Below are 115,343 nucleotides of genomic sequence, written 5' to 3'. Positions count from 1 at the left end.
CGCAAGGTGCTCCTCCTCGACCAGGAGCCCGAGAGCAACCTCGGCGGCCAGGCCTTCTGGTCCTTCGGCGGCCTGTTCTTCGTGGACTCCGAGGAGCAGCGGCTGATGGGGATCAAGGATTCCCCCGAGCTGGCCTGGCAGGACTGGCTCGGCACGGCCGGCTTCGACCGTGGTGTCGGCGACCCCGGCGGCCAGGACTACTGGGCCCACAAGTGGGCCGAGGCGTATGTGGACTTCGCCTCCGGGGAGAAGCGGTCCTGGCTGCACGGGCTCGGTGTGCAATGGTTCCCGATCGTCGGCTGGGCCGAACGCGGCGGCGGTCTTGCGGACGGCCACGGCAACTCGGTGCCGCGTTTCCATGTCACCTGGGGCACCGGTCCGGCCGTGGTCGAGCCGTTCGAGAAGAAGGTGCGGGCCGCGGCGAAGGACGGCCGGGTGACCTTCATGTTCCGGCACCGGGTGGACGAGCTGATCGTCACCGGTGGCGCCGTCACCGGGGTGAGCGGCTCGATCCTGGAACCGAGCGACGCCGCCCGCGGCAAGCAGACCTCGCGCACCGTGGTGGGCGACTTCGAGCTCAGCGCCCCGGTGGTGATCGTCACCTCCGGCGGTATCGGCGCCAACCACGACCTCGTACGCCGGAACTGGCCCGACCGGCTCGGCTCACCGCCGAAGTTCATGGTCACCGGCGTCCCCGCGTATGTGGACGGCCGCATGCTGGCGATCACCGAGCAGGCGGGCGGACGGATCGTCAACCCCGACCGGATGTGGCACTACACCGAGGGCCTCAGGAACTACGCCCCGATCTGGCCGGGCCATGGCATCCGCATTCTGCCGGGACCGTCGTCGATGTGGTTCGACGCGAAGGGCAGACGCTTCTCCAGCCCCGACATCCCGGGCTACGACACCCTGCACACCCTCGGATCGATCACCGCCACCGGCTATGACTACTCATGGTTCATCACCACCCAGAAGATCATGGCCAAGGAGTTCGCGCTCTCGGGCTCGGAGCAGAACCCGGACCTGACCAACAAGGACATCCTGCAACTCCTCTCCCGCATCTGGCAGACCCCCGAGCCGATCCAGCGGTTCCGCGACAAGGGCGAGGACTTCGTGGTCGCCACCTCCCTGCCCCAACTGGTCGCGGGCATGAACAAGCTGACCGGCGACAACCTGATCGACCTGGCGGACCTCAAGCGGCAGATCGAGGCCCGCGACCGCGAGATCGAGAATCCGTACACCAAGGACGTCCAGGTCATGGGCATCCGCAACGCGCTCGCCTACCCCGGGGACGCCCTCAGCCGCACCGCCTCCGCGCACCGGATCCTGGACTCGGCAGCCGGACCGCTGATCGCCGTGCGCCTCAACATCCTCACCCGCAAGACCCTCGGCGGCCTCCAGACCGACCTCTCCGGCCGCGTCCTGGACGCCTCCGGCCAGCCGATCAGCGGCCTGTACGCGGCGGGCGAGGTGGCGGGCTTCGGCGGGGGAGGAGTGCACGGCTACCGCTCCCTGGAGGGCACCTTCCTCGGCGGCTGCCTCTTCTCGGGCCGTACGGCGGGCCGCGCGGCGGCGTCCGCGACGGCGACCTGAACCCCGTCGGCGGGAACGGGCCCGTGGGAGACTCGTCCCGCACTCCGTGGCCGACCGGGAACACTCCCGGCCGGCCACGGGGCCGTGACGAGGGAGGACGCGTTGGGCGGGGACGATCCGCACATCCATGTCGAGTCGAAGGTCGTCCGTGGCGTGGCCGCCGTCCGCGAGATGATGGCAGCCACGTTCGGCCTGGTCGGTGATCTGCCGGGCCTCGTCGATACCGGATGCGGGCTGCGGGCCCCGTACGCCATGACCTCGCCGCGCCCGGAGAACGTCACCTGCCTCGCCTGCCGTGAGCATGCGCGCCAGGAGCATCTCCGCTTCGCGGACGAGGTCGAACGTCTGGGCGGCATGGCCGGATCGACCATCAGCACGGCCCAGGCCGAGCTGGCCGCCGACAAGCACCGCGAGCTCGCGGAGAGGTTCTCCGGCCCGCGGCGGGCCGAATGACATCACCGCACGCGGGCGGCCCGCAGCAGCCGGACTCCGCTACGGCGCCGGGTCCGACCGGGCGAGGGGCTGCTCCACCGTTGCGCGCCGCGGCGGCGTCACGCCCTCCCGCCGCTCTCGGCGCCGCCCCGAGACGCCCACCGGGGCGGTGAGGACGGCCAGACAGGCGAGGACGAGTGCGATACCCGCCCCAGCCGACGGCCGGTTCCAGCAGGGAGAGCGTGGTCGCCGTGCTGGCGGGCACATTCGCCAGCCCCCAGCCGAACAGGACGTAGCCCGCGAACATGGGCACCAGCGCCATGTACGCCCCGACGGCCACGTTGGACCCGGAGTCGAGGAGCGGGGCACCGGTGACCAGGAGGACGGGCACCAGGAGCAGCCCGCCCACGCCGAAGACCGCGCCCATCGCCGCGCGTGAGGCGACCCCCTGGGTGATCAGCCGGTGGGCTGCCCAGGAGTAGAGGGCGTAGGTCGTGGCCGCGACGAGGCCCAGCCCCACGCCGAACACCGTGGCGGCCGTGGAGGTACGCTCCGCGCCGCCGGGCGCCCCGGCCGCCTGGCCCGCGCACAGCAGCAGGATGTAGAACGCCAAGGGGTACGCCGCCACCGCGACCGCGCCGAGCAGCACCGTGCCGCGCCGCGCACGCAGCCGCGGGGCCTGACGGACGATGCGGGGAGCGGCGACCAGGGCCTGGAGCAGTCCGCCGAGGCCCATGGCGACGGCGCCGATGGCGAGCGGGCCGACGTCCGGGGCGAAGGTGGCCGCGGTGCCGGTGGTGCCCCACAGTGAGCCTCGTCGGGGCGCTCGGGCAGCAGCTCCTCGAGGTGACCGGAGATCAGCCGCTCGACCTCCTCCTTGTGGCGGCGTACGACGGTCCGTCCCTCGTCCCCGGCGGGCAGCTCGGCGGCCGCGTTGTACATCGCGAGCCACTCCTCGCGGCGGGCGTCGAGATAGGCCCTGACGAGGTCGGCCTTGGAGGAGAAGTTGTTGTACAGGCTCATCTTCGCCACGCCCGCTTCGGCGGTGATCGTGTCGATTCCGGTCGCCGTCACGCCGTCGGCGTAGAAGCGGCACTCCGCGCACGAGCTGAACGGCCCCACCTTCGCCCATGCCATCCTCACCACGAAGGAGCTCCTCACCGCGCTGCGAGGGGAGGGTCCGGGGGCGTAGGCGCCGTATCACGGCATGGAGCCTGAGCCGGAACCGGCAGCCACCGCCGAGGCCGGCGGAGAGTCGGCAGGTGGCGGACCAGGGCGAGGACGGTGAGAAGCGCGACGAGTGCGCACACACCCCACCAACCGGTCCGGCCCCAGGCGCGCACCCCGAGCCAGGAACCCGCGCTGCCGCCCAGATAGGCGCAGGTCATATAGGCGGTGTTGAGCCTGGCGCGGGCCTCCGGGCGCAGGGCGTAGACGCGGGCCTGGTTGGCCACCATGCCGGACTGCATCGCCACGTCCAGCAGCAGCGTGCCGATCGTCAGGGCGGCCAGGCCCGGCGTCCCGCCCAGGGCACCCAGGGCGAGGATCGCGGCCGAGAGGAGCACCCCGAGCAGGCAGACGAGGTTCACCGGATCGGGCCCCCGGCGGTCCACCATGCGCCCGGCGAGCGGGGTGCACAGCATGGTCGCCCCGCCGACCAGGGCGAGCGCGCCGACCGCCTGGGCGCCGAGCCCGTAGGCGGGACCGGTGAGGAGAAGTGCCAGGCAGGTCCAGACGGCCGAGAACCCGGCGAAGACGGTCGCCTGGTACCAGCAGGAGCGGCGCAGCTCCGGCTCGGTGCGCAGCAGGCGCAGCGGTTCGGCCAGGAGCGCGGGGTAGGACTGGCGCGAGGCCGGGGTCGTGGCGGGCACCGCGAACGCCAGGACGGTGGCGAGCAGCAGGGCCAGGACCGCGGCCACGAGATACGGGGCCCGCCAGCCCAGCCACTCGCCGAGGGTGCCGCTGAAGGTGCGGGCCAGCAGCATGCCGCCGGTCGACCCGCTCAGCAGGGTGCCGATCACCGCTCCCCGGCGGTCGGCGGCCACGAGACCGGCCGCCAGCGGGCCGACGATCTGCGCCGCCACGGTGGTCAGGCCGACGAGCGCGCCGGCGGCCACGAGAGGCGGCAGGGCCGGTGCGCAACCCGCGGCGAGCAGCGCCAGGCCGGTGAGGCCGAGCAGGACGACGAGGAACGTACGGTGCGGAATCCGGTCGCCGAGCGGCACCAGCAGGACGATTCCGGCCGTGTAGCCGACCTGGGTGGCGGTCACCACCACGGCGGCCGAGCCGGCGGACACATGCAGCCCGTCGGCCACCAGCGGGCCGATGGCCTGCGGGAAGTAGATGTTCCCCACCGCCACCGCGCAGGTGATGGCGAGGAGCAGGACCATGCGGCGGCTCATCCGGCCGTGGTCCGCACGGACAGGGGATCTCCCACGGAAGGTGTCATGGGCCGAAGTCCATGGCACCGGAGCTCCGCTGCCAATCGATGTAGCGTATGGCTTAATGATCAGCTTTGTGCTCGATGTCGAGGACCTGGCGGACACGCGGTTCGCCGTATCGCCCTTGAACGAGACGGTGTTCAGCCTGCGGGTGCTGCACGATCCGAGCCTGTCCGCCGTGCATCTGCCGTGGCGCAGAGCCGTGCTGGGCGGACTCGGCGCCCTGGACACCGACCTGCTGATGTCCTTGGTGGCGCGGCGGCGTACCCTGCCGGACTTTCTGACTCCACGGCCCGCGACCTTCGCCCCGGCCTTCGAGGACGAACTCGCCGTCGTCCGTCAGACCCCCACCGACCTGGTACGCCGCGATCTGCTGGCCACACATGCGCCGGACCCGCTGCCCCCGGCGCTGCGCGCCGCCGCCACTGCCGACGACGCGTCCGTCGCCGGGCTCCGCGACACCATCTGCGCCCTCCTGCGCCAGTACTGGGAGATCGCCGTCGAGCCGATGTGGCCGCGGATGCGGCTCGTCGTGGAGGCGGACATGACCTACCGCGCGCGCCAACTGGCCGTAGGGGGCGCCCGGTTGCTCTTCGCCGATATGCATCCCCATCTGCGCTGGCACAACGGAGTGCTGCACATCGCCAAGATGATCAGCCGGCACCGCGTCGTGGCATCCGGCCGAGGGCTGCTCCTCCTGCCCTCCGTCTTCGCGCACAAGCCCGCGCCCCCGGTGAGCCCGGAGGAACCTCCGTCGCTGGTCTACCCCAGCCGTGGCGTGGCGACGCTGTGGGCCTCGGAGCCCGCCCATGACGCGTCCGCGCTCGTGTCACTCATCGGCGCGCCCCGGGCGAGGCTCCTCGGCCTCCTCGAGGAACCCCTGCCCACCGTTGAGCTCGCCCGCCGCCTGAGGGTGACTCCGAGCGCCGTGTCCCAGCACCTGCGGGTCCTGTACGCCACCGGTCTGGTCACCCGGGCGCGCAACGGACGGCAGGTGCTGTACCGGCGAAGCACCCTCGGCGACCAACTCACCGCAGCCCCGCGCGGGTGATGGCCTATTCGGATGGGGCCGGACGCACCGGGCACCTCGGCTCGTCGCTCAACTGCGCACGGCTCAGGGGCTGTTCGCGGGCCACGGCGACGGCGCGCTTTCCCGGGACCAGGGTGACGTGCCACATGCGCTGGGCCTCCGGCGCGGGGTCGGCGGCGGTCAGCTCCACCCTCCGCAGCACCTCCCGAATGATCACCTTCATCTCCATCATGGCGAGTTGCGCGCCGACACAGTAGCGTCGGCCGCCGCCGAACGGCAGGAACGACTTCTGTGCCGCCTGGGCGCCCTCGCCGAGGAACCGCTCCGGCCGGAATTCCTCGGGGTCCGGATATGCCTCGCTGTCCTGGTGGATGAGCGAGAACATGGGGATGGCCACCCATCCGGCCGGAATCTCGTATCCGTCCAGCCGCAGCGGCTTGTCCAGCAGCCGCCCCGAGCCGGTGATCACCGGGCGCAGCCGCAGCACCTCCTTGACGACAGCTTCGAGGTAGCTGTCGTCCTCGCCCCGCTCCAACTCCTCCTGGAGCCGCCGCAGTATCTCCGGGGAGCGCATCAGCCGTTCGAAGGCCCAGGAGAGGCCGGTCGCCGTGGTCTCGAGCCCGGCCTCCAGCAGGGTGAGCAGCTCATCGCGGATCTCCTGGTCGCTCATCGAGCGGCCCTGGTCGTCCCGCGCCTTCAGCAGCCGCCCCAGCACATCGGTGGCGCCGTCGTCCTCCTCGTCCCTGCGCCGGGCGATCTCGGCGAAGAGGATCTCGTCCACCGCCGCGCTGGCCTTCATGGTGCGGGTCGTCGGCAGGACCGGTACGCGCATCGCCAGCGGTGACTTCTCCGCCCACGCCCGCAGCCGCGCGGGCATCAGGAACAGCAGCGGGGAGCCACTCGCCTTGGACAGGGTAAGGAGCAACGCCCGCAGCCGGGCCAGCTGCGTGACGTCGCGAATTCCGAAGACCAGCCGCAGGGTGATCTCCAGCGTGATGGCCTGCATATGCTCCTGGAGCGCGAACGGCCTGCCGAGCGGCCATGTCCGGATGTCCTCCGCGGCGATCTCGGCGATGAGGTCCGGATAGCTCGCGATGGACCGGCCGTGCAGGGCCGGGCTGAGCAGCTTGCGGTGCCGCCACCACGGCTCGCCGTCGTTCGTGAACAGCGAATAGTCGCCGAGCCACGGCACGTACCCCGCGCGCAGCGCCCCGGCCCGGTTGCCGTCGCCGTCCGTGCTGTAGATCTGCGCGGCGAGTTCCGCGGTGGACACCACCACCTGGGGCGGGAAGCCGATCAGCTTCATGCGGAACACCGGACCGTAGCGCCGCCGAAGTGACGCGAAGTAGTGGACCGGGTCGCGCATGCGCATGGTCTGTAGAAGGGCGGGCTGCCGGGAGCCGGGAGGAAGGAGGGACATCGGTTTTCTCCAGTTGTCCAGCGTTCACTCAGTTCTCCGGCGTCCACCGGGCAGTGGCCACTAGTGGCCACGGTGCGACCCACCAGGGATTCGCCATCGGCCGGGGAGAACAAAGGGCGTGGGGGGCAGGAAACGGGGCGGGAGCAATGGCAAAGATCCTAGCCTTACCAGCTACTTCTACCTCCGGCGAACGTCGAGCGCCAGGGGTGGCCGGTCGGCAATCGCTAGGGAAAAGCGTAGCAACCAGCCAAAGTGTCAGCGCGTCATAGTGTCAGGACGTCATGAAGTGGCCGTGTAAAAGAGGGGGGATCGCAATCGCCAGACCCGTGGGGTACGGTGAAACTTCCTCGTGATCAAGCGGGGTGTGTTTCGCGATGCGTGCCCGGAGGCCAAGGAAACCGATGCGAGCCATAGTCGACGACAGCCTCCCAGGTGAGGCCGCGAAGCTGGCGGGCGGGAAGGGGAAGAATCTCCATGAGCTCTCCAGGAACGGGCTCGCCGTCCCCCGGTGGGCAGTCGTCGGGCTCGATGTGTTCCAGGAATTCATCGCCGCACTCGACGAGGCGGGACGCATCGAGGATCTGCTCGCCGAGGTCACTCCGGACAATGTGAACCGAATCTCCCGGCAGCTGGCCGAAATCATCGAGTCGGGGGAGTTGAGCGCCGCCGCCGCGGCGGTCGTCGAAGAAGCGTATGCGCATGTGGGGCGCCCCCGGGTCGCGGTGCGCTCTTCCGGTGTCGAGGAGGACGGCGCGGAGCTCTCCTTCGCCGGGCAGTTCGCCACCTTCCTCAATGTGTCCGGGCTCCCCGAAGTGACAGCGCACGTCAAGAAGTGCTGGGCCTCGGCGTTCTCCGAGCGGTCGCTGCACTACCGGCTGCGCCACGGGCTGCCGCTGCGCGACGCGGGCATCGCCGTCGTGGTGCAGGACATGGTGGACGCCGAGCGCAGCGGCGTCATGTTCACCGCCAACCCGGTGACCGGCAACCGGCGGCAGTATGTGATCAGTTCGGTGTACGGACTGGGCGAGGGCCTGGTCTCGGGCGCGGTGGACGCCGACACCGTCGTCCTCGACGGCGCCACGGGCGCGGTGGAGGACACCGTGCTCGGCGACAAGCGGGAGCGCTATCACCTCGATCCGGCGGGTTCCGGATATCTGGTCGCCGAAGTGGATCCGGCCGACCGGGAGAGGCTGTCGCTGGAGCCGAAGGACATGGCGCGGCTGCACGAGGCCGGGGCGCGCATCACGGCGGTCTTCGACACTCCGCAGGACATCGAGTGGGCGCTCGCCGACGACGCCCTGTGGATTTTACAGGCCCGCCCGATCACCGCGCTGCCGGATGCGATCCGGCCAACGGAGGATGAGTTAGGGCCGAGCGAAGGCGAACTCCGGATCTGGGACAACGCCAACATCGTCGAGAGCTTTTCCGGAATCGTTTCACCGCTGACCTACAGCTTCGCGGCCAATGTCTACGGCAGGGTCTACGAATATTACGCCCGAGGTCTCAAGGTCCCGCCCGCCGCACTGCGCGAGATCGAGGAATGGGCTCCGCATATGCTCGGCTATTTCCATGGCCGGGTGTACTACAACCTGCTGCACTGGTACCGGATGGTGCGGATCGCGCCACTGTACAAACTCAACAGGAAAGTGCTGGAGGTCGCGATCGGCGTCGAGGAGCCACTCGACGACGAAATGGCCGAGACCACCTACCCGTACACCTTCTCCTCTTCCTTGCGCGGCCGGCTGTCCCGCGCGCGGACGGTGGCCGCTTTCGTACGCCGCTTCCTCACCATGAACCGCTCTGTCGAACGTTTCATGGCCTACTTCTACAAGGCGTACGAGGAGTTCGACAACGTCGATTACGACGCGATGGAGGGCCAGGACGTCTACCGGAGATTCCGCGCCCTGGAGAAGGACCTGCTGGAGAAGTGGGGTCCGATGCAGACCCTGGACGCGACGATTCTCTGGTCCATCGGCGCACTCGCCCTGCTGAACAGAGGCTGGCTGCCCGACGCCCCCGAGTGGCTCACCTGGAGCGCCGCCAGCCCCGGCTCCCGGGTCGAGTCCATCGAACCCGCCCGTGCGCTCTCGGCCCTCGCCGCCACCGTCCGTGACGACGCCGAACTGAGCCGTCTCATCCAGGAGACCCCGGCCGCGGACACCTATCAGGCGCTGCGCGACGGCGGCCACACCGCGTTCCTCGCCTCGGTGGACGAATACGTCGCCGCGTACGGCTATCGCAGCCTCGACGAACTCAAGCTCGAAGTGCCCGATCTGCGCGAGGACCCGTCCACCCTGTTCGCCATGGTGCGGGCCGCGCTGCCCGAGGTGGACGCCCATTCCGGCGAGAAGGCCGACGCCTATCTGGACGAGCATCTGCGCGGGCCGCGCCGGATGCTCTACAACGTCGTCCGCCGCAAGGCACAGACCTCCCTGTACAACCGGGAGCGGCTGAGATTCTGCCGCACCCGCGCCTTCGGCTCGGCGAAGCGGATGCTGCGCGCCATGGGCCGCGATCTCGCCAGGATGCGGGCGATCGACCACTGGAACGATGTCTTCTTCCTGCGCCTGGAGGAGCTGCGGGGCGCGTACGAGGGCACGACGGCGCACACCGATCTGCGCGGCCTCGTGGAGCTGCGCAAGCGTCAGCGGGCCGAGGACGAGCAGCTGTCCGCGCCGTCCCGGTTCACCACCCGTGGGGCCGCCTACTGGCGGGGCAATCTGGAGCGCGCCGGCTTTGTGAAGGGCGGCGTGGCGCGCACCGGCGTCCGGGAGCTGCGCGGCACCCCGTCCTGCCCCGGTGTGGTGGAGGCCCGCGCCGTCGTCACGGACACCCCGGTGGATGTGGACGGCGGAGTCCTGGTGACCTACCGCACGGATCCGGGCTGGGTCGCCGCGCTGCCGTCCGCCTCGGCGCTCGTCATCGAGCGGGGCAGCCCGCTGACGCATGTGGCGATCGTCGCCCGTGAGCTCGGCATTCCGACCGTCGTCCAGGTCAAGGGCGCGGTCACGGAGATGGAGACCGGTATGCGGCTGAGGGTGGACGGCGGCACGGGGGCGATCACGTTCCTGGACGACGACACCCCGGCCGAATCCGCCACCGGGGCCGGACCGGACAGCGGGGCCGAGGCCGGGAAGGCGAAGGTGGCGAAGAGTGAGTGACGCACTGCTCTCCTGGCTGACGGATCCCCCTCGGACGGCCGGAGACCTCCACGGCCGGGGCATCCACCTCGCCGACGACCGAGGCGGCTGGGAGTTCCACGGCTACCCCGAACTCGCCGCCTCCGCACGGCGGGTGGCCGGATCGCTGGCGGCACAAGGGGTACGCCCCGGCGATCTGGTGTGCGTCCTCCTGCCCACCGGTTTCCCGTGTCTGTCGTCGCTCTTCGGCGTCTGGGCCGCGGGCGCCACGGTGTGCCTCGTCCCCCCGCCCGCGTTCGCCGCCGAGGCCGAGTACGTGGAGCACACGGCCGGGATCCTGCGGCAGACCGAGGCCGCCGCCACCATCACCGCCGAGGGCCTCGCCCCCCTGGCCGCCCGGGTACTGGCCGCCGCGGGCTCCGACCGCGAGCCGTGGATCTGGCGCGATGACGGCGACGAGATCCAGCCCCGTGAACCCGGCGCACTCGCCCTCCTCCAGTTCACCTCGGGCTCCAGCAGCCGGCCCCGCGGAGTCCGGGTCACCTGGGCGAACCTGGAGGCCAACCTCGCGCTGATCCGGAGCGCACTCGGCTGGCGCGCGGGCGACGCCGGGGCCTCCTGGCTGCCGCTCCACCACGACATGGGGCTCATCGGCTGTCTGCTCACCCCCGTGAGCGTGAGGGCCGATCTGTGGCTCATGCGCCCCGAGCAGTTCATCCGCGATCCCGCCCGCTGGCTGCGGTGTTTCGCCGTCGCCGCGCACACCGCCGCCCCGCCCTTCGCGTTCGAGTACGCGGCCCGGCGGCTCGGCGACCGGCTCGCGGACCTGGACCTGTCCGCGTGGCGCAACGCCATCGTCGGCGCCGAACCCATCAACCCCCGCGCGCTGGAGCACTTCGCCAGGCTCGCCGCACCCGCCGGGTTCTCCCCCTCGGTCTACCTTCCGTCGTACGGGCTCGCCGAGGCGACGCTCGCGGTGACCGTCCGTACCTCCGACGCTCCCGCGCCGACCGTGCGCGTGGACACCGGCACGCTGCGCTTCGCGGGCCCTGTCACCATCGAGGAGGAGGGCGAGTTCGCGAGCTCCGCGAAGACGCCCCCGGACGACGGCGAGGACGGCCGGCTGATCGGCTGCGGCGGCCCCGGCGACGGGGTGGGCGCCACGGTGGTCGACGACGAGGGGCGGCCCCTGCCGGACGGCCACCTCGGCGAGATCGAGGTGACGGGCCCCTCGGTGACGAGCGGCTACCACGCCGGGCGCACCGGCTCCACGCGGTTCGTCGACGGCGGCATCAGGACCGGGGACGCCGGATTCTTCCACCGCGGCGAGCTGTTCGTGCTCGGCCGGATGGGCGACAGCCTCAAGGCGCGCGGGCGCAGCGTCTACATGGAGGACCTGGAGGCGAAGGTGGTCTCGGCGACCGGGATCGCCCGCGAGAAGTGCGCGGTCGTCGGCGTCGAGGGCACCGGCGGCACCTCGGTGACGCTGTTCGCGGAGAAGGCCGAGGGCGCGTGGGTGGAGGACGCCACGCTCGTCCTGCGCGCCGCGCTCGGCGACGACGTCGCCATCACCGTCGTCACCGGCCGCAGCGGGCTGATCCGAAAGACCTCCAGCGGCAAGCCGAGACGTCGCCACATGTGGGAAGAGCTGCGAGCGGGCCGCCTCAAGGACGCGCGCGTCCTGGAGACGGCCCATGTCACGACCGGGAGGCCCGTGTGATCCTCAGCGAGGACTATCTTCAGAACCTGCTCGACAAGACCATTCCGCAGATCCACTCCGTCACCGACTGCGCCGTGGTCCTCGAGGGTTCGATCGCCGAGGGCTTCGGCAATTCCTCGTCCGACATCGACTTCCTGCTCATCTCCGACAGCGACGCCGACCTGCCCACCATGCCCTCCCTGCTGTTCCTCGACGGGCGGCGGGTCGAGGTCAGGACCCGCTCCGTGCGGCAGCTCACCGAGCAGTTCTCCGCGGTCACGGCCGACACGCGCGACCACGTGGGCACCGTCCCGGAAGATCTGCTGAACCGCTGTCAGCGCCTGCTGCGCAGCTTCCCGCTGCGCAATCCGGACCTGGTGGCGAAGGTCAAGGGGCTGATGTCCCTCGATGACTTCCAGGACACGATGCGGGAGTGGTGGGCACACCACGCACGCCAGTCGATCCGCTACGCGCTCGCCCTGCGGGAGCTCGGCCAGGAGGAAGAGGCCGCGGCATGGACCGAGGCCGGACTGATCCAGGCGGTGAAGTCCTGGGCGGCGGGGCGGGGAGAGACCTATCTGGAGCCGAAGTGGCTGCCCATGCAGCTGGACCGCATCGGTGACCAGCCGCTGTGCGACCGGTACCGGGCGCTCGCCTCGCTGGAGGCGTCGGGCCTCGGCACCGCCGAGTACATCACCGCGGGCGTCCGGCTCACGGCCGATCTGGGGGTGGCGGGCGCCGAACCCGACCCCGAGCGGATCACCGTGGCCAGGGCCGCCGGGGTGACCACCTGGCAGACCGGCGACCGGGTGCATGTCGTACGCGACAAGCAGGACGTGTTCGTCCTCGGCGACCGCGCGGCACGGGCCTGGCGTTCGGTCGTCTTCGGCCGGCCCCTGGGGAGCGTAGTGGCCGTGGCGGACGCGTCGGGAGCGCCGCAGGCGGGCCCGCAGATCGCCCAGTTCCTCCGGTTCGGCCTGGTGAAGGTGGCGTGGAAGGGCGAAGGACCGATCGTCCCCGCCATGCCACTGGCCGCCCCGTCCGGCCCCGTCACACCGCCACCGAGCATCGCGCGGCCGATCGTCACCGTGGGCGGGGCGGCGGTCGGCGGTGCGGAGGGCATCGATCTCGTGCCCATGCCCGCCCGCCGGTTCAGCGCCGCCGCGATGACCCTGGTGTGGTCCAACGTGCTGGTGGAGAACGCCCGCGAGGACCTCACCGGCGCCCTGGACCGCGAGCAGTGGAGCGTCGCCGAACTCAGCGCCCGGAGGATACTGCGGGCCGCGCTGCGCGGCGTGCTCAGCGCCTACGGAGTCAACCCGCTGCCCCCGGACTCCGAGGTCGTCCGCAGGCTGTCCCTCCTCCCGGCGGGGGCGGACACCGACGAGATCCGGGCCAAGGCCCGGCACCTCGCGACGCTCACCATCGCGTCCACGGCCCAGGGCGGCACGGCGCTCACCGCGCTGGACGACTTCGTCGCCCTGGTCCGGCACACGATCGGCGCGCACAGCTTCCCGTCCTCCTTCGACTCCTCGGACGGATGGCGGCAGACCCTGGAGATCGGCTACGACTGGCTGCGCCTCGGCGCCCACCTCGACGCGGATCTGCCCATCGACGAGGCGAGCGATCTGCTGTCCAGCGGTGGCGCGCAGCCCCATCTCGCCACCACCTGACGCTGAGGGAGGAACGTTGACGTCAAGCACCGGCACACCAGCGCTGAACGAGGACGAGACGCGGAGCAAGGTGTACGCGATCGTCGGCGCGATGGCGCCCGCGGGGGACGCCACCCTGACCGACGACACCGAGCTCTTCGCGGATCTGGCCTATGACTCGCTCCGGCTCATCGAACTGACGCTGGCGCTGGAGGAGGGCTTCGGGCTGGGGGAGCTCGCTCAGGAACGGACCGCCACGGTCACCACACTCGGCGACATCGTCCGCCTGGTGACGGAGGTACGGCGAGAGACCGAGGCACGGCGGGCGGAGGCGGGCCGATGACGGAACACTTGAGGATTCTGGTGACCGGCGCGGCCGGGCTGGTCGGCGCGGAGGTCACCGCCCGGCTGGTGGCGGCCGGGCACCAGGTCACCGCCCTGGTCCACAACCAGCCGGCGGTCATACGCAACGACGGCACCCCGCTGGAGCCGGACGCTGTCACCCGCCTGCCGGGCGATGTGACCAGGCCACGGCTCGGCCTGCCCGAGGCCGCGTACCAGGCGCTGGTCGCGGACGGCCTCGACCGGATCGTGCACTGCGCCGCGATCACCGACTTCGGCCTCCCCGACGAGGTCTACCAGGCGGTCAACGTCGACGGCACCGCCCACGTCCTGGAGCTGGCCCGCGCCGGCGGGGTGCCGCTCGTGCACGTGGGCACCGCCTATGTGTGCGGTGAGCGCGACGGGCTGATCCGCGAGACGGAGCTGGACGAGGGCCAGCGCCTCGCCAACGCCTACGAGGAGAGCAAGTTCCGGGCCGAGACCCTGGTGCACAAGGCCCAGGCCGACGGGGTGCGGGCCGCGATCGTCCGCCCCAGCATCGTCGTCGGCGACGAGCGCACCGGCGTGGTGCGCGACTACAAGAACATCTACGTCGTGCTCAAGCTGGCCACCGAGGGCAAGGTCCGCTCCATCCCCGGCCAGTACGAGGCGCGCCTCGACCTGGTGCCCGTGGACTATGTGGCGGACATCATCACCGAGGTCACCCACCGTTTCGAGGAGGCGGCGGGCCGGGCCTTCCACGCGGTGGGCGCACCGCTGACGCTGCGGGACTTCTCCGATGTGATGGCCGAGTACCCACCGTTCCACGTGCCCCGGTTCGTCCCACCGACCAGCTTCGACGCCCAGCGGCTGCCCCGCCGGGAGCGGGCGTACTACGAGCGTGTCATGACGCTCTACGAGAGCTACTTCCGGCGCCGGACGCGCTTCGACGACTCCCATACGGCGGACCTGGCCACCCGCAGGCCACCGGCGGACGGACAGGACTTCCTGCGCGCGCTGATCGACCACTGCCTGGAGACGGGCTACCTGGGCGCACCCCCGGCCGACGCCACCGAGGTGCTCGCCCGGCTGAACATGACGGGCGATGGGAGCGGAGCCGGCCGATGACCGACGACACCACGGACGGCCGGCCCTTCGGCGACGACATATCCCCGGCCCTCAGCCGCGATCCGCGCAAGCGCGTCCTCTTCGGCTCGGACACCTACTTCCTGGAGAGCGTCGAACAGCTCGCCACCCTCACCGCCGACGTCGACGGCTTCCTCCACCGGCACGCCGCGCTGCTGCTCAAGCCCGACGCCGTGGTCAGCAGGCAGTTGCCGACGGCCGTCGACTGGCTGGCCCGGGAGGGCTTCCGGATCGTGGCCGCGGAACGCACCCGGCTCACCCCCAACACCGTGCGGTCGCTGTGGTACTTCCAGTGGAACCTGGCCACGCCGGAGCGCCGTCGTCTCGCCGATCTGTTCACCGACACCTGCGATTCGGTGGTGCTCGTGGTGCGCCGGGACGCCGAGGGGGCAGGGGCTCCGCCGAGCGCGCCCGCGTCGGTCGTCCTGACCGAGCGGAAGGGCCCCACCGACCCGCGGGCCCGGGTCCCCGGCCAGCTCCGCTACGCGACCGGCCGCTACAGCTATCTCCTGAACCTCGTCCACACCCCCGACGAACCCGCCGACGTGGCGCGGGAGTTGGGCATCTACTTCGGCGCGGCGCTGCGCCGGCGGGTCTACGCCTCCGCGCTGGCGGGCGAGGACCAGTCGGCCCGAGCGCGTGAGCTCGGCGAGCGGTTGCACACCGAGGTGCCCGAGCGGGATCTCTCCTTCGAACCGGCCGCGGACCGGCTCAAGCGGGCCGTGGCGGAGGCGGAGGAATCCCTGGCCCCCGGCGCCGTCCGGGACGAGCTGCGCGCCGCCCGGCTCGCGGCCCGGAACCAGGAGGGCCACCGGCGGCTGATCGAGGCCGTCTGGCGGGCCGGGCTGCCGCTCGACGCCTGGGACACGGTGATCGTCGGCTCCCATGTCCTGCCCATGAAGCGCAAGGGGCTGGCGCCCGTGCTCGGTGGAGTCAGCGTGTCCGACTGGCAGCACCACCTGGCGCGGTCGGCGGTTCGGTAACACGGAGGGGGAAGCATGGACACGGTGGAATTCAGCCAGACGGTGCCGCGTGAGCTCGTCCATCGGCTGAGCCTGGCCGAGGTGTTCCTGACCGGTGTGCTCGCCCGGGACGAGGACACCCTCGACATCGGGGTGCAGATACCCCGCTCACACGCCTTCTACCGGGACACGGCGGGCTGCCGCCACGTCTACGACCCGATGGTCCTGGTGGAGGCCGTCCGGCAGTCGCTCCTCATGCTGGGCCACGATCTGTTCGAGAACCCGTTCGGCACCAAGTTCATCCTGCGGGACATCGCCCTGCGCGACGCGGACATCACCGCGCTCGCGGTGGGCGACGCACCCACCGAGGTGGTGCTGCGCTGCCGGATCGTGCGCCGCTTCCGTGGCCGCGAGGGGCTGAAGGGGGCGCGGCTGTCCTACACCGCGCTGATCGGTGAGCGCGTGGTGGCGACGCTGGAGGGCTCCATGTCCTGGCTGACGCCCGCCCAGTGGCAGGCGACGCGCGAGGAGGTGCGTGCCACGCTGGGGCTGCCCGGCCAGGCCACGTTCACGGCCTGTGAGCCGGGGGAGCGGATCGGGGAGGCCCTGGTCGACCGCAGGGACGCGGCGAACGTGGTCATCTCCCCGCTTGAGCTCCAACTCGCGCCCGATGGCGCTGAGATGGGGACCGCGCGGCTGCTCGTGGACACCAGCCACCCCGTGCTGTTCGACCACCCTCTGGACCATGTCCCCGGCATGCTGACCCTCGAGGCGTTCCGGCAGCTGAGCCTCGCCACCGCCGTGGAGACCGGGGCGCTGCCGTCCGCGTCGGCCGTCCTCACCGGGCTGAAGGCGCGCTTCACCGGCTTCGGCGAACTGGATCTGCCGATCACCTGCGAGAGCGTCCGGGTGGACGGCGACCGGACGAGCGCCGTTCTGCGCTGCGTCATGAAACAGGCCGGACACACCATCGCCGACGGCGAGCTGCGCCTCACCCCGGCACCCACGGAAGCGCGGCCGATATGACCGCCGCCCCCGGCACGCTCGGCCGTCCCAGGTCCGGGAGACGGTGGCGGCGTTGAGCGATGTCCTGACCGCCTCCCGCGTGCCGGCCCGGCTGGGCCGTTTCGTGCTGCGGATGTTCCGCCCGCAGATCTACGTCACCTACGGCGTGCTGTGGACCCTGACCCTGGAAGGCTCGGCCGAGGCGCTCTCCGGGCCCTCCTCGCACTGGACCCCCTCCGGGGCGACCGTGGTGCGCGCGGTGAGCGTGGTGCTGGCCCTGCTGTTCGCCCGCATGGTCGATGAGCAGAAGGACCTGGAGTACGACCGCCGGCACAACCCGGACCGGCCGCTGGTGACCGGCGCCATCACGGCGGCGGAGCTGCGCGGCGCCATGGCGCTGATCACGGTGGTCGTCGTCGTGCTCAACGCACTCGTCTCGGCCCTCTCCGTGCTGCTGATCCTGCTCGCCCTCGGCTACACGCTGTTCCTGGTCGCGCTGGAGCGCTGGTCGCCGCGGCTCGGCGAGGCCCTCATCGCCAACCTCCTCGTCAGCTACCCGGTGCAGCTGCTGCTCTCCGGCTACCTCTATGTCTCGCTGCTGACCGGCGACGCGATCGACGGTGACGGTCGGGCCGTCCCGCTGATGGCCATGTTCGCCTGCGCCTTCCTCCAGTTCGAGTTCGCGCGGAAGACCGAGTGGCGGCGGGACCCGGAGGCACGGCTGTACTCGGAGGTGCTCGGCCCGCGCGGCAGCGCCGCCGTGTGCCTCGCGCTCGCCGTGGGCGCGGTGGCACTGGGGCTGCTGCTGTTCGGGACGCGGGGCCTGCTGCCGGCGCTGAGCATCGTCTTCCCCGCGCTCGGCGCCTGGCGCTTCCTCGTGCGCAGAAAACCATCCGGGCTGATGCTCCCGGCGATGGGCTTCGTGCTCTTCTTCAACCTGCTGTGTTTCTACGGCTCCACAGCGATCGCGATCGGACGGTGAGAGAGGTGCGGCCGGTGATCATCGACAAGGTGCGGATCTTCGACGGGACGGCGGTGCTGGGCCCCGGGGCGGTGGAGTTCGCCGACGGGGTCATCACACGCGTCCTGACCGAGCCCATCGCGGCACCGGGGGCATCGGCGTCGGCCGATGTGATCGACGGAACGGGCCTGACGCTGCTGCCGGGTCTGATCGACGCGCATACGCATGTGTTCGGCGCCGAGAGCAATCTCGAACTGGCGCTGGCCTTCGGTGTGACGACCGAGCTGGACATGTTCATGGGCCCGCCGGAGCTCACCCAGGCCCTGTGCACGGCGGCGGGCGAGCGTGCCGACCTCGCCGATATGCGCAGCTCGGGGCTGGTGGCAAGCGCACCCGGAGGGCACCCCGGCCATGCCATGCCGCTGCTGCCTACGGTGGCCGGGCCCGATGAGGCCGACGCCTTCGTGGCCGCGCGACAGGCGGAGGGCGCGCACTTCATCAAGATCATCGTGGACGATGGCGCGAACCACGGGATGTCGCTGCCCGCCCTGGACCGGGCGACCGTGACGGCGCTCGCCGAAGCCGCGCGCCGCCGTGGCCTGCTCACCGTGGCTCATGTGTCCGCCGGGTGGTCCGCGCGACTCGCCCTGGACAGCGGTGTGGACATGCTGACGCACCTTCCGCTGGAAGCCGCTCTGGACGACGCGTTCGTCAGCCGGACCGCGGACGAGAATCGGGTCGCCATCCCCACCCTGGCCATGCTGGAGGCGTCCGCCCCGGAGACCTCCTCCCGGCCCCGTACCGGACGGTCGCTGTCGGCCGATCCGCGCATCGTCGGCTACCTCCCGGATCACGCCCGTACCGCGATCGCGGAAGGCCGCGAGGGCCTCTGCGTGGAGAAGGATTCCGCCGAACACCACTTCACCCACGCCCTGGCGAGCGTGGCCCGGCTGCACCGGGCAGGGGTGCCCGTGCTGGCGGGGACCGACACCAACTACCGGCCGGACCGCGCCTGCCCGGTCGTCCACGGCGCCAGTCTCCACACCGAGCTGGCCCTCCTCGTGGAGGCCGGACTGACTCCGGCGGAGGCGCTCAGGGCGGCGACCTCGGCACCCGCCGCGCACTTCGGCCTCTCCGACCGCGGGGTGATCGCGCCGGGTCGGCGCGCGGACCTCGTCCTCGTCGAGGGCGACCCCACCAAGGACATCACCCGCACCCGGTCGATCGAGGCGATCTGGCGCGGCGGCGTCCGCTTCGACCGCGAGGCGTACCGCGGGCGCACCGCCACATGAGCGGGGCGCGACACGCGCGTGAGCGCGTTCTCCCCGGAACGACACGCTCATGAACGGGAGAGACGACATGAGACACCACCACATGAAGCGGAGGACCACGTGACCGACGGACACGAGCGCCTGGCGGGAGTCAGCAGCACCGCGCTGTTCGTGGGCATCACCCGCGCGGACGAGAGCCGGCGCCCGGACCGGCTGTTCGAGGACACCCTGGCCACGCGTTTCGTCGACGCCGCGGGCCCCGAGCAGCGGGCGGTCTGGACCGAGGGGCAGGGAAGTCTGTTCACCGAGGCACTGGGCGACTACTTCGCCCTGCGCACCCGGTACTTCGACGACTACTTCATGCAGGCGTGCGCGGCGGGCTGCCGCCAGGCGGTCCTGCTCGCGGCGGGCCTGGACACCCGTGCCTTCCGTCTGCACTGGCCGGACGGGACACGCCTCTTCGAACTGGACCGGCCCGATGTGCTCGACTTCAAGGAACACGTCCTCCAGGGCGAGAAGCCGCGCTGTGAGCGCGAGGTGATCGCGGCCGACCTGCGCGAGGACTGGCCCGCGCTGCTGGCGAAGCAGGGCTTCCGCGAGGACGTGCCGACGGCCTGGCTGGTCGAGGGGATACTCGTCTACCTGCCCGAGCGCGACGCGGACCATCTGCTCGACCGGATCACCGCGCTGTCCGCGCCGGGCAGCCATCTCGGGGTGGAGCATGTCACCCGGGAGATGGTGAACACCGACCAGGCCCAGGAGGCGGCCTCCGCCTCACCGGAGGGCATCATGGGCATGCTGTCCTCCCTGTGGAAGAACGAGATGACGCAGCCTCCCGCCACCTGGCTCGCGGGCCACGGCTGGAGCGCCGCCGAAGAAGCCCTCACCGACCTGGCGGAGCGCCACGCCCGGCCCGTCCCCCCGGCGTTCGACCCGGCCCTCCCCGGCACGGGCCGCGTCCGGCTGCTGACGGCCGACCGCTGAGCGACCGCCACCCTAGGCGCTCTCCTTGACTTCAACTTGGGTTGAACTTCTACGGTCGATCCCATCGTCAATCGAGTTCACACAATGACGGAGGGACCGGCCGTGGAGTACTCCCACAGCGACGCCGAACTGATCAAGCAGCCCATCGGATACTGGAGTTGGGCGGCGTACAAGGCCGTGGTCAGCCGCATCCAGGCCGCTCTCGCCGGGATCGGCGTCACCCAGCCACAGTGGTGGGTCATCGCGCAGGTCGCACGCGCCGAAACCGTCAAGACCCGCGGTGAGGTGTCCGGCCTCCTCCGCAACTATCTCGACGCCGGTCCGGAGGTCATGGAGGCGGAGATCGACCGGGCCATCGCCCTGGGCTGGATCACCGAGGACGCCGAGGGGCGCCTGCGCATCACGGAGGAGGGCCGGGCCCTGTACGACAAGGCCGCGGCCCTCCAGGACGAGCTGTGGGCGGAGCGGCACGCGGGCATCTCCGACGAGGAGTACCTGACGACCATGAAGGTGTTGCAGCGCTTCATCCACAACACGGGTGGGCACGCCTGGCACCACTGAGCGCTCCGCGGGAAGTGCCGCGAAATGCCGTCGTGCGTCCGCGGCCGCATCGTGGCTGGTCGCCCACGCGGCGGAGCCGCATATCGACACAGCCGCGGCGGAGCCGCACATCGACACAGCCCCGCGCCCCTTCGCGTCCGCGTGGTCGTGGCGGCCTGGTGGCGATCAGTATGTGGTGGTGAGGATGTGCAGGACCTGCGTCTCATCGGGCGACAGCGGATTGTTCTTCGTCACCGCGTCCGCCACCGCCCCGGCGGCGATGGAGGGCAGCATGGCGCGGTCGGCGCCGAGCGTCCTCAGGGGGCGCTTCACCTCGACGGCGCCCGCGATCTCGCGCACCCCGTCGATGGCCGCCCGCGCCCAGTCGCCGTCGGCGGGCGGGGCGAGGCGCATGGCCCGCGCCACCTGTTCATAGGCGCCCTGTGCGGCGGGAGCGTTGAACTCCATCACCTCCTCGAGGACGGCGGCGAGGGCGACGCCGTGTGGCGTGCCGGTGTGCGCGGTCAGCGCATGGCCGATGCCGTGGACGAGCCCGAGCCCGGAGAGGGTGAGTGCCTGGCCCGCGAGATGGGCTCCCAGCATCAGTTCGGCGCGGGCGTCGAGGTCCGAGCCGTTCCGGTACGCGGCGGGCAGGGCGCGGCTGACCATGGCCACGGCCTGTGTGGCATAGGCGGTGGAGACCGGATTCGCGCCACGCGAGGCGAGCGACTCGATGCCGTGCACGAGGGCGTCGATACCGGTGGCGGCGGTGGCGGGCGCGGGCAGGCCCAGGGTGAGCTCCGGGTCGAGCAGCGCGACGCGCGGCTTCACCGACGGGTGGCCGATGTACACCTTGCGGCAGGCCGCGGTGGACTCGATGACCCCGAAGCCGTTGGTCTCGGCCCCGGTGCCGGAGGTGGTGGGGATCGCGACGAGCGGTAGCCCGTCGTCCGCCTCCCAGAGGTCGTCGGCGTCGGCGGCCACGGCGTTCGGGTTGCCGACCAGCAGGGCGATGCCCTTCGCCGCGTCGAGTACCGAGCCACCGCCGAGGGCGACGACGGCGGCGGTGCCGAACGTACGGGCCCGTGCGGCACCCGCGTCGACGTTGGCGGTGGACGGGTTGGGCGCCACTTCGTCGTAGACGGCGTACTCCAGCCCGGCGGCTTCGAGGGCCTTGAGGACCGGCTCGAGGACGCCCGCGGCGCGCAGGCCGCGGTCGGTGACGACGAAGGCGCGATCGTGGCCGGTCGCCGCGATCAGGGCGGGGAGCCGGCCGATGCGGCCGGGGCCGAACTCGATGCGGCAGGTGGGGTCGATGCTCAGCGGTGTGGGTCCGCCGGGCTCGGAAGAGGTCATGGGCGCGGCTCCTGACGTCGTGGGGCGGGGTGGCGTTCGCTCGTCGTCAGACCGCGACGGTCGCGTCCACCGGCGCGGTGGCCTGGAGGGCCAGCCGGAACTCCTGTCCGGCGAGGGCCTCGTAGAGGCGGACGGGGCTCATCTCGCCCGCGAGATCGCCGTGCTCGGTCCTGGAGCGGCGGAAGATCTGCTCGACCACCGCCGACAGTTCGGTGGGCACGCCCAGGTCGCGGCCGAGGTCGATGGCGAGGCCGAGGTCCTTGCAGGCGAGGACCATGGCGAAGGAGTCGTCGTAGTCGCCGTCGGTGAGGATGCGGATGAAGTCGTGCTCCAGGAAGTAGGACGCGGCGGAGCTCTTGAGCAGGGAATCACGCAGCAGACCGAGGTCGACGCCCGCCTTGGCGCCCATCGCGAACACCTCCGAGGTGGCCACGAGCTTGCTGAACCACAACAGGTTGAGCAGCAGCTTGACCGTGTAACCGGCGCCGAGCGGGCCGACGTGCAGGATGCGCCGCGGGTCGCCCATCGCCTCCAGCGCGGGCAGCGCGGCCCGGAAGTCGTCCTCGGCACCGCCGACGAAGATTTGCAGGGTGCCGGAGTCGGCGCCGTGCGACATCCCGCAGACGGGTGCGTCGAGCCGGCGCACCTTCCGGGCGTCCAGCACCTCGGCGGCGATCCGCTCGGCGACCGCCGGGGTCGAGGTCGACATGTCGATCCACAGGGCCCCCGGCGCCAGGGCCGCGGCGCCGCCGCCCCGCAGCAGGACGTCCTCGACGACACGCGGCGTCGGCAGGCTGGTGATCAGGAGTTCCACGCCGTCCGCGCACGCGGCGGGCGTGTCGGCCCATCCGGCGCCGAGCGCGAGATGCTCCGCGGCGGACTCGGGACGGATGTCGTGCACGGTGACCTGGTGACCCGCCTGGATCAGATGGCGGGCCATGTGGCGGCCCATGTTGCCCAGGCCGATGAAACCGATCCTCATCGTTGTCCTCGCTGTGGTGAGAAGAGAAAGTAAGGGGAGACGGGCGTGGTGGAGGTGACCCTGAACAGGGCCCGGTTCAGGCCAGGTTGACCCAGGTGGTCTTCAGCGCGGTGTACGCGTCCCAAGCGTGCAGGGACTTGTCACGGCCCGCGCCGGTGGCCTTGAAGCCGCCGAACGGGGTGATGACATCGCTGGCGTCGAAGGTGTTGATCCAGACCGTCCCGGCCCGCAGCCGCTTGGCGGCGCGGTGGGCGACGGCCACGTCACGGGTCCAGACGGAGGCGACGAGCCCGTAGTCGCTCTCGTTGGCCAGCCGGATCCCCTCGTCGGCGTCGCCGTCGTAGGACACGATGGCCAGGACCGGGCCGAAGATCTCCCGCTGGGCGAGGGCGGAAGTGTTCGCCACCCCGTCCAGGACGGTCGGTTCGACAAAGCTGCCGCCCGACTCGGTGAGGGTGCGCCCACCGCCGAACACCACGGTCGCCCCGTCCGCCACGCCACGCTCGATATGGCCGAGGACCGAGGCCAGCTGGTTCTCGTCGACCAGGGGACCCATGACGGTGGCCGGGTCGAGCGGGTCGCCCATCCGGAAGGTGTCCTCGGTGATCCGGCGCACGGCGTCCAGGAGCCGGTCCTTGACGGAGGCGTGGACCACCACGCGGGAACCGGCGTTGCAGGTCTGCCCGGCGTTGTAGAAGATACCCCATGCCACGGCCGACGCGGCGGCCTCGATATCGGCGTCCGCCAGCACGAGCTGGGGCGACTTGCCACCCGCCTCGACGGCCACCTGCTTGCCGTTGGACTCGCCGGCGTACACCTGGAAGAGCCGGGCCACCTCCACCGAGCCGGTGAAGGCGATCTTGTCGACCTCGGGGTGGCGGCCCAGCGCCTGTCCGGCGACCTCGCCACGTCCGGGGACGACGTTGAACACCCCGTCCGGCAGCCCCGCCTCGGTGGCGAGGGCGGCCAGCCGCAGGGCGGCCAGGGAGGTCTGCTCGGCGGGCTTGAGCACGACGCTGTTGCCGGTGGCCAGGGCCGGGCCCAGCTTCCAACTGGCGATGAGCAGCGCGTAGTTCCACGGGATGACCGCGCCGACGACGCCCAGGGGCTCCCGGGTGATCAGGGCGATCGCGTCCCCCGGGGTCGGCGCCACCTCGTCGTAGGTCTTGTCGATGGCCTCGGCGTACCAGGCGATGGTCTCGGCGGCCTTGTCCACGTCGATCCGCACGGACTCGGTGATGGGCTTGCCCATCTCCAGGGTGTCGAGGAGGGCCAGCTCCGCGGCGTGTCCCCGGATCAGGTCGGCCCAGCGCAGCAGGACGCGCTTGCGCTCCTTGGGCGGGAGGTCACGCCAGCGTCCGTCCTCGAAGGCGGCGCGCGCGGCGCGTACGGCACGGTCCACGTCCTCGGCACCGGCCGCCTGCACCTTGGCGAGCACCGCGCCGTCGCGCGGCGAGTGGCTGGTGAAGGTGTCGCCGGAGAGCACGTCGGTGAAGTGGCCGTCGATGAACGGCCTTGTCTCGAAGGTCAGTTGGTCGGCCGCGGCCAGCCACTGGCCGTGGTTGCGGGAGAGCAGGGCGTCGATGCCGTGCGTCATGTGATCCTCCACCGGTCGATCGCGTCTTCGTCCAGCTCGATGCCGAGGCCCGGCCGCGCGGGCACCTCGAGGTCGCCGTCGCCGCCCACCCGCACCGGGTCGGCGAGCATGAAGTCCCGGCGCTCGGGGGTCCACCCGGGCGGGTCGTAGGGGAACTCGAAGTACGGGCCGCCGCCGACTCCCGCCGCCACATGCAGATTGGCGAGCACACCGATGCCGTTGGTCCAGCTGTGCGGGGTGAAGTGGCGGTGCTTGAGCTGTGCCAGTTCCGCCAGGGTGCGGGCGCGGTGCATGCCGATCGCGAGCACCACGTCCATCTGGTAGATGTCGAGGGCGTCCTCTTCGAGGTAGCGCAGCAGCTCGGTGGGGGAGTGGTGCATCTCGCCCGCGGCGATCCGCACCCCGGGGTTCTCGGCCCGCAGGCGCTTGAAGCCCGCCACGTCGCAGTAGGGCAGCGGCTCCTCGACCCAGAACACATCGAGTTCGGCCAGCCGGGCGATGGTCTTGCGGGTGCGGGCGAGGTCGGTGGCGCCCGCGGTGTCGCCCGCCATGCGCCACGACTGGTTCAGATCCACCATGATCTCGAAGTCCGCGCCCAGCTCCTCGCGCACCGCGCGGACCGCGGCGATCCCCTCGTCCACCCGGCTGCGGTCGATGCGGATCTTCATCGCGCGGAAGCCCACCTCGCGGACCTTCAGCGCGGTGGCCACGCGCTCCTCGGGCGATTTGAGCTCACCGCAGGAGGCGTAGGCGGGCAGCTTCTTGGCCGCGTTGCCGAACAGCTCCGCCACCGGGCGGCCGTGGACCTTGCCGATGATGTCCCACAGCGCCGCCTCCAGCGGCCAGTAGTGGGCGCCGTGGAAGTTCGCGGTCTCGATGGCCTTGACATGCCGGGTGATGTCGAGCGGGTCCTCGCCGACGAACAGGTGCTTGTAGGTGTCGAAGCCGTCCATGAGGTCACCGGAGCCGATGCCGGTGATCCCCTCGTCGGTGTGGACGCGGACGATGGTGGCGTCGAAGTGGCGCCTCGGCTCGGGGTCCCAGGCGGCCCGGAACGGCGGGTCCAGCTCCAGCCGAAGCCGGTCCAGGGTGATGTCCGTGATCTTCATCGGGCGAGCGCCTCGGGGGTGGGGGCGTAGAACGGGTTGGCCGGGCCTTCCTCAGCGGTGGCGAGCACATCGGCCACGGTCGGGGTGGCGTTCACCGCGGCCCGCACCGCGCCGTACGCGGCGGAGCGCTGGTTGCGGAAGGACACATCCAGGTCGTCGACCGCCGGGTTCACCCAGATCGCGGCGATGATCAGCAGGTCGTCGGCCTCCTCGGCGGGCAGCAGACCGTCCCGGACCGCGTCCGTGACACCCTGCGCCAGACCGGCCTGGGCGGAGCCCCATGTGGCGCGCTGGTGCAGCTCACCGTCGGCGGCGGCCTTCGTCACGAACAGCGTCAGCGGCTTCACCGGGACGGAGGGCCGCACGATCGTCAGGAACGGGACGTGTCCGGCGCTGGGCGTGGCCAGCGCCGTGGCCCAGGCCGTCTCGACGGGTCCGCCCTTGCGTCCGATCACGACGTTCGTGTGCGCGGCGTTGGCACCCTCCCCGACGAAGGACTCGCCGATCAGGGCGGTCGGGGCAAAAGGCGATGGCATGGGATCTCCTGGATCTCCGGGAGCGGGGAATCGGCGGACCGCCGGGATGAACCTCGCATTCACCGCAGTTCATCCGGTCCGATGCGGCGAATCTAGAACCGCCGCCACCCCCTCGCAAGGCACCGGCTCGAATCGAAATGCCGGTTGCTCTCCCGACAACCCGGCGGCTGACCTGGGGGTTCCCAGATGCGCGCCCTTAGGATGGCGCGCGTGACCAACCTCCCCCCTCGCGGCACCGACGGCCCCGAGGACCCGGCCGATCCGCACGGCGCGGGCCCCCGGCCCGACTCCTCCGGCCCCGGAGACACCACCGCCCCGCGCGGCCACGGGCTGCGCCGTGACATCGACCTGCTGGAGGCGCTCGCCTCCGACGAGGCCCAGAACGCCGGCGGACTCGGCGTGGTGCGCCTGGCGCAGTTGGTGGGCCGGGAGAAGACCCAGGTCTCGCGGGCCCTCAAGGCCCTGGCCGCGGCGGGGATCGTGGAGCGGGACCCCGACACCCTGGAGTACCGGCTGGGCTGGCGGCTCTTCTCGCTGGTCGCGCGGACCTCGCAGAACCGGCTGGTGCGCATGGCCGAGCCGGTGATGCACGCGCTGTCGGCGGACGTGGAGGAGACCAGCCATCTGTGTGTCCTGAGCGACCGCGAGGTGCTCACCCTGCTCTCGGTCTCCGGACACTCCTTCCGCGTCCACGGCTGGGAGGGGCGCGGAGTGCCCGCGTGGCAGACCTCGGCCGGGCGTGTGCTGCTGGCCGATGCCACACCCGATGAGCTGTACGTCCGCTTCGGCATCACCTCCACGCCGCCGATTCCCGAGCTGTGGGCGTTGATCCAGCAGGCGTCGCGCCAGGGGTACGCGAGGGTCAGCGAGGAGTTCGAGGCCGGTCTGGTCGGGGTCTCGGCGCCCGTGCGCGACTTCCGGGGACGGGTCGTGGCGGCGATCAACATCTCGGCGCCCAAGTCCCGGCTCGGCGACCGCCTGGACCAGGCGGGCCGCACCACCGCCAAGGCGGCGGCACGCGTCTCCGCCCTGCTGGGCTGGGAGCCGCGGCACACCCCGTTCCCCCGGGCACGGCTCACCTGAGGACGTCCCAGCCGGGTGGCCGCCCCGCCCGTCCCCTCCCCTTCGTGTGCGGTGAGTTGCCCTGACAGCAACCACCATTGCGATCCGAGAAGCGGCCTTGTCGGCCGTATGACGCGCTCGTAAATTCACCGCGAACCGGACCAGCCCTCGTTCGGAACGGAGAAAAGAGCAGCTCATGAACCTCCCCGGCATAGAAACCCTCGTCAAGGCGCCGTTCGCCGAAGGCGATGTGTTCATCGCCGGCCGCTGGTGCGCGGCCGAGGACGGACGGACGTTTCCCGTGCATGACCCGGCCACCGCGGAGCCGATCCGCGAGGTGTCCGCGGCGGGCCCGGGCGACGCCGTGGCGGCGGTCGACGCGGCCCAGGAGGCCGCCGCCGGATGGCGGGCGACGCCACCGCGCCGTCGCTCGGAGGTGCTGCACACCGCCTTCGCCCTGATGCGCGAACACACCGACACCCTCGCCCGCCTGATCGTCCTGGAAAACGGCAAGGCGTACCGGGACGCGGTGGCCGAGGTCGGTTACGCGGCGGAGTTCTTCCGCTGGTTCGCCGAGGAGGCGGTGCGGATCGGCTCCTCGTTCGGCGACGCACCCGGTGGCGGCTTCCGGCACGTCGTACGCAGGCACCCGGTGGGCGTCACCGCCTTCGTCACCCCCTGGAACTTCCCGGCCGCGATGGCCACCCGGAAGATCGCCCCGGCGCTCGCCGCCGGCTGCCCTGTACTCCTCAAACCGGCCCCCGACACCCCGCTCACCGCCCTCGCGATCGCCGCCCTGCTGAGCGAGGCGGGCCTGCCCGACGGGCTGCTGAACGTGCTGCCCACCGACCGCGCGCCCGAGGTGGTCTCGGTCTGGCTGCGCGACGAGCGGGTCCGCAAGTTCTCCTTCACCGGCTCCACCGCCACCGGCCGGAAACTCCTGGAGCAGGCGGCGGCGAACGTCGTCAACGTGACCATGGAACTGGGCGGCAACGCCCCCTTCATCGTCTGCGAGGACGCCGACGTCGACGCCGCGGTGCGCGGTGCGATGGACGCCAAGATGCGGGGCGGTGGCGAGGTCTGCATCGCCGCCAACCGGTTCTACGTCCACCAGTCCGTGGCCGCCGAGTTCACCGAGAAGTTCGCGGCGGCCATGACCGCGGTACGCGCCGGAGCGGGTCTGGAGGAGGGCGTCACCCTCGGCCCCATGATCAACCGGACCGCCGTGGAGTCCATCCGGTCCCTGGTCGACGACGCGGTCGGGCGTGGCGCGAAGGTCGCCGCGCGGGGCCGCGTGCCCGAGGGCCCCGGCTGCTACCATCCGGCGACCGTCCTGGTGGACGTCCCCGAGGACGCCCGGATCATGAACGAGGAGGTCTTCGGGCCGGTCGCGCCCCTCGCCACCTTCACCGACGAGGACGAGCTGGTGGCCCGCGCCAACGCGACGGTGCACGGTCTCGCCTCGTACATCTACTCGCGCGACGTGGCCCGGGCCCTGCGCATCTCCGAACGTCTGGAGAGTGGCATGGTCGGCCTCAACCGTGGCCTGCTCTCCGACCCGGCGGCGCCCTTCGGCGGCGTCAAGCAGTCGGGTCTGGGCCGGGAGGGCGGCCGCGAGGGCATCGAGGCGTTCCTGGAGACGCAGTACATCGCCCTCGACTGGCCGACCGGCTGACTTCCCCTTCCCCTCCCCGCCACCGCTTCCCCCTTCCCCGTCCCCAGTAAGGACCCGCGCATGGCAACGACGCCTGTGACCGAGCACAACGAGCCCAGCACACCGCCGGGCGCACCCGCCACCGAACGCGAACGGAAGCGGCTGCACACCAAGCTGAAGCTGGCCACCCAGATCGGTCAGGGGATCGACGGCTACATCATCGGCGGCATCGGCCTGGCGATGGGGGCGATCACCGACGACCTCCATCTGACCTCCGTGGAACAGGGGCTGGTCGGTGCCGCACCGCTGATCGGCATCTTCGTCGGAGGACCGCTCTTCGGCCGGCTGGCCGACCGGTTCGGACGCCGGCCGGTGTTCCTCATCGACATGCTGATCTTCCTGGTCGGCTCGGTGCTCCAGTTCTTCGTCGCGGACGGCACACAGCTCTTCCTCATCCGGCTGGTGATGGGGGTGGCGATCGGCGGCGAGTACGCGATCGGCGCGCCGCTGCTGTCGGAGTACGCGGGCCGGCGTGGCCGCGGACGGCTGCTGGCGAGCCTGGAGATCAGCTGGTACCTGGGGTACGCGCTGGCCACGGTCGTGGGGGCGCTGTTCACCTCCGTCGACGGCGGCTGGCGCTGGTCCCTGGCGAGCAGTGCGGTGATCGCGCTGGTGTGTGTGGCCCTGCGCGGTGGCATCCCCGAGTCCGCGCGCTGGCTGCTGAGCCAGGGGCGCCGGGACGAGGCGGAGGCGCTGATCGAGAAGTACGGCATCGAGGTGGATGTCGCCGCGGAACTCGACGAGCGCGACGAAGTGCGGCGGGACGGGTTCCGCGCGCTCTTCAGCCGGCAGCACATCCGCTCCACGGTGTTCGCCAGCGTCTTCTGGGCCGCCCTCGTGCTGCCGTACTTCGCCATCGGCACCTTCTGGACGGATGTCTTCGAGGCTCTGCACATGGGGGACAACGCGGTGGCGGCGCTGCTCGTCTACTCCTTCACCGCCGTGGCCGGTGTCACCGCGGGATGCCTGGTCGTGGAGCGGATCGGCCGCCGCAGGCTGCTGATCCCGCCGTTCTGGATCACGGCCGGGTGCCTGGCCCTGGTGGCGGTGTGGCCGTCCTCCACGCCCGTCATCGTCACCGGCTTCCTGTTCTTCATCTTCCTCAACGCCGCCTCCTCCGCGCTGACCGCGGTCTATCCGCTGGAGGTGTTCCCCACATCCCTGCGCACCACGGGTGTCGGCTTCGCCACGGCCATGAGCCGGGTGGGTGCCGCGATCGGTACGTTCCTGCTGCCCATGGGGCTCGACCACTTCGGGGCGGAGTTCGTGCTCCTGGTCGGCGCCGGAGTGCTGGTGGTCGGCGCCGTCGTGTCACAGTTCCTGGCACCGGAGACCACCGACCTGGACCTGGCCCGCGCGGCGCGCACGGCCCGCGAAGGGGCGTAGCGGCATATGCCGGCCCGCCCGGTGTGCGGATCGCGCACACCGGGCGGGCAGATATATGCAAGGTTTGTCGCTCGGAACGGATTCTTCCGCGCTGATTCGTGCCACACTGAACGTAGGCCCTCGCCGTTCCCCCGTCGGTGAGGGCCGTTTCCTTTGGGCCCCCGCGGGCCCCCCATGGACCGAATACCCGGCGCAGCGACGCCGAGGAGCCGAACCCGGCCTGCCGCGCCACCTCCTCACCCGCAGGCAGGCGGTGGCCAGTTGTGACGCCAGTTCCCAGTGCAGGAACCATTACGACGGCTTGTTCTCCTCCACCCAGCGGAAGAAGGCGATCTGCCGGGACATGAGGGTGATCAGCTCATACGCGGTGTGCGAGGCGGCCACCGAGGTGATCTCGGCGTGGTCGTACGCCGGGGCGACCTCGACCAGGTCGGCGGAGACCAGATAGCAATCGGCGAGCCCGCGCACGATCTCCAGCAGCTCCCGCGACGTGAGGCCGCCCGCCTCGGGGGTGCCGGTGCCCGGGGCGTGTGCGGGATCCAGGACGTCGATGTCCACGGAGATGTACAGCGGCCGATTGCCGATGCGCTCCTTGAGCTGCTGCACCACCTCGTCCACCCCACGTCGCATCACATCGGCCGCGGTGACGATCCCGAAGCCCAGCTTGGTGTCCTCGTCGAGGTCTTCCTTGCTGTACAGCGAGCCGCGGGTGCCGACGTGGGAGAGCGCTGAGGTGTCGAGGAGGCCCTCCTCGACCGCGCGGCGGAACGGGGTCCCATGGGTGTACTGGGCGCCGAAGTGGGAGTCCCAGGTGTCCAGGTGTGCGTCGAAGTGCAGCAGTGCCACCGGGCCGTGGCGGCGGGCCACCGAGCGCAGGAGTGGGAGCGCGATGGTGTGGTCGCCGCCCAGGGTCATCAACTGCGCGCCCGTGGACAGCAGAGCGTCCGCGCCCGCCTCGATGTTCTCGACGGCCTCGTCGATGTTGTGCGGATTGGCGGTGATGTCACCGGCGTCGGCGACCTGGGCGTAGTGAAACGGGTACACGTCCATGGCCGGGTTGTAGGGGCGCAGCTGGCGCGACGCCTCCCGGACGGCGTTCGCCCCGAAGCGGGCCCCGGGCCGGTAGGAGACACCGGCGTCGAACGGCACCCCGACCACGGCGATGTCCGCGGTGTCGACCTGGTCCAGGCGGGGGACGCGGCCGAACGTGGCTGGGCCCGTGAAGTGCAAGGTGGCGTCGGTCTCCTGGGGCGGGACGGGCCTGCTGGCGTCGGGAGGGTTCGCGGTCATGGTCGGTGCCGGATCCTTCATCTGTGTGGGGGGAGTACAGCTGCGTGGGGGAGTGCGTCTGTGGGGGAGTTGAGCTGTGGGCGAGTGCCGGCCCGTGGGAGGCCGTGGTGCGTGGACGATCAGCGAGGTTCCGTGCCCATGACACGTGGCGCATACGCCAGGAGCCAGCCAGGCGGTCGGGGTTTCTCGGATCCGAGAAACCCGTTCCGTGAACGCCTTGGTCAGTGGGCCTTCATCGTTCCGCCATATGGCGAAGACGTCTGCGACGGCCGCTCACTGCGCGCCGTCCGTTCCGTGGGCGTGGGGCGCGTGGGGTGCGTGGGATGCATGAGTTGCGTGGGGCGCGTGGCCCGCCACCGCCGCCGTGAGCCGTGCCGCGCCCTGTTGCAGGATGTCCCGCACATGATCCACTTCATGACGGTGGTAGTGGCGCCGCCATGTGCTGCTGACGGCCGCTATCGGCCGCTCGTTGTGGTCGAACGCCGGCACCCCTATCGACCGGAGCCCCTCGGAGACCAGCTCGACCTCCTCCGACCAGCCGCGCTCACGGTCCCGCGCCAGCAGGCTCCGCAGCTCCGCCAGCGACCGGGGCCCTCTGCCGGTGCGGGTGACGAGATCTCCCGGCCGTGGGAAGACCGCCCGGAGGTGCGCCTCGCCGGAGTGAGCCAGGATCGCACGGCCGTTGGCCGTCAGATGGGCCGGCAGCCGGACACCGACGTCGGTGACGGGCGTGGCATCGGTGTACCCGGGATGGCCCCTCGGTGGCCGCTCCTTGAGGAGGTAGACCGTCTCGGCGCCGTAGAGGATGCCCAGGTGCACCGGCTGGCCGAGCCGGTTCGACAGGTTGCGCAGAATGGGGCGGGCGAGTCGCTTCAGGGGCTCGTGCCGCGAGTAGGCGGAGCCGATTTCGAAGGACGCCACGCCCAGACCGTATGCCTGCTCCTCCGGGACATAGGTGACAAACCCGCGGTCAACCAGGACCGCGAGGATGTGGTAGAGCGAAGACCGGGGCATCCCCAGGTCTCTGGCCAGCGCCGATGCCCGAACCGGCCCCGAGCGGCCGGCGAGGTGCAGCAGGACATCCAGCGCCCGCCCCACGGCCGGCGAGGCACTTGATGCCGTCCGGCGTTCACTCACGTCTCACATCCTTGTGGTCCCCCGCCGCCACAGGCGGCCGCCCTTCCGCGTGGCACGACGCAGCCGGCCGGGCAACTGCTGGCCCGTGCACGTACCTTGGTCGTGTCCGATCGTAGAACCGGGCAACGAAGCCCTCCCACCCGGCCTCCGGGGAGTGCTCATGCCGGGCGATCCGCCGTCAGCTGGACCGGCCGGACCAGGCCGAGGGTGAAGTCGAACCGGTCGTGTCCGGTGCCGGAGGTCAGCTCAGCGGCATGGCGCCGGGTCTGCGGAAACGTGTCGGCCGGCAGTGCGGTGAATCGCTGGATCAGCTCCTCGCGGCCAAGGACCCATTCCTGGTCCGGGTGTCCGCGCCGCTGCTGGACCAGCGACTGCTCCAGGGTGTAGGCGCTGACGTAGAGGGACAGGGCATCGAGCGCCCAGGCGGCGTTCCGCGGCTCGATTCCGCCGGCGAGCAGGATCGCCAGAAGCCCTTCCTTGAGTACACGTCGAGGATCTGCTCGCGCCACTCGGCCGGGTCCGGTTCGGGCAGCACGACCTCGGAGCAGAGCCGGCCGATGAGCAGATCGTCGATGTCCTCCTTGCTGACGATGTGCGCGTACAGCGACGACGGCCCGGTGCCGAGCACCGCGGCGACTCGACGGATGGTCAGCGCGTCATAGCCCTCGGCGGCCACGACTTGCAGGGCGGCGTCGGTGATCCGGTCGACCGTGATGGGCTGTGTGATGCGAGTTTCCGTGGTCGGGGCCGGTCTGGGGGGTCTGTGCCTGGCGCAGGGGCTGCGTGGTGCCGGGATCGCGGCCGACGTGTACGAGCGGGACCCGGCGATCACCGCGCGGTTCCAGGGCTATCGGCTCGTGCTGAGCCCGATGGGGTTCGAGGCGCTGCGCGGCTGTCTGCCGCCGCGCTGGCACCCGCTGCTTGACGCGATCGTCGGTGACGCCCATGCCGGGCAGCTGATCCTGGACCCGCGGCTGAACCGGATCGGCGAGCTCGGCCCCGGCAGGACCGGGATCGTGATCGACCGGCATGTGCTGCGGCACCTGCTGCTGACCGGACTCACCGTGCGCACCGGGGCCGCGCTGACTGACTACGACGTGCTGGACGACGGCAAGGTCGAAGCCCGGTTCGCGCACGGCGCCCCGGCCACCGCCGACCTGCTCGTCGGGGCGGACGGGGCCGGCTCCGCCGTCCGCGCGGTGCTCTCGCCGCGGACCACCGCGACCGACACCGGCGCCCGGTTCGTCATCGGCCGTACGCCGCTGACCGAGCGCTTCGCCACCCTGGAGCCGGCCTTCGGCTCGAAGATCGCCGGGGACGGGGTGAGCCTGATGCTCGGAGCGATGCGTTTCCGTACCCCGCCGAAGCGGGCGGCCGAGGAACTGGCGCCCGAGGTGACCCTCCCCGATATCCGCGACTACGTGCGCTGGGCCATGCTTCTGCCACCGAACGGCTCGCTCGGCGCCCCGACCGCGCAGGAGGCCGCGCTGTCCAGGATGGAGGGCTGGCATCCGGACCTGCGGGCGCTCATCGAGCAGGCCGACCCGGACAACAGCACCCTGCTGTCCATCCGGGTGGTCGAGCCCCGCGAGCGCTGGGCGCCCGGTCCGGTCACGCTGCTCGGAGACGCCATCCACGCCACCTCCCCGACCGGCGGCAACGGCGCGAACACCGCCCTGCACGACGCCGACCTGCTGCGCCGCTGCCTGATCGAGGCCGTCGAGCGCCGCCAAGACCTCCTCGGCGCGGTCGGCGACTACGAGCGGCAGATGTTCGAGTACGGGGGCGAGGCCGTGCGCCACAGCCTCGCCGCGCTACCCGCCTTCGTCCCGCATATGGATCTTCACCGTCAGGAATGAGGATCCGGCGTCCGGGTCGGGCTCCGCCTCGACCGAGCCACTGATCGGCGCGGTGCTGCCCGCGCTCGGCGAGACCATGTGTCTGTCCGGCGTCTGGCAGGGTCTGCTCGGTGCGTCCGCCCTGATCGGCCTGTTCTTCGGCAGCATCCTGCTGGGGCGGGTGGCGGATGTGATCGGACGCCAGGAGCTCTACCTCTACAACTTCGTGCTCATCGCGGTCGCCTCCGCCGCCCGGTTGTGTCCTGCTGGACTCGCTCACCGTGCTGTGGACCGTCGGCTACGTGCTGGCCAACATCCTGGGCACGTACATCCCGATCAACGGCACCACCGCGTACTGGCTGCTGGCCGGCGGAGCGGCCCCGGGCCGCCCCGAGGACGCGTAAGTGTCCATCACGTGAGCTATCGCATTGGCTGGTTCTTGACGCATTTACCGGTCAATGCGAGGCTGTTGGGACGCTTTGCGCAAAAGATCATATCTCTACCAGAACGGACGGGGGCGTTCCGTTGGTGGCACGTTCGCAAGAAGTCGTCGATGACGCGATCGACCTTTTGGATAATCGCCGATTATTCTTTTCCGGGCCGGACCGCACGCTCCTCGGAATTGAACCCATCGCACACCATCTGGTCGATTCCGGGGAAGACATAGCCCAAGCGCTGGCGGCCGGTGGGGGAATCGGCTTCGTGGCCTTTCCGTTTCAGCGCCAGGAGCCCATCCGGCTCGCGGTTCCGGCCCGGACACTGAGCCTGGAGGAGACGCCCGACCACCGTCGCCTCCTCGCCTCGGTGCCGGTCCCTTCAGCCAAGAGCGGTGAACCCGGCGCGTTCGCGCTGCGGCCCAGCGAACCGCCGGAGCAGTGGTGCGGCAGCGTCGCCGACGCGGCGCGTGCCGTGCGCCGCGGAGAGCTGCGCAAGGCGGTGCTCGCCCGGCGCATCCAGATGGAGTGCGATACGGACATCCAGCCGTCCGTGGTGCTGCGGCGGCTGGCCCACACCTTCCCCTCCGCCTATCTGTTCTCCGCCTTCGGCCTGGTGGGAGCCAGTCCGGAGCTGCTGCTCGCCAAGCGCGGGCGGATGGTGGAGTCGCGTGCCCTGGCCGGCACCATCCGCCGTGGCGGCGACGCCGAGTCCGACCGCCGGCTCGCGTCCTGGCTCCAGGAGTCCGGTAAGAACCAGGAGGAGCACCGGGTCCTGCGCGAGGCGGTGCTGGACGCCCTGGCGCCCAGCACCACATGGATCAAGGCCAACGAGCGGCCCGAGACGCTGAAACTGGCGAACGTGCAGCATCTGATGACCCGGGTCCGGGCCGAGCTCAAAGCCGACCACCCGCCATTTCTCCGACTGGCGGCCATGCTTCATCCGACGCCCGCCGTGTGCGGATGGCCCCGCGACAAGGCGTACGAAGTGATCGAACGTCTGGAGGGCTGGGACAGAGGGCTTTACGGAGGGGCGCTGGGCTGGGTGGACGCGGAGGGGAACGGCTGTCTCTGCGTGACCATTCGGTGCGCCGAGATACATGGCAAAAACGCCACCGTGTATGTCGGGAACGGCATTGTCGCCGATTCCGATCCGAAAGAGGAACTGGCCGAGACCCGCGCGAAGCTGGGCGCCATTCTGCCCGCGCTCATTGCGCCCTGAACAGGCGAGGGATCATCAATGGCAAGCGCACATCACATTCCCGCGAGCAGTGTGGACGCGCCGGGCGTTCCCTTCCCCTCGGACCGGCGCACCCCGCTGACCTGGTCGACCGCGGCCATCGTCGGCGGCCAGGCGTCCACCGTGCTGAGGTGGCACTCCACGGCACCCCTCTCCCCGGGCCGGCTCCGCCTGTTCGTCGCCTGCGACGTGCGGGACGTCCGTCGCGTCGAGGCCGTCTCGGCGGGCACCGGCCGGCCGCTCGGCTCGTTCGACATCCGGTACGCCGACTGCCACCAGCCCTACGATCTGCCACTGGACACCGAGGCCGTACGGGCCGTGCTGGACGAGGGCGTACGGCTCACCCTCACCCCCGAACCGGCCACCGAGCCACTGTGGATCTTCTCCGGCCCGGAGGCCCCCGTCGAGCGGCGGCCCGCGCTGCTGCTGGCGGACGAGGACCCACCGGCTCCGGCCGCCGCACTCCACCGCCACCTCACCAGCCCGGCCAGTGTGCAACCGTTCGGGTGGATGGAGGGATGTGTGCTGGACGCGCTGTACGACCTGCACACCACCTTCCCCGGCGACACCCGCGCCGAGACGGCGCTGCGCGACCACCTCGCCGTCTATGTCCACGGCACCCGGCTGCGCTACGAGGATCCGCGCGGCCGCCCCGCGAACGACCGGGTGTACGGGATCGAGGCCACGCTCCCCTTCGCGGTGATCGCGAAGCGGGATCCGCAGCATCCCACGCTCCGGCTGGCCGTCGAGTCCTGGAATGCCCGGACCGATCCCCATGGATGCGTCAAGGACGCACCGACCACCGCCGAGGGGTGCTACACGGTCGGCTACCCCATGGCCGTCCTCGCGAAGGCCACCGGGGACACCCGGCTGCGCGAGGCGGCCATCCGTCAGCTTCGCGTACGGCGCAGGCGGCTGACATGGGACGACGACCTCTACCTCAGGCTGCTGCCGGACGGCAGCCGCGTCTACCGCAACTGGGCTCGGGCGTACGCCTGGTATCTGCTCGGCCTGGTGCGCACCCTGACCGAGCTCGGCGACCGGCCGGACACCGAGGACCTGTGGGACGAGGCCGCGAGGGCCGCCCGGCTCGCGGTGTCCCGGCGCAACGCGGCCGGTATCTGGGACTGCTATCTGGCGGAGCCCGCCACCGGGGCGGAGACCTGCGGATCCGCCGGTATCGCCGCGGCCCTGGCGCTGGGCGTGGAGCGCGGCCGCTTCGCCGCCGATCGCGAGGGCGTGGTGGCGCAGGAGGCATGGGAGGTGTTGTGCGACCGGCTGACACCGGACGGCTGGCTCGACGGCTCCTCCCCGTCGAACAAGGGCGGGGAGGAGTTGCAGCGCAGCGGCTACCGCATGCTCTCCGGCGTCGGCTCAGGACTGCTGGGCCAGCTCGGCGCGGCGCTGACCCGGCTCGGCGCGGTGAAGGATTGGACACGCTGATGGCGGGCCGTGAATCCATGGACCGATACGCAGCCGACACCGAGAGCGGCGCTCAGGCGGCCCCGGACATCGAGGGCGGCGCTCAGGCGGCCTTCGCCGCCACCCTCGTCGACGAGTGGGTCCGCGCGGGGCTCAGCGACGCCGTCATCGCGCCCGGCTCCCGCTCCACCCCGCTCGCGCTCGCCCTCGCCGAGGACGGCCGGACGCGGTTGCACATACGCCTCGACGAGCGCGCGGCGGGCTTCCTCGCCCTGGGGCTGAGCCGTGCCACCGGGCGCGCCACCGTCGTGGTCACCACCAGCGGTACGGCGTCGGCCGAGCTCCATCCGGCGGTCGCCGAGGCCGATCTGGCGGGGGTGCCGATGGTGGTGTGCACCGCCGACCGTCCACCGGAGTTACAGGGAGTGGGCGCCCCGCAGACCATGGTCCAGACGGGCCTGTACGGATCGGCGGTGCGTTGGGCCGCGGCCGTGGCGGTTCCCGAGCGGAGCCAGGACGGAATGTGGCGCTCCCTCGCCGCGCGCGCCGTGGCGGAGGCCGAGGCCGGACCCTCGGGCCCGGGCCCCGTCCACCTCAACCTGGCCTTTCGCGACCCCTTGGTGGCACGGCCCGGCCCGCTGCCTCCCGGCCGGGCGGACGGGCGGCCCTGGCACCACGTCGGCCGCCGGGTCCCGACCGCCACCCCGGCGGACGTGGCCGACGTCGCGGGCGGGCACGAGCGGGGTGTCCTGCTCGTGGGCGCGGGTGCGGGCGATCCGGTCGCCGTGCACGCGGCCGCCGCGGCACTGGGCTGGCCGGTGCTGGCCGATCCGCGCTCCGGCGCCCGCACACCGGGCCCCGGCACCGTGGCGGCGGCCGACGCCATCCTGCGGAGCCCGCACGCCCGGGACCGGCTGCGCCCCGAGGTGGTCGTGCATCTCGGGGAGCGCTGGGCCTCCCGGGCGGTGGCCGACTGGCTGCGGCAACCCGGCATCCGGCATGTGCTCGTCGATCCCGACTGGCGGTGGCGCGACCCGGACCGGCTGGCCGCCACCGTGCTGCGCACCGATCCCACGGCCCTGTGCCGCGCCGTGGCCGAGTCGGCGCCGGAACCCCCGGCACAGCCGGAGTGGCGCACCGCGTGGGCCTCGGCCGAAGCCACCGCGCAGGCGGCCGTGGCCGATGCCTTGGACGGCCGGGCCGGCCTCACCGAACCGCGAGTGGCTCGTACGCTCTTCGACGCCCTGCCCACCGAGGCGACCCTGGTGGTCGGGTCCTCGATGCCCGTACGGGACCTCGAGTGGTTCGCCGCGCCCCGCCACCGTCCCCCCGCCGTGCTGGCCAACCGCGGTGTCAACGGGATCGACGGCACGATCGCCACCGCGCTCGGCGTGGCCGCGGCCCGGCGTCCGGTGGCCGTACTCCTGGGCGATCTGACCTTCCTCCATGACGCGGGCGCGCTGCTGGGCGCCGCCGAGGCGCCGGATATGAGCTGCACACTGGTCGTGGTCGACAACCACGGGGGCGGGATCTTCTCGTTCCTGCCACAGGCGTCACACCTTCCGGAGGACACCTTCGAGCTGCTCTTCGGCACCCCGCAGGCCGCCGATGTGTGCGCGGTGGCCGCCGCGTATGGAGTCGGTGTCGTCCGCCCCTCTGATGAGGGGGAGTTGCGGTCCGCGCTGAAGGAAAAGGTGGGCTCGCCGGGCGTGTCGATGATCCATCTGCGCACCGACCGCACGGCCAATGTCGCGGTGCACGACCGGACCCACCGGACCGTGGCCCGCGCCCTCGAAGAGCTGTGGATACCCCGGTGATCGGCGTCGAGCGGGACCGCGCCACCGGAGTGGCACAGCTGCGCATCGAGCGCCCCCGGGTGCGCAACGCGCTGACCACCGAGGCGGCCGCGCGGTTGCTTCAGGCCGTGGAAGGCGCGCTGGTCGATGACGCCGTACGGGTGCTCGTCCTCAGCGGCAGCGGACCGGACTTCTGTGTCGGGGGCGACCGCGACGAGGAGTTGGGCGACGAGGGCCGCGCGGACCGGTTGCGGGTCTTCGCGCGGTTGCAGCGGACGGTGGCAGCGGCGCCCAAGGCGACCGTGGCCGCGATCGAGGGGCGCTGTGTCGCCGCCGGTGCGGAGCTGGCCGCCGCCTGCGACATCCGGGTGGGCGCCGAGGACTCGGCGTACCGCTTCCCGGGCGCCCGCCTGGGGGTCCCCATCGGGGCGGCGAAACTCATCGGGCTGGTCGGCCTGGGCGCCGCCAAGGATCTGCTCCTGACCGCCCGCTGGGTGACGGCACACGAGGCCTACCGGCTGGGGCTGTTGCAGCGGCTCGTACCACCGGGCCGGGCGGGTGCGGAGGCCACCGCGTGTGCCGCCGAGATCTCCGCCAACGACCCGAGCACGACGGCGCTGCTCAAAAGCCGGCTCCAGCGCTTCTCCGGGGTGCTGGCGCGGATCGACGCCGAGCTGCGGGCCGCGGAGTCCCTCCCCGGCCCCGAGCCGGAAACGCTACGGGGAACGCAGCGGGAAACGGGGCGAGGAGCATGAGGCTGACCGGCATAGCCGAGGTCACGGCCCTGGTCACCGGCGCGGCAGGAGCCATCGGCGCCGCCACCGCACATCAACTGGCCGCCGAGGGAGCGGTCGTGGCCGTGGCGGACATCGACGAGGACGGGGCACACACCGTGGCCCGGCGACTGGGCGCCATGGCACACCCCGTACGCCTCGACGTCACCGACTCCGGCGAGGTGGAACGGGCCGTCCAGGACGTGGAGGATCGGCTCGGCCCGATCGGCATCCTGGTCAACGCCGCCGGAGTGCTCGGCCGTACCGCCCCGCTGACCGAGCAGGAGGACGCCGAGTGGGAGCGGGTGTTCGGCGTCAACGTCCGGGGGACCTTCAACTGCGTCCGTGCGGTGGGTCGGCGGATGGCGCGGCGCGGACGCGGCTGCGTCATCACCGTGGCGTCTAACAGCGCCGGAATCGTCAAGTACGACCAGGGGCTGTACGGGGCCTCGAAGGCGGCCGCCCAGTACCTCACCAACTGCGCCGGACTGGAACTCGCCGGGCACGGCGTGCGATCCGTCGTCGTGGCGCCGGGGACCACCGAATCCCCGATGTCCCGCGCCAACGCGCATCTGCCCGGCCGCAGACAGGCGCTGCTGCACGGAGACCCCGAACGCCATCGGGTGGGCATCCCCCGCGGCACGCTGGCCCAGCCCGAGGACATCGCCTCCGTCATCGGCTTCCTGGTGTCCGATCAGGCGGCCCATATGACGATCACCACCGTGACGGTGGACGGCGGCTCCACCCTCAGGCCCTAGACACCATCACGTCATCTCTCGACGACGCCATCTCCCGACGAGGGGAAGGGGACCTCCGTGCCGCGCATCGACCGGCTCGACCTCTCCGTGGTGGAGCTGCGGCTCACCCACGGCTTCACCGCCAGCACCCACAGCGCCAAGACCCTGCTGCATGTGGTCGTCCGCGCCACCACCGCCGACGGCCTCACGGGGTGGGGCGAGGCACCGGTGCCGGTGGACCCGTACTACCTGGGCGAGACGACCGACACGGTGTGGTCCGTGACCCGCGACTTCCTCGCCCCGGCGGTGGTGGGCCGCCCCTGGGACACCATCGAGGAGTTCACGGCCCTCTACGGCCGGGTCAAGGCCAACAACTTCGCCCGGTGCGGCCTGGAGATGGCCGCGTGGAATCTGCTGGCCGCCACCACCGGCCGACCGCTGGCCACGCTGCTCGGTGGCGCGGCGCGCACCCATGTCCCCTCCGGCGTGAGCGTGGGGATGGACAGTGACCACGACCGGCTGTGCGACACCATCGCGGGGTACGTCGGGCAGGGCTACCAAAGGGTGAAGGTCAAGATCGGCCCGGGCGCCGATGTGAACGTGCTGGAGGCGATCCGGAACCGGTTCCCTGAGCTGCCGCTGATGGCCGACGCCAACTGCGCCTACACCCTCGAGGACCTTCCGCGGCTGCGTGATCTGGACGCGTTCGGCCTGATGATGATCGAACAGCCGCTGGCCTGGGACGATCTGTTGGACCACGCCACGCTCCAGAAGGAGCTGGCCACACCGCTCTGCCTCGACGAGAGTCTCACCTCGGCCGGACGGGCGCGGGAGGCGCTGGCGCTGGGCAGCTGCCGCGTGGTCAACATCAAGCCCGCTCGCCTGGGCGGCCTCCTGGAGGCCGTCCGGGTGCATGACGCCTGCGTCGCGGCCGGGGTGCCCGTGTGGTGCGGTGGCATGCACGACTTCGGCATCAGCAGAGCCGCCAATGTGACGCTGTCGGCGCTGCCCGGTTTCACCCTGCCCGGCGACAACTCCGGCTCCGACAAGTACTTCGGCGAGGACATCGTCACACCGGAGACGCGGGCGGTGGACGGCCTGATCGAGGTACCGGCCGCAGCCGTGCCGTACGAGGTGAAGGAGGATTTCCTCAAGGCGCACACCCGGCGCCACGTCCAGGTGACGGCCTGAGGACGGGGGAGCGGGCCGTACATGATGCCCGGGCCGCACGTCCGTACATGATGCCCGGGCCGTACGCCCACGACCTCACTACGCCGTGAACAGACGGCGCACGGCCGGCCGATCCGGCTTTCCCACCCCGCGCAGCGGCAGGGCCTCGACGACCCGGATGTCCTTGGGCGCGGCGGCGCGCCCGAGCCGCTCCCGGACCGCGCCCTTCAGCGCGCCCTCGGCCGTTGTCCCCCACGCCCCCGGTTCGCGCGGAGTGACGACGGCCACGACGATCTGCCCCCACTCCGGGTCGTCCACCCCCACCACACACGCGTCCCCGACACCGGGTTGTTCCCGCAGGACCTGCTCCACCACGGACGGGGACACCTTCACCCCGCCGGTGACGATCACGTCATCCGCCCGGCCGAGAACCTGAAGACGGCCGTCCTCCCGCCAGTGCCCGAGGTCGTCCGTGCGGAACCAGCCGTCGTCGAAGGAACGGGCCGTCAGCTCCGGCCGGTTGAGGTAGCCGGAGGCCAGGGTCGGTCCGCCGAGGGCTATCGGACCACCCGCGCCGGGCCCGGGCGTCCCTTCCGGTGGCGGACCGATCCGCACCCGTACCCCCTCCAGCGGCACCCCGTCGTACACGCAGCCACCGGCGGTCTCGGTCATGCCGTACGTGGTCACCACCCTCACACCCGCCTCGCGCGCCCGCGTCAGCAACGGCTCCGGTGTGCCCGCGCCGCCCAGCAGTACGGCGTCGAACTCCCGTAACGCCGCCAGGCCGGGCCCACCCGTGTCCAGCAGCCGCCGGATCTGCGTGGGCACCAGCGCGGTGTAGCGGCAACCCGCGGCGCGGAACCGCTCGGGCCGGAAGCCCTCCCGCAGATCGTGGACCACCGCCTCCGCCCCGGCCAGCAGCGAGCGGACCAGGACCTGCACGCCCGCCACATGGTGTGCGGGCAGCGCCAGCAGCCAGCGTCCGGGGCCCCCGAGCCTGGTGTGCGTGGCCTCCGCCGACGCGCGCAGTGCCCGGGCGGAGAGCAGCACCCCCTTGGGCTCGCTGGTGGACCCCGAGGTGCCGACCACCACCGCCGTCCCGGACGGTACGGGCCCACGGGTGTCGAGCCCAGGCGAGCCCGCAGCCGCCGCCACGGGCAGCACGGTTTCCCCGTGGTCTTCGATCGCGACGGCCAGCGCACGCGACAGCGCACCGACCGTGTCCACCGAACCGTCGCACGGCAGGATCAGCATCGCGGTGGCCCCTCCGCGAAAAGGACGTCCATCATCACGCGAGCGGTCGCCCGCGCACCGCGAGACCGCTCACCCCTCCGGCCACGCTACGACCCGGCGGCGGGGCGTGCCGACGCCGGGGAAACGTCCTGTCAGGAAGCTGCCACGGCATCCTTTCCGCCGCCCCGCGGCAGGATCAACGATCCGGTTCCGTGTCGTCTTCCGCTTCGAGTTGTTCATCCGGGACGGTGTGCACGGCGGCTTCCTCGGCGCCGGCAGCGCCGGCGTCGATGCCTTCGTCCCTGGCGATGACTTCCTTGGTGGTGTCGGTGTGCGCGCCCTCGTCGGGGGCGACGAGCCGTCCCGTGCGCTCCGTTCCCGCTTCGGGGTCGATCGGTTCGCCCTCGCCGTCCTGCACATCTCCCACCTCGTCGCCCGCTGGGGCTTCGACGTCGGGGCTCTCCTCGGCCAGCCGCTCGTCGAGCGTCTCGCGCTCGCGCTGTTCGGCCGCCGTCGTGCCGTGTTTGGTGACACCCAGTGGCTTTTCCGGCGGCGAGTAGCCCTCGTCGAGCATCTCGTCGTAGTCGCGCTCGTCCAGGGAGTCCTGGGCGTCCAGGGGGGCCGCGTCCTCCTGCTCCTCGTTGGTGCCGGTCGGCTGATAGACGTCGTCTGCCCTGTCGTCGCTCATCATCGCTGCCTCCCTCGCATGGTGCCTTGTTCGGCCATCGACCGGCCCGGGCCTCCGGCGCGAACTCATGTGGTCGGGTTTCCTCTCTCGCCTTTTCCTCACACCGTCGGCGGTTCTGCCTGGTCGGCGAGTTGTTCCGCCCGTGCTGCCGCGTCGGTGGCCCGCCGCCTCGCCTCACGGACCGCCCGGTCCGCCTTCCGCGTCCGCGTGCGGGCCTCCCGGACGGCCTCATCGGCCTCCCGCTGCTCGCCCTCGGCCTCCTTCAGCTGCTTTCTCAGGTCCGTCAGACGCTGCTGCGCCTGGTGTTTTCGCTGGTCAGCACGGTCTTGCTCATCCTCGGCCGCGCTGAGCTCCGCCTCGTCGGCGCGCAGTCGGCGCTCTGCGTCCTCGGCCTCCTGATGTGCACGGGCCTGCCGCTCCCGCTGCTCGCGGCGCTTCTCCTGTTGTGCGCGGCGCCACTCTTGCTCCTGTTGTGCGCGGCGCCGTTCTTGCTCCTGCTGTTCGCGGCGTTGCTCTTGCTCCTGCTGTTCACGGCGTCGCTCCTGCTCCTGTCGTTCGCGGCGCCGCGAACGAGCGGCGTCCAGATCGGCCACCCGGCCGCCGGAGGCCCGCTTGCCCCGGCCCGTGGCGGGTGGCGCGGACCGGGCGGCGTCGGCTAGGAGCGCGAATCCGGTCGGTGCCGCGAGCGGCTTGGCCAGCCGCCCCCGTACCCACTCCTGACCCGCGTCCGGGTCGGCCAGCACGGCGCGCAGCGTCTCCTCCACCTCGCGCTGGGCGCCCTCGCCGATCGGTTGCCCGGCCTGGGCGGTCAGCTCCCTCGCCTGGCGGGCGAGCGCCGCGATGACCTGGCGCTGCTGTGTGGACAGCTTCCGCAGTTGCCCGCCGTCCAGGTCCTGGTGTGCTTGCCGCAGTGCCTCTCCGAGCCGAAGGACCTGCTCGGCTTCGTCCGGCCGCCGCCGCACCAGCAGGTTGCTGGCCCACGCCGCCTTGGTGGGGCGGCGCAAGCGGCGGATCCGCTCGGCGAGCTTCCGGTCGCCCGCGGTGCGGGCGTCCTTGGCGCGCTCGTCCCGGGCGGCGGTGAAGTCCGCGGGTGGCAGGGCGTACAGCTCATCGGCGACGGCGTCCAGGTCCACCAGCTCTCCTGCCCGGCGTGGATCAACCTCCTGGGATTATTTTGTCACCTTTTGGCCGGGCGGGCCGCCGCGTGGCCCTGCCCGGTGTCACAGCCATGTCGTCGCCGGCCAGATGGTCACGGCCGCGGCGAGAAAGAGCGTGATGTTGAGCGCCACCTGGCGGTCTCCACGGCGCAGGTGAACCCTGGTGGCGCCGATCTGTAGGATCACGAACCCGATGGCCGCGGCCAGGGCCAGCCAGGGCGCGATGCCGGTCAGCGGGGGAAGGATCAGCCCGATCGCGCCGAGCACTTCGATCACCCCGATGGCCCTGACGGCCGCCATCGGCATGGTGTCCACCCAGGCCATCATCGGCCGGAGCTCGTCACGGCTCCGGATCACCTTCACCCCGCCCCCGTAGAGGTAGAAGAGGGCCAGCAGGCCGGCGACGATCCAGTACGCCACCTTCACGATTCCCGTCCCGCCTTCCGGGCGACGCCGGTGGTCGGCTCGGTCGCGTAGCGGCTCTTCACCCGGACACTGGTTTTCGGTTCTTCAGTCACACCGCGATTCCACCGCCGGGGCGCCACGACCGTCCAAGACTCCTTCCGCGGTCTCGATACCGGATGGGTATCGTTGCACCATGGAGCTACGCACCCTGCGCTATTTCGTGGCAGTCGCCGAGGAACTCCACTTCGGCCGGGCCGCCGTCCGGCTGCACATGAGCCAGCCGCCGCTGAGCCGGGCGATCAAGCAGCTGGAGACCGGGCTGGGCGCCACGCTGTTCCACCGGTCGTCCGCCGGTGTCACGCTCACTCCGGTGGGTGCCGTGCTGCTCGACGAGGCGCGCGCCCTGCTCGACCACGCCGACCGGGTACGTGTGCGCGTGGCCACGGCGGCCGGTACCGCGAGCCTCACCGTGGGCATCCTGGGGGACAGCGCCGACCCGGACGCCACCCGGCTGGCGGGCGCCTACCACCGGCGCCACCCGGGCGTCGAGGTGCACATCCGCGAGACCGACCTGACCGATCCCACCTGCGGGCTGCACGCAGGGCTGGTGGACATCGCCCTGACCCGCGGGCCGTTCGACGAAACCGGCCTGACCGTGCACGAGCTGCGCGCCGACCCGGTGGGCGCGCTGCTGCGCGCCGACGATCCGCTGGCCCGCCGCGACAGCCTGAAACTGGCCGACCTGGCGGACCGCCGCTGGTTCCTGTTCCCGGAGGGCACCGACCCCCTCTGGCAGTCGTACTGGAACGGCGGGGAGCCTCGCCAGGGCCCGGTGGTGCGCGGCGTCCAGGAATGCCGCCAAGCCGTGCTGTGGAACGGCACGGTCGGCATGACGCTCGTGGACCACGAGCCGCCGGAGGGGCTCGCCGTGGTGCCGCTGATCGACATGGCGCCGAGCCGCGTGGTGGTGGCGTGGAACGAGGGCGACACGAATCCCCTGGTCCGCTCGTTCGTCGAAATCGCCACCGCCGCCTATCGCGGCAGTGGCGGCGCTACGTCTCGTCCTGCCCCTCCCTGACCAGGTGTACGGCCGTGCTGGCCCAGTCACCGGACGGGAGGTCCAGGCGGAATCCGTACTCCGCCAGCACGGTGGCGTGGTGCGCCTCGCCGGTGCGGGTGTCGCGGTAGCGGGCGCCGGGGGTGAGCCCGCGCAGCCGTACCGGCAGCCTGGGGACTCCGTGGCGCGGGCCGCGCTGCCAGGCCAGCACCAGAGTCTCGCTGCCGTCCTCGGCGGCGTACTGCACCACGGTCGGCAGCTCGCCGTGCGGGCCGGACAGCCGGTACAGGACGCCGTGCTGGACGAGGTGGCGCACCCGTTTGTACTCGGCCACCAGGTCGGCGCCCCCGGCGAGTTCCTCCTCGGACCAGCGGGCGAGATCCCCGCCGATGCCCAGCAGCCCGCACATCGCCACATGGAAGCGGAACCTCAACGGCACGGTGCGGGTGGTGAGTTGATTAGGCACATCGGTCACCCACGCGGACATCGTGCGCGGCGGGAGGAGCTGACCGAAGCCGTGCTGAATGACCAGCCGGTCGACGGCGTCGGTGTTGTCCGACACCCACGCCTGGTCCGTACGGGTGAGGATGCCCAGATCCACGCGTCCGCCACCGCCACTGCACGCCTCGATGCGCAGCCCGGGGTGGTCGGCCCGCAGCCGGTCGAGGACGTCGTAGAGATTGGCCACATAGCGCGTCCACAGCCGGTCGTGGCCGTCCGGAGTGCCGGGCCACCCGGCCTCGCTGAAGGCGCGGTTCATGTCCCACTTGAGGAAGTCGATGCCATGGTCCGCGACCAGCCGGGTCAGCCAGCCGTAGGCCCAGTCGGCCACGTCGTCGCGGGCGAAGTTCAGGACGAGTTGGTTGCGCAGCTCGCTGCGGGCCCGGCCGGGGGTGTGCAGGACCCAGTCCGGGTGCTCGCGGTAGAGGTCGCTGTCGGGGTTGACCATCTCCGGCTCCACCCAGATGCCGAAGCGCATGCCCAGCCGGTGCACCGTGTCGGCCAGCGGGCCGAGGCCGTGTGGGAAGCGCTCCCGGGCCGGGGTCCAGTCGCCCAGCCCCGCGTGATCGCCGCGCCGGGCCCCGAACCAGCCGTCGTCGACCACGTACAGCTCCACGCCCAGGGCGGCGGCCCGCTCGGCCAGCGCCTTCTGGTTCGCCTCGTCCACATCGAACCCGGTGGCCTCCCAGGAGTTGTAGAGCACGGGCGCCACCTCACGGCCGTGCGGCAGGACGTGGCGCAGTGTGTACGCGTGCCAGGCCCGGCTCGCCGCGCCGAACCCGCCGTCGGTGAACAGCCCGGCGAACACCGGGGTGGCGAATTCCTCGCCCGGCACCAGCGGCACGCATATGCCCTCGTGGCCGACGCCACCGGTGAAACCGGCGCGTCCGTCCGGGGTGCGCTGTGCGGTGATGCGCCAACTCCCGCTCCAGGCAAGGGCGGCGCCGAACACCCGGCCGTGCTCCTCGCCCGCGTCGCCCTCGTCCACCATCACCCAAGGACTCGCGTGATGGCTGGTGATGCCACGCCGGCTGGTCAGCACGGTCTCCCCGTGCGGCAGGCGCTCGCGGCGCAGCTGACTCTCCGCGGACCACTGCCCGGTGACATGGCTGAGCCGGTAGTCGGCCAGTGGTGGCAGGGACCAGGCCGCCGAGTCGGCGCGCAACAGGCTGACCCGCTGCTCACCCTCGTTGCGCAGCACCGTCCAGCGCTCGATGACATCCGTGTCGTCCCGCACCCGGTAGTGGAGCGCGACATGCAGCGGATAGTGGCGGTCGCGGAATTCCAGCCGGAGTTCGCCGACGCCGTCGGAGGGTGTGATGACGCGGTGCCCGGTCGGCTGCCACTCGAAGCCGCGCGAGCCGTCCGCGTACCGGATCTGGAGGGAGGGCGCGCCATAGCGCGTGCCGCCGTCGACCGGCAGCTCCTCGCCCACCGCGGGCCGTCCCTCGAAGCTGCTCGCCGCCTCCCCGGCGGGCACGACCAGCTGCTCGGCCTCCCGCGGCGTCAGCCGCGGCCCCCAGGCGAGATGGCAGGGCGCGCCCGTCTCGTCGATGTGCAGGGCGTACGAGGTGCGGGGCGTGGTCAGCAGCCAGACCCCGGTGTCCGGGGCACGGGAGATCGTCGGCATCGGGCCTCACGTTCGTGGGACGGCGGGGGAGCGGCGGGTGTCGCGTACGGATGCGGGGCGCTCGGCGCGTGCGAGAAGAGGGCCGCCCGCTAAGCCAACGAGACCTTCGATCACATGTCAACACCCCCGCACGAGTCGGGCTTTGGAAGCGGGATCAGGGCTCACAGGCAATCCTCAGGAGATTCTTGCTTCTTTCATTGACAGCGGAAAATAAGGGGCCTAGGTTCCCGGCCATGTCCTCGCCCTCCGCTGTCGAGTCGTTCCCGGCGCACACGTCGGCCGCCTCGCAGATCTTCACCACGGTCCTGTCGCAGGGCCCGCTCACCCGCCTGGAAGTGGCGCGGCGGGCGGGGCTGTCGGCGGCGGCCGTCACCAAGGCGGTCCGTCCCCTGATCGAGGCCGGCTACCTGGTGGAGGACGTGGACGAGGACGCGCGCCCGGCACTCGGGCGGCCCGCGAACCTGGTCCGGGTGGATGGTGGCCGCGCGCTGTTCATCGGGGTCAAGGTCACCGGGGACACGATCATCGGCGTGCTCACCGACCTGTGCTGCCGGATCCTCGTCGCCCGGCACATCCCCCTCCCCGCCCGTGACCCCAAGGCGGTGCTGGGGACGGCCGCGGAACTCGTCCGGGAGCTGCTCATCGAGGCGGACGGCCTCGGTGTGCGCGTCGCGGGCCTGGGCATGGCCGTCTCCGGCGATGTGGACCGCGCCGAGGGCGTGGTGCGCTACTCGCCCTTCCTGGAGTGGCGCGATGTGCCGCTCGCCGAACTCGCCGCCATGACCACGGGCCTTCCGGTGACCGTCGACAACGACGTGCGCGCGCTGACCGTGGCCGAGCAGTGGTTCGGAGCGGGCGTGGGGCTGTCCGGCTTCGCCGTCGTGACGGTCGGCGCGGGCATCGGCTGCGGTCTCGTGGTCCACGGCAGGGTGGTGGCCGGGGCCCATGGTGTGGCCGGCGAGATCGGACACATCACCGTCGACCCGGCGGGCCCTCGCTGCCACTGCGGCAACCGTGGCTGTGTGGAGGCCATCGCGAGCGACGACGCCATCGTCCGCCAGGTCCGCGCGGCCACGGGGGTCCAGGTGGCCGACGCGGTCGAGGCCGCCGGACTGGCCCACGACGGGGTCGCCGGCGCACGGGAGATCTACGCACGGGCAGGCGACGCCATCGGCCGAGGCATCGCCACCGTGGCCAATCTGCTCGGCCCCGAACGGGTGATCATCTCCGGCGAGGGCCTGGCCGCCTACGACCTGTTCGCCGACCACATCCGTGACGCCTTCGCCACGGCGGCCTTCGGCTCCGCGGCGCGGTGCGACGTACAGACCCGGCCGCTGCCCTTCGACGAGTGGGCCCGTGGAGCCGCGGCCACCGCCATCCAGTCCTTCATCCGATCAGACGCGAACTAGCGCGGGCCGCCATTCCCCTGTCGGTTGAGACAAGGGCAACCTGCGCCGCCGTACCCCGAACCCCGCCGCATCCCGCCGCCACCCCGTTCCCCGAACCACACCCCAGGAGGTAGACCCATGCGGTCACCCTCGTACCCCGTCATGCCCGTACGCGGTCTGAGATCCCTTATCGTCCTGGCCCTCGCCGCGGGCCTCGCCACGGCCGCCCCGGCCGCGCAGGCACGGCCCGACGACGGCGACGCCACCACGGCCACCCCGGCATCCCCGGCCACCATCGCCGCCAAGCCCTATATGGGCTGGTCGAGTTGGAGCATGCAGTCGTCGAAGTACCCGGGCCTCAATCCGAACGGCGACTACAGCTACCTCACCGAGGCGAACGTCCTCAAACAGACCGACGCCCTCGCCACCAAGCTCAAGAAGTACGGCTACGAGTACATCAACATCGACGCCGGCTGGTGGCGGAACTACGCGTGGACACCGGAGTTCGACGAGTACGGCCGCCAGAAGGCCGACCCCGTGCGCTTCCCGAGCGGTATGAAGTCGGTCGCCGACCACATCCACTCCAAGGGCCTCAAGGCCGGTATCTATCTGCCCGTCGGCCTGGAGAAGGAGGCGTACGGCGGGGGCAAGGTGCCGATCTGGAACGCCGAGGGCTGCACCACCGCCGACATCGTCTACGACGACCTGCGCACCACCAACGGCTGGGACAGCGCGTACAAGATCGACTTCTCCGATCCCTGCGCGCAGAAGTACATCGACTCCCAGGCGCGGATGTTCGCCGACTGGGGTTATGACTTCCTCAAACTCGACGGTGTGGGCCCCGGCTCCTTCAAGAGCGGCGACAACTACAACAACGTCGCCGATGTGGCCGCCTGGCAGAAGGCGATCTCCGCCACCGGCCGCCCGATCCACCTGGAGCTGTCCTGGTCGCTGGATATCGGGCACGCCGACGACTGGAAGAAGCACTCCAACGGCTGGCGCGTCGACACCGACGTCGAATGCTACTGCAACACGCTCGTCAGCTGGGAGAACTCCGTCGACGACCGCTGGGACGACACACCGGCCTGGACCCGGCACGCCGGCCCCGGCGGCTGGAACGACCTCGACTCCCTCGATGTGGGCAACGGCGAGATGGACGGCCTGACCAAGGCCGAGCGGCAGAGCTACGCCACGTTGTGGGCGATCGCCAAGTCGCCGCTCTACACCGGTGACGATGTGACCAAGCTGGACTCCTACGGGCTGTCGCTGCTGACCAACCGCGAGGTCATCGCCGTCAACCAGGGCGACGCACCGCCCGCGCGGCCGGTCACACCGTCCGACCCCCAGCAGGTGTGGGCATCGAAGAACCAGGACGGCACCTACACGGTCGCCCTGTTCAACCTGGCCGACCGGCCGGCCTCGGTGACCGCCGACTGGTCGACGCTCGGCTTCACCGGCAAGGCCGCGGTGCGGGATCTGTGGAACCACGAGAACCTCGGCACGCACAGGAACGGGATCACCCAGGCCCTGCCCGCCCACGGCTCCCGCCTCTTCCAGGTCACCCCGCGCGGCGACGCGCTCACCTGGACCGGTATCGAGGCCGAGTCCTCCGCGAACACCCTCGGCGGCAATGCCTCGGTGGCCGACTGCGCGGCCTGCTCCGACGGCCACAAGGTCGGCAACCTCTACACCGGGGGAAAGCTGACCATCAACAACGTCGTCGTGGACAAGGCCGGCACCTACCAGATCAAGGTGGCCTACGTCAGCGGTGACGCCCGTTCCGCCGATGTCTCGGCCAACGGTGGCGGCGCCACCCGCCACACGTTCCCCTCGACAGGCGACTGGTCCACCGTCAATAGTGTCCACGTTCCGGTGACGCTCAAGGCCGGCTCCAACACCATCACGTTCGACAGCGGTTCCGGCTACGCACCGGACATCGACCGGATCGACGTACCGAAGTCCTCCTGAACACCAAGGGGCCCGGCCCCTCGGCCGGGCCCCTTGCCGATCTGCCGATCTCAGACGCCTGGAGCCGCCATGAACCCCCGCCCGACCGACACCGGCAGAGACACCGACGGAGACGCCAACGGAGAACTCAGCAGAGACTCCGGCACAGACCCCAGCAGACGCACCGCGCTGTCCCTCGCGGCGACGGCCGGACTCACCCTGGCCCTCGGCGCCCTGCCCGCCTTCACCGCCTCCGCCGCGCCCCGGCGCCCGGCCGACACCCCGCCGCTCACCGGCACCTCATATGACGAGCTGTGGTGGCGGGCCCCCGGCGACGAGGGCTCGCTGATCGAGCAGGGCCTGCCGGTCGGCAACGGCCGCCTCGGCGCCCTCGCGAGCAACGACCCCGGCCGCGAGCTGCTGCTGATCACCGACGCCACGATGTGGACCGGCGGCCTCAATGACACCCTCGACGCCGACGGCCAATTCCCCTACGGGCGCGGTGACTTCGGCTCCTTCACCCTGCTGGCCCGGCTCACCGTGGACATCCCCGGCCACGACCTCTCCGGCGTCAACGACTACCGGCGCGCCCTCGACCTCGCGCAGGGCCTGGTCACCAGCTCCTACGTCCACTCCGGCGTCACCTACCGGCGCCAGATCTTCGCCAGCCACCCCGACGACGCGATCGTCCTGCACTTCACCCAGAGCGGCGGCGGCCGCTACACCGGCAGCGTCACCCTGGAGGGCACCCACGGCGAGAAGCCCGTGAGCGCCGAGTCGTTCGGCGCGTCCTTCCCCAACGGTCTGCGCTACGGCGCGGCGGTCACGGCCTACGGCAGCGGCGGCCGGGTGCGTGTCGACGGCACCCGCGTCGACTTCTCCGGCTGCAAGGACCTCACGGTGGTGGTCAGCGGCGGCACCAACTACGCGCCCGACGCCGACCGCGGCTACCGCGACCCCACCCTCAACCCCGAGCAGCTGGCCCGTACGAAGGTGCGCGCCGCCGCCCGGCACTCGGCGGACACCCTGCGGCGCACCCATATCGCCGACTACCGGCGCCTGTACGAGCGGTTCACCCTCTCGCTCGGCACTTCCACGGACGCCCAGCGCTCCCTGGACACCTGGAAGCGCCTCACCGCACGCGCCCGGGACGGTGTGCCCGACCCCGAACTCGAGGCGGCCTACCTCCAGTTCAGCCGCTATCTGATGATCTCCGGCTCGCGCGACAGCCTTCCGCTGAACCTCCAGGGCCTGTGGCTGGACGGCAACGACCCGGACTGGATGGGCGACTACCACACCGACATCAACATCCAGATGAACTACTGGATGGCCGACCGCGCGGGGCTGTCCTCGTGCTTCGACGCCTTCGCCGACTACTGCCTCGCCCAGCTCCCGTCCTGGGCCAAACTCACCCACGACCTCTTCAACGACCCGCGCAACCGCTACCGCAACTCCACGGAGAAGGTCGCCGGCTGGACCGTGGCCTTCTCCACCAACATCCACGGCGGAAGCGGCTGGTGGTGGCATCCCGCGAGCAACGCCTGGCTGAGCAACAGCCTGTACGAGCACTACGAGTACACCCAGTCGCGGGCGTACCTGGCGAAGATCTACCCGCTGCTCAAGGGCGCCTGTGAGTTCTGGGAGGCGCGGCTGCTCACCACCACCCTCCCCGGCACCTCCAGGGAGGTGCTGATCGACGACAAGGACTGGTCGCCCGAACACGGCCCACAGGACGCCAGGGGCATCACCTACGCCCAGGAGCTGGTGTGGGCGCTGTTCGGCAACTTCGCCGCCGCGGCCGCCGAGCTGAAGAAGGACACCGCCTACGCGGACACGATCGCCTCGCTGCGGAAGAAGCTGTACCTGCCGGAGGTGAGCCCGAAGACCGGCTGGCTCCAGGAGTGGATGTCCCCCGACAACCTCGGGGAGACCACCCACCGCCATCTGTCCCCGCTGATCGGCCTGTTCCCCGGCGACCGCATCCGCCCCGACGGCTCCACCCCCCAGGAGATCGTGGACGGGGCCACCGCCCTGCTCACCGCGCGCGGCATGAACAGCTTCGGCTGGGCCAACGCCTGGCGGGCCGCGTGCTGGGCGCGGCTGAAGGACGCCGACACGGCGTACCAGCTCGTGGCCAACAACCTCCGCCCCTCCACCGACGGCAGCAACGGCACCGCGTTCAACCTCTTCGACATCTACGAGGTGGAGAAGGGGCGTGGCATCTTCCAGATCGACGCCAACTTCGGCACCCCGGCCGCGATGAGCGAGATGCTGCTGTACTCCCGCCCCGGCCATCTGGAACTGCTCCCCGCCCTGCCCGATGCCTGGGCCGCGTCCGGCTCGGTCACGGGGCTGGCCGCGCGCGGCGGCTTCGTCGTCGATCTGCGCTGGGAGCGGGGGATACCGACGTCGGTGACGATCCGCAGCGTCGGTGGTCGCACCACGTCGGTGGCCCATGGCTCCACCTCCCGCACGGTCCGCCTGGAGCCCGGCGGGTCGGTCACGCTTAAGGGGTTCGCCCGATGACGGCTCGCCGTGCCGCCATCGGTGGCCTGGGTGTCGTACTGCTCGCCGCCGCCGCGCTGCACGCCACACCCGCCGCGGCGGCGGGCGGTCGACACGACGTCGTCACCTGGGCGGCGAGCGCGGATCGCATGGGAGACGGGGCACCCGACCGCGGCTATCGGATGGTCGTGCACACCAGCGTCGGCGGAAGCGATCCGCGCATCCGCCTCTCCAACGCCTTCGGTGACCGGCCGCTGACCCTCGACAGCGTGTACGTCGGCGTCCAGAAGTCGGGCGCCGAGCTGAAGCGGGGCAGCAACCGGCCCTTGACCTTCGGCGGCGCGCACACCGTCACCGTCCCGGCGGGCGAGGTGGTGCTCAGCGACGCCCTGCCCGGCGGTCTGCCCGCCGCCACCAACCTGGTCGTCAGCCTCCACACCCCCGACGCGGCCGGTCCGGCGACGGGCCACGGGATGGCGATGCAGACGTCGTACACGACCCAGGGCGACCACACGAGGGAGGAGAGCGCCGCCCACTGGACGGACACCACCGGCTCCTGGTTCTACCTCGACGCCGTCACCGTCCGGACGTCCGCCGTGACCGGTGCCGTGGCCGCGCTCGGCGACTCCATCACCGACGGCTGGCAGTCCACCACCGACCTCAACCGCCGCTGGCCCGACTACCTCGCGCGCCGGTTGCGCCAGGCTGCCACCGACGTCAAGGGAGTGGCGAACGAGGGGATCTCCGGCAACAAGGTCCTCGCCGACGGCGCCGGACAGAGCGCCCTGAACCGGCTCGACCGCGATGTCCTGTCCCTCCCGGGCGTGCGGACCGTGTTCCTCTTCGAGGGGGTCAACGACATCAAGGCGCATACCGGTGTCACCGCCGCGGACATGATCGCCGGGTACCGCCGGATCATCGAGCGGGCGCACGCGGCCGGGATGTGCGTGGTCGGCGCCACCGTGGGGCCGTTCAAGGGCTGGAGCGAATGGGACGCGGCCGCCGAGGGGGTGCGCCAGGAGGTCAACGCCTTCGTCCGCAGCAGCGGCGAGTTCGACGCGGTGACCGACTTCGACCGCGCCCTGCGCAGCCCCTATGACCCCGAGCGCATCCTGCCGTTCTTCGACAACGGTGACCATCTGCACCCCAACGACAAGGGCATGCAGGCGCTGGCCGACGCCATCGACCTCACGGCACTCGACTGCGCCGGCGGCCCCTGAGACCCGTTCGACCCGCCGGGCCCGGTGTGCCGGGCCCGGCGGGTCGTCACCACCAGCAGCCGCCTTGGCCACCCTGTCTCACTGCTCGCCCGGGCGGCGGGCCGGAGGCGGCGGGGGCAGGACCGCGCCCGAGGTGAAGCGGCCGGGCCGGAAGTCCTTCAGCAGGGGGGATTCGTGGCCGTGGAGCTCGTCCGCGACCAGGCGGCCGAGCAGTGGGGCCAGGGTGATGCCGCTGTGAGTCGCCACCACATAGAACGGCACGTCGGCGGCGGGGAAGCCCGCCACTGTGAAGCCGTCGCCCGGCATGGCGCGCTGACCGACCCGGACCTTCTCCACGACGGTGCCCTCGGCGCCGTTCAGCACCTCGGGCAGACGGGCCAGCATCGCGGAGGCGATCTCGCCGTCGGGCGGGTACGGCTTGCCGGGGTCCGCCGTCGCGTCCAGGTCCAGGGCCTGGAGCAGCAGCCGACCGCCGCCGTCCGGGCGTACGTTGAGCCGCGGGCCGGTCAGCACGCGGGACAGCCGCGCGGCCACCGGCGCGGTGGTGGCGAGGAAGCCGACCGTGGCCGAGCCCGCGAGATCCGGGTCCGCCATGGGGACGTGCGCACCGGCCAGCGCGGCCACTTCCTGCGTCCACCGGCCCGCGCAGCTCACCACCGTGTCCGCCGGGTGGCGGCCGCCGTCGGCGCACATCACGGTGGCTCCGGCCGGGCCGTGTTCGATCGCGGTCACCCTGGCGCCGCCGACCACCGTCACGCCACGGTCCCTGGCCGCGCCCAGCAGCCGGGACAGCAGCGGCACGGGCAGGGTGTACGCCTCCTCGGGGAAGAAGGCGAACACGGCGTGCGACGGTGCCGCCGCGAGGTCCGGCTCCAGCTCCCGGGCCTGTTCCGCGGTGATCCACTCGGCCGGGTAGTCCCTGGCCCTCAGCCGCGCCACCCGCCCGGCCAGCACCTCCTTGTGCCGGTCCGTCACCGCCCACTCCAGGTTTCCGGCGGGGAAGAACCACGGCGCGCCGTCCCCGGCCAACTCGTAGTGTGCGCGGACACCGGCGTGGTTGAGCGCGAAGTACGGCTCCGGCTCCTTGTTCGCGCTGTTGATCCAGGCGAACGAGTTCGCCGTGGTGCCCGCCCCGGGGTGATCGGCCTCCAGCACGGTGACCCGGGCGCCACGCGCGGCCAGCTCCGCCGCCACCGCCGCGCCCACCACTCCGGCTCCGATGACCACAACTCGCACGGGAATCCTCCTTGGCACGAAGGTCAGCTCTCGGGGTCGGCCCCGAACAGATGCGCGACGCCGACGACGCGCTCGATGATGACGACGGCCACCGCGGCGAAGAGCACCATCACGGTGCCGACGGCGGTCACGGTCGGGTCGTAGTTGTACTGGAGGTAGTTGAAGATCCGCACCGGCAGGGTCTGCATGTCCGTGGTCACCACGAACAGCGCGATCGTCAGGTCGTCGAAGGACGTGATCAGGGCGAAGAACGCCCCCGCGATCAGCGGCCCGCGCACGGCGGGCAGCGTCACATGCCAGAACACCTGCGGCGCCTTCGCGCCCAGCCCGGCGGCGGCCAGCTCCGCCGACCGGTCGAGCCCGGCGAGCCCGGCCAGCACCAGGCGCACGGTGTACGGGACGGTCAGCACCAGATGCGCCAGCAGCAGCGTGAGCGGGCTGGACGCCATGCCGAGCTGGGCGTACCACTGGAGCAGCCCGATGCCGAGCACGATCGTCGGCACGGCGAACGCACTCGAGAACAGCCTGTCCAGCACCGACTTCCCCGGGAACGGATAGCGGTGGATGGCCAGCCCGGCGGCGAGCCCGAGCGCCGTGGACACCACGGCCGCTCCCGCCGCCACGCCGATGCTGAGCAGGAACGAGTCCAGGAACTCGGGGCGGTTCAGCAGCTCCGCGTACCAGTGCAGGGTCAGCCCCTTGGGCGGGAAGGTCACATAGCTGGTCGTGGTGAGCGAGGAGGCGATGGTCACCAGCACGGGCGCCAGCAGGAACAGGCCGACGAGCGCGGCGAACACGGCGCCGAGTAGACGCCTCGCGCGCCCGCCCGCGCCCGTGGCGATCGGCTTGCCCGCGGCCTTGCTCGTCGCCGTCGCCGTCGCCGTTTCGGTTTCCGCTGCCGTGGTCACGCGAACACCTCCTTGCCGCCACGCCCGCGCAGCAGCCGGGCGTACACGGCCGTCAGAATCGTCGTCACCACGATCAGGACGAAGCCGATGGCCGCCGCGTACGGCCAGTTCAGGTTGGACGTCGCCTCGGTGTAGACGAAGTACGGCATCAGCTTCACCGTGGGCCCGCCCAGAATCGCCGGGGTGACGAAGCTGGAGACGGTCAGGCTGAACACGATCAGCGAACCGGCGAGCATCCCCGGCAGGGACAGTGGCACGGTGATCCGCCAGAAGCACGTCCAGCCGCTCGCCCCCAGCCCCTTGGCCGCGGGTGTGAGGGCCGGGTCGATCCGGTCCAGGCTGCCCATCAGCGGAAGCACCATGTAGGCGAGCATCACATGCACCATGCCGATCACGACCGCGGTGTCGTTGTACAGCATCTTCGGCGCGTCCAGGCCCAGGGCGTGGAACCCGTCCGCGATCGGCCCCTTGGGCCCGAGCAGCACCAGCCATCCGTACGCCCTGGTCACCATGGAGATGAGCAGCGGCGACAGCAGCACGAGGGAGAGGTAGTTGCGTGCCCTGGGGGAGCGGCCGCGCAGATAGACGGCGAACGGGTAGCCCACCACGAGGCAGCCGAGGGTGGTCAGCGCGCCGATCCACAAGGTGTGCCACAGCACATTCCGGTAGAAGGAGTCCCCGAGGAACCGCGTGTAGTTGTGCAGGGTGGGATCGCCCGCCTGGGTGCGGAAGCTGTTGTACACCAGCATGAACAGCGGTGCGATGAAGAGCAGGGCGAGCACCGCGATGGCGGGGGAGGCCAGCAGCAGACCGGTGCGCCACGGGCCGCGCTTCTCGACCGGCCGGGAAGCCCCTGGCGTCGGCGCGGAGCCGTCGGGCGTCAGGGCCGGGCCGTCAGCGACGCGTGCTGTGGCTGCCATGCGCAGATCACCTCCTCGCCCAGGCCGGGCACCTCGGAACCGAACGGCAGCGTGGCCTCGACGCGTCCCGCGGCCGTGGCCACGGCGCAGCGGACACGGGTGCCGAGGAAACGGGTGGCCTCGACGGTGCCGGGAAGCCCCGGCTCCGCCGCCGTACGGGTGGACGTGCTCGCCGAGCGGCCCTTCTCGGACACGCCTTCGGACACGCCTTCGGACACGCCTTCGGGTACGGCCAGCACCCGTACGGCCTCCGGCCGCACATAGAGCCGTACCGCCTCGCCGTCACCCGGCGCGGTGCCCACCGGTGTCGCCGTGACGAGGTGGGTGTCAGCGATCCGGCAGCGATGCCCATCGGCGGCCGCCCCCGCCGCGATCCCGTCGAGCACATTGACCTCGCCGACGAACTGCGCCACGAAGTCCGTGGCCGGACGCAGATACACGGTCTCGGGGACGTCCAGCTGATGGATCGCCCCCTCGGCCATCACCGCGATCCGGTCCGACACCGCGAGCGCCTCGTCCTGATCGTGGGTGACCAGGATCGTGGTGGTGCCCACCCGCCGCTGGAGGGCGGCGACCTCCTCGCGCAGACGCACCCTGAGCTGGGCGTCGAGGTTGGAGAACGGCTCGTCGAGCAGCAGCAGATCGGGCTCCACGATCAGCGCCCTGGCCAGGGCCGTGCGCTGGCGCTGCCCGCCGGAGAGCTGGCGCGGATAGCGCTCGCCCATGCCGTCGAGCCCCACCAGCTCCAGGGCCTCGGCCGTCCTGCGCCGGCGCCGGGCCGCGCCGACCTTGCGCATCCGCAGGCCGAACGCGATGTTCTCCGCCACCGTCATATGGGGGAAGAGGGCGTAGGACTGGAACACCATGCCCATGGCCCGCCGGTTCGCCGGGAGCCGGGTGATGTCGCGGCCGTCCACCTCCACCACGCCGGAGTCGGGCAGCAGATGGCCCGCCACCATGTTCAGCGTGGTGCTCTTGCCGCATCCCGACGGACCGAGCAGGGTGAGGAACTCCCCGGGCTCCATCGTCAGGTCGATGCCACGGACGACCTCCTTGCCGCCGAGGGCCTTGCGGATCCCCTTGAGGACCAGTCGCCCGCGGGTGCTTCCGGCCCGGGTGGCGGTGTCCGCCCCGGTCGGCGCGCTCTCCTTGCCCACGGTGTCCGTCCCCGCGGTCACTTGCTCTCCACCTGCTTGTTCCACTGGTCGGTCCAGGCGGAGCGGTTCTTGTTGATGGTCTTCCAGTCGAGCTTCAGCAGGGAGTCCACCTTGTCGGTGCTGACCACCTTGTTCTTCAGGGCGGGGTCCTCCTTGACGCCCTGGATCACCGAGCCGTCGTAGGTCGCCTTGGCGAGCGCCCGTTGGACGGACGGCTCCAGCAGACGCGCCACGAACTTCTGGGCCAGCTCCCCATGCGGTGCCTTCTTGACCACGTTCGCCGTGGTCACCAGGCCGATCGCACCGTCCTTGGGATAGACGAACTCGATCGGGAAGTCCTTCTCCGCCAGCGTCGAGGTCCGAGACACCCCCCACACCGAGGCGGCGGCCTGGCCCTGGAGGAAGTAGTTGGACACATCGGCGGTGGTGTCGAACGTCGCCGCGTTCTTGGCGATCTTCTTCACCGCCGTGAGACCGGGGTCGACGTTCTTCTCCGAGCCGCCGTTCGCCTTGGCCGCGCCGACCAGCAGCCCCACCCCATAGGTGTTGACGATCGAGGGCAGGACCACCTTGTCCCTCAGCTTGGGGTTGGCCAGATCCTCCCAGGTGGTGGGCTTGGGGATGCCATGATCCGCGAACCACTCGGGGTTGTAGGCGATGCCCGTGGCCGTCAGCCCGAATCCCACCCCCGAGTCGTGCTCCATCCGGGCGATCTTCACCACGTCGTCCACCGGCACCACCTTGGTGTCGATCGACGCGAGCAGCCCGGCCTCCAGCGCCTGCGCCTGCGGGCCGTCGTCCACCAGCGCCACGTCGATCTGCGGATTGGCGCGCTGTGCCTTGAGCTTGGCGACGGTGTCGGTGGAGGAGCCGGGGATGTAGGTGACCTTGCAGCCGCAGCTCTTCTCGAACGCGGGCAGGACCGAGTCGCGGAACGCGGTCTCGAACGAGCCGCCGTAGCCGGCCACCACCAGGGCGCCTCCCTTGCCGCCACCGGCGGAGGGGCTGGGAGCGCCGCAGCCGGTGACGGCGACGGTGAGGGTGAGGGCACTGGTCACGGCACACAGGGTGGGCAGGGCTGATCGAGGGGATGGCATGGCTACCTCCTGCGATGAGGGTCAGCGGCCTTGGAGGGACGTCTCCACGTAGAAGCGGGATGTGTCGGTCGGCAGGATCATCTCGAGGTGTTCGACCACCTCGTCGTTCTCCGCCCAGGTAGTGCGCAGCCAGCGGAAGACCGCGGTACCCGGCTTCAGGCCGAAGAGCTCGGCGTGCTCCTCGTCCAGGGCGTACGGCTCCACGTAGAGCCGTGAGCGCTGTAGTGGCACGCCACGGTCGCGGAGATACATATGGCTCGTGATGGTGACCAGATCCTGGTCGAGCAGGTCGGGGGCGAATCGGAAGGGCAGCACGGCGAGCTCCGTGCCGGTCACGCGGCTGCCGTCGGGGCTGAGCTTGTGGCGATCGAGCTGGACGACGGCGTCGTTGTCGTCCAGGCCGGGCAGCCGCAGGGCAGCGGCGCCCGCGGGCAGGACCTTGGCGCCGATCACCCGGTGGTCGCCGTGGGCCTCGGGCCCGCTGGTCAGCACGCCCGCGGCGCGGAGCAGATTCTCCTCATCGGTGGTCTGTGCGACGAACGTGCCGTGCCTGCGGTACCGGACGACCAGCCCAGCGTCCGCGAGCTCGCGCAGCGCGCGCTGCACGGTGATGCGCGAGACACCGAACTGTTCTCCGAGCTCGGCCTCGGTGGGCACCCGGGTCCCGGGCTGCCACCGGCCGTCCCGGATGTTGCCCTCCAGCTCCCGGCGGATCTGCTCGTACAGCGGGAGGTCACGTTCGGCCATGCGAAGAGAGTGATCCCACCCAATTGATATGTCAATACGTTGGATGGATATGACCTACGGCCGCGGTCCCCTGTCGCCTGTGGCTCGGCGCGTGGGCTGCCGCCTTCGGCAGGGGAGCGCCCCGGAGCACGCCGTCCGGGTCGACGGCTTCCTTGATCGCGAGCAGCCGGGTGGTGTGGCCGCCGTACACGTGGGGGATCTGGCCGGCGGCCCCGGGCCCCAGCAGGTTCGCGTCACAGGCGGAGAATGCCGTCCGCGGCGAGTGACGCGTGATACGCGAATTCCCAGAAGTCCATATGTCCGATGGCCAGGTTCACATGCATCAGATTGACTTCCGGGGGCAACAGACGGAATTCGCGGGAGAGTTCTATGTCTCCGTCCTCCAGCTCCTGGCTTTTGGTCGACACCGCGAGCAGGGGGTGCTCACCGGTCATGGTGGCGGTATCGGCCAAGAACACGACTTCGAGCCCTGATTCGGCGACGGCGGCGGAGAGCACGTCATCCGGACTCGCCCCGGCGAACGCACGGTTGTCGACCAGATAGGTGTGCACCTCGAACCCGTTCTGATCGGGTTGATTGAGCAGGTCGACGACGGTCCGCCATGCTTCGTCGTCCGAATGGTCCGTGCGCACCACAAGGGCTTCGGATTCGAAATCGTGATGCGTGAAATCGATGGCCGGGAGCATGGAGGGATTGTGCATGGGAAATCCTCTAGTTGGACTTGAGGTCTTTGTCCGGTGAGCGGTTGACGACGAGGACGTTGAGTGTTCCGAAGTACCGGGGATAGGCGTCGGAGACGCGTTCTCCGCCGATAGGAACGTAAAAGATGTCTTTGTGGGTTTCTTGTGAGAGGACTGCCGGGCCTAGACGGTGTCCTCGGAATCGGCCTTCGGGGCGGGCTCGTGCGCGGTGACCGTGGGGCGTGGCTCACCGGAGTCCACGATGCGCCGCACCAGCCGCTGCCTCAGCTCCTCCAGGACGTGTCCATAGGCCGGGTCGGCCACGAGATTCATCAACTCGTCGGGGTCGGAGCGCAGGTCATAGAGGTAGGCGTCCTGGTACCGCTCGGCGCGCGGGTCGTTCCAGGCGTCGGCGTCCGGCGCGGTCGCGGCGTACTTCCAACGGTCCGTCCGCAGCCCTCGCCCGACCTCCGATTCGCTGATCTGGAAGAGCACTTCTCGTGGCCACTCGGCGTCCTCACCGGCTCCGCCATGCCCACCGGCCCCGCCGGGGACCAGCGGCAGCAGGGAGCGTCCCTGCATCTCCTTCGGCACGGGTACGCCGGCCGCCCGCAACAGCGTCGGCGGCAGGTCGACATGGCTGACCAGCTCCGGCAGCCGCACACCGCCCCGCAGCCCCGGCCCGCGCAGGACGGTGGGCACGCGGAGGGAGGCGTCGTGCACACTGCGCTTGTACTCGTCGTTGCGGGTCTTGAAGTGGCAGCCGTGGTCGGAGGTGAAGAGGATGACGGTCTCGTCCAGCTCCCCACGCCGCTCCAGCGCTGAGACCACGCGCCCGAGCACCTCGTCCAGGCGGCGCACCATTCCGTAGTAACCGGGCAGATGCTCCGCCCAGTTGCCGCCACCGAGGGCGGCGAGGTCGGATGGCACCCAGGGAGTGGCGTAGCGGTCGCTGTAGCCCGTCGGGGCGGGGTAGTCGTCGCGGGAGTTCTGGTGGTGGGGCTCCAGGAAGGACAGGAAGAGGAAGAACGGCCGGTCTTCGTCCCGGCCGCGGTCCCGGTCGCGGTCGCGGTCGATGAAGTCGATCGCGGCGGTGCCGAGCGCGTCGGCCCGGTAGCCCTCGAACCGGTGCGGTGCGCCGTCGCCGTCGTACAGCGTGGTCTCGTAGGCGTCCGAGGTGAATTCCAGCAGGTTGGCGGCGAGCCAGTGGTCGTATCCGGCCCGGTCCTCCTCCGGCACCGGACCGGAGGTGTGGTCGCCCGCGAGATGCCACTTGCCGATGTAGCCGGTGGCGTAGCCCGCGTCCCGGAAGGAGCGGGCCAGGGACGGGGTGTCCCGGGGGAGGGAGAGACCGTTGCGGAACACGCCGGTGGTGGTCGGGTACTGCCCGGTCTGGAGGCTGGCGCGGGACGGCGCGCACACGGGCTGGCAGGTGAAGGAGCGGTCCACGCTCACGCCCTCCGCGGCGAGGCGGTCGAGGACCGGGGTGAGCCCGAGGGGGTTCCCGTGCAGCCCGGTGGTGTCCCAGCGCTGTTGATCGGTGAAGAAGACGAGGACGTTCGGACGCCGCGTGGACGTGGCGGGGCCGGAGGGGGAAGCGCTGGGGGTCATGGGTGCGTGGCCCTCCTTGTATCGTTTTTATCAAAGCATTTTATTTAAGGCGTGCGCTAGACTTCCAGGCCGTTCGCGCCGAGGTCAAGATCCCGTGCTCGTCAAGATCCTCAGCGCGCGGCAGGAGAGGAGCGTCGCAGCAGATGCCGGGGGATATCGCCACATCCGCCCTGGCCCGGAGGGTCAACGCCGCCCGCATCCTGGCGAAGCTGCGGGAACGCCCCCCGGAGCGGGCGGAGATGTCCTCCGGAGACCTGGTGGACGCCACCGGCATGTCGCGGCCCACCGTGCACGCCGCCGCGCACCACCTCGTCGAGCTCGGCTGGGTCCGGGAGACCAGCGACCGTGTCGACGGGCGGCTCTCCGGACGCGGCCGGCCGTCGCGGGTCTTCTCCTTCGTGGCCAACGCCGGCCATGTCCTGGGCATCGACATCGGCGCGCACAGCGTCCGCGTCGCCGTGGCCGATCTGCGTGGCGTCTTCGTCGCCGAGGCGCGGATCGCCTTCGGCGACCCCTCGGTCGGCCCGGAGCAGCGCATCACGCAGGTGCGGAAGCTCGCCGTCGAGGTGGTGCGGACGGCCGGGCTGCGCGATGAGCAGGTGCTGGCGGTCTGCGTCGGCACCAGCGGTCCCGTCGACGCCGACGGTGTCGTACAGCAGCGCACCGGCATCCCGGGGTTCCTCGGGGTCGATCTGCGCGCCGCGCTGGCCCGGGACTTCTCCGCGCAGGTGTGCGTGGAGAACGACTGCAACCTGGCCCTCATCGGCGAGCGCTGGCGGGGCCGCGCGGGCGCCTCCCAGGACATCGTCTGTCTACTGGCGGGGGAGCGGCTGGGGGTGGGCATGTGCACCGGCGGCACCCTCGTACGCGGCCAGGCCAACAGCGCCCGGGACCTCGGTTTCCTGTCCCTGATGGGCGACTACTCCCGCGACGACGGCATCGCGAGGAGGGTCCGCCGGCAAGGGGCGTCGCTGCTCGCCGAGCTCGCGGCCCGTGACACACCACCGCTCCCCGGCGCGCCGGGCGCCGAGCTCCACGCGCTGACCGACGGGGACCCGCGCCGGGTGAGCGCGAGCGATGTCTTCGAGGCCGTCCGCCGGGGCGACGTCGGCGCCGCCGGGGCCCTGGAGGAGGGGCTGGAGACGGCCGCCCGCGCGATCGCCACGCTGACCATGCTGCTCGCCCCCGAACTGGTGGTGATCAGCGGCGCCGTGGCGGCGGCGGAGGACGTTCTGCTGCCGCCGCTGCGTCGGCGGCTGACCGAGCTCGTCCCGCGCGTGCCCCGTGTCGAAGCCTCGCCCCTGCGCGAGCAGGCCGTGGTCACCGGTGCCGTACGCCTCGCCCTCGACACGGCCGAGACGGACTTCCTCGACCCGCTCGCCCCCGCTCCCACGGCCTGACTCCCTCCGGCCTGACCCCACCTCGTTCCCGCGCGCCCTGACCCTTGACCTCCCGGAGGTTTCGGCTGCAAGGTCAGCCCAGCGCAGTTAAATAAACTAGTCTGATTTAAATGAGCGACCCGGTAGGAGTCAGCGTGACCGGACAACGTGGTCAGCCAGCACGCCGCACGGTCCTCGCCGCGGGACTCTCACTCGGGGCGGGCCTGTTGAACACCGCCTGCCGCAGCGCCGTCGCGGAACAGCAAGGATCCGGGGGCGGGCCACGGCACGGCGGCACCCTGCACATGGTCCAGGGCACGGACATCCTGCCCGCGTTCCTGCTGTCACAGATCAACCCCAACTTCTCGGTGAGCCGCACCGTTTTCAACACGCTGACCGAACTGGACCACAGGACTCTGCGGCCCAGGCCGTCGCTCGCGAGGAGCTGGCGGGTGTCGGACGGCGGACGGACCTATGTCTTCCAGCTGCGCGACGATGTGACGTTCCATTCGGGCCGTCCCTTCGGTCCCGAGGATGTCGTCTTCGTCCTGGACCACCTGACCAAGGACACCACCAGCACCCAGGTCAAGGCCGTGGCCCAGCAGGTCACTTCGGCCGAGCGGACCGGCGCCCACGAGGTCACGGTGGGCTTCGGCAAGGCCGTCAGCAATGTGTGGGACATGTTCGAGATGATGGTCCTGATCGACCGGGAGTCGGTGGCCGACCTCGCCTCGGGACGGAAGATCATCGGCACCGGGCCGTTCTCCGTCGAGTCCTACAAGCCGGGCTCGTCCATCTCGCTGAAGCGCAACCGCCACTACTGGAAGCCCGGCCGCCCCTACCTCGACGGCATCGAGATCGCGATCGCCGCCCAGTCGTCGTCCGCCGTGGCCTCCCTGCGCTCCGGGCAGACACATCTGGCCCTCGACCTGTCGCCGCTCGACGCCGCCGGTATCCGCGACCGGCCCGGGTTCCGCCTCGTGCAGTCCGACGCCCACGACCTCACCTATTACATCGGGGCCAATGTGCAGGTCCCCCCGCTGGACAAGGTCGAGGTACGGCAGGCGGTGGCCTGGGCGATCGACCGGGAACGGGTCCTCGCCCAGGCGCTGGGCGGGATCGGCCGCCCGAGCAGCCTGCCGTGGTCACCCGGAACGGCCGCCTGGGACCCCGAACGGGCGGCGGCCTACACACGGGACCCGGACAAGGCGAAGCGTCTGCTGCGACAGGCCGGCGCGGCCGACGCCAAGGTTGACCTGTACTACAGCAACACACTGGCGACGAACGCCGCGATCGCCCAGATCGTGCAGGCGAACCTCGAGGACGTCGGCCTCACGTGCCGACTCCAGCCCAAGCAGGACGCCGAGTACCAGAAGATGTTCGTCAGCGGGAAGATCCCCGGCCTGTTCGTCAACGGCCATGGCTTCGGTCAGCTGACTCCGTCGACGCTCGTCAAGGGCGCTTGGCCGTTCAACGCCCAGCAGAACGCGTCCAACTTCCGCGATCCCGAGTACAGCCGGCTGGCCGATGAGATCTGGACCGGCAAGGGCGACACCCTGACCACGGCCTACCGGGACCTCAACCAGCTCTTCCTCGAGCAGCAGTTCGTCATCGACCTGATCAACAGCACCCATACGTATGCCATTCAGGCGTCGCTCAAAGGTCTGGCCTGGACCATGTACGACGGCATCGACCTCGACCATGCCTATCTGGCATGAGGAGGACCTCATGCTCCGCTACGCGCTCCGGCGTGTCCCCTCCGCCCTCGCGGTGCTCGCCATCGCCTCGGTCGTGGTCTTCAGTGTGCTGCACCTGGCACCCGGTGACCCCGCCGTGCTCGCCGCGGGCCCGGACGCCTCCGCCAAGACCGTGTCCGCCGTCCGGCACCAGCTGGGGCTGGACGCCTCGTTGCCCCACCAGTACCTGACCTGGCTCGGCGGGGTGCTGACGGGCGACCTCGGCGACTCCTACGTACGTGGCGTGCCGGTCGCCACCCTGATCGGCAACGGCCTCGGCAACACCCTCGAACTCACCCTTGGCGCCATCGTCCTGGCGGTCCTGCTCGGTGGCCTGGCCGGGCTCGTCCTCGGCGTGGCCAAGGGCCGCCTCGTCCGCGGCGCGACCGCCGCGGCCACCGCGCTGGCCTTCGCGATACCGCCGTACGTCAGCGGAGTGCTCCTGGTGATGGTGTTCGCCATCACCCACCGGATCCTTCCCGCGGGCGGCCATGTCTCCGTGCTCGCGGACCCGGAGATCGGGGTGCAGTACCTGATCATGCCGGCCCTCGCCCTGGCCCTCCCCGCCGCCGCCGTACTCGCCCGCTTCCTGTCGACGTCGATCCGGCGGGTCTTCGACGAGGACTACATCCGCATCGGCACCGCGAAGGGGCTGCGGCGGCGACGGATCGTGCTGTGCCACGCGCTTCCCAACGCCCTGCCACCGGTGCTGACCGTCCTCGGCATCCAGATCGGCCAGATGCTCGGCGGGGCGATCGTGGTGGAGGCCATCTTCGCCTGGCCGGGGGTGGGCCAGCTCATCATCGACTCCCTCAAGAGCAGCGACTACTTCGTCGTTCAGAATCTGCTGCTCATCACGGTCACGGTGTTCGTCGTCCTGCAAACCGTGACCGATCTGCTGCACGCGGCCGTCGACCCCCGACTCAGGATGGAGTGAGCATGACCACCACCACCGCCGCCACCGAGACACCGCCGACGGCCACCACCGGCGCCGTCGTCCGTGGCGGAGGCTGGTCGCGGCTGCTGCGCCGGCCGGTGCTGAGCCTGGGCCTCGGGCTCGTCGTGGTGCTCGTCCTGGCCGGTGTGCTGGCCCCGCTGCTGGCACCCGCCGCGCCGACACAGCAAGGACCGCTCGCCCTCGCCCACCCGTCGGCCGCGCATCCGCTCGGCACCGACGAGTACGGCCGCGACCTGTTCTCCCGGGTGCTGTACGGGCTGCGCCAGGACGTGTTCGCCACCGTCGTCGCCGTCCCGATCGGTGCCCTCGCCGGGATCCTCATCGGCCTCGCGAGCGGACTGGCCCGGTGGCTCGACACCGCCATCCAGAGGCTGTTCGATGTGATGCTGTCGTTCACCGCGCTCATCGCGGGCGTCACCGTCGCCATGATCATCGGCTCCGGGGGCACCGCGGTCATGGTGACCATCGCACTGGTCAATGTGCCGCTGTTCGGCCGGCTCATCCGGTCGTCGGTCGTCGGCGAAAGCCAGCGCGACTATGTCGTCGCGGCCACGGCCATCGGCTCGGGCCGGGTGCGGATACTGGTGCGCCACATCCTGCCCAACGGCCTGGATCCGCTGATCGTCCAGTTCGCCCTGTCCATGTCGACCGCCGTCTTCATCGAGGGCGGCATGAGCTACGTCGGCCTCGGCATCCGGCCACCTGCCCCCTCCCTGGGGTCGCTGCTCCAGGGAAGCATGAACTTCCTCGCGCAGAACCCCTGGTACGCGATCGGCCCGATGGCCGCCGTCACCCTGCTGGTGCTGGGATTCCAGCTCGTGGCCGATGGCCTCACCGCGAGCCTGCTGCGCCGCTGAACCGAGCCCGCTTCGGCGGGGTACGCCCCCTCTGCTGGGCGCGGACCCCGCCCCCGGCAGAGGGAGCGGACGGCTAGGGGGACGTGGGCGCCGGGAAGCGCAGGAGTGTGACCGAGTGTGCGGCGAAGGTCCAGTTCAGGGAGTCGCCCTTCGCCGTGGTGTGGGACTTTTTGATGGTGACGGCGTCGGGGTGTTCGTCGTTGTTGAAGTCGTCGTAGGTCCTACCCGCCACGACGGACACGTCGACCGCGCCGGTGTGCTGGAAGCTCCCCAGTTCGACGCGGGACTTGAGGTCCTTGTCCGGTGAGCGGTTGACGACGAGGACGTTGAGTGCTCCGTCTTTGTCGACGGTGGCGGTGGTGACGAGCGCTTCGTAGGAGGAGCCCAGCGGGGTCTCGCGGGTGGAGACGTCGGCGTTGCTCTTCACTTCGCTGTTCACGACGTGTCCGCCGCCGTGGAAGAAGTCGCTCAGTTGCTCGCGCACGATGGCATCGGGGGTGCGGACGAAGGTGGGTGCGCCGCCGAAGAGCGTCCGTGACGGTCCCGGCTTCTCCCCGATCAGATCGTTGCTCGCGGTCCAGCGGACGCCGAGGTCGGCGAACCGGGCCCACTGCGATGCCATGTAGAGCGCGTGCGACATGGCGAAGGAATACCGGGGATAGGCGTCGGAGTCGCGTTCTCCCCCGAAGAAGAGGGCGCCGCACTCGGACACCGCGACGTAAGCCTCGTCCTTGCCGTGTTTCTTCACCAGTGCGGTGAGGTCGGCGACCATCTTGGCGGCCGCCGCGTCCCCGAGCATCTGATAGTCGTGTCCGGCCCGCTTGTCCGGGAAGCTGGTGGCTTTGAGGTCCCGCTGGAAGTTGGTGTACGGGTGGATCGCCATGCCGTCGTACTTGTCGGCGTGGCCGTGCTCTTCCAGGAGTTCGGGGAAGCTCTTTCCGCCCGCGAGCTTCCCCGCCTCGATGGGCGCCCAGACGGCGAGCACGTCGATCGAGGGATCGACCGCCTTCATCTTGGTGTAGTACTCGACGAATCCGGCGTGCGGACCGGAGTCATAGTCGGCGGTGATCTTCAAGCCCTTCTCCGGAATCTTCCCGTGGCGGCCGTCGCCGAAGTGGATCGTGCCGTTGCCCGGATCGAAGGTGTAGACGCGGTCGTCGGCCCCCGCTGAGGTGAGGCGGGCGACCTCGTGCCATGTGGTGTCACCGACGCGGATGGTCTGGGACTTGGGGACGACGGGTGGGTACCAGACGGTGAAGGTCTGGTTCGGCTGGCCGTTGCTGACCGAGGCGGCGGGGCGGTGGTCGGTGGGTGTTCCGACGCGCTGGTGCTTTTGTCGCTGTGTGCCGCCGAAGGCGTACTGCCGCATGGCCTTGTCGTCGTCCGCGCTCATCCAGTAGCGCTGGTGCGCGCCGAAGAGTTCGTTGCCGATTTCCCAGTAGCGCACGCCGTAGGGCTCGGGGTGGCCGTTCCGCGCTCGCAGATCTCCCCACTTGGTCCCTTGCGGTGCGTTCATGTACGCCACCCAGTCGGCGATCTCGTCCGGGGTCGAGTTGGCGAACGGTGCCATGATCTCCGGAGTGGCGCCGACCTGCCGGATGAAGGCCATGTACTCGTCCGGCCCGAACCTGCTGTCGACGGTGGCGCCCTGCTTTCCCTCGACCTGGCGGGTCCGGTCCTCTTGCGGACCGATGGCTCCCTTCCAGTTGAAGAGGTTGGACGAGGTGCCGCCGGGATAGCGGATCATCCCGACCCCGGATTTCTTGATCTTTCCGACGATGCCCGGGGCCGGGCGGTTGTGCTTCGAGTCCCACATTCCGAAGGCGTCGTCGTACCACTTGGCCCCGTTCACCCCGGTCATATACGGGCTCACCTTGAACGACCGCCGCTGGGCGTCGATGGCGATGACCGGCTCGCCACCCGAGCCGCTTGCCCCCTGCGCGTCCTCGGGGGTGCATCCGGTGCCCATGACACCGGCCGCCACCGCCGCCGCGCCGTACAGGAAGTGGCGTCGGCCTATTCCGTCTATTCCGTGCCGACGTGTCTCGCTCATTTCGGTCCCTCTGTTCCCTGGACGATCTTCGCTTCCGTGGGCACGAGACGGTAGGGGATGGCCTTGTGTGGTTCTTGTGAGGTGATCTGCCGGATCTCGGCTGGTCCGGCCGCTTGAGGATTACCTCTCACTGAGAGGTAAAGTGGAGACATGGCCACAGAGGAGTTCCCCGACTCGTTCGCCGACGTACTGGGCGGCGTCCAACGGCTGATCCGGCGGCGGCTGCGGGCCGGGATGGCGGAGCCGCGGCTGCGCGGTGCCCAGGTGGAGCTGTTGCGGCTGGTCATGGCCCGGCCCGGGATCCGGGTGTCGGCCGCGGCCAAGGAGCTCTACCTCGCGGGCAACTCGGTCTCCACCCTGGTCAACCAGCTGGTGAAGGCGGGCTATCTGCACCGCGAGACCGATCCCGAGGACCGGCGCTCCGCCCGGCTGACGGCCACCCCCGCCGCCGAGGCCCGGCTGCGGGAGTGGCAGGCGCGGCGCGGCGCGCTGGTCCGCGAGCAGGTGGCGAAGCTGTCCGAGAGCGAGCGGGCGGCGCTGGCCGCGGCCGTTCCGGCCCTGCGCAAACTGGCCGAGAACCTTCATGAGGAGGTGGAAGGGATATGACCGACGTCCCCGAGAGCACCGCCCCGGTCGCGCTCGCCTGCGAGGGCCTGCGATACGCGTTCGGGGAGACCAGGGCGGTCGACGACCTGGAGCTCACGGTCCGTGCGGGTGAGGTCTTCGGCCTGCTCGGACCCAATGGAGCGGGCAAGACCACCGCGATCCGCTGCATCACCACCCTGCTGCCGGTCCCCGCCGGCATGGTGCGGGTCTTCGGGCACGACGCGGCGAAGGAGCGGATGGCGGTCCGCCGGCTCCTGGGGTACGTACCGCAGCAGCTGTCCGCCGACGCCGGGCTCACCGGCCGGGAGAACGTGGAGCTGTTCGCCCGTGTCTTCGACGTCACCCGCCGGGAGCGGGCCGAGCGCGTGGCGCGGGTGCTGGAGGCGGTCGATCTCACCGCGGCGGCCGACCGGCTCGCCAAAACGTACTCCGGCGGCATGATCCGCCGCCTCGAACTGGCCCAGGCGCTGGTCAGCGCGCCCCGGCTGCTGATGCTGGACGAGCCGACGATCGGCCTGGACCCGATCGCCAGGACCAGCGTGTGGGAGCACATCAACGCGGTACGGGCGGCCACCGGGATGACCGTGCTGGTCACCACGCACTACATGGACGAGGCCGACCAGTACTGCGACCGGGTCGCGCTGATGCACCGCGGCCGGATCCACGCCCTCGGAACGCCCCACGAACTCCGCTCCGAGCTGGCCGAGCGCCGCGGGGCGGAGGGCGAGGCCGATCCCCAGCCGACCCTGGAGGACGTCTTCCGCGACGTCGCCGGCAGCGGCCTCGACGAGCAGGGAGGAGATTTCCGCGATGTCCGAAGCACCCGTCGCACCGCGTCCCGGGTCGGCTGACGCCGCCGGGCTCGCGCCGGACGGCCGCCCCGATCCACTGCTGACCCCGCCGCGCGCCCGCACCGGCTGGCGGATGCTGCCCGCGCGGGTCGTCGCGATGTGCGTGGTCGAGCTCCAGAAGCTGCGGCACGACCGCACCGAGCTGTACACCCGGGCCGTCCAGCCCGCCCTATGGCTGCTGATCTTCGGCGAGACCTTCACCCGGCTCAAGGCCATACCGACCGGCGGCACGCCGTACATCGACTATCTCGCGCCCGGCATCATCGCCCAGTCCGCGATGTTCATCGCCATCTTCTACGGGATCCAGATCATCTGGGAGCGGGACGCCGGGATCCTCACCAAACTGCTGGTCACCCCGACCCCGCGAGCCGCCCTCATCACCGGCAAGGCATTCGCGTCGGGGGTGAAGGCGCTGATCCAGGCGGTCGTGGTGATCGCCATCGCGGCGCTGCTCGGGGTGGCGCTGACCTGGAACCCGCTGCGGCTCCTCGGGGTGGCCGTCGCGGTGATCCTGGGCTCGGCCTTCTTCTCCTGTCTGTCCATGACCATCGCGGGGATCGTGCTGACCCGCGACCGGCTCATGGGCATCGGGCAGGCCATCACCATGCCACTGTTCTTCGGCTCCAACGCGCTGTATCCGGTCGCCCTCATGCCCGGCTGGCTCCAGGCCGTCAGCACGGCCAATCCACTGAGCTACCAGGTCGACGCGTTGCGCGGACTGCTGCTTGGCACCCCGCACCATCTCGCACTCGACTACGCCGTCCTGGTGCTGGCCGCGGCGGCCGGTATCGCGGCGGCCTCCTCGCTGCTGGGGCGGCTGGCGCGCTGACCCGATCGGTGTGCGGAGCGCGCCACACCGTACTGTCGCCGGGGCAGCGGCCATCGGCGATGCCCCACGCGTACGATGCCCCACGAGTACGAGAGGAACACGCGGTGCGGTACGAGGACGGCTCCCCTTACGCCTACACCCCCGGCATCGGGGTGCCCCAGGGCGTCCAGGCGGTCAATGTCGGATGGCTGGAGCGGCAGGAGGAGTTTCCCCGCGGTGAGGTGCCGACGGAGTTCGTCCACGCGCTCGCGGTGGTGTGCCGGGACAACTCCACCAACCGTATGCGGGGTTGGCAGAGCTGCACCCTCCCGCACCCGGAGGGAAAGCCGCCGTATCCCGTCGTGGTGGAGGTCGACGGCACCGAGGTCACCCTCGGCAGCGCCGAGATCAGGCTCCTGGCCCGCGACGGCCGATGGCTCATCGCCCCCAACCTCGTCCTCCACTACGTGGCCGCCCACGGCTACCTCCCGCCACGGGCGTTCATCGAGGCGGTGACGGCGCGGCGGGCCATCCCGGAACCGCCCTCGGGGATGCCGCGCTTCTAGCCATCCGCGGCCATCCGCGGCCACCGGCGGCCGACGTCAAGTCCGCGCAGCGCGCAACGTCAGGTGCCGATCGCTTGCGGGTAGCTGAAGAAGTTGGTCGGGTCGTACTTACGGTTCACCCGGACCAGCCGGTCGTAGTTCGCGCCGTAGTAAGCCCGCCGCCAGTCCTTCAGGGTCGGATCCGGGAAGTTCTGGTAGGAGTGCGGAGGAGGCGTACCGCCGAAAAGGGCGTGGTAGAACTCGGGGAGCCACTGGAGGTTCGCCGTGGCGACGCGGGGCGGATCGTAGTCCGCCCACGAGGTCTCGGCGGCGAGGATGAACACGCCGTTGCGGTGGACGAACGCCGTCGCGTCCGGCGGCACTTGGTTGATCTCGCCCCCCAGGGCGAACATGGCGAACCCGGCCCCGTCCTCGTTGTTGCTGCCGGGCCACTCCAGCAGCTGCTCGGCGGCGGCGGCGACCTGGTCATCGGTCAGGAGCGTCCGGGAGGTCAGCACCGCCGACTTGGCGGCGAACTGCTGCACCGGCGTCGTGGCGCTCAGCAGCACGCTCGCTTCACCCGGAGTGACCTCGCGGACCGACGCGCTGTTGGCGGACCGCTCCTCGGCCGTGCCGATGGCGAGCAGCGGAGCCAGGATCTCGCGCAGCTCGTCCAGGTCGCCGTAGTACTGGCCGATGGCGTTGACGCCCGCGTTGGCGCGGATCTCATCCCTGGTGAGCCCATGAGTGCCCATGCCGACGCGGAGATGGAACCGCCTGTCGTGCAGGGTGTCCACGGCGATCCGTTGCGCGGCGGCCAGCACCGGCAGCGCCGAGTCCAGGCTCCAGCTCAGCCGGTAGAAGCCCACGTCGCCCTGGAACCGCTCGTACTGGAAGGTAAAGGAGGTGTTGACGCCGAAGTTGTTCCCCGCGCCGCCGCGGCAGCCCCAGAACAGATCGGAGTGCGAGCTCCGACTGGCCTCCACCACATCGCCGTCGGCCAGCACCACGGTCGTCGAGACCAGCCGGTCGCAGGTCAGGCCGAACATCTTGTCGCTGAAGCCGATCCCGCCCCCGAGCACCAACCCGGCCACCCCGACCGTGGGGCAGCGGCCGGTCGGCACGAACATGCCACGGTCCTCCAGCATCGGGTGCAGGTCGCCGTTGGTGACACCGGCCCCGACGGTGACGGTACCCGCGTCGTGAACGACCTTGATCCGCCCGTACGTCCGGGTCCGGGAGCGGGGACCCGGCACCGGCGTGGAGTCGATGCTCTTCATACGGGCCATGGTGAGCAGTAGACCGGTGGTGGCGGAGTACCCGGCGTAGTTGTGGCCCAGCCCGCTGCGGGGCACGGCGGGCAGCCCCACCGTACGGGCCCAGCGGACCGCCGTACTGACGTCCCTGGTGGTGCCGCACGCCACGATTCCCGCCGGCCGGATCCCGGCGTACCGATGGTTGAACGGAAGCGCCAGCGGCGGGTAGCCGGAATCCCCCGGCCGGTAGAGCGTGGAACGCGACGACAGCGACTGGGCCAGCAGCTCCCAGTCCCGTTGGCTCACCCGCTCCGCCACATCGGGCGGTGGCGTGGCAGCGGCGGGCGGCGAATGCGAAGCCACCATCTCCGCGCCCAGAACACCGGCCGTGCCTGCCCGCAGTACGTTCCGTCTATTGATCAACGTGGCTGCCCTCACAAGACGCGCTCCGGAGACGTTGATCGCCTCCGCCCGCGCCAAGTCAACCGATCCGTGGCCGACCCAGCCGCGAAACGGCTCCCGGGCCCACCGGCCCGCAACCCGAAAGGATGCCGCCGTGACGCTGAATGTCCCAGCCCGGTACGACGAACAGGCAACTGCCCGCGTTCGATGTCGGTGCGCGGAAAGTACCGACGCGGGGCGAAGCCGGACTCGTACCGGGGCTCGACGCGCTGAGCGTCAGGCGAGGACGCGGGCGAGGAAGCCGCGGATGTACTCGGTGATGGTCTGAAGGTGGCTTTCCAAGGCGAAGTGTCCGGCCTCGAGGAGGTGGATCTCGGCGTCGGGCAGGTCCTGGCCGAACGCGGTGGCGCCGTCGGGGCCGAAGATCTCGTCGTTGGCGCCCCAGACCGCGAGGAGCGGGACCTGGGAGTCGCGGAAGTACTGGTGGACCCGTGGGTAGAGGTCCACGTTGGTGGAGTAGTCGCGGAAGAGCCTGAGCTGGATCTCGTCGTTGCCGGGCCGGGCCAGCAGTGCCTGGTCGAGGACCCAGTTGTCGGGGCTGACCAGGGTGGGGTCGGCGACGCCGTGGGTGTACTGCCAACGGACGCTCTCGGGCGTCAGGGCCCCGCGCATGGCGGCTTCGGTGTCGGGACCGGGCGCCTTGGCGTAGGCGAAGACACCGTCCCAGAAGGGCTTGACGAAGCCCTCTTCGTAGGCGTTGCCGTTCTGGGTGATGATCGCGGTGATGTGGTCCGGGGCCCGGAGGGCGAGCCGCCAGCCGATGGGGGCGCCGTAGTCCTGCACGTACATCGCGAACCGGCCGATGCCCAACTGCTTGAGCAGGCCGGAGGTGACATCGGCGAGGGCGTCGAAGGTGTAGGGGAAGTCCCGCGGGGCGGGCATCGCGGACAGACCGAATCCGATGTGGTCGGGGGCGATGACGTGGTACCGGTCGGCGAGCGCCGGGATCAGATTGCGGAACATGTGTGAGCTGGTCGGGAAGCCGTGGAGGAGTACGACGGCGGGTGCCTTCGGATCACCGGCCTCCCGGTAGAAGACGTCGTGGCCGTCGACCGTGGCGGTGCGGTGGTGGACTGCGGGGACCATAGCCTAACCTTTCTGCGGAGCTTCAGTGGTTACATGTCCAGTCGAGCACGCTCGATCTAACCTGTCAAAGTGATTTATATGGTTAGTCACCGGGTGTGGTCGTTCGGGCCCACTGCGTGTAACCTGTCAAATGAATCGATCTGGTTAGGAGGTGGCGGGGTGACCGACCGAGAACAGCAGGACGCGCTCTTGGAACTCCTCAACACCACCCCGGTGGTCGACGGCGCCGTCCAGGACCAGCTGGCGGATCCGGAAGCGGCCAGGTCCTGGCAGCGCGCGCACGGCGGCAGCGGCAGTGCCGAGGAGCGCCGACACCTCCTGGAGGCGCGAGACGGCTTGCAGGACGTGGTGCGGGGCAGTCGCCCCGCCACGTCGCTGGCCCCGCTCCTGAAGGACGTCGTCTCCCGCCCGCACCTTTCGTCCGCGGGGGTGTCGTGGGAGGTGGACGCCCCCGCGGAGCGCCGGATGGCGGTGGAGGCCGTCATGGCCTGGAGCGCGTTGCAGGAGGCGATGCCCGGTCGGCTACGGGTGTGCGCCAACCCGGAGTGCCGGCTGTTCCTCATCGACCGCAGCAAGACCAACAAGGCCCGCTGGTGCTCGATGGCCGTCTGCGGCAACCGCATGAAGGCGCGGCGCCACTACCAGCGCACCCGCGACGCGGTAGCCGAATAGGCGAAGTCCGCACGACCGGGCTCGGCCCGAGCGCACAGATCACAGCGCCATGAGGGGCCGCGCCGGTCGGCCACCCCGCAGGAGGCACCATCCTCGTCTGTTGCGGCGTACCGACCACCGAAGTCGTCCTCGACCTCTAGGCGGCCGGAGCCGAGGGAAACGGCGCCCAGGGCAACGTGGCGAGGCGTCAGGGGCTCCACCACACCCAGGACATCTCGGCCTTGCGGCGGCAGGCTCGGGCCCTGTCCGGCTGCCCCAGTTGCTCCAACGCCTGGCCCAGCACACTCAGGATCGACCCGCGGCGCCACTTGTTGCCGATGGAGCCGAGCGCCAGGGCCTGCTCGGCGTGGGTGGCCGCCTCGGCCGGGTGGTCCGACGCGAGGTACACCTCGGCCAGCCGGGCGTGGGTGGATCCCTCCCAGAGCCGTTGCCGGTTGTCGCGGAAGGTGCTGAGCGCCTCCAGCAGTTCGCATTGGCGATGCGCCAGGTGCTGCCCAGGCTCCGCCGGAGGTCGACTCCCCGCGTGGCGAGGGCGACGGCGCTGTCGGCCTGTCCCGTGGCGGCGTGTACACGGGAGAGATTGGACAGCACACCGGCCACACAGGCGAGGTTGTCGTCGGCCCGGAAGCCGCGCAGCGCCTCGCGCAGGTGTGCTTCCGCGTCGTCGTAGCGCTGCTGGTAGATCGCCACGACCCCGCGTACGTTCAACGCGTGGCAGGCGGCGGTCAGGTCGCCCGCGGCGGTCGCGAGCAGGACCGCGCGGCGGGCCTCGTCGTCGGCCTGCCGCTGGCCCCTGGCGACGGGGAACATCCCCGCCAGCGCCAGGCGGGCCCGGCCCTCCGCGGCCGTGTCCCCGGCGAGGTGGGCGGCATTGCCCACCGAACGGGCCGCCGCCTCGTACTGGAGGTAGTGCGTACCGGACTCGACCAGGTCCCGGGTGACCAGAAGGAGGTCCGCCGCGCGGCGAACGGCGCCGCTCTCCGGGGACTTGGCGCCCTGCTGGGCGCAGGTGAGGAGGCAGTCCGCCTCGCTGAGGAGCCAGTCCAGCGCGGTGCGGGCGTCCGGGAAGTCCTGCCCGGGGTGGTCGGTGGACATCAGGTGGTCGACGAGCCGGTCTCCCGGCCGTCCCATGGCGTACACGCGTGCCGCCGAGGCCACATAGAAGTCCTGCATGCGCGATATCGCGGCCGCTCGGCCCGTCGGTGGTTCATCCCGCTCGGCGCGGTCGCGCGCGTAGATCCGAACGAGGTCGTGGTAGCGGTAGCGGCCGGGCTCGGGCGAATGCAGCAGGCTGGTGTCGACGAGCGACTCGAGTAATCGCTCGGCCTCTTGTGCGGTGACGCCGAGGACGGCGGTGGCCGCGGCCAGGGAGATGTCCGGCCCGTAGGTGAGCGCGAGCAGCCGGAACGCCCGTGCCTGCGAGGGCCCCAACTGCGTGTATCCGAACTCGAAGCTCGTCGTGACGGCCAGGTCCCCGGCCCGCAGTTCATGCAGGCGGCGGTGGGCGTCGGCCAGGCGGTCGGTCAGGTTGCGCACGGTCCAGGCGGGGCGGGTGGTCAGCCGGGCGGCGGCGATCCTGATGGCCAGGGGCAGATAGCCGCAGGCGGCGATGGCCTTGCGGCAGGCGTGGGGCTCGGCCGCGGCCCGCTCGTCGCCGATGATGCGGGTGAACAGGGCGAGCGCCTCCGCTTGGTCCATGATGCTGAGGTCGACCACACGGGCGCCGTCGAGGCCGGTCATGGGCGTGCGGCTGGTGATCAGCGCCGCGCAGCTCGGAGAGCCGGGCAGCAGCGGGCGGACCTGTGCCGTGTCGTGGGCGTTGTCCAGCAGGACCAGCACCCGGCGGCCGGCCAGGACCGAGCGGTACAGCGCGGCCCGCTCGGGCAATCCCTCCGGGATCTCCGCGGGCGGCGTGCCCAGCGCACGGAGGAAGGTGCCCAGTACGGCCGCGGGATCCGCGGGCTGGGCGTGGTGGCCGATGAGATCGACGAACAACTGCCCGTCGGGGAACCGCTCCCGGACCGCCTGCGCGACGCACACGGCCAGGGCCGTCTTGCCCACCCCGCCGAGCCCCTGCACCACGGAGATCGCCATCACCGTCCCCTGGGCGAGCAGCAGCCGCTCGCGCAAGGTGTCCATCACGGCGGCGCGTCCGGTGAAGTCGGGTAGTTTCGCGGGGAGTTGTGCCGGGCGTGGCGCGGGTGGGGCCGTGGGCACGGCTTTGGTCCCGGCCGGCAGCCTGCCTGGCCCGGCGAGCGTGGGATCGGCGCGCAGGATGCGCTGATGGAGCCGGGCGAGCTCCGCGCCGGGTGCCACGCCCAGTTCCTCGGACAGGACGCGGCGGGTGTCGGTGTACACACCCAGCGCCTCCGCCTGTCGGCCACTGCGGTAGAGCGCCGTCATCAGCAGTGTGCGCAGCCGCTCCCGCAGTGGGTGCTCCGCGGTCAGCGCGGTCAGCTCCGAGACCGCGTCGGTGTGCGGGCCCAGCTCCAGATCGAGCTCGAGGCGCGCCTCCAGCAGGGACAGGCGCCACTGCTCCAGACGGGCGCGCCGGCTCTCGGCGTACGGGCCGGGCACTCCGGCCAGCGGCTGCCCCTCCCACAGCTCCACCGCCATGTGCAGCAGCCTCCGCGCGCCGGTCAACTCCCCTTCCGCCTTCGCACGTCGCGCTCGTGCCTCGTAGTCCTCGCACATCGCGAGGTCCAGTGCCCCGGGCCGGATCCGCAGTGCGTACCCTCCCGCCTCCGACACCAGTACGCCGGGTCCCAGCGCTCGGCGAAGGCGGAAGGCGTGGGTGCGTAAGCTGGCGATCGCCCGAGGTGGCGGGGCGTCGCCCCACACCCCGTCGATCAGCTCGCTCGCGGTGGTGGTGCGTCCCCGCAGCAGGAGCACACACAGCACGGCGCGCTCCAGCGGCCTGAGAACCGGGAGCGCCTGCTCACCACGCCAGACGCGAACGGGCCCCAGTACGGCGAACCGCAATGCCGAGCCCGCGCCCAATACGGTTTGCCCCAATGCCGCCACGCCCCGGTGCCGCCGATTTCGCTCTGCCAGACCCTCGAAAACACCGTAGTCCCGGGCTGAACCACCCGCAGCACACAACCGGCCGAAAGTCCGATGCAAAACTCCCGCGCACCCGGGGAATTTCACAATCCGCTTGAACGCCTATTCGATCCACCGACGGTTCCGCGCATTGTTCTGCCTAGACTTCCGCCGTGAACGACACCACGTACACCATACGGATCAGACCGGGCGATCCGGCCGATGCGCCGGCGGTGCTGGACATGCTCGACGCCGCGGTGGTCTGGATGAACGAGCGCGGCAACACCGAGCAGTGGGGCACGATGCCGTACTCGCGGCGGCCCGGCGGGGTGGAGCGGGTCGAGCGGTACCTGACCGAGAACGCCCCGTTCATCGCGGAGTCGCGAGGGGCGCCTGTCGGGGCCCTGGTGCTGGACTCCGGCCCCAGCCCACAGATGCCGATCGCCCCGGCCGGCGAACCCGAGCGATACGTCCGGCTGCTGGTATCCGACCGACGGCATGCCGGGCGGGGCGTCGGGGCGGCGCTGCTGGCCCATGCCGCGGAGGAGGCCCGGCGCGCCGGGGTGGAGCTGCTGCGGGTCGATTGCTGGGCGGGCGGCGGGGGTGAACTCGTCGCGTTCTACGAGCGCAACGGTTTCACTCCCACCGAGCGCTTCCTGTCCGGAGCGTGGCCGGGGCAGGTGCTGGCGCGCCGGGTCGGCTGACGGGTGCGGGGCGCCGGTCCCGGACGGTCGGCGCCCCGGCCCCGTTACTATCCGTCCGCCTCGGCGGCCGGGCGGGGGCCGCCGAAGCCGTGGGCGGAGAGGTCGAACCAGTTGCCCTCCGGGTCGATGGCCCGGTACTCGGCGAACGGGCGGTTGGTGAAGCGCTCGGCGGGCTCATCGGCGCCCGAGGCGACCAGAGCGGCGGATATCTCTGATGTGTCGGCGACGTGGAAACCGAAGTGGTTCATGCCCGCCGGGGTGTCGCCGTCGAGTTGATGCTTGATCAGCGCGAGGGTGAGATACCCGTCGGAGAGGAAGCAACTGCCATCGGGATCCCGGTGGAAGAGCTCCATCTCGAAGATTCCGCTGTAGAACTCGGCCAGCTTCTCGGGGTCACGGGCGACAATGGCCAGATGCCGCAGTTTGGGCCTGTCCGGGGTGGACGCGTCGGACATGGGCAATTCCTCCAGCGGTCGGAAACCGGCGGGGTGGCCGGTCGGGGGTGGGAATCGTGATGGTCATCGGCCTCACACCCCGACCACGGCCCTGGTCCTTATCCGCAGCGGCAGTTCGGTGCACGGAAGGTGAGGGCTCTCGGGCGGGGGCGGCGCCCAGGCGGCGAGGGCGTGGTACATGACGTCGCCGCGACGTTCCAGGTAGCAGATGAGGTTGACGGGCCAGCCGGTGTTGCCGAAGACGTGCTGATCCATCGGGGTCGGGCGCTCGCTGAGGATGAGCTGCCGCTCCTCCGGTGGGCCGATGCGATGCCAGTCGGGGTGCAGATGCACGGACCCCAGGATCTCCAGGCCGTCGGCTTCGGCCTCGCGCGAGGCCCTCAGCAGGTCATGGGAGTCGATCCACCAGCCACGTGTCTCGTTCTCGTACGCCGGGCCGAAGAGCGGCACGATCGACTCGGTGAACTCACGGCGCGCGGCCGGGTCGGTGGTACGGGCATTGCGGCCGAACGCGACGCGCTCGACGGTCAGGGTCGCCTGGTCCGCCGAACCCACGAGGAGAGCGAAGCACGGCAGCGGCGATTCGGAGGTGATGCGCTGGTACTCACCGACGGCCACCTCGAGGAACTCATCGAGCGCCTGATCCTCTACCAGGACCGTACAACCTTCACCTAAGTGCGACGCGCGCATGTCAAACCACCTATGGGGGTGTGGATGCCGAATGCGGTGGGGGAGCGGAGCCGTCGTACTGTACCCCGGTATTCTTTTGGACTCAAACGGCATGGATCTCTGATCAGAGGAAGCTGACGCCCTGGGCGAGGGAGAGCTCGCTGGAGTAGTTGATGGTGTTGGTGGCCGAGCGCATATACGCCTTCCAGGCGTCCGAGCCGGACTCCCGGCCGCCGCCAGTGTCCTTCTCACCGCCGAACGCACCGCCGATCTCGGCTCCGGAGGTGCCGATGTTGACGTTGGCGATACCGCAGTCGGAGCCCGCGGCGGACAGGAAGATCTCGGCTTCCCGCTGGTCGCGGGTGAAGATGCTGGACGACAGGCCCTGGGGGACGTCGTTGTGCAGCGCGATCGCCTCCTCGAGGGTGTCGTACGTGAGGACGTACAGGATCGGCGCGAAGGTCTCCTCCAGTACGACGTCCGTCTGCGCGTCGACGCGGACGAGAACCGGCTCGACATAGGCGGCCGCGGGGGCGGCCTCGGCCAGGCGCCGGTTGCCGCCCGCGAGGATCTTGCCGCCCTGGGCCTGGACGCGGGTGAGGGCGGCGTTCATGGTGTCCAGGGCGGCGGGGGAGATGAGCGGGCCGACCAGCGTGGTGTCCTCGAACGGACTGCCGATGGGGAGCCTGCCGTAGGCGGCGGTCAGCCGCTCGACGAGGGTGTCGGCGATGTCGCGGTGGACGATGAGGCGGCGCAGTGTCGTACAGCGCTGGCCCGCCGTGCCGGCCGCGGCGAAGACGATGCCCTGGACGGCGAGGTCGAGGTCGGCGGACGGGGCGACGATCGCCGCGTTGTTGCCGCCGAGTTCCAGCAGGCTGCGGCCGAAGCGGGCGGCGACGCGGGGGCCGACCTCACGGCCCATGCGGGTGGAGCCGGTGGCGCTGACGAGCGCGACGCGCGGATCGTCGACGAGCTTCGCACCGACCGTGCGGTCACCGAGCAGGAGACGGTGTACGTCGCGGTCCGCGCCGACCTCGTCCGCGGCCCGGGCGAGCAGGTGGTCGCAGGCCAGCGAGATCAGCGGGGTGAGCTCCGAGGGCTTCCAGATCACGGTGTCACCGCAGACGAGGGCGACGGTGGTGTTCCACGACCACACGGCGGCGGGGAAGTTGAAGGCGGAGATGACACCGACCACGCCGAGCGGATGCCAGGTCTCGGCCAGCCGGTGGCCGGGGCGTTCGGAGGCGATCGTACGGCCGTACAGCTGCCGGGACAGGCCGACCGCGAAGTCGCAGATGTCGATCATCTCCTGGATCTCGCCGAGCGCCTCGGAGCGGATCTTGCCCGCCTCGATGGTGACGAGGTCGGCCAGATCGCTCTTGTGCTCGCGCAGCAACTCGCCGAGGCGGCGCACGAGTTCACCCCGGCGCGGCGCGGGCGTGGTGCGCCAGGTGAGGAAGGCCGTACGGGACGCCGCGATGGCGTCCTCGGCGTCGGCGTCGGTGGCGGCCGTGAGCCCGAAGAGGTTCTCGCCGGTGAGGGGTGTGCGGGCGGAGAAGTCGCCGCCCTCGGCCACCTCGACACCGATGGTGTCGAGGGCGGTACGGGCGCGGGCGCGCAGCTCGTCCGTGGTGGGCAGTGCGGTGCTGGTCATGGCGGTCCTCCGGGGGTGAGGGGTCAGCTGAGGGCGTCGGTGAGGCCCAGTTCACGGGCGACGTGTGCGAGGGAGTCGTTCTGCTGCCGCGCGTAGAGGGCGAAGGGGTCCAGGACGTCGTGGCCGATGGCGCCGGAGAGCCGGTCCGCGTCGTACGCCGTGCCCTGTTGGTCGCTGTGGCGGGTGCCCTCGCCGCTGAGGTTGGACTGGAAGATCCCGGCGGCGGAGCGGGGCAGGAAGTCCTCGTAGACGATGGGCTCGGCCCGTACCCAGCCCTGCCGCAGCAGTTCGCCGATGTCCGCGGGTGGCCGGGTGCCGTCGCGGGGCCGGTCGGGGTGGACGTGGTAGGTGAAGTAGGCAAGCCCCTTGGCGGCGAGTTCCTGTTCACTGCCGGGCAGATGCCGTTCCCATACGGTGCGGGCGATCTCATCCCGGGAGGCCGAGGGGTTCCGGGACATCCGCTCGTCCACGTGGCCGAGGAGTTCGTCGTACAGGGCCCGGCCCTCGCGGGTGAGGGCGATGCCACGGGCCTCGACCTCCCCGAAGCGGACCCTCAGGGCGCCGCTGATGACGCCGCCGTCCGGGGTCCGCATCGCCCGGGGTTCGGCCAGGGCCCGGAAGGAGGTCTGCCGCAGCAGCACATCGGGCCCCTCCCAGGCCGGCGGGCCCTGGATGGTGTCGATCATCTCGATGCCGCGGTCGGTCATGCGCCGGTACAGCTCGTCGATGTCGAGGACGCGCGGCGTGAGGTGGTTGATGTGGGTGCTGCGCACACCGCCGATGTCCGCGGCCACGGCGGAGACCCGTTCCAGGGTCTCGTACCAGCTCTTGTCGACCGGCTCGGCGGACAGCTCGAACGCCCGCACGGCGAGGCGCAGAAACCGCTCGGCCTCCTCCTGGGGCAGCTCCCGCTCGGCGGTGGCGCGGTCGGCCAGCGCGAGCAGCTCGGGGGGAAAGAGTTCGCGGTCCGCGAGGAAGGCCTCCAGGCGCGAGCGCAGCTCGGCGTCGAAGAAGCGGGGGTCGGCCGGGGTGAGCATGGAGGTGAAGACCCGGAAGGGGTTGCGCGCCAGCTCCTCGCCGTCCACCGGCCGGAAGGCGGTGGAGACGACGGGGACGGCGCTGGCCGCGGCCTCCCGCAGGTCGTAGAAGCCCACCGGGTGCATGCCGAGGGCGCCGAAGATGCGGGCCACTTGCCCCAACTCCCGTGGTGTGCCGACACGGATGGCCCCGTGCCGCTCGGCCGTCACCCGGCTGATGGACCCGAGCCGTGTCGCATCGGTTCCCCGCGCCCGCAGGACGTCCTCGTTGACCTCGCGCGAGACGTCCACGAGCGTGGTGTAGGCGGGAACCTCCTGTCCGTACATCTCCGACAGCCGCGCCGCGAACGCGGCCCTCAGCTGCCACTGACTGAGCGTTGACATGGTTCGGCCTTTCGATCGGGGTTCAACGGTTCACACGACGTGTGCTTCGGGGCGGGTCTCGGCGCCGTGGTGGAACCGGTCGGCGCTGAGCGGGGACATGTCGGTGAACGGCTCACGCTCCAGGTACAGATCGCGCATGACCTCGCCCACCGCGGGCGCCTGGAGGAAGCCGTGGCCGGAAAACCCGGCCGCGTAGATGAAGTTGGGCAGCTCCGCGGAGCGGCCGATCAGCGCGTTGTGGTCCGGTGTGACCTCGTACAGACCGGCCCATCCGCCGGCGGTCTCCATGTCGGCCAGGGCCGGGGCGCGGCGGCGGGCGACGGTGCGGAACAGCTCCAGCCACTCCGGGGTCCAGGTGGTGTCGAAGCCGTCCTCCTGGTCCGGGTCGGCCATCCCGAGCAGCAGACCGTCGTCGCTGTTGTGGAAGTAGGCGGTCGAGGAGAAGTCGATGGTGAACGGGATGCGCGGGGCGGGCGGTGTGATGGGCGCGGTGAACGCCAGCTGCCGCTTCACCGGCTGGACCGGGAGGTTGACGCCGGCCATCTCCCCGATCCGTGCCGACCAGGCCCCCGCCGCGCAGATCACGGTGGAGCACGCGATGCGGCCGTGGCTGGTGTGCACACCGACGACCCGGTCCCCGGCCGTGTCGAGGCCGGACACCGTGGTGTGGGTGGCGATGGTGACTCCGGCCCCGGCCGCCGCCCGGGCGTACCCCTGGACGACGAGACCGGGGCGGGCGTGGCCGTCGGCGGGGGAGTACGCGGCGGCCACGAGGCCATCGGTGCTGAGATAGGGACACAGCCGCCGGGCCTCTTCGGGAGCGATCATGCGGCTCGGTACGCCCAGGCTGTTCTGGAGCCGAACCGCGGCCTCGAAGTCACTCGTCTGCCGTGCGCTGTCGAGCAGGAACAGATAGCCGACGGAGTCGAGCCGGATGTCGGCGCCGGGCCGGTGGCCGAACTCCTGGTAGGCACGCAGGCTGCGGCTGCCCAGCTCGATATTGAGCGGATCGGAGAACTGGGCGCGTACGCCGCCGATCGGCTTGCCCGAACTGCCGCGGCCGAGCTCGCCGCGCTCGACGACGACGATGTTCGTCACCCCGGCCTCGGCGAGGTGAAACGCGATGCTGGCACCCATCACGCCGCCGCCGACGATCACGACATCGGCGGAGGCGGGAACGGTGCGGAAGGCGGAGGAGGACAACAGACCACTCCCTTCAGCTATCTCCGCGTCATCGTGCAGCACGCCAATCGTTGACGTCCATCAACGGTCCATGCTTCTGATCTTTTAGGATCCCTATATGGACTGGACGAGCGCACAGCTTCGTTCGCTGGTGGAACTGACCAGACGCGGCACCATCACCGCGGTCGCGGAGGCCCTGGGATACACCCCGGGCGGGGTATCGCAGCAGATCACCGCGCTGGAGAAGGCCACCGGCAGGCAACTGCTGCGGCGGGTGGGACGCCGGGTGGAGCTCACCGACGCCGGGGTGACGCTGGCCCGGCACGCCGAGCGCATCCTCACCACGGAGGCCGAGGCCGTCGAGGCGCTGGAGCGCACCCGGAACGAGGTCTCCGGGACGCTGCGGGTCGGGCTCTTCGCCACGGCCGCCGCCGAGATCCTGCCGCCGGCCCTGCGGCAGGTGCGCGAGACGCACCCCGGGGTGACCGTGCGCAGCCGGGACATGGACGTGGACGAGGTGTACGACGCGGTGGCCGGCGGAAGCGTGGACCTGGCGCTGGGGCTTGACTACCCGGACGTGCCCATCCCACGGGATCCGTCCCTGCGGGTGCGGGAGCTGTCCCGGGAACGCTTCTCGCTCGCGGTTCCCACCGGGACCATGTCCGGTCGGTCCGGCAGGTCCGGCAGGTCCGGCCGGCAGAAGGTCTCGCTCGCCGACACCAGGGACCTGGGATGGATCCTGCCGTCAGCCCGCAGCTACTACGGCCGCGCCGTGCTCACCGCCTGCCGCCGTGCCGGTTTCGAACCGCAGGTGCTGCACGAGGTGACGGACACGGCCGCCACCCTGGCCCTGGTCGAGGCCGGAGTCGGGGTCAGCGTGGTGACGGATCTGATGCTCCGGCTGCGTCCGTCCTGCCTCGATGTCCTGGAGCTGCACGAGACGATGGAACGCCACATCGTGGTGGTGTGCCGCTCCTTCGCCGAGCACCGGCCGACGGTGGCCGCGCTGGTGAACGTCCTGCGCACCTCGGCGGGCCGGCGGCCATCCGGGGATCAGCAGCAAAATCGGAAAACGCTGCCTCAGCAGGTCGGAGGAAGTCCGCTACGGTTCGGGTAGCGCCCTGAAGGGGCGCGGGGCTGTGTCGATGTGCGGCTCCGCCGCGGCTGTGTCGATATGCGGCTCCGCCGCGTGGGCGACCAGCCACGATGCGGCCGCAGACGCACGACGGCATTTCGCGGCACTTCCCGCGGAGCGCTTAGCCGGATGCCGGACTCCGGTACGCGGCCAGCAGATCGTCCGTCAGCCGGCCGACCACCTCCGCCACCTGGGTGCGCAGATAGTGGTGGCCACCGGGAAAGCGGTGGACCCGGGCGTCGGCCGTCGTACAGGCGCCCCACTCGTGCAGCGTCCCGGGGTCGACCATCGGGTCGTCGAGTCCGCCGAAGACACTCAGCCGCGCGCGCAGCGGTGGCCATTCCCGGCGGGTGTGGTGCAGCAGCGCCACCGCGTCCGCCAGGAACGGGGTGTAGACGGTCCTCGAACAGCACCAGCCCCGTCTCCTTCTCCAGGGCCGAGACCTGCTGGGAGATCGCCGAGGCGGTGTACCCGAGCTTGCGGGCCGCGATGACGAACGAGCCGGTGAGCACGACGGCCCTCAGGGTGAGCAGATGCCGCGGCTTGAGCAACGCGTACCTCCGGCCGGGGTCCGGAACGGGCCACAGCGTAAGCATCGCTGTTGCTCGAAGGTCAATACTGTCGTGCTGCTGGGTCTTGTGAGGTGGGCCTGGGCCCCGGATCGTGGCTGTGACAAGGGCGAACACGGCCGATGGACAAAGGAGCCACCGCAGTGACGGCGACCGCGCAGGGCCCGCAACGTCCCGACGCCGCGACAGGGCGGGGCATGGAACGGCGCGACGCCGCGACAGAACACGGTCGCCGTCTGCCGCCGCCTGGGCGTGCCGATCACCTCGCGCGGCGCGGGCACCAGCACCTCGGGGCAGGCCATCGGCTCCGGCGTGGTCATGGACCTCTCTCGCCACTTCAACGGGCTCCTCTCCCTGGACCCCGACGCGGGCACGGCCACGGTGGCCTGGCCGGGAACTTCGGCTTCGAACGTGGCCACTACGACATATCCGTGGCGGCCGGTGAACAGGTCCTGCTGCCCGCCGTCCGAGCCGCCGCACCGGACACCGTCGTCCTCGCGGACGGCTTCAGCTGCCGCACCCGGATCGCCCAGCGCACCGACCGCGCGGGCGCCCACCTCGCCGAACTCCTCGCTCGTGCCTCGCACCATCAGTCCTTCTCCTGAAGCAGACAAGGAACCCGCACCGTGACTGACGCACTGTCGCTCATCGACGACTGGGGACCCGAGAAGATCGTCGTCGTCTCCCACCGACGCACCGGTATGAAGGGCGTCCTGGTCATCGACAACACCGCCCGGGGCATCGGCAAGGGCGGCACCCGGATGAGCCCGACCGTCTCCGTGGGCGAAGTCGCCCGGCTGGCCCGCGTCATGACATGGAAGTGGGCCGGTGTCGACCTCTTCTACGGTGGCGCGAAAGCGGGAATCGTGGCCGACCCGGCCTCCCCCGACAAGGAAGCGATCCTGCGCGCCTTCGCCCGCGCCCTGTCCAACGAGGTGCCCCGCGAATACGTCATGGGCCTCGACATGGGCCTGACCGAGAACGACGCGGCCATCATCCAGGACGAGCTCGGCGACCGCGGCGCCGCCGTCGGCACCCCGGGCCACCTCGGGGGAGTGCCCTACGACGAGCTCGGCGTCACCGGCTACGGAGTGGCCGAGGCCGCCGACGCGGCCGCGCGGCACCTCCGGCTGCCCCTCGGCGGCGCCCGGGTCGCCATCCAGGGGTTCGGAGCCGTCGGCCACGCCGCTGCCGTGCGGTTCGCCGAACTCGGCGCCACCGTCGTCGCCGTCTCCACCGCCCAGGGAGCCCTTCACGACCCCGCCGGACTGGACGTGCCCGCGCTCCGGGCCGCGCGGGAGGAGCACGGGGACGGCTTCGTCACCCGCCACCACCAGGGCGTCGCCCTACCACCCGGCCCGGAACTCACCGTCGACTGCGACATCCTCGTCCCGGCGGCCCTACAGGACGTCATCGACGAGACAACCGCCCACCGGATCAAGGCCAAGCTGGTGGTGGAGGGCGCCAATCTGCCCACCTCGCCGGGGGCACAGTCCGTCCTCGCGGAACGCGGCATCTCCCTCCTGCCCGACTTCGTGGCCAACGCCGGTGGTGTCGTCGCCGCCGCCTTCGCCATGGACGCCCGCTACTCCGGATTCCGGCCCGAGACCGCCACCATCTTCGAGACGATCTCCAAGCGGCTGCGCACCCATGCCGTCACCGTTCTCGAAGAGGCCCAGCGCCGCGCCACCACCCCGCATATCGCCGGGCGCGGCCTTGCCGAGGAACGTGTCCGAGCCGCCATGCGCAGCAAGGGCCGCATCGGCACTTGATCCTTCTGATACCTGCCAGGCAGGTGACGACAGTAGGGGCGGACAGGCCGGATTCGATCACGGTGATTCCCATTAGCCCTGGTGAGGGTAAGAGGGTCCTCCGCAGGAGGCGGCGTCGACAACCAGGACGTTACCCTGCAATATGGTCACGTGGATGAGTTCGTCTTTGTGAGCGGTCGCCTCTGCCTCGACCTGGCGGGCACGAAGCTGTGGCGGCGCGGTCTCCGTACGGAGCTGCTGACCTCCCCGAGCGACGTGAGCCGCTGGATCAGCCAGGCGGAGCTGCTGGACGATCCCGGCCCCATGGACGCTCGGGGGCTGGAGCGGATCCGCCGTCTGCGCGAGGCGGTCTACACCCTGGTGCGTTCCTGGCCTCCTGGGGACCCGTCGGATGGGCACCCTTCGGATGGAGCCCCATCGGACGCCGAGTTCAGGGACGCCCTCGCCGAGGTGAACGACGCGGCCCGGCTGGCGCCGCCCAGGCATCAGCTCGACGCGTCGGGGCGGCTGACGCGGACGGGCGGCGTGGACGAGGTCCTCGGTGCGGTGGCCCGCGACGCCGTGGACCTGCTGAGCTCGGCCCAGTTCGCCAAGACCAAGGAGTGCGCGAACCCCGACTGCACCCGTCTCTTCGTGGACGTGTCGCGCTCCGGGGCCCGGCGATGGTGCGGGATGGCGGAGTGCGGAAACAAGCACAAGGCCGCCAGCTACCGGAAGCGGAAGAAGCAGCAGGCCGTCATGGAAAACTGAGCCTGTTGCCCCGAGCCCGAGCGGCTGATTCTCCGTCAGCGGAGGTCAGGAGAGGTGTGTCAGCCGATCTCGATGACAACCTTGCCGGGGGGCTCACCGGCGGCCAGGGCGCGCTGCGCGTCGGCCGCGCGTGCCAGCGGGTAGGTGGCGCCGATCCGGACGTGGAGCTTGTCGGCCTCGGCGAGTTCCAGCAGCGCCGTGAGGTCCGCGTGGTCCATGCGGCAGAAGACCGGGGCGACACCCGGCACACCGATGTCGACGAGGGACGCCACGCGTGCGCCGGGTGCGGCGGCTTGTGCCGTCGCCGTCAGCACCCCGCCGCCGACGGTGTCCAGGACCGTGTCCACGCCCTCGGGGACGAGGTCGCGTACGCGCGCGGCGGAGCCGTGGCCGTAGGTGACCGGCTCGGCCCCGAGCGTGCGCAGGTAGTCATGGTCCCGTGGCGAGACGGTGCCGATGACACGCGCGCCGCGCGAGCGGGCGATCTGGACGGCGAGCGAGCCGACGCCACCGGCCGCCCCGTGCACCAGCAGGGTCCGGCCCCGCTCGACACCCAAGGTGTGCACCACGGCCTGATAGGCGGTCAGCCCCGCCAGGGGCAGGGCGGACGCCTGGGCGAAGCTCATGGTGCGGGGCTTGCGGACCAGGGTGCGGACGTCCGCGGCGACGAGTTCGGCCAGGCCGCCGTGAGCACGCTGCACATCGCTCCTGACGTACCCGACGACCTCGTCACCGGCCGAGAACTCCGGTGTGGCGAGCCCTGGGCGTGCCACCACACCGGCGATGTCCCAGCCGGGGATGACCGGGAAGTACGTATCGACGGCGCCGTCCAGCGCACCCGCCTGCATGGCCAGGTCCGCGGGGTTGAGCGCGGCCGCCTTCACCCGTACCAGGACCGAGTCGACGTGTGTCTTCGGCTCCGGCAGCTCGGCGGGTTCCAGCACGTCCGGACCGCCGTAACGGCGGTAGACCATCGCCCTCATCACGCCCCCGGAACCGCGATCGGCAGGTCCATCAGGACGCTGTGGTGTGCGATCCTCCACTCGCCGTCGACGCGGCGCAGGTCGGTCTCGTAGTAGCCGGACTCGATCGGCCGGACCGTGCCCTGGGCGCCGAAGACGTCCTCCGGCCAGCCGTCCGCGGGACGGGCGGAGGCCCGCACCGAGAAGACGACGAACTGGGCGCTCAGGTGGGCGTCGTCGCCGTGGATGTCGATGATGTGGTCGGTGGTGGTGTGGTGACTGGAGCCGCCCTCGGGGTGGGGAGCCATGAAGTGCTCCACCGCGTACTCCACACCGGCACCGCCGATCAGTGGCTCCCCGAACGGCTCGTAGGAGTCCGGGCCCGTCCTGGTGTGGATCTGCACGATCGCGTCGTCGGTGAACAGGGCACCCTGCGCCTTGCCGTCGCGCCGGTCCGTCGCGCGGACGTAGCGGGCCAGGACTTCCTGGATCTTGCGCTCGTCACTCATCTCGTCACTCATATGGAACTGCTCCTCAAGGGGTCATGCCTCGATCCGCGGCGGATCGCTGGGCGGCCGTTGCTGGGCGGTCGCCACGGTCGCCACGTCTCACCGGCCGTGATCACCAGTGGATCAGGCATGGACCCGGAGGAGCCATGACGGTTGTGACATACGGCGATACCCTGAAGGTATGGATCGACTGGAGACCCGGGAGCTCGTCTACTTCGCGGCCGTGGCCGAGGAGCTGCATTTCAGCCGGGCCGCGGAGCGGCTGGGCATGGCCCAGCCGCCGTTGTCCCGGGCCATTGCGCGGCTGGAGCGCCGGATGGGGGTCGACCTGCTGCGGCGCACCAGTCGCCGGGTCGAGCTCACCGCGGCGGGTTCCGTCTTCCTGGAGGAGTGCCTGAGCCTGCTGGACGGGCTCGACAGTGCGGTGCGCCGTGCGCAGGAGGCGAGCCTTCCGCCGCGGCTCGTGCTCGCGGTCCGGCCGGGCGCCGGGTCCGGCCTCATCGCACAGCTGCTGCGGTCGTACGACGGCGTTGAGCCCGAGCTGCTGTTCACCCATGACCGGACCAAGGCCCTGCGCGACGGTACGGCCGATGTCGCCCTGGTGTGCGTCGGCAGCGACGACCTCGCGGGGCTGAGGACCATCGAACTCGCGGAGGAGAATCCCGTCGCGCTGCTGCCGCGCGAACACACACTCGCGGGCCGGGCGACGGTGACCGCCACCGAGCTCCGCCGGGACCCGGCCTTCGCGGAGCGGTGCCCGCCGATGGGGCTGGACGAAATGCTCGACCGGGTGGCTCTGGGGCGTCTCATCGCCGTCGTGGGATCCGCGGCCGGCGAGCGCCTGACACCGGAGGTGTGCGCCGTCCCCGTGACGGATCTGCCCGCCACGACGTTGGCCCTGGGCTGGCTGGAGCATACGGCCCGGCACTCGGCCCGGCACTCGACCCGGCACTCGACCCGGCACACGGCCCGGCCGGAGATCACCGCCCTCGTCCGGGCCGCGCGACGCATCGCAGTGGACCATGCGCGGATCCCCGCCGGGGCGTCCTGATCCGGCCCCGGGCGGGCGTTACGTGGCGCTCGGCGCCGTGGCGAGATCGCCACGCGCCCCGCTTCCGCACTGTCGCCGGTAGTTCCCCGGCGTCGTGCCGTACTCCCGCTTGAAGGCCCGGTTGAGAGCGAACTCCGAGGTGTAGCCGACGCGCGCGGCGATCGTGCGCAGCGAGGTGTCGCTCCCCTGGAGCAGGTGCCCCGCCGTGGCTATGCGCCACCAGGTGAGGTAGCCGAACCCGAACCGGGTCCCGTACGGCTCCGCGAAGGCGGCTCAACAGCGTCACCCCCGGAATCACCGAGAGCGACTGGGGGCGCTCCTTCGCCGTGGCGGTCCCCGCGCGGCGTCCATCGTCGGCGGCGAGTACGCCATCGACGGGGGCAGCAAGCCCACCGTGTGACGGCAGATCGTTTCCGAGCCACAAAGAGAACAGCGATTCTGATAGCGTGTGGCTCACAAACAGAACTACTATTCTCTTTGTGGGGAGGGGTGTGTGGTGCCGCGGCTCACCGACGCGCGCAAGGAGCTCCGGCGTGCCCAGATCGCCGAGGCCGCCGTGCGCTGCTTCGGCCGCAACGGCCTGGAGCGGACCTCGATCGCCGACATCACGGCCGAGTCCGGCCTCTCGGCCGGCTCGATCTACGCGCACTACCGCAACAAGGCCGACCTGGTCCAGGCCGCCGCCCGCGAGGTGCTCGCCAGGCGCGCCGAGGTCCTCGGCGAGTACGCCGCGAGCGACGCTCCGCCCGACCCCGACGAACTGCTCACCCGCCTGATCGCCGCGATCGACCCCGCCGAGGCCCGGGTCGGTGTGCAGACCTGGGGGGAGGCGACCACCGACCCGGCCATCCGCGGCATCGTCGTCGACATGACCGACCAGATGCGCGCGATGCTGCGCGACTGCGTCACGGCCTGGCTGGTCAAGGTCGAGCACCAGGAACCGGCCGCGGCCCGGGAGCGCGCCACCCCGATCGCCCACCGGGTGTCGGCGCTCTACCAGGCCGAACTGCTGTACACCGCCTTGCGATCACCGACCGAGGAGACAGCGTCATGACCACCCCGACCGCATCGTTCGCAGGCCGCACGGTCTTCCGGATCGGCTACGGCGCGGCGCAGCTCGCCCGCCTGCACGACCGCCGTGGCGAGGCCATCGCGCTGCTGCGCCGCGCGGTCGAGCTGGGCGTCGACCACGTGGACACCGCCGAGTTCTACGGCTTCGGTTTCGCCAACGAAGTGATCCGCGAGACGCTGCGCCCCGAGGACGGTGTCCTGGTCGTCACGAAGGTCGGCGCCGACCCCAACCCGGGCGGGCGCCTGCCGCTGCGTCAGGCGCAGCGGCCCGAGCAGCTGCGCGCCAGCGTCGAGGACAACCTGCGTGGCCTCGGCGTCGACCGGCTCGACGTGGTAAACCTCCGCCGCCTGGACACCGGCCCCGGGCTGCGTCCCGAGGCCGACCAGGTCGTCGACCTCGACGACCAGCTCGCGGTGATGACCGCCCTGCGCGACGAGGGCAAGATCGGCGCGATCGGCCTGAGTAGCGTCACCCTCGACGGCCTGCGCCGTGCCCTGCCCGCGGGCATCGCATGCGTACAGAACGCGTACAGTCTCGCCTCCCGCGACGACGAGGACATGCTCGAACTGTGCGCGGCCGAGGGCATCGCCTGGGTGCCGTTCTTCCCGCTCGGCGGGGCCTTCCCGGGCCTGCCCAAGGTCACCGAGGAACCGGCTGTCCACGCCGTGGCCGAGTCCCTGGGCGTCACGCCCTCCCAGGTCGGCCTCGCCTGGCTGCTGCACCACGCCCCGAACGTGCTGCTCATCCCGGGCACCGCCGACGCCGCCCACCTCGAGGCCAACACGGCGGTCGGCGAGATCACCTTCGACGCCGCGACCCTCGCCACCCTCGATGCCATCGAGTCCCGCTCCAACGAGGTTCCCATCGGCTGACCGGAACCAGCGCGACCAGGGTCGCGACCACATGCCCGACACCCTGGCGGAACGTCAGACCACGCCGGGAAACCCCGCTTCACCAGGCTCCGAGGACGGATCATGAAGGCCATCATCTACCGCGACAACGGCGACCCCGACGTTCTTCAACTCGTCGACCGTGACCTGCCCGCGCCAGGACCCGGCGAGGTTCGCGTCCGGATCGCCGTGTCCGGGATCAACCCGACCGACTGGAAGGCCCGCTCCGGCGCCTCCGGCCCCAAGCGCTTCCCCGAGGTCACCCCGCACCTCGATGGCGCCGGCACGATCGACGCCGTCGGCGAGGGGGTCGACCCGAGCCGGGTCGGTCAGCGGGTCTGGCTGTTCCTGGCCGCCGCCGGGCGGCCCACCGGTACCGCCGCCGAGTTCACCGTCGTGCCCGCCGAACGGGCCGTAGAACTGCCCGGCGAGGCCGGTTTCGACGTCGGCGCCTCACTCGGCGTCCCCGCGCTCACCGCGCACCGCGCGCTCACCGTGGCCGAGGACGGGCCGCGCCGTCTGGGGCCCGGGGCACTCGACGGCAAGGTGGTGCTCGCCGCGGGCGGGGCCGGGGCGGTCGGACACGCGGTGATCCAGCTCGCCCGCTGGGCCGGCGCCACCGTGATCACCACGATCAGCGGTCCGGAGAAGGCCCGGCTGGCCACCGCCGCCGGGGCACACCACGTGATCAACTATCGCGAGGGCGACCCGGCCGTCGAGATCCGCGAGGTCGCCCCGGACGGCGTCGACATCGTCGCCGAGGTGGCGCTGGGCGCCAACCTCGCACTCGACATGGCCGTGCTGCGGACGCGCGGCACGATCTCGACGTACGGCAACGACGGTGGCAAGCCGGTCGAACTCGACGTGATGCGGAACATGGTGCTGAACGCACGCTTCCAGTTCGTGGTGCTCTACACGGTCGGTTCGGAGCCGCTCGCCGCGGCGGTTGAGGACGTCGCCACCGCGGTCCGCGACGGCGCGCTGCCGGTCGGCGAGGAGCACGGCCTGCCACTGGTCCGCTTCCCGCTCGACCGGACCGCCGACGCGCACCGAGCGGTGGAGAGCGGCGCGGTCGGCAAGGTCCTCGTGGACGTCACACCGTGACGCCCGGTCGGCCAGGGCCTTTGGGGGCAGAGGCTTCGGCTTGGGCCTTCGGGGGCTATTCGGGGGCCGCTTGGGGGGTCAGAGGCTGGTGAGCAGGGCGTCGAGTGGCGTGGGTACGCGGTCGTGGTCGAGCGCCTCGACGAGGACGCGCCCGTAGTGGATCTTGCGCCCCTTCTTCGTGCCGAGGAAGCGCCGCAACTGCTGTTGTGAGGTGCGGCCCTGCTGTGCGGGCTGGCGCAGGAAGGTCTGGAGGGCGCGCAGGTCGCCCTCCGACCGGACGAGCTCCGCCACCCGTGTCACGCCCAGCGCGCGGATGAGCTCGTCCTCCAGATCCGCCGCGCAGACGAAGAACTCCTGCCGCGCCGCGCCGGCCCGCTCCAGGCCGCGGGTGTAGAAGCGACGCTCCGCCTCGTCGCACAGTCCGGTGAGGCGGAGACCGAGACCGGGTGGCCCGAGGAGGTGGGCGAAGCGTCCCACGCTCATGGCACCGCCCATCGGCAGGACGCAGACTCCCTCGGCCGCCAGATCCCGGCCGCGGCGCGCGGCCAGCGAGCTGACCGCTGCGGCGTCGCTCGGCCCTTCGAGCAGGACGACCGCCCGGACCGGCAGCCGCGCGGCCAGCTCGCGCGCGGGGCCGCCGGGGCCACCGGCCGCCCACGCGGTGACCGCTTCCCGGAACGCCCCCATGTCAGCCATGGGATGAGTCTCCGGCCCTTCCGGCCGCCACGCCAGGGAATTTCACCCACCCGGATTCGGCCCCGGCCGCAGTGCTCGGACGAGTCCCGCCAGGATGTCCTCGAGGACGGTATGGGACGTGGCGAAGTTCAGCCGCAGAAAGCCGTCGGTGTCCGGGCCGAAGGGACTGCCCCCGTCGAGCAGGACACCGCCTTCCCTCAGTACTCTCGCAACGGGTGGTTCGCCGAGCCCCAGCGGCCGTGCGTCGAACCAGGCCAGATAGGTGGCCTCCGGCAGGTGATGACGCAGCTGGGGGAGTTCGGTGCGCACCACCTGATGGACCCGTCGGCGGTTGCGGTCCAGCACGGTGAGCAGGTCGCGCTGCCAGGCGTCGCCCTCTCGCCACGCGGCCTCGGTGGCGACGACGCCGAGCGGCGATACGGCGCCGTAGAGGTCGGGCGGTTGCGCGTCGCGCAGCGCGAGCAGCCGGTCCGGGCCGTAGTGGGTGACCGCGCAGCGGATGGCCGCGAGGTTGAACGCCTTGGTGGCGGAGGTGAGTGTGACGGTGCGGCCGGCGGCGTCCGGGGAGAGGCTCGCGAACGGTATGTGGCGGTGGGGCTCATGGACCAGTTCGGCGTGGATCTCGTCGCTGATGACCAGCAGATCGTGCCGACGGGCGACGGCGGCGAGCTCCTCCAGCTCCGCACGGGTCAGGGCGCGGCCCGTCGGGTTGTGCGGGTTGACCAGCACCAGCGCCTTACAGCCCGACTCCGCCACCGCGGTGTCGAGAGCGGCCGGATCCATGTACCACCCCTCGGCGGAGTCTCGCATGGGGATGGGCACGGCTCGTCGGTTCATCGTCGCCAACGTGGCCAGGAACGGAGGGTAGTTGGGCGTCTGTACGGCCACCGCGTCACCCGCGCTCGTGGCGAGGTGCAGGACGAGTTGCAGACACTGGATCAGATCGGTCTGCTCACGTACGCGGTCCGCGGGCGCCGCCCAGGCGTAGCGGTCCACCATCCGCCGTGCGAACGCGCGACGGAGCGGACTGCCGTCCGGCCAGTCCGGATAGCCGAGATCGCGGCGGTCGACGGCCTCCCGCAGTGCGGCGGCCACCACCGGAGGGGTGGGGAAGTCCATGTCCGCCACCCATGCGGGGAGCACCCGCGGACCCGGACGGTGCCATTTGACGCTGCGGCGGGCGCGCAGCCAGTCGAGGCTGAGGTCATCGAAGCCGGGCACCGGCTCGGGAGGGGCGACGCTCATGAACGCGCTCCCCGCATGAGCAGATCACGGGTGATCTGTATGTGGCCGTGGTGCTGGGCGAGCTCTTCGAGTACGTGCAGTTGGACACCCTGCACGCTCAGCGGGCGGTCCGGCCCCTCGAACTCGGCGGGCGGTGTGTTGTGGGGGAGCGTCGTCTGCGTCACCGATTCGAGGTCGGTCGCCAGCCGCTGGAAAAGCGCGTCGACCTTCCGTCGCAGCTCATGTGCGCTTCCCGTGGCGGTGAACTCCGCGGCGCGGTCACGGTCGACCTCCCGCCCGGCGACGATATGCCCGATCCAGTAGTCGGCGACCCCGACGCAGTGGTACGCGATCGCGTAGGCGGAGTTGGCGCCAGGAAGCGGCGGGCGGACGTTTCCCACGTCATCGCCCAGGTCTTCCAGCGCGCCGAGCATGCCGTCGAAGGCGCGGCGCAAGAAGTACAGGTATTCGTTCTGGTCTCGCAAGGTGGGGTCCTCGTCGATGGGGGAGCCGGGATGGGACTGGCGGCCATCACCGGCTAAGGCGGTGACGAAATCAGGATGAGGCTCCTGAGCTGGCCTGTCAACGACCGACGTTCTCATGCGGAGGGGCACATCATCACCACATCAACGGGTGACCACATCGATCTGGTGGACCACCTGGGTCTAGCGATACTGTCCAGAAGTAGAATTTCGGTCGACTAACATGAGCGCGGGACGCGGCCCGGCCCTACTCGAGAAGACGGACGTCACTCCATGACCACCACGCCCTCCACCACTGCCGGGACGCTGGCCGACCCCGACACCCCGTTCGCGGTGGTCGACGTACACAAGGCGCTGCGGAACATCGACCGGCTCGCCGCCAAGGCCGACCAGCTCGGCGTCACTCTGCGGCCACACGTCAAGACGGCCAAGAGCCTCGATGTCGCCGCCCTCATGCACGGCGCGGCCCCGAACCCCGTCACCGTCTCGACGCGCGCGGAAGCCGAGGCGTTCGCGGACGGCGGCTACACCGACATCACCTACGCCGTCGGCATCGACCCGCACAAACTGCCCCGTGTGCTCGCCCTGTTGCGCCGCGGCGTCACCCTCCGCGTCCTGCTGGACAGCGCCGAGCAGGCCACCTTCGTCGCGGAAGCCTCCCGCCGTGCCGGAGTCGGCATCCCCGCGCAGATCGAGATCGACTGCGACGGCCACCGCGGCGGCCTCAAGACCGACGACCCCGCACTCCTCGACATCGGCCACACCCTGCACGACGCCGGATGCCTGGACGGTGTGCTGACCCACGCGGGCGAGTCCTACTTCGCCTACTCGGCGGAGGAGCGGCGGCTGGCGGCGGAGAACGAACGCGACACCGCCGTCACCGCCGCCGGGAAGCTTCGCGCCGCCGGGCTGCCCGTCGCGACCGTCAGCGTCGGCTCGACGCCCACCGCACACGCCGCCGAGGATCTCACCGGTGTCACCGAACTGCGCGCCGGCAACTACGTGTTCTTCGACCTGGTGATGGCCGGTCTCGGGGTATGCCGGATCGACGACCTCGCGCTGTCGGTCGTCGTCACCGTCATCGGCCACCGCCCCGAGTACGGCTGGATCGTCACCGACGGCGGCTGGATGGCGATGTCCCGCGACCGTGGCACGGCGGCCCAGCCCCAGGACCAGGGGTACGGCCTGGTCACCGACCTGGCGGGGCGCCCGATCCCGGGCCTGGTCATGAGCGCCGCGAGCCAGGAACACGGCACCATCACCGCCCGCGACGGCGCCACCCTGCCCGACCTGCCCATCGGCACCCGGCTGCGCATCCTGCCGAACCACGCCTGCGCCACCGCCGCACAGCACCGTGGCTACCACGTCATCGACAGCAGCCGGACAGAGACGCACGCACCCGCCGTCCAGGCCGTCTGGAACCGCGTCAGCGGCTGGTGAACCGGCCACCATTTTCGCTCTCCCGTTTCCCGCGTCGAGGTCGAGCACGCCGCTCACCGGCACCTTGACTCGGCGGGTTTCTCTCCATGCCGCTTCTGGACCTGGACAAGATCACCGCAGGGCTCACCAAGACCTGGGGGGCGCTTCCTGCGCGACTGGGACCGCTCCCTGCGGGCGGGCAACTACCCGGAGACCACCCGCTAGAACTACCTCCTCGCCGCCGCCCAGCTCGTCCGCTACCTGAACCAGCACGCGACGCCCGACCTCGAGGCGGAGGACGCGGCCGAGGATCCGACTGAGGTCACCCGCGCGCACATCGAGGCGTTCCAGGGCTGGATGATCGAGACGCGGTCGGCGTCGACCGCGCTGAACAAGGACAAGGGACTTCAGCAGTTCTTCACGTGGCTGATGCTGCGGGGGGGGAAGCGGCTGGCACCGAACGGCATCGAGATCATGCTCAAGCGGCGGGGCCCCCGGAACGCGAGCGAGATCCCGAGGGGGATGGCAAGGTCGACAGTGGGATCTGCGAGCGCGGCGTTGACCAGCGCGCGGGTCTCCTGCGCCGTCATCAGCTTCCGTGGTCCTCCGGTCATGGACCCAAATTGTCGGGTTGCACCGACAGCTCGCTGGCGAGTGCGAGGCCGTGAACACCCACTCTCACTTGAGCCACACCTGTTGCCGTCGTGGGGGTCTACGACCCACGTCTCGCCCGCCGCACGCCCATAGAGCGCGTCATCTGCCCGTCCGGGACGGCTGCGGCCGAGCACGCCGCGGACTGACGTGGGCGAGAGGGAAGGGTGGCATGGCTCCGTGAAGGAGCGGCGCACTCCGGCGTGCCAGATATCATTCGGGAAACTTGACATATAGTCACATGAGCCCCAAGAGCTCCAAGCGACCCTTTACTGCGCCTACCGCACTTATCGCGCTGTCAGTTCACTCACATCGAGCGGGATTTTCCGCACCGGAGTGACTCCGGTGCCCATCCATCCCGTTCCGTGCACGACTCGCCCTCCCACGGTCGGGCCGCGAGGCACCGGGTCTCGTCTCATGTCGCCACGCCAGGTATGCAGCCTTCTCTGAGGCCCGCGGTGGCCCAGGGCCCGCAACGGCGAGAGCGACACCCTCAGAAGGAGAACGCTCTCATGGCAACCATCACGTCGCTGGTGGATACGGCGACCAGCACCAACCAGGGCAAGGCCGGCGACACCGTCAACATCAACGGCTCTGCGTTGGGCGCGACCGTCTCGGTGAACTTCGCCGGCGCCGTCGTCTCTCCGACGTCGGTCTCCAACTCCCTGGTCACCTTCGTGATTCCCTCTACCGTCCCGTGCTTGGGCCAGGTCCAGGTCAGCACCAACCTGTCGAACGGGGCCAAGAGCAACGCGCTGCCGTTTTTCATGATTGTCGCGCCGACCACCACCTCGTCGAGCCCGGCGTGCCTGCCTGCCGGCGGTGGCTCGCTCACGGTCCTCGGCACCGGCTTCGCGGCCGGGGGCACCGTCAACGTGGGCGCGCTCACCCCGGTCGCATTCACCGCCGGCGGCAACAACACCCAGGTCACCATCACCGCTCCGGCCCACACCCCGGCCGGATGCACGGACACCCAGCAGATCACCGTCACCACACCCGGCGGCACCGGCACCACGGGCACCACCCAGATCGACTACTACAACCCACCGGTACTGACCGGCACCACGCTGACCCCCAACACGGGCCCGGTGGGGACTCAGACCACCATCACCGGCGGCTCCTGCCTCGTCGGCATCACCGACGTGACGTTCACCGACTCGGCGACCACCGTCTTCCCGGGCCTGCCTTTCACCTCCATCGACGCCACCTCCCTCGTCGCCACGGTGCCCGCCACGGCGGCCACGGGTGCTGGAACCTTCACGGTCACCACATGCGGTGGCACCTCCGGCCCCTCCTCCACCTTCACCGTCATTCCCTGATCCGCCGGCCGTGGCCGGACACGAACGACACCTCCTCTGCCCTGAGGACGGACGCGCCCCTGGTCGGCAACTGTCCCCAGGGGCGCGGAGGAAGCGGTGATCACCGTGCGGCCCGTCCTGATCAGCCTCAATCCGTACCATGGCCCGGACATCGGGGTGACGCTGTATGCGCCGCTGTCCGCAGCGAGGGGCGGATGGGCGTGCGCACGCGAATGGCCGTCAGACATTGTCCGGCGAGAGCGGGCTCCGACTGGCAATCCCTCGGGCACCGTGCGTGGGCAGACGGTGTTCGAACCAGACGGTCCTTCCCGCGGGTGTGGGGGTGCAGCCCCATCGCGCCGCGAGCTTGCGGATAAGGGTGACGCATCGCTCGGATGCGTCCGTGCCCGCCGGCTGTAGGAGTGAGGGCGCCACCTGGTTGTCGTCGGTGACTTCGCACAGAAGTGTGTCGGTATGCACCAGACGTAGCCCGATCGGATTCGAGGTGTGGTGGGCCGCGTCGGTGAGGAGTTCACCAGCCAGGAGTTGGGTGGTGTCACAGATGTCGCGCAGGCCCCATGCCGTGAGCGTGTCGCGAACGAGCCTCCGGGCGATGCGTACCTGCTCAGGCTGCGGCGGGAAGTGCCAGGTGGCGATTCTGTCGTGGGGAATGCCGTGGAGGCGGGCCATGAGAACGGTGGCGTCGTCGTGGTGCTGTCGCCGTAGGAGGGCGTCGCATGCTTCCTCCAGCGAAAGGTGGGGTGTGGTGAGGCTGCGGCGCACGGCGAAGAGCCCCTCCTCGATGTCCTGCTCTCGGGTCTCCACCAGGCCGTCGGTGCACATGACGAGGAGGCTGCCGGAGTCGATGGGCAGCTCCAAAGTGTCGAAGGCGGTACTTCCTACACCGATCGGTGCGCTGACGGGCACCTCGAGCAGTTCGTCCTTGCCGTCAAGGCTCACCAGAATGGGTGGAAGGTGCCCGGCGCTGGCGAAGGAGGCCCGGCGGGGGAGGGGGTCATAAATGCCATACAGGCAGGTGGCCAGGGTGGTGTGGTTGAGTCCTTGGGCGAATTGATCAAGGCGGAGCAGCAACTGTGCGGGGGGAAGGTCCAAGGTGGCGAGGGTTCTGACGGCGGTGCGCAGCTGGCCCATGGCCACGGCCGCATGCAGTCCATGGCCTTCCACATCGCCGATGACCAGGCCGACCCGGTGGCCGGGCAGCGGGATGGCGTCCAGCCAGTCGCCGCCCACCTGGGTCGCGCGGCTGTACGGGTGGTAGCGGTAGGCGATTTCCACGCCCGGGAGGCGGGGCGGCGGCATGGGCTGGAGGCTGCGCCGGAAGACGGCTGAGGTCCTGGCCTGGTGGCGGTAGAGGCGGGCGTTGTGCAGGGACAGGGCCGCCCGCTGGGCCATCTGCTGGCAGGCGGCCAGGTCCGCCGGGATGAATGCCGGGCGCTCGGGTTTGCGTCCGAAGATCAGGAAGCCGAGCACCGAGTCCCGTGCCGCCAGCGGTACCAGCATGACGGAGGAGTCCGTAAGCACCGACCGGGCGGATGGGCTGTCGAGTTCGGCTGGCAGCTTGAGCAGGATGTCCTGGTCGACCCGGGGGATGAGGACAGGCTCGATGACTGCGAGAAACCTGGCCATGGCCGTGTCGGATGGGTAGACGAAGGTCTGACCGGCCTGGAGTTCCGCCTTGTGTCCAAGGTCGTCATGGTGGACTGCGGCCACGCGGTGCATCACCGGGGAGGCGTGCGGACTCCGTGCCGTGGAGTCGTCCTCTGATGCGGTGACGTGGTCGTGGAGATGGACCGAAGCGAAGTCGGCGAACCCCGGGACGGCCGAGGCGGCCAGTACGCGGGCCGCGTGGCCGACGTTCAACGTCGTGCCGATGTCGCTGATCGCCCTGTGGAGGAAGGCCAGCCTGGCGGTCTCGCCTTCCATGTGTGCGTCGGCCGTATCGTGCCAGCCGGGGGCGGTGCCGTTCGGAGCACTTTGTGGCGCCTGCAACTAGGCCCCCTTGACGTGGTGTCGGGCAGCGGTGGCGCCCATATGACGACGAGGAGAACGGCGACCGGCGCGCCATCTGTATAAGGCCCTGATCGCCGCGAAGACTGTATCTCCTGAATTGCTCTGAGGCGGCCACTCACAGGAGTGATTTCACGGGGCTAGAGATGACGCATGGGCCTTCGCGGAGGGCTTCCACGTGGTTGTTGAGGCCACCCGTTCGACCGCACCCGCGTCAGCCACCTTGCCCGCCTCGACCTCTCCCTCGCCGCGTGACCGAATAAGCCAGCAGGATCACCACCGGCCATCAACGCACCGTACGGCGGACTGATCGACTCGTGCAGGACCTGCGGCTCACCTCCGCTCCTCACGGGGGAGTGCGAGAGGGTGTTCGGTAAGCCAGGGGCCGAGCGTGTGGTGCGGCCAGTGCGTTCGGTTGTGGTGGCGAGCAGGTCGCTGGATTTGGACCTCGGTCTGGTGGTGAGTGGTCTGGCACCGTTGGCGCAGTTGCCGCAGCGGGCGGGTGGGTGTCTGGGGTGGATGAGGCGTTGGTGACAACGTGGCTGGGTGCAGATTCGGGGCGTGCGGTGTGCGACATCGAATCACCGCTGGCCGTCTATTGGAAGCGGGCCACCATGTCGGAGCGACCCACGGTGTCCCGGGCAGGTGCCGCTGAGGGGAGCTCCGCACCCTGCACTGCCGGGCGCGGAGCCGCCCGCGGCGCGGGTGAGCCCTTTCACGGAAGGCTTGCTCCGTGGTTGTTGAGGGCCTCGATGACCGGCTGGAAGTACGTGACGCCGCCGAAGGCGCAGTCGCCGGTGCCGCCGGAGGTGAGGCCGATGGCCGTGTTACCCGAAAAGAGTGGACCGCCGCTGTCGCCGGGCTCGGCGCACACGTTGGTCCGGATCATCTGGTAGACGATGTCACCGTTGCCGTAGTTGACGGTGTAGTTGAGTCCGGTGACGGTGCCGCTGTGTCGGCCCGTGGTGCTGCCGCTGCGCTCGACGAGCATGCCGACGCTGGCATTGGCCGCACCGGTGATGGTGCGGTAGGTGCCGTTGTACAGGTTCACGTTGCTGGGGTGTGACAACAACGCGTTCGTGTAGGAGATGTAGCCGTAGTCGTTGACCGGGAAGCTGGAGTAGGCCGTCGGGCCGATGGACAGTGCAAGTCCGGTGCGCCAGGTCGGATAGCCCTCGGTGCAGTGCCCGGCGGTCAGGATGTAGTACGCCGCTCCGACGTGCACGTTGAAGCCGGCCGAGCAGCGCCAGCCCGAGGAAGCATAGATCGGATCTCCGCCGGAGAGCAGTCTGGTGAGCTTGCCCCGCGTGCGTTCGAAGTGCAGCGCGGCGGCGTTCCGACCCGCCAGTTTCTTGATCTTGGCGAGCTCGGTGCTGGAGACGGTGCTGTCGGCCTGGACGACGACGGATTCGCTCTTCGTGTCGACGGTCCACGCTGTGCCGCCGACGTCCGCGGCGAGGACCGCGTCGCTCGCCGCTTTGAGGTCTGAGGCGCTGAAGGGCCGACCCTGGTCCGCGGTGGCGGTGGCGGTTACGGGAGCGGTCAGCGCGATCGCGGCGGCCAGTCCCGATATGAAGGCCAGCGTCCGAAGCCGTCCAACCGGGCTGCGTCTCCGGGGGGTGTGCTTGATACTCACGACGTTCCTCCTGGTGCAGGGTGAGAGGAGGCCCGCATCGCGGCCGGGATTCCCGTTGCGCCCGCGGGCGAGTGGTGTTGATCCCCTGTCGGTAACGGTGATGTCGGTATTCGCCCGGTGCAAGGGTTGTTATGGCGTATTGAAGGGGTGTGCGGAATTGCGGTGGTCGCGGTGAACCGCCGGTGCCTCACGAGGTGCGCTGCGGCGCTCACCTTGCGCCCCCGGCATCGATGGGCGAAAGAGAGCGCATTGTGCGTGGCGAAGCAGCCAAGCAGAGTAGCGCGGCTCGCCCGGGGCCAGCGCGTCTCATGGCCGGGCAACCGAACCAGCCCCGCCTGAGCAGCCTTCCGAATCGGTGCACGCCACGTCGAGCGGCCCGTCGTCGGCAGCTGGTACGGGCTGCTGCTCCGAGAGGGGGCTCACTTCAACGGGTAAAGATCTGGAAGGTCAGTGCGCAGCATGGTCCGCCGCTACATCATCTGCGAAACCGGCACGCCCACGACGAACGCCTGCGCCGGCCCGGGAGTAAGGACACGTGGGTGTTTGGCTCCGGCCAGTTCTACCTCCACAAGTTCGAATGGACACGCATTATCCGGCATGCGGCGGTCCGTTCCAATGCATCAAAGGACGACCCCGCAATGCAGGATTACTGGCAGCAGAGAATCCGAAAGAGGAAGCAGCGACGCCGCATACCGGAATGCCATGGAGCACAACGCCGTATTCGTCGCCATCGAATTCGAAGTACGCCAGCGTTGGACGGTGAAGGCGGACACGCTCACCGCCGGCTCCGGCCACGCTGTCACCGACGCCGTCAACGATGCGGTCCGGGCCGCAATCCCGGTGCAGTCGCAGAACGTCAGCCCACCGAGATCGAGTCCGCCTCCGCACATCGAACTCGGCACCGAGGACAGGGTGGTGGCGGGCGGCCTCCATCATCCGTTCGCGCGGCGAAGGCGGCTGCGCTGGGCGGAGCTCGTCGATCACGCCCTGGTGGTCAACAAGCTCAGCGGCGCACGCACCCACCCGCACCCCGGGGTCCGCTACATCGCCATCGCCGACGCTCCGCCCGTTCCCCCGGTCCTGGTACGGCCCACCCGCGCCTCCCACCCCCTCACCGACCACCTGGAACGCATCGCGTCCACGGCGACCAACCGCTCCACCCGCCACGCTCGACCGTCGAAAATCAGCCGAGGACAGTGAGCGCCGAGCCGGCGGCGCTGCTCAGTGCGGTCAGCACGCGTGGGGCCGCCCCCTGCTCGACGAGTTCTCCGGCGTCGAGGACCGCTATGCGGTGGGCGAGGGACGCGATGTCCAGATCATGGGTGATGAGGACCAGCGAAAGGTCGTCGCGGTCACGGAGCAGCTGGGCGAGAAGTTCGAGGAGGCCGCGGCGACTGATGGTGTCGAGGCCGGAGGTGATCTCGTCGCAGATGAGGACGCGAGGCCGGGCGAGCAGGGCGCGGGCGAGTGCGGCGCGCTGGAGTTCGCCGCCGGAGAGTTGATCGGGGCGTCTGTCGGCCAGTTCCTTCGGCAGGCCGAGGCGGGTCAGGGTGATGAGGGCCTGCTGCCGTGCCGTGTCCTTGTCGGTGCCGCACAGGCGTACCGCGGTGCGGGCGACCTGGTGCAGGACGGGACGGTGCTCGTCGAAGGCGGCGCGCGAGTCCTGGAAGACGTACTGCACGGCCGCCAGTTGAGCGCGGTCGCGGGTGCGCAGAGTGCGGGGGAGAGCGGTGCCGTCGAGGCGGATCTCCCCTTCGTGGTCCCGGTGGAGTCCGGCCAGGCAGCGGGCGAGCGTGGTCTTGCCGCTGCCCGAGCGGCCGACGACGGCCAGGCATGTGCCGGGGTACAGGGCGAGTTCGGGGACGCGCAGCACCGTGGTCGGGCGGCCGCGGGTGCCGCCGTCGCGGTGGCGGGCGGTGAGGTCGTGTATCCGCAGGACCGGCTCCCCGATTCCGGATGAGGGACCGGGGGGTGTGGACTGTGAGAGGGCGGGGAGTGCGGACCGCGGGTGGGCGGTGAACAGTTCGCGGGTCCACGGATGGCGGGGTGCGCTCCGGAGGCGTTCGGCGGGGCCCGATTCCACGATTCTTCCGGCGCGCATGACCAGGACGTCGTCGGCGAGGGCGCGGACCACGTCGAGGTCGTGGCTGAGCAGCACGACGGCGATGCCCCGTGCGGCGACGGCTGCCAGTTGGTCGACGATGCGGGCCTTGGTCAGGGCGTCCTGGCCGGTGGTGGGCTCGTCGGCGACGATGACGCGGGCGTCGAGCAGGAGCGCCTGGGCAAGGACGACGCGCTGCTGCTGGCCGCCGGAGAGCTGGTGCGGGTAGCGCCGCAGCAGGACCTCGCCGTCCGGGAGCTGGGCTTCCGCCAGTGCCCCCAGGACCCGTTCGCGGGCCGCTGCCCGGCGTCGGCCGCGGGGAAGGTGGCGTACCTGGGAACGGGCGATGTCGGTCAGGAGGGCGGAGACGCGGCGGGCGGGGTTGAGGACGGCCGCCGGGTGCTGGGGGATGTAGCCGACCAGGCCCTGGGAGGCCAGGCGGACGTCGCCGCCGATCCGCGCGCCGGGCGGGTACTCGCCGAGCAGGGCGAGGCCGGTGGTGGTCTTGCCGCTGCCGGAAGCGCCCACCAGGGCGGTGACCTTGCCCGGCAGGGCCTCGAGGTTCACGCCGTCGACGATCGCCCTGCCGTCGATCTCCACGCGAAGGTTGCGGATCTCGGCGGCGGCCCCGGTGTCGAGGCTTACGGCCCCGGTGCCGAGGCCCTCGGCCCTGGTGTCGAGGCCGAGGGGCGCGGCGGGGTCTGGGGTGTCGTTCTCGTGGTTCACGGACGTGGCTCTCCTACCCGGTTCCGGTTGATCCCGCGCCTCGCGCCCCGGCCCCGTGTGGGTCGTCGGCTGCCCGCCAGCGCGGCGTCGAAGAGAAGGTTGGTGCCCATCGTCAGGGCGACGATCAGTACGGCGGGGACGACCACGGCCCAGGGCTGGACGAACAGACCGGTGCGGTTGCGGTCGACCATGACCGCCCAGTCGGCGGCGTCCGGCGCGACCCCGACGCCGAGGAAGGCGGCCGTGGCGACCAGGTACAGCACGCCGGTCAGCCGGGTGCCGGCGTCGGCGGCCAGGGTGCGCAGCATGGAACGTCCGACGTAACCGACGGCCAGGCGCCACCAGGTCTCGCCCTGCATACGCAGCGCCTCGACCGCCGGGCGGGCGGCGGCCTCGGCGGCGGTGGCTCGCACGATACGGACCGCGTCGGGCACGTTGACCAGCGCGACCAGCAGGGCGAGGCCGACGGCGCCGGGGGAGGACACCGAGGCGACGAGCAGGACCAGCAGCAGCGACGGCACGGCGAGCAGGACGTCCAGGGGCCGGATCAGCAGCTCCTCCAGCCAGCGGCGGTGGGTGAGCGCGCAGACCAGGCCCACTGGGAGGGCGACGAGATAGGACAGCGCGGTCGCGGCGAGCGCGGTCAGCACGACCGGGCGCCCGCCGTGCAGCACCTGCCGCCACACGTCCCGCCCCACGAAGTCGGTGCCGAGCCAGTGGCCGCCCCCGAGGGTGAAGGACGCGGTCCGCGGGCCCGGGGCGCCCGCGAACACCGGCCCGAGAAGGGCGAGCACGAGGGGTACGGAGACGACGGCGACGCCGAGCGCGAAGCGGCGCGTGCGCCCTTTCGCCGCATGGGTGGGCAGCGGCATCGGGCGGACACTTGCGCCCGGGGTACGCGACGGTCCCTGCGGGGGACCCGCGACGGGAGGGAAGTTCACGCGGCCACCCCCGCCCGGGGCGCCAGCCGATGGGTCACCAGGTCCGCGCCCAGGTTGAGGACGACGGTCAGGATGCCGAAGACGACGGCGAGGCCCTGGACCACGGGCACGTCCCGCTCGGCGACGGCGTTCAGCAGGACGGTCCCGAGGCCCGGGATCACATACAGGGCCTCCACGACGACGACGCCGCACAGCAGCCAGTCGATCGTGCGGGCCAACTGCTGGGCGGCGGGGGCGAGGGCGGCCGGCAGGGCGTGGGCGTGATGGATCTTGGCCCCGGAGACGCCGTAGCGCCGGGCCTGCGCCACGTACGGGGAGGCGAGCGCGTCGACCATGCCGGCGCGCACCAGCCGGGACAGCGAGCACACCGGCCGGGACAGCAGGACGAGCACGGGCAGTACGAGCGCGGCCGGGTGGCCGAGCAGGTCGGTGCCGTAGCCGACGGCGGTCGGCGGTAGCCAGTCCAGCCGGAGCGCGAGGACGGTCACCAGCAGACTTCCGAGGGCGAACTCGGGCACCGCGTACACGGCGAGCGTCACGGAGCTGACCAGCCGGTCGACCAGGCGGCCTTCGTACCGTGCGGCCAGCACCCCGAGGCCGAAGCCGGCCGGGACGAGCAGTGCCACGGTGAGCGCGGCCAGCAGCAGGGTCGGCCCGAAGCCGTCGGCGAGGTACGTGCTGACCGGGCGGCCGGAGGTGAGCGAGGTCCCGAGGTCGCCGTGGAGCAGGCCCACGGCCCAGTCGGCCAGTCGCTCGTGGGTGGGCCGGTCCAGGTGGAGGGCCTCACGGATGGCCGCGATGCGCGCGGGGTCGGGCTGGTCGCCGGCCAGGGCGACCGCGGCATCGCCCGGCATCGCCTCGGTGAGCGCGAAGACCAGCAGCACCACGGCCACGGTCTGGGCGACGCCGAGCAGCAGCCGCCGGGCGACGAAGGAGCGCAGTCCGCTCACGCGAGCCACACCCTGTCGAAGCGTGCCCAGTCGAGGGTGTTGGCGGGTGCCTTGGACTCAACTCCCCTGACCTTGCGCGCGGTTCCCAGGATCCAGTCGGCGAAGCCCCAGACCAGGAAGCCACCTTCGGAGTACAGGCGGCGCTGCATGCGTTCGTAGACCGCGGCGCGCTCGGCCCTGTCCTTGGTGGACTGGGCCCGCTGGTAGAGGGCGTCGAAGTCCTTGTGGTGCCACTTGGTGGCGTTCGTGGTGGAGTCGGTGAGCAGCCGCTGGGAGATGTGGGCCTCGATGGGCATGGCACCGGAGCGGTAGGAGCACAGGACGCCGCCGTCCAGGATGTCGCTCCAGTACGAGTCCTTGCTGCCCATCTTCACATCGATCGTGACACCCGCCTTGGCGGCCTGGTCGCGGAAGATGCTCGCGGACTCGGTGAACCCGGCGGCCACCGCCGAGGTGTCGAGGGTGACCTTCATCTTCTCGGCACCGGCCGCCTTCAGCAGGGCGCGGGCCCGGTCGAGGTCCTGCTCGCGCTGCGGGAGGCCGTCGGCGTAGTACTCGTAGCCCTTGCCGAACAGATCGTTGCCGATCACCCCCGCGCCCGACAGGGCGCCGTCGAGGAGTTCCTTGCGGTCGGCGATCAGGAAGAACGCCTGGCGCACCCGCTTGTCGTCGAAGGGGGGCCGGTCGGTCTTCATCGCGAACCCCAACATGCCGCTGCCCCGGAGCCGGACGATGGTGATCTGCCCCTTGCCCTCGTGGGCGCGGGCGGTGGTGGGGCTGAGTTCGTGGGCGTACTCGACCTGTCCGCCCAGCAGTGCGTTGACCCGGGCGGACTCCTCGTTGGCGACGATGAACTCGAGCTCGTCGAGGTGCGGGGCGCCGTCCCAGTAGTCCTCGTTGCGCCGGAAGACGGCCGACCGGCCGGGAGCGAAGGACACGAAGCGGAATGGGCCGGAGCCGATCGGCTTCTTGTCGAAGTCGGTGGCCTCCTCCGGCACGATGTACGCGCCGAACGCGGCAAGGATGTTGGGGAATTCGGCGGTGGGCCGCTTGAGGACGAACTCGATGCCCCGTTCGCCGGTCGCGCGGCTCGCGTCGAGGTCGATGGGTTCCAGGGACGCCTTGGCGCGGAACGCCTTCGTGGGATCGGCGATCCGGCGGTAGCTGTGGAGTACGTCCTTGGCGGTGACCGGCCGACCGTCGTGGAACGTGGCCCTGCGGAGGGTGACCTGCCACCGGTCCAGGGTCTTGTTCGCCTCCCACTTCTCGGCGAGGCGGGGCTGGGCGGACAGGTCGGAGCCGTAGTCGGCGAGTTTGTCGTAGAGGGCCTTCGCGCGGGCGACGTCGGAGAAGAGGTTGGCCAGGTGCGGATCGAGGGTTTCGCTCGCACCGCCCCCGGCGAACGCGGCGCGCAGCCGTCCGCCACGCCGGGGGGTAGCGGCGCTGCCGCGCCCTCCCGCGGTGTCGTCGGTGCCGCCGCATCCGGTGAGGGCGAAGGCGCCGAGTGATGCCGCGCCGGCGGCGGCGAGGAAGCCGCGGCGGCGCAGGCCGGGGAAGTGGTGCTCGTTCGGGTGATCGCCCACGGGGCGAAGGTGGCGGGCGGGTTCGTCAGGCATGCGGGTGTCCTCGGGGTGTGGGAAGTGCCGGTGGGATTCGGGGCGGGCGCCGGGTGCGGCTCTCAGGGCGCCGAGGGGGCGGGCTCGGTGACGCGGGCCACCACGTGCAGCCGGTCGGCGTCGGTCGTACGGCCGGGGGACATCCCCTCGCGCCAGGGCGGCTCGGTGCGCGGACCCGGTCCGTCGTGCATCTCCAGGACCTCGAAGCCGTGTGTGCCCAGGAGATGGCGCAGCTCCTGCGGGAAGAGCAGCCGCCACGCGGAGCGCTGTTCCGCGGACGCGGATCCGTCGTCCGCGGTCCACACGCGGGTACGGCGCAGGAGCTGGGCCGTGCGGTCCACCGTGAGCGTGGTGGTGGACCGGTAGGCGGTGCCCTGCCAGGTGAACTTGGCTACCGTGGGTGCGTCGAGCAGATCCGTACGGCCGAGGAAGTAGGCGCCGTTGCGCATCTCCGCGACGAGCAGTCCGCCCGGGGCGAGGGCGCGTCGGCAGGACGACAGGAAGCCGTCGAGCTGGGCGTTGGTGTGGCAGTACAGCAGCGCGCTGTCCAGGCACACCACGGCGTCGGACACGCCCCGGCCCAGGTCGAACGCGTGCAGATCGGCGCGGATGTACTCGGGTCCGGGGTGGTGCCCGCGGGCGTGTGCGAGCATCGCCTCGGAGAGGTCGGCACCGGTCACCTCGCGGCCCGCGCCATGGAGGTGGGCGGCGTCGCGGCCGGTGCCGCAGCCCAGGTCCAGGACGCGCGGTCCGGCGCCGTGCCGGCGCAGGCAGTCCTCCGTCCATCGGCCGGCCAGCCGTTCCGGGTCGGGAAACCTGGCCTCGTACAGCTCGGGGTTGTCGGTGAGCAGATTGTGCGCGTCCGCGCCGGTCGTGGCGGTCGTCATGTCTTCTCCCTCGTCTCCCTCGTCATGCCGCGTCCTGTGTGGCCGGACACCGCGTCCGGTGTGACGGGTTTCGGCGTCGTCGGCAGTGAGCCCAGCCGGTGCAGCCAGGCCACGCCGAGTGCGGAGGCGAGCCCGAACAGCGCACAGCACGACCAGGGCAGCCAGTCGGCGTCGCCCCGCTCACCGGCGTCCATGGCCCAGCCGACGACGGTGTTGCCGAGAGCGGCGGCGATGCCCGAGACCACGTAGAAGATGCCGAAGTAGGTGCCCGTCAGTTCGGGCCGGCCGAAGCCGGGGACGAGCTCCATCACGAACGGCTGGGCGACCATCACCCCGAGGTAGAGCAGCAGGGCCCCGATCAGCACGGGCAGGGCGCGCAGTACCGCGTCGGCGGTGCCGTCCGGGCCGCCGGAGCCGCCCGCCACCAGCGCGGGCGGTACGAACGCCAGCGCCATCACACCGAGCCCCATGGCGATCCAGCGCGCCCGGTCACCGCTCACCTTCAGGACGCTGGTGATGCGCAGCTGGAGCGTGAGGTTGGCGAGGGTGCCGACGAGGAAGACGAGCCCGGCGGCACCGTCCCAGCCGGTGGCCCGGCGTGCTCCGTCGGGCAGCAGCAGATAGAGCTGGTTCTCCAGGGTGAACATGCCGACCATGGCGAGCGCGAACGCCAGGAAGGCGCGGTGACCGAGCACCTCGCGCCAGTCCGCGAGCACCGTGCCCTTGCTCGGCTCCACCTCGCGCGCGGGCAGTACCAGAGCCTGTGCCACGGTGAGGACCGCGAAGATCCCGGCGGCGGTGAGGGCCGAGGTGCGGAAGTCCACCAGGAGCAGCGCGCTGCCGAGCAGCGGACCGATCAACGCCCCCGTCGTGGCGAAGACGTTGAACAGGGCGAACGCCTCGACCTTGCGCTCTCCCGCCTCCTGCGCGATGTAGGCGCGCACGGCGGGGTTGAACAGCGCCCCGGCGAACCCGCTGAGTACGGATGCGGCGATCAGAACGGAGAGACTGTCGCCGAGCGCGAACAGCCCGAAACCGACCGTGCGCAGGGCGCACCCGGCGATGATGACGCCGCGTGCGCCGAGCCGGTCGGCGGCCGAGCCGCCGATGATGAACAGGCCCTGCTGGCTCAGGTTGCGCACGCCCAGGACGATGCCGACGACGGCGGCCGACATGCCCAGGTTCTCGCCGAGGTGGGTGGCGAGATAGGGGATGAGCAGGTAGAAGCCGGTATTGACGCCGAGCTGGTTGACCAGCAGCAGCTGGATCGCGAGCGGGAAGCGGCGCATTTCATGCCACGTCTTCACGGCTCACCTCCCGGGGCTGAACTCCCAGTCCGGGAAGAGTGTTCGCGCGTACGTAACCGTCGGTGCCGCCGATGCCCGACCACGGGTCGTGGGCCAGCAGCAGGTGTCCGTCGAGGTCGGTCCAGCGGGCGCGGTCGGCGAGGTGGACGGCGGGCGCCAGGCCGAGGCTGCTGGCGGTCAGACAGCCGAGCATCAGCGCGGTGCCGCTGCCCTCGATCATCTCGGCGATGCGCAGGGCGGCGTGCACCCCGCCGCACTTGGCGAGCTTGACGTTGACGCCCTGGACACGTCCGGCGAGACGGCGTACATCCTCCAGGTCCACGGCGTCCTCGTCGGCGATGATCGGTACGGGTGAGCGCTCGGCGAGGGCTCCCAGCGCGTCCGGGTGACCGGGTGCGAGGGGCTGTTCGACGGCCTGCACGCCGAGTTCGGCGAACCGCGGCAGCAGCGCCACGGCCTGCGCGACGGTCCAGGCGCCGTTGGGGTCGAGCAGCAGCCGGACGCCGGGGGCCGCGTCGCGGATGACGCGTACGCGCTCCACGTCGTCCTCGGGATCGGGAGTTCCCGCCTTGACCTTGAGGACCTCGAAGCCGCGTGCGGCCAGGCGGCGGGACTCGGCCGCGGCACGGCTCGGCGCGGTGATGCCGATGGTGCGGGCGGTGGCGGCGACGGGAGGTTCCGGGGTGCCGAGGAGGCGGTGCACGGGGGTGCCCGCGCGCTTGCCGACGAGGTCGAGGAGTGCCGCCTCGAGGGCGGCGGTCACGGCCGGGGGAGTGTTGGCACCGGCCAACTCGCCTGACCTCAGGGCTTCCAGGGCGCTCTCGGGGTCGCGATGGCGGACGAGATCCGTGCCGACGGCCGCGAGGAGTCGTCGCAGGGTGTCGGCGTCGAGACCGTAGTAGACGCTG

Annotated in this window: 97 protein-coding genes and 7 pseudogenes (2 of these 104 cut by a window edge); 52 read left to right on the top strand and 52 right to left on the bottom strand. The window is 71.0% G+C overall.

Annotated features, from left to right (window positions below; genetic code table 11):
- Positions 1–1,593 carry the 3' portion of an FAD-binding dehydrogenase gene (locus ACT2CW_RS20015; RefSeq protein WP_445517632.1) on the top strand. 222 nt of this gene lie to the left of the window's left edge, so only the last 1,593 of its 1,815 coding nucleotides appear in the window; its start codon lies off the left edge, out of view; it ends in the stop codon at positions 1,591–1,593.
- An 84-nt stretch (positions 1,594–1,677) separates the two neighbouring features.
- Entirely contained in the window at positions 1,678–2,046 is a 369-nt protein-coding gene (locus ACT2CW_RS20010) for a hypothetical protein (RefSeq protein ID WP_445517631.1), read from the top strand.
- 39 nt (positions 2,047–2,085) lie between these two features.
- Here ACT2CW_RS20010 and ACT2CW_RS20005 read toward each other — a convergent pair.
- From ACT2CW_RS20005 to ACT2CW_RS19995, 3 genes and pseudogenes are all read right to left on the bottom strand, one after another.
- A pseudogene (locus ACT2CW_RS20005) lies at positions 2,086–2,833 on the bottom strand (EamA family transporter).
- A gap of 2 nt (positions 2,834–2,835) precedes the next feature.
- A pseudogene (locus tag ACT2CW_RS20000) lies at positions 2,836–3,162 on the bottom strand (TetR/AcrR family transcriptional regulator); the annotation flags it as partial.
- 20 nt (positions 3,163–3,182) lie between these two features.
- Positions 3,183–4,427, bottom strand: coding sequence for an MFS transporter (locus ACT2CW_RS19995; RefSeq protein ID WP_445517630.1), 1,245 nt, complete (start codon positions 4,425–4,427; stop codon positions 3,183–3,185).
- 103 nt (positions 4,428–4,530) lie between these two features.
- Here ACT2CW_RS19995 and ACT2CW_RS19990 point away from each other — a divergent pair, with 103 nt between their 5' ends.
- Positions 4,531–5,517 carry an ArsR/SmtB family transcription factor gene (locus ACT2CW_RS19990; RefSeq protein WP_445517629.1) on the top strand — a complete coding sequence of 329 codons (987 nt, stop codon included), beginning with the start codon at positions 4,531–4,533 and terminating at the stop codon, positions 5,515–5,517.
- Between the two features lie 4 nt (positions 5,518–5,521).
- Here the strand turns inward: ACT2CW_RS19990 and ACT2CW_RS19985 are convergent, their stop codons facing one another.
- Positions 5,522–6,916, bottom strand: a complete 1,395-nt coding sequence (locus ACT2CW_RS19985) for a cytochrome P450 (RefSeq protein ID WP_445517628.1) — start codon at positions 6,914–6,916, stop codon at positions 5,522–5,524.
- Between the two features lie 401 nt (positions 6,917–7,317).
- Here ACT2CW_RS19985 and ACT2CW_RS19980 point away from each other — a divergent pair, with 401 nt between their 5' ends.
- The 11 genes from ACT2CW_RS19980 to ACT2CW_RS19930 all read left to right on the top strand — a co-directional run bounded on the left by ACT2CW_RS19980 (position 7,318) and on the right by ACT2CW_RS19930 (position 20,618).
- Positions 7,318–10,077: a phosphoenolpyruvate synthase gene (locus tag ACT2CW_RS19980; protein ID WP_445517627.1), complete on the top strand. Its 2,760-nt coding sequence runs from the start codon at positions 7,318–7,320 to the stop codon at positions 10,075–10,077.
- Positions 10,070–11,776, top strand: coding sequence for an AMP-binding protein (locus ACT2CW_RS19975; RefSeq protein ID WP_445517626.1), 1,707 nt, complete (start codon positions 10,070–10,072; stop codon positions 11,774–11,776). Before ACT2CW_RS19980 ends, ACT2CW_RS19975 begins: the two co-directional genes overlap by 8 nt.
- Positions 11,773–13,428 carry a hypothetical protein gene (locus tag ACT2CW_RS19970; protein WP_445517625.1) on the top strand — a complete coding sequence of 552 codons (1,656 nt, stop codon included), beginning with the start codon at positions 11,773–11,775 and terminating at the stop codon, positions 13,426–13,428. Before ACT2CW_RS19975 ends, ACT2CW_RS19970 begins: the two co-directional genes overlap by 4 nt.
- A 16-nt stretch (positions 13,429–13,444) precedes the next feature.
- On the top strand, positions 13,445–13,750 hold the full coding sequence (locus ACT2CW_RS19965) for a phosphopantetheine-binding protein (protein WP_164422503.1): 306 nt from the start codon (positions 13,445–13,447) through the stop codon (positions 13,748–13,750).
- A complete protein-coding gene (locus tag ACT2CW_RS19960) occupies positions 13,747–14,856 on the top strand; it encodes an SDR family oxidoreductase (RefSeq protein WP_445517624.1) in 1,110 nt (369 codons plus the stop codon). Before ACT2CW_RS19965 ends, ACT2CW_RS19960 begins: the two co-directional genes overlap by 4 nt.
- Entirely contained in the window at positions 14,853–15,857 is a 1,005-nt protein-coding gene (locus ACT2CW_RS19955) for a nucleoside-diphosphate kinase (protein ID WP_445517623.1), read from the top strand. The genes ACT2CW_RS19960 and ACT2CW_RS19955 overlap by 4 nt, the downstream gene beginning before the upstream one ends.
- A 15-nt stretch (positions 15,858–15,872) precedes the next feature.
- The gene (locus ACT2CW_RS19950) at positions 15,873–16,862 is read left to right on the top strand and encodes a ScbA/BarX family gamma-butyrolactone biosynthesis protein (protein ID WP_164422508.1); all 990 of its coding nucleotides are present in this window, start codon (positions 15,873–15,875) and stop codon (positions 16,860–16,862) included.
- 52 nt (positions 16,863–16,914) lie between these two features.
- Positions 16,915–17,823: a UbiA family prenyltransferase gene (locus ACT2CW_RS19945; protein ID WP_164422510.1), complete on the top strand. Its 909-nt coding sequence runs from the start codon at positions 16,915–16,917 to the stop codon at positions 17,821–17,823.
- A 5-nt stretch (positions 17,824–17,828) separates the two neighbouring features.
- Complete coding sequence (locus ACT2CW_RS19940; protein WP_445517742.1) at positions 17,829–19,094, top strand: amidohydrolase family protein; 1,266 nt, start codon at positions 17,829–17,831, stop codon at positions 19,092–19,094.
- A gap of 99 nt (positions 19,095–19,193) precedes the next feature.
- Positions 19,194–20,057, top strand: a complete 864-nt coding sequence (locus ACT2CW_RS19935) for an SAM-dependent methyltransferase (protein WP_164422513.1) — start codon at positions 19,194–19,196, stop codon at positions 20,055–20,057.
- A 102-nt stretch (positions 20,058–20,159) separates the two neighbouring features.
- Positions 20,160–20,618, top strand: coding sequence for a MarR family winged helix-turn-helix transcriptional regulator (locus ACT2CW_RS19930; RefSeq protein ID WP_138913397.1), 459 nt, complete (start codon positions 20,160–20,162; stop codon positions 20,616–20,618).
- A gap of 165 nt (positions 20,619–20,783) precedes the next feature.
- Here the strand turns inward: ACT2CW_RS19930 and ACT2CW_RS19925 are convergent, their stop codons facing one another.
- From ACT2CW_RS19925 to fae, 5 genes are all read right to left on the bottom strand, one after another.
- A complete protein-coding gene (locus ACT2CW_RS19925; protein WP_445517622.1) occupies positions 20,784–21,953 on the bottom strand; it encodes an iron-containing alcohol dehydrogenase family protein in 1,170 nt (389 codons plus the stop codon).
- Positions 21,954–21,999: 46 nt separating this feature from the next.
- Complete coding sequence (locus ACT2CW_RS19920) at positions 22,000–22,935, bottom strand: NAD(P)-dependent oxidoreductase (RefSeq protein ID WP_445517621.1); 936 nt, start codon at positions 22,933–22,935, stop codon at positions 22,000–22,002.
- A 76-nt stretch (positions 22,936–23,011) separates the two neighbouring features.
- Positions 23,012–24,532: an aldehyde dehydrogenase gene (locus ACT2CW_RS19915; protein WP_445517620.1), complete on the bottom strand. Its 1,521-nt coding sequence runs from the start codon at positions 24,530–24,532 to the stop codon at positions 23,012–23,014.
- Positions 24,529–25,641, bottom strand: a complete 1,113-nt coding sequence (locus tag ACT2CW_RS19910; RefSeq protein ID WP_445517619.1) for a mandelate racemase/muconate lactonizing enzyme family protein — start codon at positions 25,639–25,641, stop codon at positions 24,529–24,531. Before ACT2CW_RS19910 ends, ACT2CW_RS19915 begins: the two co-directional genes overlap by 4 nt.
- A complete protein-coding gene (fae, locus tag ACT2CW_RS19905; protein ID WP_445517618.1) occupies positions 25,638–26,177 on the bottom strand; it encodes a formaldehyde-activating enzyme in 540 nt (179 codons plus the stop codon). The genes ACT2CW_RS19910 and fae overlap by 4 nt, the downstream gene beginning before the upstream one ends.
- Before the next feature lie 210 nt (positions 26,178–26,387).
- Between fae and ACT2CW_RS19900 the strand changes: the two genes are divergently transcribed.
- The 3 genes from ACT2CW_RS19900 (at position 26,388) to ACT2CW_RS19890 (ending at position 30,339) form a co-directional block, all read left to right on the top strand.
- On the top strand, positions 26,388–27,260 hold the full coding sequence (locus ACT2CW_RS19900) for an IclR family transcriptional regulator (RefSeq protein ID WP_445517617.1): 873 nt from the start codon (positions 26,388–26,390) through the stop codon (positions 27,258–27,260).
- A gap of 175 nt (positions 27,261–27,435) precedes the next feature.
- The gene (locus ACT2CW_RS19895) at positions 27,436–28,914 is read left to right on the top strand and encodes an NAD-dependent succinate-semialdehyde dehydrogenase (protein WP_445517616.1); all 1,479 of its coding nucleotides are present in this window, start codon (positions 27,436–27,438) and stop codon (positions 28,912–28,914) included.
- A gap of 60 nt (positions 28,915–28,974) precedes the next feature.
- The gene (locus ACT2CW_RS19890) at positions 28,975–30,339 is read left to right on the top strand and encodes an MFS transporter (protein ID WP_138910388.1); all 1,365 of its coding nucleotides are present in this window, start codon (positions 28,975–28,977) and stop codon (positions 30,337–30,339) included.
- A gap of 291 nt (positions 30,340–30,630) precedes the next feature.
- Here the strand turns inward: ACT2CW_RS19890 and speB are convergent, their stop codons facing one another.
- From speB to ACT2CW_RS19875, 3 genes and pseudogenes are all read right to left on the bottom strand, one after another.
- Positions 30,631–31,629 carry an agmatinase gene (gene speB / locus ACT2CW_RS19885; RefSeq protein WP_445517615.1) on the bottom strand — a complete coding sequence of 333 codons (999 nt, stop codon included), beginning with the start codon at positions 31,627–31,629 and terminating at the stop codon, positions 30,631–30,633.
- Positions 31,630–31,902: 273 nt separating this feature from the next.
- Positions 31,903–32,766, bottom strand: coding sequence for an IclR family transcriptional regulator (locus ACT2CW_RS19880; RefSeq protein WP_445517614.1), 864 nt, complete (start codon positions 32,764–32,766; stop codon positions 31,903–31,905).
- Between the two features lie 158 nt (positions 32,767–32,924).
- Positions 32,925–33,493, bottom strand: a pseudogene (locus tag ACT2CW_RS19875) (TetR/AcrR family transcriptional regulator).
- On the opposite strand from ACT2CW_RS19875, the gene ACT2CW_RS19870 reads away from it, so the two are divergent.
- From ACT2CW_RS19870 to menC, 8 genes are all read left to right on the top strand, one after another.
- Positions 33,492–34,625: an FAD-dependent oxidoreductase gene (locus tag ACT2CW_RS19870; protein WP_445517613.1), complete on the top strand. Its 1,134-nt coding sequence runs from the start codon at positions 33,492–33,494 to the stop codon at positions 34,623–34,625. The pseudogene ACT2CW_RS19875 and the gene ACT2CW_RS19870 sit on opposite strands and share 2 nt — an antisense overlap.
- A gap of 260 nt (positions 34,626–34,885) precedes the next feature.
- Positions 34,886–35,008, top strand: coding sequence for a hypothetical protein (locus ACT2CW_RS19865; protein ID WP_445517612.1), 123 nt, complete (start codon positions 34,886–34,888; stop codon positions 35,006–35,008).
- A gap of 124 nt (positions 35,009–35,132) precedes the next feature.
- Complete coding sequence (locus ACT2CW_RS19860) at positions 35,133–36,260, top strand: isochorismate synthase (RefSeq protein WP_445517611.1); 1,128 nt, start codon at positions 35,133–35,135, stop codon at positions 36,258–36,260.
- An 18-nt stretch (positions 36,261–36,278) separates the two neighbouring features.
- On the top strand, positions 36,279–37,721 hold the full coding sequence (locus ACT2CW_RS19855) for a glycoside hydrolase family 88 protein (protein ID WP_445517610.1): 1,443 nt from the start codon (positions 36,279–36,281) through the stop codon (positions 37,719–37,721).
- 17 nt (positions 37,722–37,738) lie between these two features.
- Positions 37,739–39,517, top strand: coding sequence for a 2-succinyl-5-enolpyruvyl-6-hydroxy-3-cyclohexene-1-carboxylic-acid synthase (gene menD / locus ACT2CW_RS19850; protein WP_445517609.1), 1,779 nt, complete (start codon positions 37,739–37,741; stop codon positions 39,515–39,517).
- Positions 39,502–40,251: an enoyl-CoA hydratase/isomerase family protein gene (locus tag ACT2CW_RS19845; RefSeq protein WP_445517608.1), complete on the top strand. Its 750-nt coding sequence runs from the start codon at positions 39,502–39,504 to the stop codon at positions 40,249–40,251. Before menD ends, ACT2CW_RS19845 begins: the two co-directional genes overlap by 16 nt.
- Entirely contained in the window at positions 40,248–41,027 is a 780-nt protein-coding gene (locus tag ACT2CW_RS19840) for an SDR family oxidoreductase (protein ID WP_086885466.1), read from the top strand. The genes ACT2CW_RS19845 and ACT2CW_RS19840 overlap by 4 nt, the downstream gene beginning before the upstream one ends.
- Before the next feature lie 57 nt (positions 41,028–41,084).
- Positions 41,085–42,197: an o-succinylbenzoate synthase gene (gene menC, locus ACT2CW_RS19835; protein ID WP_445517607.1), complete on the top strand. Its 1,113-nt coding sequence runs from the start codon at positions 41,085–41,087 to the stop codon at positions 42,195–42,197.
- 78 nt (positions 42,198–42,275) lie between these two features.
- Here the strand turns inward: menC and menE are convergent, their stop codons facing one another.
- The 4 genes from menE to ACT2CW_RS19815 all read right to left on the bottom strand — a co-directional run bounded on the left by menE (position 42,276) and on the right by ACT2CW_RS19815 (position 45,680).
- Positions 42,276–43,430, bottom strand: coding sequence for an o-succinylbenzoate--CoA ligase (menE, locus tag ACT2CW_RS19830; RefSeq protein WP_445517606.1), 1,155 nt, complete (start codon positions 43,428–43,430; stop codon positions 42,276–42,278).
- Positions 43,431–43,605: 175 nt separating this feature from the next.
- The gene (locus ACT2CW_RS19825) at positions 43,606–44,100 is read right to left on the bottom strand and encodes a DUF5709 domain-containing protein (RefSeq protein WP_445517605.1); all 495 of its coding nucleotides are present in this window, start codon (positions 44,098–44,100) and stop codon (positions 43,606–43,608) included.
- 95 nt (positions 44,101–44,195) lie between these two features.
- On the bottom strand, positions 44,196–45,230 hold the full coding sequence (locus tag ACT2CW_RS19820) for a hypothetical protein (protein ID WP_445517604.1): 1,035 nt from the start codon (positions 45,228–45,230) through the stop codon (positions 44,196–44,198).
- Between the two features lie 87 nt (positions 45,231–45,317).
- On the bottom strand, positions 45,318–45,680 hold the full coding sequence (locus ACT2CW_RS19815; protein WP_445517603.1) for a DoxX family protein: 363 nt from the start codon (positions 45,678–45,680) through the stop codon (positions 45,318–45,320).
- 172 nt (positions 45,681–45,852) lie between these two features.
- On the opposite strand from ACT2CW_RS19815, the gene ACT2CW_RS19810 reads away from it, so the two are divergent.
- The gene (locus tag ACT2CW_RS19810; RefSeq protein WP_445517602.1) at positions 45,853–46,737 is read left to right on the top strand and encodes a LysR family transcriptional regulator; all 885 of its coding nucleotides are present in this window, start codon (positions 45,853–45,855) and stop codon (positions 46,735–46,737) included.
- Here the strand turns inward: ACT2CW_RS19810 and ACT2CW_RS19805 are convergent.
- Complete coding sequence (locus tag ACT2CW_RS19805; RefSeq protein WP_445517601.1) at positions 46,712–48,847, bottom strand: alpha-galactosidase; 2,136 nt, start codon at positions 48,845–48,847, stop codon at positions 46,712–46,714. The two genes, ACT2CW_RS19810 and ACT2CW_RS19805, sit on opposite strands and share 26 nt — an antisense overlap.
- Before the next feature lie 233 nt (positions 48,848–49,080).
- Between ACT2CW_RS19805 and ACT2CW_RS19800 the strand changes: the two genes are divergently transcribed.
- The 4 genes from ACT2CW_RS19800 to ACT2CW_RS19785 all read left to right on the top strand — a co-directional run bounded on the left by ACT2CW_RS19800 (position 49,081) and on the right by ACT2CW_RS19785 (position 55,907).
- On the top strand, positions 49,081–50,256 hold the full coding sequence (locus ACT2CW_RS19800; RefSeq protein WP_182468425.1) for an ROK family transcriptional regulator: 1,176 nt from the start codon (positions 49,081–49,083) through the stop codon (positions 50,254–50,256).
- 117 nt (positions 50,257–50,373) lie between these two features.
- A complete protein-coding gene (locus ACT2CW_RS19795) occupies positions 50,374–52,203 on the top strand; it encodes an alpha-galactosidase D (protein ID WP_445517600.1) in 1,830 nt (609 codons plus the stop codon).
- Between the two features lie 69 nt (positions 52,204–52,272).
- Positions 52,273–54,708, top strand: coding sequence for a glycosyl hydrolase family 95 catalytic domain-containing protein (locus ACT2CW_RS19790; protein ID WP_445517599.1), 2,436 nt, complete (start codon positions 52,273–52,275; stop codon positions 54,706–54,708).
- Positions 54,705–55,907 (top strand): SGNH/GDSL hydrolase family protein, encoded by a 1,203-nt coding sequence (locus tag ACT2CW_RS19785; protein WP_445517598.1) that lies wholly within the window; start codon positions 54,705–54,707, stop codon positions 55,905–55,907. The genes ACT2CW_RS19790 and ACT2CW_RS19785 overlap by 4 nt, the downstream gene beginning before the upstream one ends.
- Before the next feature lie 78 nt (positions 55,908–55,985).
- On the opposite strand, the gene ACT2CW_RS19780 is transcribed toward ACT2CW_RS19785, so the two are convergent.
- The 8 genes from ACT2CW_RS19780 to ACT2CW_RS19745 form a co-directional block, all read right to left on the bottom strand.
- Positions 55,986–57,143 (bottom strand): NAD(P)/FAD-dependent oxidoreductase, encoded by a 1,158-nt coding sequence (locus ACT2CW_RS19780; protein ID WP_445517597.1) that lies wholly within the window; start codon positions 57,141–57,143, stop codon positions 55,986–55,988.
- 23 nt (positions 57,144–57,166) lie between these two features.
- Positions 57,167–58,051 (bottom strand): ABC transporter permease, encoded by an 885-nt coding sequence (locus ACT2CW_RS19775; RefSeq protein WP_445517596.1) that lies wholly within the window; start codon positions 58,049–58,051, stop codon positions 57,167–57,169.
- Positions 58,048–58,971 (bottom strand): ABC transporter permease, encoded by a 924-nt coding sequence (locus ACT2CW_RS19770; protein ID WP_445517595.1) that lies wholly within the window; start codon positions 58,969–58,971, stop codon positions 58,048–58,050. Before ACT2CW_RS19770 ends, ACT2CW_RS19775 begins: the two co-directional genes overlap by 4 nt.
- Entirely contained in the window at positions 58,932–60,149 is a 1,218-nt protein-coding gene (locus ACT2CW_RS19765; protein WP_445517594.1) for an ABC transporter ATP-binding protein, read from the bottom strand. Before ACT2CW_RS19765 ends, ACT2CW_RS19770 begins: the two co-directional genes overlap by 40 nt.
- Entirely contained in the window at positions 60,146–61,186 is a 1,041-nt protein-coding gene (locus ACT2CW_RS19760; RefSeq protein ID WP_445517593.1) for an ABC transporter substrate-binding protein, read from the bottom strand. Before ACT2CW_RS19760 ends, ACT2CW_RS19765 begins: the two co-directional genes overlap by 4 nt.
- Positions 61,187–61,246: 60 nt before the next feature.
- A complete protein-coding gene (locus ACT2CW_RS19755; protein ID WP_164422568.1) occupies positions 61,247–61,972 on the bottom strand; it encodes a GntR family transcriptional regulator in 726 nt (241 codons plus the stop codon).
- Between the two features lie 233 nt (positions 61,973–62,205).
- The gene (locus ACT2CW_RS19750; protein WP_445517592.1) at positions 62,206–62,658 is read right to left on the bottom strand and encodes a DUF6924 domain-containing protein; all 453 of its coding nucleotides are present in this window, start codon (positions 62,656–62,658) and stop codon (positions 62,206–62,208) included.
- A gap of 177 nt (positions 62,659–62,835) precedes the next feature.
- The gene (locus ACT2CW_RS19745; RefSeq protein WP_445517591.1) at positions 62,836–64,263 is read right to left on the bottom strand and encodes a sulfatase-like hydrolase/transferase; all 1,428 of its coding nucleotides are present in this window, start codon (positions 64,261–64,263) and stop codon (positions 62,836–62,838) included.
- A 143-nt stretch (positions 64,264–64,406) separates the two neighbouring features.
- On the opposite strand from ACT2CW_RS19745, the gene ACT2CW_RS19740 reads away from it, so the two are divergent.
- The 4 genes from ACT2CW_RS19740 to ACT2CW_RS19725 all read left to right on the top strand — a co-directional run bounded on the left by ACT2CW_RS19740 (position 64,407) and on the right by ACT2CW_RS19725 (position 69,193).
- Positions 64,407–65,663 (top strand): ROK family transcriptional regulator, encoded by a 1,257-nt coding sequence (locus ACT2CW_RS19740; RefSeq protein ID WP_445517590.1) that lies wholly within the window; start codon positions 64,407–64,409, stop codon positions 65,661–65,663.
- Between the two features lie 134 nt (positions 65,664–65,797).
- Positions 65,798–67,360, top strand: a complete 1,563-nt coding sequence (locus ACT2CW_RS19735; protein ID WP_445517589.1) for an ABC transporter substrate-binding protein — start codon at positions 65,798–65,800, stop codon at positions 67,358–67,360.
- Positions 67,344–68,315, top strand: coding sequence for an ABC transporter permease (locus ACT2CW_RS19730; RefSeq protein WP_445517588.1), 972 nt, complete (start codon positions 67,344–67,346; stop codon positions 68,313–68,315). Before ACT2CW_RS19735 ends, ACT2CW_RS19730 begins: the two co-directional genes overlap by 17 nt.
- Positions 68,316–68,317: 2 nt before the next feature.
- Positions 68,318–69,193 (top strand): ABC transporter permease, encoded by an 876-nt coding sequence (locus ACT2CW_RS19725; protein ID WP_445517587.1) that lies wholly within the window; start codon positions 68,318–68,320, stop codon positions 69,191–69,193.
- A 73-nt stretch (positions 69,194–69,266) separates the two neighbouring features.
- Here the strand turns inward: ACT2CW_RS19725 and ACT2CW_RS19720 are convergent, their stop codons facing one another.
- Positions 69,267–71,246 carry an alpha-L-arabinofuranosidase C-terminal domain-containing protein gene (locus ACT2CW_RS19720; RefSeq protein WP_445517586.1) on the bottom strand — a complete coding sequence of 660 codons (1,980 nt, stop codon included), beginning with the start codon at positions 71,244–71,246 and terminating at the stop codon, positions 69,267–69,269.
- A 150-nt stretch (positions 71,247–71,396) separates the two neighbouring features.
- Between ACT2CW_RS19720 and ACT2CW_RS19715 the strand changes: the two genes are divergently transcribed.
- The 4 genes from ACT2CW_RS19715 (at position 71,397) to ACT2CW_RS19700 (ending at position 74,077) form a co-directional block, all read left to right on the top strand.
- Positions 71,397–71,852 carry a MarR family winged helix-turn-helix transcriptional regulator gene (locus ACT2CW_RS19715; RefSeq protein ID WP_445517585.1) on the top strand — a complete coding sequence of 152 codons (456 nt, stop codon included), beginning with the start codon at positions 71,397–71,399 and terminating at the stop codon, positions 71,850–71,852.
- Positions 71,849–72,703, top strand: a complete 855-nt coding sequence (locus ACT2CW_RS19710) for an ABC transporter ATP-binding protein (protein ID WP_445517584.1) — start codon at positions 71,849–71,851, stop codon at positions 72,701–72,703. The genes ACT2CW_RS19715 and ACT2CW_RS19710 overlap by 4 nt, the downstream gene beginning before the upstream one ends.
- On the top strand, positions 72,663–73,532 hold the full coding sequence (locus ACT2CW_RS19705) for an ABC transporter permease (RefSeq protein ID WP_164422586.1): 870 nt from the start codon (positions 72,663–72,665) through the stop codon (positions 73,530–73,532). The genes ACT2CW_RS19710 and ACT2CW_RS19705 overlap by 41 nt, the downstream gene beginning before the upstream one ends.
- A 104-nt stretch (positions 73,533–73,636) precedes the next feature.
- Positions 73,637–74,077 carry a DUF7919 family protein gene (locus tag ACT2CW_RS19700; RefSeq protein WP_445517583.1) on the top strand — a complete coding sequence of 147 codons (441 nt, stop codon included), beginning with the start codon at positions 73,637–73,639 and terminating at the stop codon, positions 74,075–74,077.
- Positions 74,078–74,136: 59 nt separating this feature from the next.
- Here the strand turns inward: ACT2CW_RS19700 and ACT2CW_RS19695 are convergent, their stop codons facing one another.
- On the bottom strand, positions 74,137–75,735 hold the full coding sequence (locus ACT2CW_RS19695; protein ID WP_445517582.1) for an FAD-binding oxidoreductase: 1,599 nt from the start codon (positions 75,733–75,735) through the stop codon (positions 74,137–74,139).
- Positions 75,736–75,990: 255 nt separating this feature from the next.
- On the bottom strand, positions 75,991–76,860 hold the full coding sequence (locus tag ACT2CW_RS19690; RefSeq protein WP_445517581.1) for an alpha/beta fold hydrolase: 870 nt from the start codon (positions 76,858–76,860) through the stop codon (positions 75,991–75,993).
- Positions 76,861–77,019: 159 nt separating this feature from the next.
- Here ACT2CW_RS19690 and ACT2CW_RS19685 point away from each other — a divergent pair, with 159 nt between their 5' ends.
- The gene (locus ACT2CW_RS19685) at positions 77,020–77,532 is read left to right on the top strand and encodes a CGNR zinc finger domain-containing protein (RefSeq protein WP_445517580.1); all 513 of its coding nucleotides are present in this window, start codon (positions 77,020–77,022) and stop codon (positions 77,530–77,532) included.
- 285 nt (positions 77,533–77,817) lie between these two features.
- On the opposite strand, the gene ACT2CW_RS19680 is transcribed toward ACT2CW_RS19685, so the two are convergent.
- Positions 77,818–80,433: a BTAD domain-containing putative transcriptional regulator gene (locus ACT2CW_RS19680; RefSeq protein ID WP_445517579.1), complete on the bottom strand. Its 2,616-nt coding sequence runs from the start codon at positions 80,431–80,433 to the stop codon at positions 77,818–77,820.
- A 314-nt stretch (positions 80,434–80,747) separates the two neighbouring features.
- Between ACT2CW_RS19680 and ACT2CW_RS19675 the strand changes: the two genes are divergently transcribed.
- Positions 80,748–81,278: a GNAT family N-acetyltransferase gene (locus ACT2CW_RS19675; RefSeq protein WP_445517578.1), complete on the top strand. Its 531-nt coding sequence runs from the start codon at positions 80,748–80,750 to the stop codon at positions 81,276–81,278.
- A 47-nt stretch (positions 81,279–81,325) separates the two neighbouring features.
- Here ACT2CW_RS19675 and ACT2CW_RS19670 read toward each other — a convergent pair whose 3' ends face one another.
- From ACT2CW_RS19670 to ACT2CW_RS19650, 5 genes are all read right to left on the bottom strand, one after another.
- Positions 81,326–81,733 carry a VOC family protein gene (locus ACT2CW_RS19670; protein WP_445517577.1) on the bottom strand — a complete coding sequence of 136 codons (408 nt, stop codon included), beginning with the start codon at positions 81,731–81,733 and terminating at the stop codon, positions 81,326–81,328.
- 72 nt (positions 81,734–81,805) lie between these two features.
- A complete protein-coding gene (locus ACT2CW_RS19665) occupies positions 81,806–82,423 on the bottom strand; it encodes a hypothetical protein (RefSeq protein ID WP_445517576.1) in 618 nt (205 codons plus the stop codon).
- 103 nt (positions 82,424–82,526) lie between these two features.
- Entirely contained in the window at positions 82,527–84,056 is a 1,530-nt protein-coding gene (gene amaB / locus ACT2CW_RS19660; protein WP_445517575.1) for an L-piperidine-6-carboxylate dehydrogenase, read from the bottom strand.
- A gap of 23 nt (positions 84,057–84,079) precedes the next feature.
- Positions 84,080–85,477 carry a 2-oxoadipate dioxygenase/decarboxylase gene (gene hglS / locus ACT2CW_RS19655; RefSeq protein WP_445517574.1) on the bottom strand — a complete coding sequence of 466 codons (1,398 nt, stop codon included), beginning with the start codon at positions 85,475–85,477 and terminating at the stop codon, positions 84,080–84,082.
- 30 nt (positions 85,478–85,507) lie between these two features.
- Positions 85,508–86,680: an NAD(P)/FAD-dependent oxidoreductase gene (locus tag ACT2CW_RS19650; RefSeq protein ID WP_445517573.1), complete on the bottom strand. Its 1,173-nt coding sequence runs from the start codon at positions 86,678–86,680 to the stop codon at positions 85,508–85,510.
- Positions 86,681–86,777: 97 nt separating this feature from the next.
- Here ACT2CW_RS19650 and ACT2CW_RS19645 point away from each other — a divergent pair, with 97 nt between their 5' ends.
- The gene (locus tag ACT2CW_RS19645) at positions 86,778–87,776 is read left to right on the top strand and encodes a LysR substrate-binding domain-containing protein (RefSeq protein ID WP_445517572.1); all 999 of its coding nucleotides are present in this window, start codon (positions 86,778–86,780) and stop codon (positions 87,774–87,776) included.
- A 139-nt stretch (positions 87,777–87,915) separates the two neighbouring features.
- Here ACT2CW_RS19645 and ACT2CW_RS19640 read toward each other — a convergent pair whose 3' ends face one another.
- Both ACT2CW_RS19640 and ACT2CW_RS19635 read right to left on the bottom strand, forming a co-directional pair.
- Positions 87,916–88,164 (bottom strand): thioesterase II family protein, encoded by a 249-nt coding sequence (locus tag ACT2CW_RS19640; protein ID WP_445517749.1) that lies wholly within the window; start codon positions 88,162–88,164, stop codon positions 87,916–87,918.
- Positions 88,165–88,252: 88 nt separating this feature from the next.
- Positions 88,253–88,390 (bottom strand): annotated as a pseudogene (locus ACT2CW_RS19635) (LysR family transcriptional regulator); the annotation flags it as partial.
- Between the two features lie 225 nt (positions 88,391–88,615).
- On the opposite strand from ACT2CW_RS19635, the pseudogene ACT2CW_RS19630 reads away from it, so the two are divergent.
- The 4 genes and pseudogenes from ACT2CW_RS19630 to ACT2CW_RS19615 form a co-directional block, all read left to right on the top strand.
- Positions 88,616–88,711, top strand: a pseudogene (locus ACT2CW_RS19630) (hypothetical protein); the annotation flags it as partial.
- A gap of 35 nt (positions 88,712–88,746) precedes the next feature.
- Positions 88,747–88,968, top strand: a pseudogene (locus tag ACT2CW_RS19625) (hypothetical protein); the annotation flags it as partial.
- Positions 88,969–88,989: 21 nt separating this feature from the next.
- A complete protein-coding gene (locus ACT2CW_RS19620; RefSeq protein WP_445517571.1) occupies positions 88,990–90,135 on the top strand; it encodes a Glu/Leu/Phe/Val family dehydrogenase in 1,146 nt (381 codons plus the stop codon).
- A gap of 150 nt (positions 90,136–90,285) precedes the next feature.
- Positions 90,286–90,885 (top strand): CGNR zinc finger domain-containing protein, encoded by a 600-nt coding sequence (locus ACT2CW_RS19615; RefSeq protein ID WP_445517570.1) that lies wholly within the window; start codon positions 90,286–90,288, stop codon positions 90,883–90,885.
- Between the two features lie 59 nt (positions 90,886–90,944).
- On the opposite strand, the gene ACT2CW_RS19610 is transcribed toward ACT2CW_RS19615, so the two are convergent.
- The gene (locus ACT2CW_RS19610) at positions 90,945–91,859 is read right to left on the bottom strand and encodes an NADP-dependent oxidoreductase (RefSeq protein ID WP_445517569.1); all 915 of its coding nucleotides are present in this window, start codon (positions 91,857–91,859) and stop codon (positions 90,945–90,947) included.
- A gap of 8 nt (positions 91,860–91,867) precedes the next feature.
- Positions 91,868–92,368 carry a nuclear transport factor 2 family protein gene (locus ACT2CW_RS19605; RefSeq protein ID WP_445517568.1) on the bottom strand — a complete coding sequence of 167 codons (501 nt, stop codon included), beginning with the start codon at positions 92,366–92,368 and terminating at the stop codon, positions 91,868–91,870.
- Between the two features lie 169 nt (positions 92,369–92,537).
- Here ACT2CW_RS19605 and ACT2CW_RS19600 point away from each other — a divergent pair, with 169 nt between their 5' ends.
- Positions 92,538–93,407, top strand: a complete 870-nt coding sequence (locus ACT2CW_RS19600; protein WP_445517567.1) for a LysR family transcriptional regulator — start codon at positions 92,538–92,540, stop codon at positions 93,405–93,407.
- A gap of 18 nt (positions 93,408–93,425) precedes the next feature.
- Here ACT2CW_RS19600 and ACT2CW_RS19595 read toward each other — a convergent pair.
- A pseudogene (locus ACT2CW_RS19595) lies at positions 93,426–93,680 on the bottom strand (helix-turn-helix domain-containing protein); the annotation flags it as partial.
- A 220-nt stretch (positions 93,681–93,900) separates the two neighbouring features.
- Here ACT2CW_RS19595 and ACT2CW_RS19590 point away from each other — a divergent pair.
- The 3 genes from ACT2CW_RS19590 to ACT2CW_RS19580 all read left to right on the top strand — a co-directional run bounded on the left by ACT2CW_RS19590 (position 93,901) and on the right by ACT2CW_RS19580 (position 96,473).
- On the top strand, positions 93,901–94,461 hold the full coding sequence (locus ACT2CW_RS19590; protein WP_445517566.1) for a TetR/AcrR family transcriptional regulator: 561 nt from the start codon (positions 93,901–93,903) through the stop codon (positions 94,459–94,461).
- Positions 94,458–95,351, top strand: coding sequence for an aldo/keto reductase (locus tag ACT2CW_RS19585; RefSeq protein WP_445517565.1), 894 nt, complete (start codon positions 94,458–94,460; stop codon positions 95,349–95,351). Before ACT2CW_RS19590 ends, ACT2CW_RS19585 begins: the two co-directional genes overlap by 4 nt.
- A 102-nt stretch (positions 95,352–95,453) precedes the next feature.
- Positions 95,454–96,473, top strand: a complete 1,020-nt coding sequence (locus tag ACT2CW_RS19580) for an NADPH:quinone reductase (RefSeq protein WP_445517564.1) — start codon at positions 95,454–95,456, stop codon at positions 96,471–96,473.
- A gap of 78 nt (positions 96,474–96,551) precedes the next feature.
- Here ACT2CW_RS19580 and ACT2CW_RS19575 read toward each other — a convergent pair whose 3' ends face one another.
- From ACT2CW_RS19575 to ACT2CW_RS19565, 3 genes are read right to left on the bottom strand one after another with little or no spacing between them, the layout of a single operon-like run.
- On the bottom strand, positions 96,552–97,169 hold the full coding sequence (locus ACT2CW_RS19575) for a TOPRIM nucleotidyl transferase/hydrolase domain-containing protein (protein ID WP_445517563.1): 618 nt from the start codon (positions 97,167–97,169) through the stop codon (positions 96,552–96,554).
- Between the two features lie 42 nt (positions 97,170–97,211).
- Entirely contained in the window at positions 97,212–98,414 is a 1,203-nt protein-coding gene (locus tag ACT2CW_RS19570) for a MalY/PatB family protein (protein WP_445517562.1), read from the bottom strand.
- Positions 98,411–98,878, bottom strand: a complete 468-nt coding sequence (locus ACT2CW_RS19565) for a DinB family protein (protein ID WP_182468391.1) — start codon at positions 98,876–98,878, stop codon at positions 98,411–98,413. The genes ACT2CW_RS19570 and ACT2CW_RS19565 overlap by 4 nt, the downstream gene beginning before the upstream one ends.
- A 270-nt stretch (positions 98,879–99,148) precedes the next feature.
- Here ACT2CW_RS19565 and ACT2CW_RS19560 point away from each other — a divergent pair, with 270 nt between their 5' ends.
- Positions 99,149–100,315 (top strand): DSD1 family PLP-dependent enzyme, encoded by a 1,167-nt coding sequence (locus ACT2CW_RS19560; protein WP_445517561.1) that lies wholly within the window; start codon positions 99,149–99,151, stop codon positions 100,313–100,315.
- A 386-nt stretch (positions 100,316–100,701) separates the two neighbouring features.
- Here the strand turns inward: ACT2CW_RS19560 and ACT2CW_RS19555 are convergent, their stop codons facing one another.
- Entirely contained in the window at positions 100,702–100,884 is a 183-nt protein-coding gene (locus tag ACT2CW_RS19555; RefSeq protein ID WP_445517560.1) for a hypothetical protein, read from the bottom strand.
- Positions 100,885–101,457: 573 nt separating this feature from the next.
- Between ACT2CW_RS19555 and ACT2CW_RS19550 the strand changes: the two genes are divergently transcribed.
- A complete protein-coding gene (locus ACT2CW_RS19550) occupies positions 101,458–102,264 on the top strand; it encodes an IPT/TIG domain-containing protein (RefSeq protein ID WP_445517559.1) in 807 nt (268 codons plus the stop codon).
- Between the two features lie 219 nt (positions 102,265–102,483).
- Here the strand turns inward: ACT2CW_RS19550 and ACT2CW_RS19545 are convergent, their stop codons facing one another.
- The gene (locus tag ACT2CW_RS19545; RefSeq protein ID WP_445517558.1) at positions 102,484–104,187 is read right to left on the bottom strand and encodes an ATP-binding SpoIIE family protein phosphatase; all 1,704 of its coding nucleotides are present in this window, start codon (positions 104,185–104,187) and stop codon (positions 102,484–102,486) included.
- 799 nt (positions 104,188–104,986) lie between these two features.
- Positions 104,987–105,907 carry a S1 family peptidase gene (locus ACT2CW_RS19540; RefSeq protein WP_445517557.1) on the bottom strand — a complete coding sequence of 307 codons (921 nt, stop codon included), beginning with the start codon at positions 105,905–105,907 and terminating at the stop codon, positions 104,987–104,989.
- A gap of 702 nt (positions 105,908–106,609) precedes the next feature.
- On the opposite strand from ACT2CW_RS19540, the gene ACT2CW_RS19535 reads away from it, so the two are divergent.
- Positions 106,610–107,107: a hypothetical protein gene (locus tag ACT2CW_RS19535; RefSeq protein ID WP_445517556.1), complete on the top strand. Its 498-nt coding sequence runs from the start codon at positions 106,610–106,612 to the stop codon at positions 107,105–107,107.
- On the opposite strand, the gene ACT2CW_RS19530 is transcribed toward ACT2CW_RS19535, so the two are convergent.
- From ACT2CW_RS19530 to ACT2CW_RS19500, 7 genes are all read right to left on the bottom strand, one after another.
- Positions 107,091–108,623 (bottom strand): ABC transporter ATP-binding protein, encoded by a 1,533-nt coding sequence (locus tag ACT2CW_RS19530; RefSeq protein ID WP_445517741.1) that lies wholly within the window; start codon positions 108,621–108,623, stop codon positions 107,091–107,093. The two genes, ACT2CW_RS19535 and ACT2CW_RS19530, sit on opposite strands and share 17 nt — an antisense overlap.
- Positions 108,624–108,730: 107 nt before the next feature.
- On the bottom strand, positions 108,731–109,606 hold the full coding sequence (locus tag ACT2CW_RS19525) for an ABC transporter permease subunit (RefSeq protein WP_445517555.1): 876 nt from the start codon (positions 109,604–109,606) through the stop codon (positions 108,731–108,733).
- 65 nt (positions 109,607–109,671) lie between these two features.
- Positions 109,672–110,625, bottom strand: a complete 954-nt coding sequence (locus ACT2CW_RS19520; RefSeq protein WP_445517554.1) for an ABC transporter permease — start codon at positions 110,623–110,625, stop codon at positions 109,672–109,674.
- The gene (locus ACT2CW_RS19515; RefSeq protein ID WP_445517553.1) at positions 110,622–112,241 is read right to left on the bottom strand and encodes an ABC transporter substrate-binding protein; all 1,620 of its coding nucleotides are present in this window, start codon (positions 112,239–112,241) and stop codon (positions 110,622–110,624) included. Before ACT2CW_RS19515 ends, ACT2CW_RS19520 begins: the two co-directional genes overlap by 4 nt.
- A 62-nt stretch (positions 112,242–112,303) precedes the next feature.
- On the bottom strand, positions 112,304–113,128 hold the full coding sequence (locus ACT2CW_RS19510; protein WP_445517552.1) for a class I SAM-dependent DNA methyltransferase: 825 nt from the start codon (positions 113,126–113,128) through the stop codon (positions 112,304–112,306).
- Positions 113,125–114,435, bottom strand: a complete 1,311-nt coding sequence (locus ACT2CW_RS19505) for an MFS transporter (RefSeq protein ID WP_445517551.1) — start codon at positions 114,433–114,435, stop codon at positions 113,125–113,127. Before ACT2CW_RS19505 ends, ACT2CW_RS19510 begins: the two co-directional genes overlap by 4 nt.
- Positions 114,419–115,343: the 3' portion of a mandelate racemase/muconate lactonizing enzyme family protein gene (locus ACT2CW_RS19500; RefSeq protein WP_445517550.1), read on the bottom strand. Its footprint extends 137 nt past the window's final position; only the last 925 of its 1,062 coding nucleotides appear in the window; its start codon lies beyond the right edge, outside the window; its stop codon occupies positions 114,419–114,421. The genes ACT2CW_RS19505 and ACT2CW_RS19500 overlap by 17 nt, the downstream gene beginning before the upstream one ends.

Source organism: Streptomyces sp. NEAU-174 (assembly GCF_052665095.1).
This window is presented reverse-complemented; position numbering and strand designations above follow the sequence as displayed.

Coding starts and splice junctions, on each gene's coding strand:
- ACT2CW_RS19995 (WP_445517630.1), bottom strand. CDS start 4,427: ATGAGCCGCCGCATGGTCCTGCTCCTCGCCATCACCTGCGCGGTGGCG.
- ACT2CW_RS19990 (WP_445517629.1), top strand. CDS start 4,531: ATGATCAGCTTTGTGCTCGATGTCGAGGACCTGGCGGACACGCGGTTC.
- ACT2CW_RS19985 (WP_445517628.1), bottom strand. CDS start 6,916: ATGTCCCTCCTTCCTCCCGGCTCCCGGCAGCCCGCCCTTCTACAGACC.
- ACT2CW_RS19980 (WP_445517627.1), top strand. CDS start 7,318: ATGCGAGCCATAGTCGACGACAGCCTCCCAGGTGAGGCCGCGAAGCTG.
- ACT2CW_RS19960 (WP_445517624.1), top strand. CDS start 13,747: ATGACGGAACACTTGAGGATTCTGGTGACCGGCGCGGCCGGGCTGGTC.
- ACT2CW_RS19955 (WP_445517623.1), top strand. CDS start 14,853: ATGACCGACGACACCACGGACGGCCGGCCCTTCGGCGACGACATATCC.
- ACT2CW_RS19950 (WP_164422508.1), top strand. CDS start 15,873: ATGGACACGGTGGAATTCAGCCAGACGGTGCCGCGTGAGCTCGTCCAT.
- ACT2CW_RS19925 (WP_445517622.1), bottom strand. CDS start 21,953: ATGACCTCTTCCGAGCCCGGCGGACCCACACCGCTGAGCATCGACCCC.
- ACT2CW_RS19920 (WP_445517621.1), bottom strand. CDS start 22,935: ATGAGGATCGGTTTCATCGGCCTGGGCAACATGGGCCGCCACATGGCC.
- ACT2CW_RS19915 (WP_445517620.1), bottom strand. CDS start 24,532: ATGACGCACGGCATCGACGCCCTGCTCTCCCGCAACCACGGCCAGTGG.
- ACT2CW_RS19910 (WP_445517619.1), bottom strand. CDS start 25,641: ATGAAGATCACGGACATCACCCTGGACCGGCTTCGGCTGGAGCTGGAC.
- fae (WP_445517618.1), bottom strand. CDS start 26,177: ATGCCATCGCCTTTTGCCCCGACCGCCCTGATCGGCGAGTCCTTCGTC.
- ACT2CW_RS19895 (WP_445517616.1), top strand. CDS start 27,436: ATGAACCTCCCCGGCATAGAAACCCTCGTCAAGGCGCCGTTCGCCGAA.
- ACT2CW_RS19890 (WP_138910388.1), top strand. CDS start 28,975: ATGGCAACGACGCCTGTGACCGAGCACAACGAGCCCAGCACACCGCCG.
- speB (WP_445517615.1), bottom strand. CDS start 31,629: ATGACCGCGAACCCTCCCGACGCCAGCAGGCCCGTCCCGCCCCAGGAG.
- ACT2CW_RS19870 (WP_445517613.1), top strand. CDS start 33,492: ATGCGAGTTTCCGTGGTCGGGGCCGGTCTGGGGGGTCTGTGCCTGGCG.
- ACT2CW_RS19855 (WP_445517610.1), top strand. CDS start 36,279: ATGGCAAGCGCACATCACATTCCCGCGAGCAGTGTGGACGCGCCGGGC.
- menD (WP_445517609.1), top strand. CDS start 37,739: ATGGACCGATACGCAGCCGACACCGAGAGCGGCGCTCAGGCGGCCCCG.
- ACT2CW_RS19840 (WP_086885466.1), top strand. CDS start 40,248: ATGAGGCTGACCGGCATAGCCGAGGTCACGGCCCTGGTCACCGGCGCG.
- menE (WP_445517606.1), bottom strand. CDS start 43,430: ATGCTGATCCTGCCGTGCGACGGTTCGGTGGACACGGTCGGTGCGCTG.
- ACT2CW_RS19825 (WP_445517605.1), bottom strand. CDS start 44,100: ATGATGAGCGACGACAGGGCAGACGACGTCTATCAGCCGACCGGCACC.
- ACT2CW_RS19810 (WP_445517602.1), top strand. CDS start 45,853: ATGGAGCTACGCACCCTGCGCTATTTCGTGGCAGTCGCCGAGGAACTC.
- ACT2CW_RS19805 (WP_445517601.1), bottom strand. CDS start 48,847: ATGCCGACGATCTCCCGTGCCCCGGACACCGGGGTCTGGCTGCTGACC.
- ACT2CW_RS19800 (WP_182468425.1), top strand. CDS start 49,081: ATGTCCTCGCCCTCCGCTGTCGAGTCGTTCCCGGCGCACACGTCGGCC.
- ACT2CW_RS19795 (WP_445517600.1), top strand. CDS start 50,374: ATGCGGTCACCCTCGTACCCCGTCATGCCCGTACGCGGTCTGAGATCC.
- ACT2CW_RS19790 (WP_445517599.1), top strand. CDS start 52,273: ATGAACCCCCGCCCGACCGACACCGGCAGAGACACCGACGGAGACGCC.
- ACT2CW_RS19785 (WP_445517598.1), top strand. CDS start 54,705: ATGACGGCTCGCCGTGCCGCCATCGGTGGCCTGGGTGTCGTACTGCTC.
- ACT2CW_RS19770 (WP_445517595.1), bottom strand. CDS start 58,971: ATGGCAGCCACAGCACGCGTCGCTGACGGCCCGGCCCTGACGCCCGAC.
- ACT2CW_RS19755 (WP_164422568.1), bottom strand. CDS start 61,972: ATGGCCGAACGTGACCTCCCGCTGTACGAGCAGATCCGCCGGGAGCTG.
- ACT2CW_RS19750 (WP_445517592.1), bottom strand. CDS start 62,658: ATGCTCCCGGCCATCGATTTCACGCATCACGATTTCGAATCCGAAGCC.
- ACT2CW_RS19745 (WP_445517591.1), bottom strand. CDS start 64,263: ATGACCCCCAGCGCTTCCCCCTCCGGCCCCGCCACGTCCACGCGGCGT.
- ACT2CW_RS19740 (WP_445517590.1), top strand. CDS start 64,407: ATGCCGGGGGATATCGCCACATCCGCCCTGGCCCGGAGGGTCAACGCC.
- ACT2CW_RS19730 (WP_445517588.1), top strand. CDS start 67,344: ATGCCTATCTGGCATGAGGAGGACCTCATGCTCCGCTACGCGCTCCGG.
- ACT2CW_RS19725 (WP_445517587.1), top strand. CDS start 68,318: ATGACCACCACCACCGCCGCCACCGAGACACCGCCGACGGCCACCACC.
- ACT2CW_RS19720 (WP_445517586.1), bottom strand. CDS start 71,246: ATGAGCGAGACACGTCGGCACGGAATAGACGGAATAGGCCGACGCCAC.
- ACT2CW_RS19715 (WP_445517585.1), top strand. CDS start 71,397: ATGGCCACAGAGGAGTTCCCCGACTCGTTCGCCGACGTACTGGGCGGC.
- ACT2CW_RS19710 (WP_445517584.1), top strand. CDS start 71,849: ATGACCGACGTCCCCGAGAGCACCGCCCCGGTCGCGCTCGCCTGCGAG.
- ACT2CW_RS19705 (WP_164422586.1), top strand. CDS start 72,663: ATGTCCGAAGCACCCGTCGCACCGCGTCCCGGGTCGGCTGACGCCGCC.
- ACT2CW_RS19690 (WP_445517581.1), bottom strand. CDS start 76,860: ATGGTCCCCGCAGTCCACCACCGCACCGCCACGGTCGACGGCCACGAC.
- ACT2CW_RS19670 (WP_445517577.1), bottom strand. CDS start 81,733: ATGTCCGACGCGTCCACCCCGGACAGGCCCAAACTGCGGCATCTGGCC.
- ACT2CW_RS19665 (WP_445517576.1), bottom strand. CDS start 82,423: ATGCGCGCGTCGCACTTAGGTGAAGGTTGTACGGTCCTGGTAGAGGAT.
- amaB (WP_445517575.1), bottom strand. CDS start 84,056: ATGACCAGCACCGCACTGCCCACCACGGACGAGCTGCGCGCCCGCGCC.
- hglS (WP_445517574.1), bottom strand. CDS start 85,477: ATGTCAACGCTCAGTCAGTGGCAGCTGAGGGCCGCGTTCGCGGCGCGG.
- ACT2CW_RS19645 (WP_445517572.1), top strand. CDS start 86,778: ATGGACTGGACGAGCGCACAGCTTCGTTCGCTGGTGGAACTGACCAGA.
- ACT2CW_RS19610 (WP_445517569.1), bottom strand. CDS start 91,859: ATGGTCTACCGCCGTTACGGCGGTCCGGACGTGCTGGAACCCGCCGAG.
- ACT2CW_RS19605 (WP_445517568.1), bottom strand. CDS start 92,368: ATGAGTGACGAGATGAGTGACGAGCGCAAGATCCAGGAAGTCCTGGCC.
- ACT2CW_RS19600 (WP_445517567.1), top strand. CDS start 92,538: ATGGATCGACTGGAGACCCGGGAGCTCGTCTACTTCGCGGCCGTGGCC.
- ACT2CW_RS19585 (WP_445517565.1), top strand. CDS start 94,458: ATGACCACCCCGACCGCATCGTTCGCAGGCCGCACGGTCTTCCGGATC.
- ACT2CW_RS19580 (WP_445517564.1), top strand. CDS start 95,454: ATGAAGGCCATCATCTACCGCGACAACGGCGACCCCGACGTTCTTCAA.
- ACT2CW_RS19575 (WP_445517563.1), bottom strand. CDS start 97,169: ATGGCTGACATGGGGGCGTTCCGGGAAGCGGTCACCGCGTGGGCGGCC.
- ACT2CW_RS19570 (WP_445517562.1), bottom strand. CDS start 98,414: ATGAGCGTCGCCCCTCCCGAGCCGGTGCCCGGCTTCGATGACCTCAGC.
- ACT2CW_RS19560 (WP_445517561.1), top strand. CDS start 99,149: ATGACCACCACGCCCTCCACCACTGCCGGGACGCTGGCCGACCCCGAC.
- ACT2CW_RS19555 (WP_445517560.1), bottom strand. CDS start 100,884: ATGACGGCGCAGGAGACCCGCGCGCTGGTCAACGCCGCGCTCGCAGAT.
- ACT2CW_RS19550 (WP_445517559.1), top strand. CDS start 101,458: ATGGCAACCATCACGTCGCTGGTGGATACGGCGACCAGCACCAACCAG.
- ACT2CW_RS19545 (WP_445517558.1), bottom strand. CDS start 104,187: ATGGAAGGCGAGACCGCCAGGCTGGCCTTCCTCCACAGGGCGATCAGC.
- ACT2CW_RS19535 (WP_445517556.1), top strand. CDS start 106,610: ATGGAGCACAACGCCGTATTCGTCGCCATCGAATTCGAAGTACGCCAG.
- ACT2CW_RS19525 (WP_445517555.1), bottom strand. CDS start 109,606: ATGCCGCTGCCCACCCATGCGGCGAAAGGGCGCACGCGCCGCTTCGCG.
- ACT2CW_RS19515 (WP_445517553.1), bottom strand. CDS start 112,241: ATGCCTGACGAACCCGCCCGCCACCTTCGCCCCGTGGGCGATCACCCG.
- ACT2CW_RS19510 (WP_445517552.1), bottom strand. CDS start 113,128: ATGACGACCGCCACGACCGGCGCGGACGCGCACAATCTGCTCACCGAC.